The sequence below is a fragment of the Mucilaginibacter psychrotolerans genome (genome assembly GCF_004519315.1).
Taxonomy (GTDB): Bacteria; Bacteroidota; Bacteroidia; order Sphingobacteriales; family Sphingobacteriaceae; genus Mucilaginibacter; species Mucilaginibacter psychrotolerans.
This window is the reverse complement of record NZ_SOZE01000012.1, coordinates 57,672-163,771: the sequence shown is the minus strand read 5'-3', so window position 1 is coordinate 163,771 and position 106,100 is coordinate 57,672. Positions and strand designations below refer to the sequence as shown.

Genomic DNA, 106,100 nt, shown 5'->3' with positions numbered 1-106,100 from the left:
TCTTTAGCATAGTACAGTTTTTTAAATAGTGAAACGTTCCAGTTATCACTCTAAATTAAAATTTCGGCGCTGCTTACGCAGATGTCCGCACATGCTGTACTATGCTTTTATTACATCATTATTTACAGAATTTTAGAATTAGCAGAATTTGGGAGTTCACATTCTGAAAATCCTGCTAATCCTGTAAATTCTGATTCAGACAGATCTACTCTATATTAAACTTAACCCCATTCAACCTAACCTGCGTACCGGCGAATACCAGGTAAAGATCTTGCTTGCCATCGGCACCGCTGATGGGCACCTTTAGGCTGTTGAGGCCCACGAAGCTGCCGGTAAAGCTGCCTACTACTTTGCCGTCTGCACTGCCCTGGCGTATTTCTACCGTGGCCGGAGGGTCGGTGCCGCGGCCGCGGGGGAGTAGTTTCAGTTCGACGTTCCTGATATCCGTCAGGTCGATTTTGTTGAACTCGAGGTAAGCGCCGGGTTTCTTTACTACGACTATAGTGCTGTCGCGGTTATAGTCCATGTCTTTAGCATCGTTGGCTTGCGATGGTGATAGTAAGGAGCCACGCAGCACCAGCAGGTTCTCGGTAGTTAATGCAGCAGCTGTTGCTGTACCCTTATCGGTATATGCCGCGCGTAAGATATAGCTGCCGTTATCGTTTTCGCCTTTGGGTACCGCAGTTACGTAAGTGCCCGTAACCGGCATAGATTTTTGGGTCTTCTGCGGTGTGCCGAGGCTCATGATATAGCGTACGATGCTACCCAGCTCATTGTTGGTAAGAGCAGGATGGGCAGGCATCTCCGCATGGCCCCATATGCCCGAGCCACCGGTTTTGATCTTATTACTCAGCGTAGCAACAGCCGATGGGTTGTTCTTGTATTTTTGTGCTACCGCGATGAAGGATGGCCCCAGCACCTTATCCTTTACCGCATGGCAGGATTTGCAATCGCTTTTGGCAATGAGCGCCATGCCCGCCGCAAACCTTGCGGTGGCATCTACGCCCTGCTGCTTTTGGGCAATAGCCGTCATGTTATATCCTTCCGACAGGTAATTGGCGCTTACCGATACCAGCGAAGCCGGGATGCGTTTGTTGCTGAGCCTGCCGTCTTCCTTATCGCTCACGTTTATTTTGTAGGCGATGGTTTTACCAGGGAAGAAGAAGCTGCTGTTGCCCTGGGTTACCGTAACGGCAACCACAGGCGGCTCATTGCCTGCTTTTATGGTGAGCGAGGTGCTGTTTTTGGCGCCCTTAAGGTCGGTAACCGTAAGGGTGGCTTTGTAAACGCCCGAGGTGGTAAAGGTTACCGATGGGTTTTGCTCTTTAAAAGTTTTGAAGGGCTTGCCGGCTTTGGTTACCGTCCATTGGTAGGTAAGCACATCGTCGTCGTCGAAATCTTTGGTACCTGCCGATGACAGGGCCACCTTCAATGGTAGTGCGCCTGCGCTTTTATCGGCCCTGGCCTGCACCTGCGGTTTGCGGTTGCCGCCGTTGAATTCTATGCGGATAAGTTCTGCTTCGGGGTTGTTCTTGAAATAGCCATTGCCATATTCCAGCACATAGAGGTCGCCATCCGGGCCGAATTTCATGTCGATAGGGCCGCGCAGTCGCAGTTCGGGCAGGAAGCGTTCCATGGATTTGTATGTGCCGTCTTCGCCAATCTCTACGACGTTTACCCAGCCGCGCACCCAATCGGTAATGAGCCATTTGCCTTCATAATAATCGGGGAAGGGGCGTTTGGCGCCTTTAAAATCGGCAGCACGGAAAATGGGGCCGCCCACCGCGCTGTTGCCGCCGGTCTCCATCAGCGGGAACTTGTCGCTCAGGCCCTTGGCATACCATATAAAAGCAGGCGTTGCGGGCGGCAGGGCAATCATACCCGTATTGTTTGGCGAGTGGTTCTCGGGCTTTAGGGCATCGAAGAAATCGCCCGACTGGTGCGTAGCGAAATCGTACTTGCGGTAAGCTTTGTTATCGCCCACAAAATAGGGCCAGCCGTAGTTGCCCGGCTTTTTGGCCTGGTTAAATTCGTCGTACGATTGCGGGCCGCGTTTGTCGAAATCGTCCTTAGAGCCATCGGGACCAACCTCGCCCCAGTACAGCCAGCCGGTTTTGCTGTCGATAGTTAAGCGCCAGGGGTTGCGGTTGCCCATGGTATAAATTTCGGGTTTGGTTTGTGGCGTGCCGGGGGCAAACAGGTTGCCCTGCGGTATGGTGTATGTGCCATTAGCTTCGGGGTGTATGCGCAGTATCTTGCCGCGCAAATCGTTGGTGTTGCCTGATGATTTCTGCGAATCCTCGGGCGACATGCCCGGTCGCTCGTCAAGCGGGGTAAAACCATCGCTGGCCCTGCTGAAGGTGTTATCGCCGGTGCTTAAGTACAGGTTCTTGTCTTTATCGAAGAGCATACCGCCGCCTACGTGGCAGCATTCCTCGCGCTGGGTAGGTACATCCAGTACGGTTTTTTTGGTATTGCGCAGGATGTCTTTGCCCAGCCAGGTGTAGCGTTCCAACGTGTTTTTGGCCACATCGCCGGCGGGGGCGTAGTACACATATATCCAGTGGTTGGTTTCGTAGTCGGGATCCAGGATGATGCCCTGCATGCCGTCTTCGCCCTCGCTCACCTCGCCCTTTTTGTTAACGTATTTGGTGCTCACGGCAAACTCGGCAATCACCGTAATTTTGTTGGTCTTGGGGTCGTACAGCTTTATTTTGCCTTTGCGCTCGGCGTAGATAACGCGCCCATCCTTCAGTATCTGAAACTGCATGGGCTCTTCCACGCCCTGCGCCAGCACCACCTTGGTAAAGCGGTTATCCTCGGGTTTTTTTGGCGATTGCGCGTAGGTAACTGTGGCGCATACTGCCAGTAATAAAAAGGCAGGCAATGCCCTAAAAAGGTTTTTAGGCTTAAACATGAGCTGATGTGAGATAATTTAGCTGAGTAATAAATGATGTAGCCAAAGTAGCTATTTTTAAGATAAATATAAGGGGGCAATTTTATTTAGTGGGATTTACTAAATATGTATGCGGGATGGGGAGAGCTTGTCTTTTAACCACAGAGTTCACGGAGATTGGCGAGGTGGTGAGCACAGAGGGCACAGAGCTTTGCAATGCGGTTACGTTTGTTTTATTTTTCTGTGTGGTGATTGGATATTTTACAACAGAGTGCAAAGATATGGCAGGATGTGAGCATAGAGGCTTACAAAATGTTTGCTGATTTTTGAAAAGCAGGGATAGTGGGGCTTGGGCTGGGTTCGGCCCCGCTTTCTGTACAAGCCGCTGATAGAAGCGGGCTTTTCCGCCAATCGGGTTTATGGGAGGGCTGGGGCTGGGAATGTATATATGCAGAAATGTATATATACGGATTTGAATATTAGCGACGGAGCAGGCGGATGTGGTTGCGTATATCAAAGGCGCAATTAAAACTCAAGCACGGCAACGCGGACACCGATAAATTTACACAGACAGAGTCTAAATATTCTATGCTTCATCCAACCTTTCATATAATACGGTTAATTAAATTCGTGTCATTATATTACATTTGTTTTATAAAAATCTTTATATGCTCCAATCGCTCATAGTAAAAAATTATCGAAACTTATCGAAACTAACAATTCCGAGATTAGGGAGGGTGAATTTAATTACTGGCAAAAACAATAGTGGAAAATCATCTTTATTAGATGCAATCTCAATTTATGCCTGCGAAGGGAATATATCATGGTTAATACAACTATTAGATGATCGAAAGGAATTCATATCGAATGTTCGACCTCCGTTTGATGAGGGTGCTTTCGAGAAAGCTGTGTCTTGCCTATTTACTAATCGAGCTTTAAAAGAGCCGATTATTATTGGAGAAATGGAAAGTGATTTATTTTCCACGGAATCTCCGTCTCAATATCGTGTAGAAATAAAGCCGGTAAAAATTATAGATGAAGAAGTTAGAAGGACGAGTGAAACGAATAAGGAGATTATATTTTCTAAGCAGCGGCGAGTGCTGGAAGAAAATGATATTGAATATTCTAGTCTTATCAACGCTCGCTTAGGCTTTGAGATTTATTCAAACTCACAAACTACGATTTTTGAAACTAGAGATATATTGAGAAACACGCGGTTTCGGGACTTTCCATCCAACCTGCAATATGTACACACTCAAAACATTGATAGGGAAACGAATTCCAGTTTATGGGACAAGGTCGCTTTGTCTTATAAAGAAAGTTTAATTATTGACGCGTTAAAGATTATTGAACCTAACATCGAAAGGATAGCATTTGTTAGTACCAATGAAAGTGTAAGTAGACTAGTCAGAACCCCAATGGTGAAATTAAAAGGGGATGATGTTATTTATCCGCTGAAAAGTATGGGTGATGGGATAAATAGAATATTAACTATTGTCCTGTCATTAGTGAATTGTGAAAATGGGTATCTATTGATTGACGAGGTTGAAAATGGTTTGCATTATAGCGTACAGAGGTTACTATGGAAAGTTATTTTTGACGTTGCCGATAAACTGGAAGTACAAGTTTTTGCTACTACGCATAGTAATGATTGTATAAGGGCCTTTGGCGAAACTGTTTTGGATTCACATGATTACAATTACTACAGCAGCTTTAAAACAGGACAACTTTTGCGTCTTCAACAAGGGCCTCACAACGTTGAAGTTATAGAATATACATCTGAAACACTATTTTCCGCCATCAAATTTAACATCGAAACTAGGTAGATATGTTGGAAAAGGCATACCCACAAAGGCTTCTGGTTGAAGGAAACGACGATTTACATATAGTTTGGAGTATTTGTGAGAAATTTAAGATTGCGGAAAACTTTAATGTTATAGACTCAAAAGGTTACAGCAATTTAGTGCTTAGGATTGAAGCTGAATTACTCCGGTCAGATTTAATAACCTTAGGCATGATAGTCGATGCAGATACCGATTTAAGTTCTAGATGGAATAGCTTAAGGACTAAGCTGCAACGTCAAGGTTATGAAGTCCCAGAAGATATTGGGGAAGAAGGACTTATTTTAAATCAAGCGAATAAACCTCGCATTGGACTTTGGATAATGCCAAATAATAATTTAAATGGCGCAATTGAAGACTTTATAAAATACCTAATAGCACCTGACGATGATTTGGCACCGGAGGTCCAAAACGTATTAAGAGTTTTGAAGGAATCAGGAAAGCAAAGGTGTAAAGATGTTCATATCGAAAAAAGTTACATTAGCACTTGGTTGGCATGGCAGAAGACGCCAGGTATTCCCATGGGTCAGGCGATAACATTTAAATTTTTAAGTACGGAGAACGTTAGAGAACTGCATTTATTCGTTGAATGGCTAAGTACATTGTTTGCATAGTCTCCCCCCCCCCCACAAAGCCACTTTGCATGCCGCATACCAATCCTGCCGATGATTGCTTTGTGCCTCGCCAAGACGAGGTGAAGAGAGGTGCCTGATTTTGGAGTGCCCAAAAACAAACAGCCCCGACCCACCTAAACCCAACGGCAGCGTAAGCCAGCACGAAGTAAGGTTTGTAGCGGATGGCGGGGTTGATGACAAAAATTCTATCGTCAAGTATTTTAACAAAATTTTTATTGTCAAATATTGGGGATGGTCGAATACTGCCTCCTTTCCTATGAGATTGCCACGTCGCCCCTTGCTCTTGCCCACGCCGCTCCTCGCAAAGACATGGTGGGTAAAGTGTTTACTGCCTCTGGTATGGATACTCCACAATATAATTCCCCGCAGGGGCATAGTTGGCCACCACGTAGATGTCGCCGCTGGCCGAAATGGCTACGCCTACGCCTACCTGTGTGGTGTTTTGCCAAACCATTTGCGTGTAATTTCTTTGCCGGTCGGTTCCCGCCCAACCAGCAGTCTGCCTATTGTTACAAATATATATAAGCGTTTAAGCTTGCGAAAATCAAGGGCTTTAGTGGAGCCTTAACACGCCAGCTTGAATGATGAGAAACTTGCCCATTCAGGCGGGTACGCCTGAATGGGCGGGTATATTCACTTTAAAGGACAATTTCTCTTTATTTTTTACTTAACAGATCATTAATTATTGAAGTTACTTTCCCTGCAAAATCATCATCGTAACCAACAAATACGTTTCCTACTTTTCCTTCTTTATCAATAAAATAAAAAGTCGGAAAACCTGTGACATAGTATGATTTCACAACCTGATCCGCATTAATATAACTTGTGTATTTGATTTTATAACGTCTCTCGAAGTCGAGAACAGCCTTCCTGCTATCTCTTTCAGTTAGGCTTGCTATAATTAAGCCTTTGTTTTGATACTTTTCATATATAACATTCAGTGGCTTTATTGAAGCCATGCATCCTGAACAACCAATGAAATAAAAGTCTAACATTACTACTTTACCCTTTAACTCACTTAACGAAAGCTTCTTTCCATTTGCATCGTACAACGTCCAGTCAGGCGCAGTAGTCCCCACGGCTAATAAATCGGGTGTTATTTTATTTGCGGGGGGCTTAAACCCTTTGGGTATAACGAAACTCGCATTAGTAATATCAGCTCTGTTCAACTTATAATCAAAATATTGGGTCTCATCGTAATAGTCGTTCACCAGTCCGTTATATTTATATCTTCCTTTAATTGTAATCAAACTGGGTAAACCTGTTTGTTTATTAATGTAATAATGTCTGTTTGAGTACAAATGATCGTTATTGTCGAGCGTATCATATACGTTTGCAATAAGATGCGAATTGGTTACGGCATTGATAATTGTGTCTTTAAGCATAGCTATTTTAAAAGGCCTTTTATTAAAACGATCTCTCAGGAATTTTAGTCCACCCATAAGTGATCGACTATATTCGGAAGAGGGCCTTTTCTCTCGGGAGAATGTACTGTCTTGGGGTGATAAAATATTCAAACCATCTCCAGTGTACAAGTCTATCTTGTGAAACTTTTCTGTTTTGTAATCGGTTTCTATACTATACAGGTATCCATATAACTTGTCATGAGGCGCTTTTAAAAATAATTCCTTGTTATGAGCAACTGTAGTGTCAGCGCTCATATCCTTTCGTTTGATTATGGATTGATAGCTAAAGTTATTATAACTTTCTATTTTATTAAGTAGATTTTCAATCCGGGAAATTTGTGCGTCTACTGTAGTGCTATACAGAAATACAGTAAGGCAGAGAGCGGATTGAAGAATTCTTTTAACGAAGCAGGTCATTGCCATTGATTAAGTTAGTTATTGATGACTTAGTAACTGTTTAGCTAAACTACAATGAAAATTAAGCTATTAGTTAGATGTGCCAGCTATTTAACAAATTTTAACCAACCTCTTATGGCGGTTATATATTCTTCCCGCTGCCGCAAGTGTCACTTGTGGCCCGCATGCAGAGGCGCATGAAATTCCGCCGCTCTCCTATGAGATTGCCGCGTCGCCCCATGGCTTTTACCCAACGCAGCTCCTCGCAAAGACATGGTGGTTAATGATTTATAAATAGCTCCGCTGCCCGGCCCGCCACCTCCAGACCACTTGTTTATTGAACTTCTCTTACTGCCGCTGATAAGGATGCTCCCCAATATAATTCCCTGCAGGTGCGTAGTTGGCCACCACGTAGATATCGCCGCTGGCCGATATGGCTACGCCTACGCCAACCTGCGTGGTGTTTTGCCAAACCATTTGGGTGTAATGGCCCGTGCCACCTTTGCCGGTGAATTTGCCGTAGGTGTAATCCTTCTTTTCGCTGTACCAGCTCTCCGAAGCATCTAAGGGAGTGTAATTGCTACTGCCCATGAAAATGTTTTCGCCGTATTGGTTATTGGGGCGGTGCGAGAAGGTTGCGGTGGCGGCCAGGTGGTCGGCCCATTGCTGGGCGTAGGCCGAAAGTTCTTTGCTCCAGGTAAGCGGCTGTACGCCAACTTCCTTCCGGGCCATGTTATGGTGGTTAAGTACTTTTTGGGCATCGGCTACCGATATTTTAGAGCCTGTTGCGTCGTTGGTACCCTGCGCATGGGCGTAGGCGGAAATGAACAGGAGACAGGCGATTAAGTATTTGGTCATGATTGGCTTGTTTAAGGTTACAAGGCTTAAACATAGGCATTTCGGAATGGTTTAAGGGTGAAGCGAAATAAATTTAATTGGAAATTGTACTCCCGCCCAACCAGTCGTCTATGTTTGTTTGCAATCATATGTAGCCATCTGAGCTTGCGAGAATCAAGGGCTTTAGTGAGCCCCCGCTACGGCTGCGTGGACGCTGAAAGACTTATATAGTCAGGCGTGGACGCCTGACCGGGCGGTGTGAAAACTGCTGGCGCGCAGGGCTGAACCAAACTAAACCTAATGTCTACGTTCCTACGCTTTAATCGCCTTGCAAATAAGCCCGGCTATGCTTCGCACTTCTATAAAATCATCGTGCAGGTTTTGGGTATTGATGTGCGAATCGGTACAGATGAGTTTTTTAATGTAACCGCAGTTTTTTAATTTTTGCAGCCCATCATTTACAAAAAGCCCGTGCGTACATATTACATAAATATCGGCGGCACCGGCATCTTTATAGGTTTTTGCAGCATTAATGATGCTGCCTCCCGATCGGATCATATCATCATAAATAATAACGGTTTTGCCGGCTACATCGGCATTAATGGCGCTTACTTCGGTATGGTCGCCTTTGAGGCGGCGCTTGAGGATGAAAGCGGCGTTTACCCCCATATCGTTCGCCAGCGATTCAACCCATTTGGCCCTGCCTGCATCGGTGCTGGCCATTACAAAGTTATCGCCGCCGTATTCCCGGGCCGCATCTATCACAATATCCTTGCAGTAAACGTGTACCGGGTACAACCCATGCTCAAAGTAGTATTGTATGCCTTCGGAGTGAAGATCGAACAAATAGATACGATTACCCTTGTTGCTGCGCGGGATAGCACTAAACAGCCTGGCCCGCGTTTTAGCGGTGACGATCTCCTGCGATAACACCGCCCTTTCCATGGTAGAATAGCCAAAATAGGGCACAATAAGCGTTAAGGAATTGGCCCCATAACTGACCAGCGATGACGCCAGGTCGAACAGTTCCAGCGTGGCTTCGTCGTTAACGGTGCCGCCCAGCAAAATAATGTCGCGGTTTTCCACTTCGCTCAGGATGCGCTGGTAGCGTTCGCCATCTGTAAAAGTGTTTACCTCTACTTCGCCGCGTTCCAGATTGCTGCAGGCCAGCATTTTTTCGGCCAGGTACGCATATGCTTTGATGTGGAAAAGGATCTTTTTCATGATTATTGGTTCAAATTGGCTTTTACCTGCTCAAAGCTCAGCTCGTTAATTAATGCGCCGTTCTCAAATACGGTAATTAGCTCGTCGGCCAGGCCGGGGTTATCCAGTTGGTTTACGGTTTTAAAGATGCCATTAATTTTTACCAGTTTAAGCCTGCCGGCTTTACTCTTTTTAAAACTTTGGGTAACGTTGCCTTCGGCATCCAGTTCGGTTGGATGTTTTTCTACGTCTATCTGCTTGCCGCCAACTACCGCGCTGCTGCATTTTAATGCAAACTTCTGGGTGTCGCGGTCAACCTTTTGCAGCAGTGCACCACCCATGCCCAGCACCAGGTTCTCGGCGCTGATGTAGTTAGCCTTTAATTGCTGGTATATCACTTTAATAGCCTCGTAGTTTACGCCATCGCCCTGAATTACGCGGATCTGCTGCGGCAGCACTTTATAACCCTTGGCGTTTACCGTATAGCCGAATTTGCTGAACAAGATCTTGAAAATGCGCAGCAGGGTCATCACCGGGTCGCCGCTATCGGGGCGGATGACCAGGGTGCCCTGCCGGTTCAGGATCTGTTGTTTCAAATCTTCTCCCCAGTATTCTTCGCAAGCACGGAAGATGTTGTAGCTATCGCTTACGCAGGCAATTGTGCCCGTGGGGAAGGTATCCAGCACATGTTTAAATACTTCCAATTCGCCCTGCTGGCCCAGCAGCGTACAAATACTATGTTCTGTTGCCGGGATGCTGAGGCCGTAAACTTTTTGGGCAGCATAATAGTTTTTTGTCATTACAGATGCCGCCAAATTATCGCTGCCGCTAAAGCTGAGTAAATGCGCGGCCCCGCCAAGCTTAGCGCTTTCCACACTGCTTACACCCCGAAAGCCAAAATCATTCAGTACAAAATCTATCCCGGCTTCGCTGCCTTCGGTAGCGGTTTCGGCGTAAAATTGGGTCACTACTTTGCGCACCTCGCTGCTTAAAGTAGCTACGGTGCAGGGGTACCATACCTGCATCAGCAGGGTTTCTAAAAAGTTGGTGAGCCAGTAACACTCCGGGTCGGTATTCTCAATGGTCATGAGGGCGTTGCCGGTGGGTACAGCGGTGCCCTCGGCCACGGCTTTTATTTTAACGGGCAGGTGGCCGTTGTATTTATCCAAAATATACTGGAACTTGCTTTTATCAAACACATCATCGCGACCGAAAACCTGGGGTAAAAAGTCGGCCGCTTCGTCCAGGTCCTGCTGGGTAAAGGCCGGCCCCTGCAGATATTCCTTTAAAAAATATTGCAGCCCAAAAAACACCGTTTGGCTGAACATGCCCCCACGGCTTTCCAGGTAGCTGTAGATATTGGTAGTGCCGGGCATGTATAATTTATGGTGAGCGTATTTGTAGGCATCAGCCAACAGGATCAAATTTTCACGTTTCATGGTTATTTGTTGTTTAGGTATTTATTTATGATGAAGGTAAACATGGGGACGTGCTCGTTACTGATGAGCTCATCGGCTATCATCTGCGGCAGGTCGGAAAGTTTAAACCAAGCCAGATCGATAATATCGTCCTGCGCCTTCGGCTCTCCGCTGATATGCTCGCAGCTGAACAGCAGGGTGATGATCTTATCGGCTTCGCTGCGGTAGCGCCAGTCGTTTATTTTGGCGGAGGTTTCGTACTGCATGGCGGTGCTTTCCATGTCGCCGGCTTCTTCGGTTAGTTCGCGTTTGGCGGCGCTTTCATAGTCGGCGTCCTCCGGGTCGGCAAAACCGCCTATAAAGCGCCATTTGTTGTTGATGGATTTTTTACCCAGCAAAATCTCGGTTTTGTTGTTTCGAAACATGGCGATATCAACCGTTGGGTAAACTTTGGTGTATTGGTTATACAAGGCGTAAAGGATACCCGCGCGGAAGTCATTAGAATCGAAAACCTTATCGGCGTATTGTTTGCGCAGTTCGGTGGCGTTATAGTCGCCATGCTCGGGCAGTTCTACGGTTTCAAACCGGCCGCTATAGTAGGGGATAAAGCTATCGCGGCTACCATACAGGCAAAATTGCGCGTTAGGGAAAACGCCTTTGAGCAGGTTATCCAGGTTATCAGACCATACCGTATCGCTCGGGTGATCGCTCACCGGCAATACTACCACGTTAGGGTAGCTGGTTTTGATCATTTTTTCGCGGGTGTAATAATCGTAAGGGTTTTTGCGGCTGCCGGTTAGCGGACCAACACCCAGCATAATAATCAATTTATCGTGCTTTTCCATCACCTGACTAATCAGCTGCTTATGCCCCTGGTGCAGGTAAGGGGTTTGAAAGCGGGCAATAATAACTGCAGTTTTCATTTTTCTAATTTGCGTTAATTGTACGCAAATATAAATATGTGTTTGAATTACGCAAATTATTTTTTCAATTATTTTTTAGGGTGGGTGGTTCGAGAGGCTCAGCAGGACAGTTCGATAGGCTCACCATGACAATTCATAGGCTCACCATAACAAGATGCAAGCTTTGAATGTAAGGGAAATCAGACCTCGAAGGTGATGCCGTCTTTTTTGAGCCGGAAGTATTTTTCTTCGTTAAAGCGGAAGAGGTTGCCGGGGCGGCCCGCGCCGCTTAGTTGTTGCTTCTCTTTGGTTTCTTCTAAAAAGCCGAAGCCGGTGATCTTCTTTTTAAAGTTGCGGCGGTCGATAGGGCGATCGAGCACGGTGGTGTATAGCTTCTCCAATTCGGAAAAGGGGAATTTTTCTTCCAGTAGCTCGAAGCCAAGCGGTTGATATTGGATCTTGTTTTTTAAACGCTCGTGGGCGGTTTGGATGATGCCGGCATGGTCGAAAGCCAGTTGCGGGATGTTTTTGATATTGAACCAGGCCACATCGGCGGCATCGGTATCGGCATGTAACTCAAAGGCATCTGGTTTTACCAGGCCATAGTAGGTGATGGAGATGACCCGGTTTCGCGGGTCGCGGTTGGGCTGGCCAAAGCTATAAAGCTGTTCGAGGTAGTTGATGCTGATGCCGGTTTCTTCCTTCAGTTCGCGGTGGATGGCATCTTCCAGCGATTCGTGGTCGCCCACCAGGCCGCCTGGTAATGCCCAGGCATCTTTAAAAGGGGGGATATTGCGTTTAATGAGCAGTACAGAAAGCCCCTCTTTAGACGTGTACCCAAATACCACAGCATCTACAGCAACTTTTATATTTTGCGAAACCGCCATATTGCAAATGTATCAATAAGGGGGATGCGCGCAAAGGGGGAAATTGAAGGCAAGGTGTTGGTGTTGGCCAAATGGTTGGCTCATTGCTGGACGAAGGAGGAGAATTCTTCGCTCCAGGTAAGGTGCTCAAGAAGGCTTCGCCGTTTTTAGGAATTTTTAAGATGGGCAGAATTTTAGGTTACTAATTTCTTGTATACCAATTTTCAATTGTTATTCCCTCAATCCGGTTAAAATCTTTAACGTTATCGGTTACTAATATGAGGCTATTTTCTACAGCAGTAACCCCAATTAGAAGGTCAAACTCGTCGTTTACAGGCTTTCCTATCTTTCTCAAACGCACTTTCTCTTTTGCGTAGCGCCTTATACTACCGAATATAGGTATGATAGAAAGACCGTTGATAAAATCATCCACAGCCTTATGGGCTTTGAGTGGGTCTCCACTATTTTCCGCACCAAATCGCAGTTCAACAACCGTTATCTCAGATATGAAAAAATTTGTGCGCCCTTTTTCGCGTATAATAGCGGCTAAATCCAATTTGCCTCTTAAAAAGAATATACAAATGCTGGTATCAAGAAGGTATTGCATCAGAAGTTGAGGACTTTTTCCCGGAATTTTCTGGATGCTTTTATTTCATTGACAATTTCTTCGGCAGGCTTATCTGAACCCCAAGCACCGTATGATTTGAAAAAAGCTTTCTCCGTTGAATTTTTTTCCTTTTTCAACGATTTAGACAAACGTTCGATGAGTTCTATTTTGGTAATTGCATCCAATCCCTCAAACAACTTCGTGTAAGTGTCAATGATATTTTTGTTTGCTACTGTCATACCCGCATCATTTAGGACGATATTCCGCTCGTGTTTTACAAAAATAACAATTATTCTTTAAACCAAATTAGTGTATTAAAAGCCGTTATTTTGAATAAGCAGTATGAACCGACATAATTCTGCCCATTCCATAAATTCAATAATATTCGAGTTCAGACAAATTTTACGATGAGCCGGTTTGATAATCGTAACATATCAAAATCGATGAAACCAAAATCGGTGAAATCGAATATAATCGGTGAAACGGCGAAGCCCTCTTTAACACCATTGAAATAATTAAAAGTTAAAAATCCCAAAATAGAAGCGTACATTTATTTTGATTAAACCTTATCCACGCGCATGGAAGTTATCTACATCTTAATGCTTTTGATTATTATCGTACTGGTCATCAGTTCGAAAAACAAAAATAATGAGAGGCTCGACCGTATAGAACATCAACTTAACGAATTAAATGACCTTGCCCGGCAAAGCGTAAAGGCGCAAGCGGCAGAGAAATTCAAACCCGCCGACCCCAGGCCATGGGAGGCTAAAGAGGCGAGTCCCGCGCCGCCTAAACCGCTGCCACCGGTAGCGCCGCCACCTATTACCCCACCGAAACCCGAGCCGGTTAAGGTAGAGCGCGAGCCGCAGGCCATTACGCCGCCGCCGGTAAAACGGCCCGAATTCCGCAAGCCGGAACCTGAACCGGAGCCCGAACTGTCATTCTTTGAGCGCTATCCCGACCTGGAGAAATTCATCGGCGAAAACCTGGTGAATAAAATAGGCATCGCTATTTTGGTGCTGGCGATAGGCTTCTTTGTAAAATATGCCATCGATAACAACTGGGTTGGCCCGGTTGGCCGCGTGGGTATCGGCGTGCTTTGCGGCGGTATTCTCATTGGCATTGCGCACCGCATGCGCAATAGCTACAAGGCGTTCAGCTCGGTACTGGTAGGGGGCGGTTTGGCCGTTTTGTATTTCACCATCACGCTGGCCTATCACCAGTTCCACTTGTTCAATCAAACGGCTTCTTTTATCATACTTATTGTCATCACCATTTTTGCTGTGTTGCTATCCTTGTTATACAATAAGCAGGAGCTGGCGGTGATAGCCTTCGTCGGTGGCTTGGCGAGTCCGTTTATGGTGAGCAGCGGGCAGGCCAATTACAATGCCCTTTTTATTTACCTGGTGATACTGAACGCCGGGCTGCTGGTTATTGCTTATTACAAAGCCTGGCGGGTATTGAACGCCGTGGTGTTCGGCCTTACGGTGATTGTTTTTGGGGCGGTGCTTACCAGCTTAACTGCGGCCACTTATCATACCGGCCTGCTATATGCCAGCATATTGTACCTGCTGTTCTTCGGTATCAACGTAGCCAATAATGTCAAAGAAAATAAGGCCTTCCTCGGCAGCGATTTCAGTATCCTGCTTATCAATACCGGCCTGTATTTTGGCGTAGGGCTGTACCTGCTAACCCAAATGGGGCAGACCGACATGCGCGGACTGTTCACTGCATCGCTGGGTGTGCTTAACCTACTGCTTTCTTTTGTCCTCTTCAAAAACAAAAAGGTGGATACCAATGTGCTGTACCTGCTCATCGGTATTACGCTCACCTTTATATCGCTTACGGCACCTATACAGCTCAACGGGCATTACATCACCCTGTTTTGGGCAGCCGAAACGGTATTGCTGTACTGGCTGTACCGTAAATCGAAAATAACGCTCATGAAGCTTACCTCGCTGCTGGTATGGTGCGCCATGCTGATTAGCCTGGTGATGGATTGGATTACCCTGTACTACGCGCCCGGGATTTACAATAAGGCAGCGCTGCTGTTGCTGCCTATCATAGCCAACAAAGGATTCATCACTACGGTGGTCGCAGCTATAAGCTGTTACCTCCTCTACCTGCAAATACAGCGCGACGATACCCCGCGACTTTACGGGCTTGCCATACCCGCCATGCTGTATCGCAACATGGCCTTTATCCTGCTGTTTGCCAGCGGCCTGCTGGAGGTGAACCACCAGTTTACAACGCGTTACCCGGATACCAGTCTTAACCTGCTGTACCTGATGCTGTATATACCGGCCTTTGTTTATGTGTTTTACCTGTTGGGCAAGCGGCTGAGCGCAGTATGCCTGCGCTGGGAAGCAGGGGCAGGGCTCATGGCGCTGGCCATTACGGTTTACTTTTTTAGTCTGCCCGCCCTGTTTGCCACCATTTATGAAATTTTAGCGGGGCACAACATCAGCAGTGGGCACCTGGTAGCGCATTGGGTATCGGCAATATTTGTTGCGCTGCTGCTTTACCAGCTGATCAAACTGCTGCGTGCCGAAATGCATGAAGACCTGAAAGCCACCGCTTCCTGGATACTTTCGGCAGCCGTGGTGCTATTGCTGAGCGTGGAGTTGTGCCTGGTGGCCGATGCGCTTTTTGCGGGCCATGGCACTGCCATAGACAGGGTAGAGACCGTGTACAGGAAAGTTGGCTTGCCCATATTGTGGGGACTAAGCTCTTTTGCGCTGATGTTTTTGGGCATGCGCAACAAGGCGCGCACGCTGCGTATTATATCGCTTACGCTGTTTGCGGTTACGCTGGGCAAACTGTTTATTTTCGATATTAAAGATATACCGCCTGCGGGTAAGATAGCGGCCTTCTTTTGTTTAGGGGTGCTGTTGCTTATCGTATCGTTTATGTATCAAAGGGTGAAAAAAATACTGGTGGAAGATGAAAGTAAGAAAAATGAGGAGTAAGCTTTTATTGTCGATGTTGCTGATGGTTGCCGGCACGGGGGCATTTGCGCAACGTGCAAAGTATATGGCCGAATTGCCACAGCCTGCGGCCTCGGGCTTTTACCATATTGCACTCCCCCCGCAAATATTGGCTAAAGCCAATGCAGGGCTTTCCGACGTCCGCATTACCGGCCCTAACGGTACCACTGTGCCTTACTTGTTTGGCGAAAGTTTGCCGATAGATAAAGGAACGGACGTTTTTGTGCCGTTTAAACAGGTCGGGCAGGTAAAGCAGGACACCGTGACCACTTTTATTGTGCAAAATGCAGCAGAATCAACCTCTATCGGCCAGTTGGTTTTAAAGTTGCGCAATATGGATGTGGAGCGCCGGGTGATTTTAGCCGGCAGTGATGACCTTAAAAATTGGTACGCCATCAAAGAGGATATTACGCTAACAAAAGCCGGCGATGATGCCCATTCAAAAGGTGTTTACGAGCAGTTGCTCAGCTTCCCTTCAAGCAATTATAACTTTTACCGCATAAGGGTGAATAACCTGCGGCGCGATCCGGTGGCCATTATTGAAGCAGGAATCTACCGCTCGCAAATGATAGAGAAACCGGCCTATTGGCCGTTAGAGGGCCTTAGATTCGGGCAAAAAGATAGCGCTAAAGTAAGCCGCGTTTTTATAAAGCTGGCCGATAACTACCGGGTGGACCGCCTTTGGCTTAGTTTGGCTGGTGCAAAATATTATCAACGCGCCATGCGTGTTTATGAAGTAAAAGGCAGGTACCGGAACCTTTTATCGGAAACCTTCATAACATCTTCGGATGAAACTTCGCTAAGCCTTTCTGCTAAAACCAACCTCTTAGCGTTGGAGATAGATAACGAAGATAATGCACCTTTAAAGGTAACAAAAGTGGCCGCTTTTCAGCTGCAACAATCACTTATAGCTTATTTGGATGCCGGTAAGAATTACCAATTGGGCTTTGGCGATACTACAGCCGTTACACCAAATTACGACCTTAGGTTTTTTGCCGATAGCGTAAAGAAACTTGATAATGCCAGGGTGATAATGCCCGGCCCGGTAAAAGTTAACCCGCAACAACCAATTGCCAAACCCGCCTCCAAAAGCTTCCCCGCATGGGCATTGTGGGCCATCATCGTAGCCGTACTAACCGCGCTGGGGGCTATGACGTTTAAGATGACGAAAGAAGTAGGGAAAAGAGGATAGGCGTTTAGATGCGTAGTTTCATTTTGTTTTTTTAGGCAGCTTGCTTTAGGTGATTAATTCGACGGAGGTTTTAACAGAAACATTAACGGAACAGCTAACCGTTTTGCCCAAGAAGCTTCGGAATGGTCGTCTCCCGGGAATTCGCGTGTTAACCAGTTATGCTCATCATATCCTGCGTTTTGCATCACGGTATCGGCACGCAGCTGGTACGGCTTATACATGGCATCGAGGGTTTTGCTGCCGTAATCAAAGTATACTTTGTGACCCTGGGGAGAAGGCAGATGCTTTTTTAAATACGTTATAAATGCGCCCGGTATGGGGTTATCAACTGTTGTAAAGGTACCGGGCCAGTGGGTAGAAAGGCATGCCGCGCCACCAAAAACTTTAGGGTATTCGCAAATGGCGTACATGGATATCAGCCCGCCCATACTCGATCCGGCTATGAAGGTATTTTCCCGGTCGGCCAAAGTACTGTAATGACTGTCGATATAGGGCTTTAACTCTTTTACCATGAATTTGAGATAGTTATCTGATACCGGGCCGTTGCCCAGCAGCGGGCTACCGCCATCCTTTCCAATAGCTAAAATCTTTTGCCGTTCGGCATCCGGGAGGCTGTAAAATGCCTTCTGTGGGAAATACTCCTGATGCCTTAAATTCGTATTCCATATTCCGACTACGATACAATCCTTTACTTTTTTTTCGGCCAGCAAACGGCACATCGTATCATCAACGTCCCAGGCTTGATGATTCCAGGTAGTGGTACTATCAAACAGCATTTGCCCATCGTGCATGTACAATACGGCATATTTTTTCTGCGGCGAGTACCCATCCGGCAGCCAAACATCCACATTGCGTGCCAGCACATATTTGGATGGGAAATTGGCAATCCTGGTGATCGATCCACAAACTGCTTTGGGTATTGGCTGTGCCTCCATTTTAAAAATCGTAACGAAACAAAGCAGTATGGTTAATAGGGATTTAAATGTGTTTTTTGTGTAGATAGTATAAATCATTGCTTGCTTTTTTTGGTTGGGCGGGCAACAAGCAAGGCTTCCCGGCCGGGGATTAAAGACGGTTTAATTATTGTTTAGTAAAGTACCGGGTTTATTGGGCTGTTGATGATCTCGCCGATAGTCGCCCCGGGGCACCACCTGTGCCAGTCGTTCACCTGGTTCTGGTTTTCGGGTTGCTTTAGTTTCATGGCCGCATCCATGTAGATGATCGTCATCACTTTTCGCATCTCGTTGCTTTTATTGGCCCCCGCCCGGTGAAACACCCAACCCGAATGGAAACTGATCTCTCCCGCATCAAACGGTTCTATCACATGCTTAAAATCGGTAACCTTAAGCTTTTGCTGTATCAGCAATTCGCTTTCGTCGCCAATTTCTAATTCTCTCCCGCTTACTATCTGATGGCTGCCCGCACTAAATTCCAGCGGCCCCATTGATAAGGGTATTGCTTGTAATGGTATCCAGGCAGTAACCGTTTTATCGGTTTCCAGCGGCCAGTAATATTGGTCGGCATGCCAGGGCGTAATGCCACCGCCCGGTTCTTTAAACAAGGCCTGGTCGTGGTAAAGGCGCACACCGTCAACCTCCATTAAATCAGCCGCTAGCTTTGCCAGGCGTTTGCTGAATATCAATTCCTTAACCACTTCATCTTCCAGCCAAAGGTTAAAAAGTTGCAGAAAAGCTTTTTCGTAAGTGGTCCGTTCTTCCAGCGGCCTCAATTCGGTGTTTAATAAGGCAACCGTTTTTGTTATTGCATCATTAAAGAAATTCAGCGTCTCTTCGTTAAGTACATCCTTTAGCTTGATGAAGCGGTTTTTCTGATAAAAGCTAATTTGTTCATTAGTTAACGCGTAAGGTTGCTGAAGAAAATTGGTGATTGAGGTGGCTGTCTGCATTGGTTTTTTTTATCAAAACTATTGTTTGCTATCACTATTTAATAGTACGCCGCTATCAAAAATCAGCACTATATTGAAAATATACTTAAATTATCATCATATTTTAACAATATAGTATGAAAGCAAAGCTGGAACAGTTGCCCTTAGGCAGCGCGGATTCATCGTTCGTGTATTACCATCTCATCGTGCCTTCTTTTGATTTTGTATGGCATTATCATCCTGAATATGAGTTGACGTTGATCTTGAAAAGCAAAGGGAAAAGATTTGTAGGCGATAGTTATGAGAACTATGAAGCGGGCGATTTGGTGCTGCTTGGGCCAATGCTACCACATTCGTGGGTGAGCGGCGCCAATATGAACGATAATTGCGAGGCTATCGTGATTCAGTTTTCACAAATTTTTATTGATCCGCTGTTTGGTTACCCCGAAATGAAAGAGGTACGTACCTTACTGGCAAATGCCAAAAACGGCTTGCACTTTCAGGCCGTAACAAACGATATGATTTTACTGCTCCGGGATCTTGTGAAATATAAAGGGATGGATGCCTTTTTACTGCTGATTAAGGTGCTGCACATGCTCACGGGCAAAAAAGCAAAACAATTGTCTTCCGGGTATTTGAAGCCACTGAACGACAAAGCGCACCACCGCAGAATAGCTAAAGTGTTTGCCTACGTACAAGCAAACTACACCACAAAAGTTTCGCTAAGTAAAGCGTCGGAACTGGTCCATTTGTCGGAAAGTGCTTTTTGCAAGTTTTTTAAACGGGTAACGGGGAAAACCTTTTCCGACTATGTTAACGAGATCAGGATTAGCAAGGCATGCGAACTCATCATGGAAACAGACAAGCCCATAGAACTGGTTGCTTTTGAAACCGGGTTTGAATCACAAACGTATTTTAACCGGGTATTTTTAAAGAAAAAAGCCGTAAGCCCTAAAAAGTATAGGGATGCGGAGAAAGCACAGGGCTTATGAGCCGTCAAAAATTAATGCTATCGGGTAATTATTAGTAGCTCGTTGACGCAAGCGTCCTCCATTTGGCTCGCATTCAAAGCCGCTTTACCCTTGCAGGGCACGTAAGGAACTCACGCCATCCGAAATTCTGTCCCTGGGAACGGACTGACCGCAACCTGCTAAAGTGCCAAGCCATTGTTTTACAAAATTATCTGGCCCAGAATTTTTCGTCGGCCATTTTTTTTAAAAGTACTAAAGATGGCTTCGCCGTTTCAGGATTAACAGGGTTCTGAGTACTTAATCCTAAAACACCTTAATTTTGGCTAGTTTTTTATTAATAAATACAAAAACTTCGTTGTAGTTAATTTCGTAAATTATTGCTAAAGGGGTAGATGGATATCTCTTGGTTTAAAGCACGATAACGCAGGTTGTTCCCTTGTGCTAACAGATACATTTATGAAATACGATGGAAAAGTGCTGGCGAGGGTTATTCGCCGGCGCAGACTGGAATTAAACTATTCGCAGGATTATGTGGCAGGGAAGTTGGCTATGTCGCAAAACGCCTATAGCAAGATGGAACTGGGGCAAACCGGCATCACCCTGGGCAAATTTATGGTTTTGTGCCAGGCATTAGAAATAGAGGTAGAAGCATTGCTGGGCAAATACGCCGAAAGCTTACGCGGACAAGGCCTGTGATATATAAACGGTAATAAAACCGCGTTGCTGTCAACACCGTATTTTGTAATTATAAACAGCAGCCAGCTAAAAACCAACCAGATATGTTCAACGGAAAAGCACTTGCCGCAGCCATACGCCAGAGGCGCCTGCAACTAAACTACAGCCAGGATTACATTGCCTATAAATTAAACATGTCGCAAAATGCGTACAGCAAAGTTGAGCTTGGCTTTACTGCGCTTACGCTGGATAGGTTTATACTGTTGTGCGATGCCATGGAGATAGATATGCGCGATATGCTGAAGCCGGTGTTGTATGCGGCCTGATTTTGGCAATGGGCGATAAACCGGATAGACGAATGGATTCACGCTTTTCAGACGAAATATTAAGGCTATTTCATAGCGATGGGTTTTAAACTCGAGTGTTCGAAACCTTGAAAGTTTGTTTGCATTACCACTCTGCATTGCTTGTCCGTTCCATAAATGGAACGGCAATGAAGGTGCTTCACTTTTTACCATACTTTAATTTACGCCAACGACCGCAAACCCAACTTCATTGCCGTCGACTTTTAGCTTGTCCGTTCCATAAATGGAACGGCAATGAAGGTGCTTTACCATACTTTAGTTTACGGCAACGACCGCAAACCCACCATCATTGCCGTCGACTTTTAGCTTGTCCGTTCCATAAATGGAACGGCAATGAAGGTGCTTTACCATACTTTAATTTACGGCAACGACCGCAAACCCACCTTCATTGCTGTCGACTTTTAGCTTGTCCGTTCCATAAATGGAACGGCAATGAAGGTGCTTCACTTTTTACCATACTTTAATTTACGCCAACGACCGCAAACCCAACTTCATTGCCGTCGACTTTTAGCTTGTCCGTTCCATAAATGGAACGGCAATGAAGGTGCTTCACTTTTTACCATACTTTAATTTACGCCAATGACCGCAAACCCACCTTCATTGCCGTCGACTTTTAGTCGACGGAATACAGCTGCATTCGAGGTTAGCTACGTTCAAACCAATCGGTAAATGCTTGAAAACTATGCTCCTAACACGCGAGGTTTTAAACCCATCGCTATGAAATTAAAGTAATCGTCATGTTGATTATTTCAACACCCCATCGTAAAAGTAGCCAACATGCAGTGCGACTATGCATACCAGTTACCCGTCCCGTGGGGTCCCGAAACAAGTTCGGGATGACGTTTTGATTAAAGGGTGTAAACCTAATTCCTCCCCCCCTTAAAAAATTATTTTATAAACTTCTTGCACATCTCGTTTTCATTATGTTACTTTGAATAACAAAGTACTTTAAATGGAAGAAAAAGACTTACTGGCCGAAATCAGCTCCATCCGCAACATTATGGATAGGAGCACCAAGTTTATTTCGTTGAGCGGCCTATCGGGCATTATGGCCGGCATATATGCTTTGCTGGGTGCAGGGGCAGCTTATAGACTACTTTACACGGAGAACGATTCGGCTACCCGCGTAGGGTACGATGAGTTGCTGGAGGGGCAACTGGTTTTGCTGGCCATAGCGGTGCTTATTTTTTCGGTAGCCACCGGCTTATTGCTAACCGTTCGCAAGGCGGGTAAAAAAGGCCAGAGCGTTTGGAACCAAAGCAGCCAATCGTTGTTATTGAACGGTGCGGTGCCCCTGGTGGCGGGCGGTATCTTCTGCGTAATTATGCTGCTGCGCGGCTACTATGTGGTAATTGGTCCATGTACCTTAATTTTTTACGGACTGGCTTTGATAGCCGCCAGTAAATATACCTTTGGCGACGTAAAATGGCTGGGCCTGCTTGATGTTGGGCTGGGCTTGCTGGCCGCCATCTTCCCGGGCTACGGCTTGTTTTTTTGGGCCTTTGGCTTTGGTGTGCTGCACATTTTGTACGGCACCATTATGCACTTTAAATACGACAGGTGAAAGTTACCTTAACTAATTTTGATAAGGCTTTTGAGAACCGCATACGCTTACAGATCATGAGCGTGCTGGTGGCCAACGAAAGCTACGACTTTAATTCGCTGAAAGAACTGCTGGATGTTACCGACGGCAACCTGGCCTCGCACCTAAAGGCGCTGGAAAAGGAGGAGTACATCACGGTGAACAAGTCTTTTTTGGGACGCAAGCCCAATACGAAGTACATCGCTTCTGACTTGGGCGTGCAGGCTTTTAAACGCCACCTGCAAGAGTTGGAAAATTTGATCAAACAGCAGAAGAAATAAAAAATTTAGGCATACGCTTTGAATTTCAAAGTGAGCCCCTCCTAAATCCTCCCCGGTAGGGAGGACTTTAAAAACAAAGCGGAAGAAGCTAAAGTCTCCCCTACCGGGGGAGATTTAGAGGGGGCTGGCTTCTATTTTTTACCTATAAACTCTGAATTTCAAAGTACTTTTTATTAAATATTATGACAACATTAAGCAATTACTTTAAGCAGGATAGGCTTACCACCACCGGCCTTCTTCTTATCCTTATTTCCGCAGCCTCGTTTTGGCTCACAGGTTTGTACGGTCGGCCCGATTCGGCCTTCGGGGCGTTCATCGTAAATTATGCGATATCCGTAGGCTTCGGCGTGGCGGTGATCGTTGATACCATTCGCAAGCATGGCTGGCACTACTCGCGCGGCAAAGCCGAGCATACCGCCGTGCTGCTGGTACTTAGCTTTATCAGCGCATTCGCCCTCAATCGCGAAATGAACGTTTTTGACGACAGTGCCGATTGGCTGAGCATTTGGGTAGTGGAATCATCCATCGCCTTGCTATTGGCTATGCGCTACCAATGGCTTGGTACCATCCCCAGGTATTTTACCTTTTTCTTTTTAGGCGCGGCCTTGCTGCTGTTTATGTACTACGCCTTTTACCTGCTGCCGCTGTATGTGCTCAGTTTGATAGGCATCCTGGCCATGGGAATTGCGCTGCACACCTTCGCACCGCTTTGCCTGGGCATCATTACCGTTGTAATATTGCTAAGGGCCGGTCGGCAGGAGCGGGGGCTGTTATACACCGCAGCAGCGGGCTTTGCGCTGCCGCTGATAGCCGCCGGCGTGTTCCTGTTCTGCTGGGGCCAAACCGATAAGCAGATCAACCTCATCATCAACCAAAACAATCTCAACGAGGGTAAGCTGCCCAACTGGGTGGCCGTGAGCAGGCAGCTGGATAATTCGCCCATTGCCGAACGTATCCTAAAAAGGGGGCTGGTGTACCACGAGGTTTCGGCATTCGACAATTTCTTTTTCGGGGGGATGCCCAGCCGCTCTTTCGACGAGCGCAAACAGCACGACCCGCTGGTGGTGCTGGCCAGCCTGTTCTTCGGGAAACCCAATTTAGATGAAACCGAGCGTATCAACATCCTCAAAGCCATGTACAACAGCCGCCACCAGGCGCAGGACAGGTTGTGGGCCGGTGACAAGCTGGAGACCATCAGCGTGATCAGCAACGTGAAGTTGTACCCCGAATACCGCATGGCCTACACCGAAAAAACGCTTACTGTGCGCAACAATGCACAGAGCAGCTGGAGCAACCAGGAAGCCATCTACACCTTCCAACTGCCCGAGGGCTCGGTGGTGAGTTCGCTCTCGCTGTGGATTAATGGCAAAGAGGCAAAATCGCGGCTGACTACAAAGGCCAAAGCCGATTCGACTTACAAAACCATTGTAGGTGTAGAGCAGCACGATCCATCGGTAGTGCACTGGCAGGAGGGCAACACCATCAGCGTGCGTGTGTTCCCATGTACTACCGAGGAAAATCGCAAGTTCAGGATAGGCATCACCAGTCCGCTGCGGTTGGATGGTAAGCGTTTGGTTTACGAGAATGCCTCTTTTGAGGGGCCGCAGGCTACCACCGCGCTGGAAACCCTGCAGCTGAGCTTCAGCAACAAGCCCGCAGGCCTGCAATTGCCCGGTATTTTTAAGCAAACCGGCGCGGATATATATACCGCCGACAGAACTTACGACCCTGATTGGGACATCAGCTGCAATGCGCCCCAACTGGCTACAACCGCATTTGCCTTTGCGGATACCGCTTACCGCGTGAGCGAATATCAACCGCAGTACGAAAACTTTAGTCCGAAGGCCCTTTACCTGGATGTGAACAACAGCTGGACCAAGGCTGAGTACGATAATCTATACCAAAAAGCCAAAGGCTTGCCGGTTTACATTTACTACGATAAGCTGGTAAAATTAAGCGATAGTAATAAAGATGGCCTGTTCGATTTGCTGAGCCGGCAACGTTTTAGCCTGTTTCCGGTAAACGAGATAAAAGTACCGGAAAGTGCGTTGTTGGTGGCTAAGGGCAGCGATGCCTCGCCAAATTTAAGTGATTTGGAAGGCAGCGGTTTTGCGGATGACCTTACCGCGTACCTGCAGGTGCCCAGGCATATCCGCCTGTATAATATGGGTAGCGGGTTGAGTCCGTACCTGAAGGCCCTGAAAGAGCTGCGCGTTTTCAGCTACGTTAACGGCACCGCCGAAGGCTTGGATGCCTTGCTGGATAAGCATCAATTTACCCGCGACCAGGAAAACGAAAGCACCGTGGTGATAGACAACGCCGGGCTGATGATACAGAAAGTACCGGGCCTAAAAACTGCGGATGCGCCCGACCACCTGCTGCGCCTGTTTGCCTATAACGATATCATGAAAAAGGTAGGTGCCGACTACTTCCGCCGCAATTACGTACAGCCGCTAACCATTGCCGAAGCAGAGCAGGCGTACATCGTATCGCCGGTATCGAGTATGATCGTACTGGAAACCCAGCAGGATTACGAACGCTTCGGCATCGATGAAAATAAAAACAGCCTCAAAAATGCCTCCATGAAATCATCCGGTGCCGTACCCGAGCCACAGGAATGGGTGCTGATCATTTTGGCAGCAGGCATAGTGGGTACTTTTATTTATAGAGGGAGAAGGGCCGTGGCGCAGTTGTAAAACCCACAAGCTTTTACTCCCCTCTCGAGAGGGGGCGCGGTGGCCGGAGTGGTGGCGGGGGTGTGTTTTCAGCTATGCAAATTCATGAACACACCCCTCCACCCCTCTCTAGAGGGGAACCGCACAAGGCCCACGCTTTTTAAAAACGATTAATTATATAGGTAAATGTTCACCATCCAACTAAAAACCCTCATCAAACCACAGCCGCCAATGCTCTTCGGCCTGGCGTACGTAGTACTGGCGCTGTGGTTCATACCCGGTTATTTTATGGGGGATGCCAATGTGGCGATGGGGGCCTTACTAATACCTTACATCTGCACGGTTGATAAAAGCCGCCGCAGCTTGCGCTACTTGTTCCCCGCGCTATTGTCTGCGGTGCTGGCATTATTGCTGCCCGTAAATACCCTGTTTTTTGTGGCCATGCTGTTTGCTGTGCTGTTGCTGATAGAGAATACTATCGGCAGGGTAAGCGATATTTTACTGTTCCTGCTGTTGTTGATTTCGCCGGTATTCGGGCATGTTACCCGAATGGGCGAGTTCCCGGTGCGGCTTTGGCTGAGCGATAAGGTGGCTGCGGTACTGGCGATGGGCGGGCAGCAAGCCAGCGCGGCGGGTAACCAGATTATGCTGGGTAATTACGAGTTCTCGGTAGATCAGGCCTGCGCGGGTTTGAACATGCTGGTGATGTCGGTACTGGTATGCCTGTTTGTGCTTGCTTTTTACCAAAGGCAAAGCGGCAAGGCGCTTGGCTTTAAATGGCTGCTACTGCTTTGCGTGGTAACGGTTGCCCTCAACATCGGGTGCAACTTCTTCAGGATACTGCTGCTGGTGATGTTCAGGATCATGCCCGGCACCTTATTCCACGATGCGGTGGGCATAGGCTGCCTGTGCCTTTACGTGCTGCTACCGCTTCTGCTGGGCATTAAACCGATGCTAACAAGGTTCGGCAAAGCGAAAGTAACCATTGGGGAGCCCAAACCATGGCCGGCCATGGGGTATTCCTTATTGCACGCCTGCCTGCTGGCGGCTGTGCTGGTAGTGGCGGTGCGACTGGTAAAATCCGACAGTCTGGTGAGGGGTAACAGCGCAATCGATTTGCCCGGCTACCACAAAACCCAGTTGGATGGCGGCATCCTCAAATTCGAAAACAAGGAGGCGCTCATCTACCTCAAGCCAACCGCCTTCTACGCGCCAGAACACGACCCCATGATATGCTGGGTGGGTAGCGGCTACGTATTCAAATCTATCCGGATAGAAAAGTTCAGCGGGCACGATATCTACACGGCCACCCTCGTCAAAAACCAAGACCGCATCTACGCCGCCTGGTGGTTCGACGATGGTCGGCTCAAAACCGTCAACCAGTTTGCCTGGCGCTGGGCCGCCGCCAAAAATCAGCGGCAATTTTATTTGGTGAACATTAACGCTTCCACGCCCCAAAAACTGAGGCAAAAAATAGGGCTGATGCCGGGGCAAAAGATTTTCAATAACAAAATCCAGGTAAGCAAAGAATAGTACAGAAAATCAAAGAAAAGCACCGAAAAAACTCGGGAAATCAAAGGCGTTTTTTCCGCATAAAATAAAAAATGCACAAATTTTAACAATAGAAAACAATCATGAAAACACTACAAACCGCCGACTTCAACCACGCCGGCAACTACCTCAACCGCCACATCGAAGAGGTGAAAAACCCAATCAAACTGGCCCGCACCATCAACTACAACCACACCATACGGCGTATAAAAACCTGCATGAAAGTGATGATTGCCGGGCTGTTCCTCAGCGGCATAACTGCCTTCCCTATAGAAACCGAACTTAGCGTTCTGGCCAACCTAAGCGGCGCCGCGCCAGGTTATATACACAGCTGGATGAACACCGTTTATGCCGCTGTAAAAGCAAGTAATCAGGCCTATCCATTTTTGAGTTATGGTACTGATTGGCTGGCATTTGCGCATATAATGCTGGCGGTTTTGTTCGTTGGTCCGCTGCGTGATCCGGTGCGTAATATATGGGTAATTCAATTCGGTATGTTTGCCTGCGCAATGATATTCCCGCTGGCATTTATTATGGGGCCTATCCGTGGCATCCCCTTGTTCTGGACACTGGTGGATTGTTCTTTCGGGGTGGTGGGTATCATCCCCCTGTATATTGCTTACGTAAGTATCAAAAAAATAGAACACTTTAACCGCCGGGGATTGTAACATGTTCAAATTCAATAAGTTTTATTTTGCGCTGGCGGTGCTGCTGTTCAATGCTGAGGTGTTGATTGCCGATTTTATGCACGACGCCTTTATACGCCCCTACGGCGGTGATTTTTTGGTGGTGATACTCATATACTGCGCCTTTAAAGCATTCATTAAAAGTGATTTATGGCTAACTGTCATTGGCGTGCTTGTTTTCTCGTATGTAGTAGAAACTACGCAGTATTACCACCTGATCAACCGTTTGGGCTGGGAAAACTCAAGCCTGGCCCGCAATATACTAGGCACCACTTTCCGCTGGGCGGATATGCTGGCTTACACATTGGGGATGTTGCTGGTTGTTGTTATAGAGATTTGGTTATCAAGGGTTAAAGCATTTCGCGGAGAGGCAAAAAATGGATACTAACAAGAAATATTTCGTAGAGCCGGGTTCTATTGTGCGTACCATCTGGGGTAAGGCAGATAACATCCTGTTTATCTTTGCAGGCTCCGCAGCAGAATTCGCTCTGAACAAAGCGGTAGACTGGCTGTACTTTACTGGCAAACTCCCAGCCGACCCATTGGGCAGGCTGTTTTCTACGGTCGAATATGCCCGCATGATCGTTTTTTCAGAATATGATGGCGCGCTGGCCGCTATCGACAGGATAAACGCCATACACCAGGGCGTAGAGAAAGCTCGTGGCGCACAAATACCCGATTGGGCCTATCGCGACGTTCTATTTATGCTGATCGATTATTCAATTCGCTCTTATGAGCTGTTAGACAGTCAATTAACTGAAGTAGAAAAAGAAGCCGTTTTCGATGTGTTTTACCGCATGGGCATGCGCATGGGCTTGAAAGATATGCCGCCCGATTATAAAAGCTGGCTGATAGCCCGCCACCAGCATCTGGAAGCCCACCTTATTTGTAGCGATTTTACTGTCGATCTGTTTAAGCAGTATAAAAAGCACTTAGGTAGCGTTAGATACCATTTATTGAAGCAGGTACAGTTACTTATGGTACCGCAGGAGGCCAAAAAACTATTGCCGATAGACGAGGTATCCTACCTGATGCCGGCTATCCAACTGTACAAATTCTCGCGCCGCTTTAAGCTGGATAGCTTGATAAAAGCAGTCATCCTGCCCCCGACCTACAAGGCACAGATAACGGCGATGGATGTAAGCTAAAGCACAGCTGTTTACCGATACATTGCCCCCGTTTGTCGATACACGGGACGTAAGGTTAAATGCCTTTTGCATATTCGGATGCTGGGTTCCACAGAAATCCAATCACATCTAAAATATTGTAAATGAAAAGGCTGCTGATGGCACTGGTGCTGGCGTTTATGGCTTTGTTGGCCTGCCGGTCGTTTGGAGATAAGGTTACTGCGATGGCGTTGTGTATCCCGTTAATTTTGAGTATTATAGCATCAACCGCAATTGCCTGCGCGATTTTGGCGACGACTTTATTTTTTAAAGTTCCAGATGCATATCCAGGCCAGTAAAAGCAGCCGTACCGCCCATCGCGGGCGGCTGTTTATAATCACGCTTTTCGTTAGTATCATAAGCACGTTAAAGGTAAATGCGCACATTGCGCCTACTTTTTTGCCTTTGCTCCACATAAAAACCAGTAGCTTATTAATGGTAGCGGAAAACCCACCGGACAGTACCTGGGCGGGCTTCGGCAATATGCTGGCGAAAGGCATGCAGCACATGCGGCAGGGTACCTACCACCTTTTGTTTTTGTTTGTGCTGCTATTGCCTGCTGTATTGGTCGTCTCTCGCAAAAAACAATGGAGCGGTTTCGGTGGGGTAGGGTATAGCCTGGTGCGGATATTCAGGATAACCGGTGCGTTTGCCATAGGGCACAGCGTCACGCTGCTCCTATGTGCCCCGGGGCTTATTCATTTTCCTATCCGCGTTATCGAGGTTTTGATGGCGCTGGGCATATTGCTTGCGGCGCTACATGCGTACAGGCCTATTTTTGCCCGCAAGGAGGTATATTTAGCGGCATGTTTTGGGCTTGTACATGGCATAGCGTTTGCCGAAACGCTGATAAAACTTAACCTTGATGCCGGGCATTTGGCTCTTGGTATCATAGCCTTTAATTTAGGAGTCGAACTTATGCTGGGCTTGATTATTGCAATCGTAGCCCCCTGGCTTATAATACTTAGCCGAATAAATCACTACAATGGCTTACGAGTTGGAGGTGCTGTGTTGGCCGTTATAGCTGCACTAGCCTGGGCCACAGAACAGATAAGTAACCAACCGAATTTCGTAGCCTCGGCGGTAACGGATGCTGCGGGATATGGCCCATGGCTGGTGTTGTTATTAGCTTTGTGCGCTATATTCGGCTTTTTTATGAAGGTTGCGAGCAGTACAGCGGCCTCATCGTACTACAAGTAGCATCGTTTTATGGTTACCTATCTAACAGAGCCATTTTATCGCTATTAAATTGGCTCATTGCCTGCTCTTTTATCACCCAAAAAATTCCCCCAAATTAATACAACTTATTATAAAATAAATCGTATGTATGCATAGTAATTTGAACAGCAAAAAGCAAGGCTAACCAATTCCCTCTTAAATAAACCTAATAGCTTGTTAGATAGTTCATTTTAGAAAATTCTTTCCCAATTTGGGAAGGTTGCATTGGCGAAATATTTGGCCGGAAAAATAAAAATCGGTGTTTAAATTGTTTAAACATGGTTTTACTTCCGGGCGAAAATTTTCGGCATTGTTTTGGATGCACAAGTACAAATGATTTGAATATTAAATAAAACCAACATGTTAATTGAATTTTTAGGGGTGGTATTGCTATTGGCTTTAATAGTTATACCCTTAATGCCCCGTAAAGCTAAACCCAAACCTGTTACTGAATTAAAAGTAAACACAGACACGCACGATGCTGAGTACGCCATTAACGAAAATGGCAAATTAGAGCGGATACACCATCCGTTGCACTATTAAGAACAGAAACAATAGCAACGATTAGGAATCTTTTACACAAAAAAGCAAGCCGCACCGGGAAACCAGATGCGGCTTTTTAGTTTTAATAATAACCCAAAAAAGCCGCCCTGTTACAGTGCGGCTTTGGTGATATAGGGGTTAGATTCGTTTAAAACGTAAAGCCTACGCGTGCAAAAAAGCGGCGACCGTTGCTACCCATCTGCACCGCATCAAAGGGGCCTGATGGTTCGTTATTATACGCCCAGCCTTTAGCGCCTTTTACGTAGGCCAGGTCGGGGTGAACGTTGAACACGTTATCAGCACCTAAAGAAAAACGGGTGGTTTTGCTCACTTTGTAAGAAAAATACAGGTCGCTGGTTACTTTGCCGCTGTAGATGTACTGATCGGGCAGTTGTGCCGAGCCATCGTCTGTAGGCACGGTTGGGCTAAGGGTAGTGCCATCGCCATAACCCAGCAAATCAATCTTGCCAAAGTAGGTAAAGCGGGTGCCCACGGTAAAACTCTTATGGCCATACTCCGGGTTTAGGGTGAATTTTTGCGGCGGGGCCGATACCAGGATGAATTTCTTCTCGCGATCGCTAAGGAAGGTGGCTTGAAGCGCAGGTGTGGTGCCCAAAATAGCTGGATAGTTTACCTTGTCTATATCCATGCTTTGGAAGTTGCCTGCAAATAACAGTTTATAACGGTTGTTGCCAACGGTTTTGCTGTAATCTATTACGATATCCAGGCCACGGTTTGTGGTGTTCACAGCGTTGGCAAAAAACTGCGCTGCGCTTACATTCAGGCTGTTGAGTGCATTGGTGAACGAAGGATCGAGCGTTGCGTCTGTGGCGCTGAACTGGCCCGATAGCACCACGCGGTCGGTAACTTTAATAATGTACCCATCAACTGTGAAACTCAACTCGGGGATAGGTTTGTAGGTAAAGCCCAGGCCTGCGTTTTTAGATTTTTCTTGTTTTAAGTTAGGGATACCCGCAGCCTTGGTGATAGGGCTATAGTTGGGGGCTATCTTCACTTCGGACACTACAGCGCCCTGTACGTTGGTAAAGGTGTTGCTGTAGTTTATCTGTTGCAACGAAGGCGCGCGGAAACCCGTACCTACCGAACCCCGGATATTGAAGTTATCGGTTACCTTGTAGCGGGTAGCGAATTTGGTGTTGAAAGTAGAACCGAAATCGCTGTAATGCTCATAACGGTTAGCGAAATCGATGAGCCATTTTTTGGTTGCGTCCAGTTCAAAATCGGCATAAACGCCAACCACTTTGCGGTTTGCGTTGGCCTCATCTGCAGGTTGGAAACCCGGGAAACCCTGCGAGCCTGCGGCCTGCGCACCGGTTGCGTCGTAGTTGCGGTACGAAGCATCTTCGCCTGCAAATATTTTATAACGCTCGTAACGGTACTCGCCGCCAAAACCAAAGTTCAGGCCCGACGCTACTTTACTAAAGTGCTTATTGATGTTTAAATTGCTGGTATTCTGCAAAAACTCCGAGCCGCCATCATCAAAATGCGTTTTGTACGCACCAAGCGAAGCATTAAAGGTTTTATCGCCAAAAAAATGGAACTTGTTATTGCCTGTATTATTGCTCAGGTCCCAGTCCCAGCCATCGCCAATGGTACCTTTAAAGCCTGCTGCAAAGGATACGTCAGTATTATGGGTTTGGATGATGGGGTTATAGTAACTATCGCCATCGGGCGTTGTAAAGATGATATCGGTAGATTTACCGTAGTCGACAGGGAAACGCTCTGGCTTGCTCGATAAGTTACGGGTAAATGCATAGGCATCAGATGGTTTGTAGCTGTAACCACCAAAGCTGTAAAAAGTAGTTTGGGTACCTGCCAATGGTATCTCGCTGTTGAAGAATACGGTGCCGCTTGTAGAGCTGCCATCGCCGTTTGCGCGGCGATACGGGTTGATAGGCAGGGCAGCAGGGTTGCTGGTAGTAGTATCATGCGTTTGGCGATAAGTTTTGCCGTTTTTGGCAAATTCGCCGGTGATGTTGAAAAAGCCACCGTTGCTGCCCAGGTTGAAACCGTAATTGGCATCTATGGTTATGCCTTGGCCGTCGATGGTTTTACCATGCGGATAATAGCCGGAAACTACGCTATTGCCGCTGTTGAAAGCCGGGTCGTAATAACCCGAGTAGCCAACATTTGCGGTGAAAACATTAGTGTTTTTCTTCAGCACCAGGTTAATAACTCCCGCGATGGCATCAGAACCGTATTGCGCAGAGGCACCGTCGCGCAGTATTTCCAACCTGTCGATAGCAGCAGTAGGTATCGAGCTGAGGTCTACCCCAGAGTTGCCGCGCCCGCGGGTGCCGAACACCGAAACAAATGCCGTTGAATGGCGGCGTTTGCCGTTGATCAGCACCAATGTCTGGTCGGGGCCAAGGCCCCGCAGTGTACCCAGTTCTACGTGGTCGGCACCGTCAGAGCCGGATTGTTTGTTATAGTTGAAAGATGGTGCACTGTAGTTCAGTATGTCGGTAAGGTCAAGCCGACCGGTAGATGCTGCTGCTTTGCTCACGTTAACTACGTCTACAGGTACTGCAGTTTCCAGCTTTACACGCCCTGCCGAACGTGTGCCTATAGCCACCACCTCGTTCAGCTGTGCTATATCGCTTTCCAGGGTTACATTGATAGTAGTTTTGCCCCCTACTGCAACTGTTTGCGTTTTGTAGCCTGTGAAACTGAACACTAGTTCGGCGGTAGGTGAGGCCGAAATAGAGTAGTAACCATCTTTATTGGTGCTGGTTCCGATAGTGCTGCCGCTAACCCTAACGGTAACGCCCGGCATGCTTAAATTATCGGTAGAGCCGGTAACCGTACCGGTGATGGTTATTTTTTGGGCAAAGGCAGTGCCTGATATCAAAAATAACATCAAAATAAGGAGTAGATTTTTCTTCATAAATGCTCGGATAGGGGTAATGTATTTTTATTTAAACGTAAGGTAACAATAATTATACATGTTTTAATATTAGTGTTAATTTATTATTTTTTTTATTGCTTAAATGATGATATTTTGATGGAGTTGTATTTTTTTATACCTAAAAATAATTTCTTGAGGTTTTTTTGTAAGTTTTATTCAATAACCATAAAGTAATTATATAAAAACTCTTTTAGAATAGATAGATTTTTATTGCCAAAATGATAGCTGTAAGGAACTAAAAGTATGATATTGACAATGAAGCATTTATGTGCTGCCCCGCAGCTATAGTTTTGATAATAGGAATAATAGTCGTAATTTCCCCCTATAAATTTCTCATTAACAGTTTATTAACACCTAATTATGGGGGTTTAGCAATAGATGAAAGAAATTTATTATTTTTGAAGTTAAAATACCCTTATTAATAACTATTGAAACTTCTTTACTGATGTATGTAAGGCCCCCCCTTTTCAATCGCAGTATAATACTAACCAAAGACCCGTTTGGTGTTTTTCGTGGCGGTTTAAGGCAAAATTTAGTTGTTTTTTAGGTGTATTCTGAATAATAGTATGAGCAAATAGCGCCGTTGGGTACTCGCGTGTGATATTGGTACTCCAGCGAATACAACAAGAATTTTGCGGCATGATGACCGATTTGATACGATGAAGAAAACTTTACTTGCCTTAATTTTACTACTCACTGCCCGTGCAGGCTTCTCACAGGCTCCAAATATTTCATATCCGGGGCCGCAGGTTTACGTGGTGGGCCACACCATTGCCAATTTGCTGCCAACCAATAGCGGCGGCGCGGTACCTGCAACGGCATATAGCAATGTAACTACTTTGGCGGGCAATGGTGCATCCGGCTCTGCAGACGGGCTTGGTGCTGCCGCGCGCTTCAAAACACCTTATGCCATCGCCAATGATGCCGCAGGAAATATCTACGTGGCAGATTATGGTAACAACTCCATTCGTAAGGTAACCCCCGGAGGCCTGGTGAGTACTTTTATTTCCACCGGATTGCTGTACCCGGGTGGTATTGCGGTAGATGCGGCAGGAAACGTTTATATCGCCGATACAGGCAACCAACAGATAAAAATGGCCACACCGGCAGGGGTGGTTACCGTATTGGCGGGCAGCGGTGCACAGGGCTTTGCCAACGGGCCGGCCGCCACGGCAACTTTTAAAAACCCACAGGATGTAGCGGTAGATGCCTCGGGTAACGTTTACGTGGCCGATTATGGCAACAACCGGATACGTAAGATAAGCGGTGGTGTGGTAAGCGTATTGGCAGGTAGCGGCGCAAAGGGCCTAAAGGATGGCACCAGTGTAACCGCACAGTTTGCCACGCCTTTTGGAATAGCGGTAGATGCAGCAGGCAACGTTTATGTAGCTGATTTGGGCAATAGCGCCATACGTAAAATAACGCCCGGAGGCGCGGTTACTACGTTGGCCGGCGGTGCTTCTGTAGGCTCTGCAAATGGTACCGGAAATACGGCCACATTTAACAAACCTTATGATTTAACGGTAGATGCTAACGGATATGTTTATGTATCAGATTCATTTAATAGCCTGATACGCAAAATAAGCCCTGCAGGCGTAGTTACTACGTTTGCCGGTAAGGATGGTTATTTTGGCAGGACAGATGGTGTGGGTACCGATGCCATTTTTGGTTTTCCGATAGGTATTACTATTGATGCAAACGGCAATTTGTACACAGCAGATAATAGTACTAACGTTATCCGCAAGGCAACTACCAAAGGCTATTCTATTGATAAAGCACTGCCGGCAGGCCTCAGCTTCGATTCTACAACCGGTATTATTAGTGGTACCGCTACAGTTGTGACTCCTGCAGATATTTACACCATTAGTGCTTATAACGATAACGGTGGAAGCACCACAACCGTAAGCATAGCAGTAAGATTGCCTTCTACAGATGCAACGCTTAATAGTTTATCAGCAAGTGTTGGGAGTTTAAACCCTGTTTTTTCAGGAAGCTCCAAAAACTACGTTATTAGTGTAGCCAACAGTATATTAACCACTACGGTTACCCCCGCTTTAAATAACCTTCAAGCAGTATTAGCGGTGAACGGCGCCCCGCTGGCAAGCGGTTCAACATCTAATGCCATCCCTTTAAACGTAGGCAATAACAGTATCACTATAACGGTGACCGCCGAAGATGGGTTGACTGTGAGCAATTACCTTGTATCTGTAGTTAGGGCAAAAGCAGCCGTTGCCGGCCCCATTATATCATACCCTACTACTAATGTCTTTCCAGTAAATACTGCTATACCAAGTTTAGCACCTACCAATACAGGTGGCGCGGTACCCGCAATTAGTTATGGGAACGTAACTACGTTCGCAACGGGGATTTCTGCACCATGGGGTATAACTACCGATGCAGCCGGCAATGTTTATGTGGCTGATGGGACACATCAAATACGCAAATTAACGCCGGCGGGTGCTGTGTCGCTGTTCACCGGAACAGGCGCTGGTTTAAAAAGTGTAACCGGATTGGGCTCGGATGCACAGGGGAATATTTATGTTGCGGATGCAGGTAATAACAAAATCAGGATGATATTGCCATCTGGAACGGTTAGCACGCTTGCGGGTTATGCTGGTAATTATGGCTATGTTAACGGAGCCGATGCGGATGCGGAATTTGCTAACCCTTCGGGAGTGGCTGTAGACGGATTATCGAATATATACATAGCCGACACAGATAATAAAACGATCCGAAAAAGGACGCTCGACGGACAGGTAACACTACTCGCCGGAACGGGTGCAACCGGCTCGGCAAATGGTCCGGGTGCTTCGGCAACATTTACGATGCCGATAGGCATTGCCAGCGATTTTAGCGGTAATGTTTTTGTGGCCGACCTTGTTGGCCAGGTGATAAGAAAAATAACGCCCGGAGGGTTGGTGACAACTTTTGCCGGCCGGGGAACCGCAGGGGAAATTGACGGTGTAGGAACTGCCGCAGCATTTAATTCGCCGGCTGCAGTTGCGGTAGACCCGATAGGTACCATATATGTAGCCGATGCGGCTAACAGCAAAATTCGGAGAATCACACCTTCTGGCGACGTAACCATTTTTGCCGGGGATGGACAGTATAGGTTGTTGAACGGCAACGGTATGTCGTCAAGTTTCTCGTACCCCCTGGGTGTGGCAGCAGACCAAAACGGGCACCTTTTTGTGGCAGATTATGGAAACAATGCCGTGCGTAAAATCGAAACGGTAGGCTATGGCATATACCCCCACAATTATTTACCCAACGGGCTGGTATTTGATAATAAAACCGGTATTATAAGCGGAACGCCTACGGCAGTAACGGCAGCCCGTAGTTATACCATTACTGCTTACAACCTTGGCGGCAGCAGCACTAAAAACATAACTATACAAATAGTTAATATAACCAACGAAGCACGTTTAAGTAACATCGCGCTTGATTTTGGTACTTTATCGCCCGCATTTGTTTCGGCAACAACGGCATATAGTGCCAGTGTTTCAAAATCAAGTATCATTATTACGCCGACAGCCGTAGATGCAGCGGCCAACATCAAGATAGACGGCGTAACTGTCGTTAGTGGTGCAGCCTCCACGCCGGTGCCGCTTGCACTTGGCGTAAATACCATTTCAATCGTGGTGACTGCTACTGATGGCGTTACCAAAAAAACATATACCCTCACCGTAAACAGGATACCGGTGCCGCCAAATGCCGATCTATCTGGTTTGACCGTAAGTGCGGGTACATTGAGCCCGGCATTTACTTCAGGTACAATTAATTATACAACAGCTGTAAGCAATGCTACAACCGGCTTTACAATTACACCAACCAGCCCCAACGGCCTGGCCACTATACAGGTAAACGGTAATACAGTGGCGAGTGGAGCGGCATCAACTTCTATCCCGTTAACCGTAGGGCTTAATACCATTACCACCATAGTAACCGACGAGAACGGCAATAACAAAACTTACATTATACAAGTAACAAGGGCGGCATCGGTAAATGCAGATCTTGCTTCGATGGCGTTGAGCAATGGTGCCTTAACACCTGTGTTTAACGCTGCTACGCTAAATTATACGGCCGCCGTAGCTAATTCGGTAACCGGTATCAGCATAACACCAACCACTGCCGATGCCACGGCTACTATATCAGTAAACGGTGTTACTGTTGCAAGTGGGGCAGCATCTACCACTATCCCGCTAAATGTTGGTACAAACGTAATTACCACCGTTGTAACAGCGCAGGATGGCACCACGTTAAAAACTTACAGCCTTACGGTTACCAGAGCTGCATCCACATATGCCGATCTTTCCGCGCTGGCTTTAAGTCAGGGTACTTTGTCGCCCACCTTTGGGTCAGGTATTTTCGTTTACAGCGCGTTGGTGAACAACAGCGTTACCAGTATTACCCTAACGCCGACCGCATCTGATGTTAGTGCGACCATACAAGTAAACGGTGCGGCGGTTAGCAGTGGTTCTGCATCTGCCGCAATACCGCTTAACACTGGCTCAAACGTGGTTACAACGGTGGTCACCGCTGAAGATGGAATTACTACTAAAACCTATACTGTAAATATAGCCAGGGCTGCTTCAAACAACTCAAACCTGGCTGGTATCAGCCTGAGTTCGGGTGCCTTATCGCCGGTTTTCGCATCCGGAACGCTTTTATATACCAGCACGGTAAGTAACACGGTAAGCACTATCACCCTGACACCTATCGCTGCAGATGGATCTGCAGCAATACAGGTAAACGGCATTACTGTGGCTAGCGGCACCCCATCTGCGGGTATAACCCTTAACGTTGGCGCTAATGTAATCACCACGCTGGTTACTGCAGAGGACGGTACCACCCAAACGTATACCATCAATGTAACCAGGGCGCAATCCTCAGATGCCACCCTGTCCGGGTTTACCCTTAGCTCGGGCAGTTTGTCGCCTGCGTTTACACCGTTAACTACCGGATACACCGCATCTGTAAACAACGCTACCACAGGCATCAGCATAACGGCAACGGCAAACAGCGGGGTAGCAACTTTAACCGTAAACGGTGTTACTACGCCAAGCGGCGTAGCATCGGCGGTACAACCCTTAACGGTGGGCGCAAATGTTATTACTGTAAAGGTTACCGCCGAAGACGGTACCGTTAATAACTACAGCCTAACCGTTACCCGCGCGGCATCGGCAGATGCAGCTCTTGCAAACCTTGCCATCAGCGCAGGTACGTTGAACCCGGCTTTCACTTCAGCAACGCTGGCTTATACGGCATCAGTAAGCAACGCTACAGCTACGATTACCTTAACGCCTACGCTTGCCGATGCTACTGCAACGGTAACGGTAAATGGGGTTGCAACAGCAAGCGGTGCAGCATCGGCAGCTGTACCGTTAACCGTGGGTGATAACAATATCGCTGTAATAGTTACGGCACAAGATGGCACCACCACAAACACTTATACCATAAATGTAACCCGTGCGCCATCGACAAATGCCAATCTGGCTAACATTTCTGCAAGCAGCGGCGCGCTGTCGCCGATATTTGCCGTGGGTACTTTGTTTTACAGCTCTAGTGTAGGCAACGCAACAGCAAGCACCACTATAACCCCAACGCTTAGCGATGCAACTGCCCTTGTAACAGTAAACGGAACGGCGGTTGCCAGCGGCACGGCATCGGGCGCAATTGCCCTTAATGTGGGTGCCAACAGCATTGCCGTAGTTGTTACCGCACAGGATGGCAGTACTACCAAAACTTATACGGTGAGCATCAACAGGGCCGCTTCTTCGGATGCGACGCTGGCTGGCTTAACGGTAAGCGCAGGCACGCTATCGCCTGGCTTTACCAGTGCAAACGGGGCCTATACGCTTACCGTTGCCAATTCAGATAACGCTATCACTATAACGCCTACGCAAAACGAGGCCAATGCCTCTATTAAAGTAAATGGCAACACGGTTGTCAGCGGCTCGGCATCTACTGCCATACCACTGATAGTTGGCGGCAATACGGTAACCGTAGTGGTAACTGCACAGGATGGTAGCACCAAAACTTATACCATCAATGTAAGCCGCCCGGCATCTTCCAATGCCGATTTGGCTAACCTGGTGCTGAGCACCGGCAGCTTGAACCCGTCGTTTGCCAGCGGCACAACAAACTATACGGTTTCGGTTGGGAATGCTATTACCACCATTACACTCACACCAACAGTAAGCGATGCCACCGCAACAGTTACTGTAAACGGTACTACGGTAGCAAGCGGTACGGCATCGGGCAATATAGCGCTTAACGTGGGTGCCAACGTAATCAATACCGTTGTTACTGCGGAAAACGGCAGTACTAAAATTTATAAAGTGACGGTTACCCGTGCAGCATCTGCTGATGCCACGTTGAGTAACCTGGCCCTTAGCGCAGGCACTTTAAGCCCGGGCTTTGCTTCGGCTACCACAGGTTATTCCGCCACAGTTGCCAATACAACAACATCTATAAGCATAACGCCTTCCGTAAATGAACCGAATGCCACCGTCAAGGTTAATGGCACAACCGTTACCAGCGGCTCGGCGTCGGGCGCAATAGCTTTAACGGTAGGGGCAAACGTAATTACCACTACGGTTACGGCACAGGATGGCAGTACTACAAAAACATACACCGTAACGGTTACCAGGCAGCAATCATCCAATGCCGATCTATCTAACCTGGTGCTAAGCACCGGCTCTATATCGCCAACGTTTAACCCGGCGATTACCAGCTACACCGATCTGGTTAGCAACGCTACCACTACCATCACTATAACGCCAACCAACAGTGATGCCAACGCCACAATTAAAGTGAACGGTAATACTGTTGCGGGCGGCTCGGCGTCTTCGGCAATACCCTTGGCGGTAGGTACAAACCTGGTTACCGTACAGGTAACCGCGCAGGATGGAACGGTAAAAAATTACGCGGTAAATATTACCCGGGCAGTGCCGGTAGCATCTACCGATGCTAACCTGCTATCACTAGCAGTGAGTGTTGGTACATTAACGCCGGCTTTCGCGCAGGCAACTTCATCTTACACGGTAGCTGTTGGTAACGCAACCAACAGCATACAGGTCACTGCTGCCACCAGCGAATCGCATGCTAATATTACCGTAAACGGAACTACGGTAGCCAGCGGCACGCCTTCGGGTGCTATCAACCTGAATGTTGGCGGCAATACCATTACCACGGTTATTACTGCCGAGGATGGCATCAATACCAAAACTTATACTATAACCGTAACCCGTGCACCGTCGGCTAATGCCGATTTAGCAAACATAACGCTGAGTACAGGCTCTTTGAACCCATCATTTGCAGCGGGTTCATTAAATTACACGGCTAACGTGGGCAACGCCGTTACTGCTATTAACCTCACGCCGACTACTGCGGATGCCGGAGCAACAATTAAAGTAAATGGCATAACTGTTGCCAGCGGTGCAGCATCTGCCAATATTCCATTGACGGTAGGGGCCAACGTAATTACTACCGTAGTTACCGCCCAGGATGGCACTTCAACCAAAACCTATAAGGTAACGGTAACCCGGGCGCAATCTTCAAACGCCGATTTAGCTAACATCACTTTAAGCGCAGGCACCTTAAGCCCCGTGTTTGCCGCAGGTACAACAAGCTACACAGCCTCGGTTGCAAATGCCGTTACCACCATTAAATTGACGCCAACAGTGGCCGACGCTGCCGCCACCATAGAAGTGAATGGCACAACTGTGGCCAGTGGTGCGGCTTCGGGCAATATTGCACTGTCGGTTGGGTCGAATACCATCACCACTGTAGTTACCGCGCAGGACGGTACCCCTAAAACATACACCGTAACGGTTACCCGTGCGCCATCATCAAACGCTAACCTGGCCAATATTACGCTAAGCAGCGGCACGCTTAACCCTGTATTTGCACAGGGTACGTTAAGCTATACTGCTTCGGTAAGCAACGCAACCAGCTCAGTTACCTTAACGCCTACCGTGGCCGATGTAACGGCCACCGTGCAGGTAAATGGCACTTTAGTTGCCAGCGGCTCGGCATCGGGCGGTATTGCTTTAGCGGTTGGGCCAAATGTTATTACAGCAACGGTTACCGCCGAAGATGGAACGCAGAAATCTTATACGGTAACCGTAACCCGCGCCAAATCGCCAAATGCCGACCTAGCGGATTTGACGCTAAGCAGCGGCACGCTTAGTCCTGCTTTTGCATCGGGTACGGTTACTTACAATGCATCGGTAGGCAACCTGGTCACCAGCGTGGCGGTTACTCCAACCGTTGCAGAACCAAATGCTACGGTAAAGGTTAATGGCGTAAGCGTTGCCAGCGGTTCTGCTTCGGCAGGTATCCCGCTTATCGTTGGGCCAAACAGCATCACTATAGCGGTCACCGCGCAGGATGGTACCATCAAAAACTATACGGTAACCGTAACCCGTGCGCCATCGCCCGATGCTACTTTGAGTAACATTGCCATAAGCGCGGGCACCCTAACGCCAACTTTTGCTTCGGCAACTACTGGCTATACCGCATCAGTAAGCAATGCCGTAACTTCTGTTACACTTACGCCTACGGTGAACGAACCAAACGCCACGGTTAAAGTAAATGGAACAACCGTTACCAGCGGCAGCGCATCAGGCGCAATAAACCTGGTTGTTGGGCCAAACGTAATAACCACCACAGTTACCGCGCAGGATGGTATATCAACCCAAACTTATACGGTAACGATAACACGTGCGCCTTCATTAAATGCGTTCTTGAGCGCGCTGGGGGTAAGTACGGGCAACTACAGCCCATCGTTCGGGTCGAACATATTTGGCTACACCATGTTGGTTACCAATAACGTTACCAGCTTAAGGCTGACGCCGGTTTTGGCCGATAACACAGCAACCATAACCATTAACGGCACGCCTGCCACCAACAATGCAGCATCGGTACCGATTTTCCTGAACGTTGGCAACAACTTCATCAACACAGTTGTTACTGCACAGGATGGCGTAACTGTAAAAACCTACACCGTCATCGTAAACCGGGCGTTATCATCAGAAAACGACCTGAGCAATCTGACGATAAGCAACGGCACGCTTACGCCTACTTTCCAATCGGGCATAAATGATTATACCGATGCAGTGGGCAATGCCGTTACCAGCGTTACCGTAACGCCTACCGTAGCAGATGTAACAGCCACCGTTAAGGTGAATAACGTGAGCGTGGTGAGTGGCGCGGCATCGGCACCAATTAATATTACCGTTGGCACCAACACCATTACCGCGATTGTTACAGCACAAAACGGGGCCACCAATACGTACACAATAGCCGTTACCCGTGCGGCTTCTGCTAACGCCGATCTTGTCGGGTTAAGCACCAACGCAGGCCCAATAAACCCCATTTTTGCCGCAGGCACTACGGCTTATACCGTTGCAACGGTGGCCAATGCGATAAGCACTATAAAGATAACCCCAACCACCAGCGATGCTACTTCCACGGTTACAGTTAACGGTATAACTGTAGCCAGCGGCACGGCTTCGCCCGATATTCCGCTGAACGTGGGCGCCAATAGCATTTCGGTAGTAGTGAAGGCCCAGGGTGGTAACACCAAAACCTATACCGTGTCGCTTTCCAGGCTGCCATCTGCCAATGCAGATCTGGCGGGCATAACCCTGAGCGCAGGCACATTGAGCCCGACTTTTGCTGCGGGTACAACCAGCTATACCACCACGGTGAGCAATGCTGATGCCGGTATTACCATAACGCCCAACACCAGCGATGCCACTGCTACCGTTAAAGTAAATGGCACAACGGTTGCTTCGGGCGCGGCATCCAACACCGTTCCGCTGAATGTGGGAACCAATACCATTACCGTAGTGGTAACTGCCCAGAACGGTACGCAGCAAACCTATACCATCGTAGCTACCCGCGAAGCATCAGCCAACGCCGATTTGGCTAACCTGATACCCGAATCCACCGGTACCCTTTCGCCAGCGTTTACACGTACCACGATGAACTACCAGGTATTTGTGATATACCAGGTTACAGGGATTAAGTTTACACCGGTTACTGCCGATGCTACCGCAAAAGTAACGGTTAACGGCGCTGCAGTTGCCAGCGGTACGCAATCGGCTTTATTGCCCTTGGCCTTAGGGGAAAATCCCGTTAAAGTAGTTGTTACCGCCCAAAACGGCGCAAAAGAGAATACCTATACGGTTTTGGTTACCAGGCTAAAATCGTCTGATGCCGATCTCTCGGCCCTCTCTACCAGTGTGGGCCCACTTGACCGGGCTTTTTCGGCAGGCGAAACCAACTACCAGGTTAATGTTAGCAATGCAACTACATCGGCAACCATTACAGCAACAGCAAACGATGCAAATGCAACAATAAGTACGCTGGGGCAGTTATTACCAAACGGCATCCCATCGGCAGTTGCGCCATTAGTGGTAGGCCATAACAAAATAGCGGTAACGGTAACCGCTATGGATGGTACTAACCAAAAAACCTATTATGTTGATATCATCAGAGCGTCATCCAACAATGCTACCCTGGGCAGCCTGGTGCTAAGCGAGGGTACCTTGTCGCCGGTTTTCTCATCCGCAATCACTAACTACAACGTTACGGTACCGTACACAAACGATTTTGTAAAAATTACGCCTACGCCTGGCGATGCTACTGCTTCTATTACCGTTAATGGCACGCCTGTAGCCAGTGGATCTGCATCGCAAAATATCCCCTTGATTGTGGGGTCGAATACGATAAACGTAGTGGTTACCGCCGCCGATGGTACACCCAATAAGTATTCGATAGTGGTAACGCGCGAAGTTAAACCACCATCTACCGATGCCAGCTTAACCAATATGTTCCTTACCCAGGGAGAACTAAGCCCGATATTCAGAAGCGGCACCTATTACTATACAGCTACTGTGCTGAGTAGCGTTAGCAAAACCAATGTGGTGGGCATTGTAAGCGAGCCGAATGCCAAAATAGAGGTAAACGGCGTGTCCGTGCCAAGCGGATCTTCATCTGGCGATATAGTGCTGGCCGATGGACCTAACCAGATATTTGTTGTGGTGACTGCTGAAGATGGCAATGCCGTGAAACGTTACAACATTATTGTAACGCGCGCTTCGTTCGCTACTACGCTGCCAAATGTGTTTACGCCTAATGGCGATGGTATAAACGATACCTGGATATTGCCTAACATAAATCTGTACCCCGATTGTACCGTGAAGATTTTCAACCGCGGTGGGCAGCAGGTGTTCAATTCGATAGGGTACGGCACCCCTTGGGACGGCACCTTCAACGGCCGCACCCTACAGCCGGATGTTTATTATTACATTATCGACCTAAAACACGGGCAGGGCATACGCTCGGGGAATATTACTATTATTAAGTAAATCACAATTACCAGCCAGACGCAAAGCCTTCAGATTTAATTTCTGAGGGCTTTGTTTTTTTGGGTTAAGCTGTTAAAATAAAGCCGTTATTTAATGCTGATTTAATACAGGCATCCTATTTTTACCGCAAAAACAATGAGCAACCGCAGAGAATTTATCGGCACAGGATTAACCGCTTTGGCAGGCCTTACCTTGTTACCCGCCGTAAATAGTTTTGCTAACCCTGGCAATGCGTACAAAAGCTTTGCAAAGGCAAAGCCGAGGTTGCGCTTTGCACTGGCATCTGACATCCATTACGGCCAGCAGGGTACCCCTTACCCCGAAAATACTGCCAACATGATCAGGTGGCTCAATGCCGACCATGCCAAAAACCACCTGGATATGGTTATTGTGAATGGCGATCTGGTACATAACCGACCTGATCTGCTCCCCGAAATCAAGGCCAAATACCTGGATAAGCTGGATGTGCCTTACCACACCATTCCCGGCAACCACGATTTTGCGGATACCGCTATCTGGAAAAATACCTTTAGCTACGAAGATAAATACACCGTTGAGCATGGCGACATAGCCTTCATCCTCGCTAATACGGCCGATAACAAAGGCACATACGTTTGTCCCGACAATGCCTTCATCGAAGCCTCACTAGATAAGTTTGCAACCAGGAAAATCGTTTTTGTGGTGCTGCACATCCCGCCGGTAAAATGGCTTAAAGGCGAGGGCTTCCTGGATTGCCCGGATACCGTTGAGCTGCTGCACAGCTACCCAAATGTAAAGGCTGCATTCCACGGGCACGACCACTTGCTGGATGGCGTTAGGTACACGGGTAACAAGTTCCCGCATTTTTTCGATTCGCATATCGGCGGCGACTGGGGTACCGATTATAAGGGTTACCGCATAGTAGAAATTGACGACAACTACCAAATTTTTACCTACCAGGTAAACGCCAGCCAAAACCCGGTTTTAAACAGTAATAAACTGTAGCATGGCTTAACCAGGAAGGGGGCTACTCAGGTGAGGCATTTAAATACCCTACCAAAACGGGTCCAATCATTCTTTTTTGCTGTTATAGCTTTTGAAGTATCGATTGAAAATGATAGCTGCCGGATGCTAATTCATAAACCGCCAGCCCGTTTTCATATTTGATGAATTTGATGCCCTTCGCATCACCAACCGGTTTGCCGCTTTCATTAACCGTTTGCGTACTTACTGCCGGTAAGTAAATGGTCGCTTCTGTATTTGGAGGGATCGTCACTTTTAACGAAAATTGGTTGGCCTGGCGCTCCCAGTTGGTATAGATAATACCGCTTACGGTTCGATAGCTTCCCTTAACCCACTTCAAGTCGCCCACAACGGCAGGTTTGATGATGATCTTTCTAAAACCGGCACCGCTTTCGTCAGCGCCTATCCCTGCAAGGCCTTCAAAAAACCATTGGCTTATCTCGCCCGACATAAAATGGTTTTGCGACCCAAAGCTCCCTACGCCCGCATCCCATTTCTCGGTTAGGGCCGTTGCGCCCATTTTTAACTGGTAACCATAACCGGGCCTGTCCGATTGGTTGTTCATATCATAAAGTACATCGGAGCTGCCTTCGTCAGACAGTGCTCCTAACAGATACCGGTAGCCAACCTCGCCAGAATTAAATGAGTTACCCTGTTTACGGATATCGGCAACCAGGTTTTTAGTTAGGGCGTTTCTGTTTTCAGGGTCGGCAATATGAAGGTATAGCGGCATGGCATACGTGGTATTCGACCCTGTTGCATAGCTATTGGTTTCTGCCTTAAAATAGGCTTTATTAAAAGCCAGCCTGATGGTCTCTGCCTTTCGGGCGTAAGTTTCTGCATCCGCCTGCATGCCTAAAAGGGCAGCCATTTTTGCCATGATCTGATTGTCATAAAAATAGATGGCGGTTGCCGTAAAACTCTCGGGCGTTAGCTGAGAGCCCCATGCGGGCTTAGGCCCAATATCGTACCAATCGCCAAGGCCTGTTTGCAAAATATGGTCTTTTGTGGTCGACTCCAGGAAAGCCACGTAGCGTTTCATGTTTGGAAAATAAGTGCGCATTAACGAGATATCGCCCGAAAAGAGATACTGTTGCCAGGGGACGATGATGAACGAACTTCCCCATTCGGGAGAGTTTCTGAAGGCGTTGTTTGGATCGGCACTGGCGTGGAAAAATTCCGGTGCAATATTGGGTACAAGGCCGCTGCTCAACTGGCTGTCGTTCATATCGTTCATCACTTTACGAAACAGTGGCGCCATATCAAAATTGTAACGCAGGGCAGGTCCGTTCAGGTGGCACTCTTCCAGCCATCCTTGTTTTTCGCGGTGCGGGCAATCGGTCATAATGCTCATCATATTGCTCCGCTGCGCCCACCTTACCAGTGCATATATGCGGTTGAACAACTCATTGGAGCAGGAGAAACTACCGATAGGTGTTGCGGAGGAATGTACCACCTCGCCTTGTAGTGTCTCGATTACAGGTAGTGCATTATCGCCGGGAGCGGGATGCAATTCTACTTGTAAATAACGGCCTCCCTGGTAAAAAAACTTGGGGAACCATTTTTCAGGCCGATCTGATGCCAAAGTGTATTGCCACCAGGCCGGGCGAACACCGTCTTGCGTAGCCGAGCTGCGGTCAACGGTTCCATCAGCCGCCAACAGTTCTGATGGGATAATACGCACGAACGCGCCTTTAGCACCTTTTACTGTAATTTTAGGCATCACAGACGCATTCTGCCCCAGGTCGTACACCCAAAGGTTGGGCCTTAGCTTTGTTACTTTTACGGGGTTAAGGCTTTCTATCACTTTTATAGGCGGGGCAGCACAGGATAAGCCTTTTAACGCTCCACCCGGCGCGGGGCAAATGATAGCATTAGCCCAGCTATTGGCTTTTTTAAACCAGGCGGTGTTCCATCCGGCGGGTTCTAAACGGGCATCGTAATCCTCGCCACCAAAAAGGTTTGAATAGGTTACAGGCCCCGGCGATACCTTCCAGGACTTATCTGTTCCGATAACCTGTACCGATCCGTCGGCATAGTCCAATTTTAGGGAGGCTATTACTTTCAGCGGCCCGTAGGAGGTCAGGAATTTCACATACCGCACAGAATCGGGCGTGATGTTATACATGCCGTTGCTCAGCATAATACCTATTGCGTTTGCGCCACTTTTTAGCTGGCCGGTGATATCGTAAGTATCATAAAGTACCGTTTTACGATAATCAGACCATCCCGGCGAAAGTACCTGATCGCCCACCTTTTTGCCGTTAACACTTAGTTCGTACTGGCCAAGTCCGCTGATGTTAATAACCGCGCGGGTGAGGGCCGGCTTTACCCGGAATGCCTTACGCACCAACATCGACGAAAAATTGAGATCCGTAGGGGACGGTTTATTGGCCCGAAATTCCGGCAGGTCGCGTTTTAAGTTAAAATCAGTTTTTGCTGATTTATACTCATGGGCATACTTTTCTGCACCTGTGGCAGATATCCAGTCGGCACGCCATTCTTTATCAGTCAAAATGCCCATTACCCAAAATGCGGCTGCGCTCCAGTCAGATGCCTGGCCTTTTTCGTCCCAGATACGTACTTTCCACCAGTACTTTCGTCCCGATAGCAGCTGCTTACCCGAATAAGTTACTTGGTTCATTTGGTCGGACGCGATTTTGCCCGAGTTCCAAACGTCGCCTTTATCTGCTTTAAGGTTTTTTTCGGATGCTGTGACCAGCAGCTGGTAAGCTGTTTGGTGCATGCCCCTTGCAGCAGGCGATAAGGATTTAATTATCCAGCTTAAAGCAGGAGTTTGTATATCTACACCTAAGGGATTCGCATAGTGCTCGCAGGTTAACGCATCGGGTATATACCTTTTTTGTTGTGCCGTAGCCGTGTGCGCTAAAGCAGCCATACACACAAAAAGTATAAATTTAAAAGCCGTTTTTGTTCTCATAGTATGCCGGGTTTGTTAACTTGTATTAAATCATCGCTGCTCAAAATTGCCGTAAAAAAGTGAAAGGCTGTCGGGCGGGCGCCCGAATCAGCCTTTCGATATATTACCATTTATTACTGAGGAGAGACATTTTTAAGTCTTACCAGAACTTAACGTAGAGCATGGTAAGCAGCATGAGTGTTACAATGATGAGTGCAAGTGTGCCCTTATCAACTTTAAACATATTTCTAGGGATATCTAAAGCTTTAGGGTTTATTTTAGGCCCGGCAAGGCTGATAACCGCCATCACCACAACCGTGAAGAAGAACGACCATCCCATACAAATAAGGAACGGAATTTGCCAGGTGCCTTTTGCATCGCCGGTAGGGTAAGCAGTGTACAACAGGGTTTCGTGCCCGAATAAAGCAGGAGCGAAGTTGTTGAACAAAACCGACATGGCGAAACTGGTTAAGATACCCGCTATGGCAGCTGCACCGGTAGTGCGTTTCCAAAAGAAACCTAAGATGAATATGGCAAATATACCCGGGCTGATGTAGCCTGTATATTTTTGGATATAGGTGAAACCTCCCTCGCCACTGATGCCTAAAAGGTCTTTCCAGGTGAGGAGGATAGAGAACACCAATGCCGCAATAATAACGATCTTGCCGGTGACAACCATTTTCTTTTCGCTGGCCTCTTTGTCGATGTGTTTTTTGTAGATATCCAGCGTGAAAATGGTGCTGATACTGTTGGCTTTACCCGCCAATGAAGCTACAATTGCCGCTGTAAGCGCAGCAACAGAAAGCCCTTTTAAGCCCGTAGGTAAAAAGCCAAGGATGGCCGAATAGGCGTTATCTGAATTGAAATGACCACCGGAGTTCATTTCCTGTTGCAGCCCGCCATTTTTGTATAATACGTAAGCAGCAATACCCGGTAATACTACGATGATAGGCATGGCCAGTTTCATTAAACCTGCAAACAGAATGCCGGTACGCGCAGTTTTCAGATCGGCACCCAGGGCGCGTTGGGTAATGTATTGGTTACAGCCCCAGTAGTTAAGGTTTACTATCCACTGGCCGGCAAAATACATGGCAATACCAGGCAGGGCCAGATACTTGGTAATCTCGGCTTGTGGTGCATCCACTTTAGGTTTAGCCATTATCATTTTAAAATGCTCGGGGGCATCTTTAAACATGGCCTTTAAACCGGCAATAGCATCCTCGCCAAAGCCAAATTTCTGGCTCACCAAAGTAAGTGCTATATAGGTTGTAGCCAACCCGCCTATAACCAATACCAATACCTGAATTACATCGGTAAAGCCGATAACCTTCATGCCGCCCAACGTAATGAACAAGGCAAAAATGGCCAGGGCTATAATGATCTCATGCAAGTACCCGCCACCGGCAAGGCTGTTAATAGCCAGGGCACCCAGGTATAAAATAGAGGTTAAATTCACCAGTACGTATAGCAGCAGCCAGAAAATGGCCATGATAAAGCTCACCGTTTCGTTATAACGGGCATGCAAAAACTGCGGCATGGTGAATATCTTGTTCTTGAGGAATATGGGGATAAACCATACCGCTACGATGATAAGCGCAATAGCAGCTACCCATTCGTATGCGGCAACGGCCAAACCTACGGCAAAACCCTGCCCGCTGGTACCGATAAATTGCTCGGCAGAAATGTTTGATGCAATGAGCGATGCACCGATAGCCCACCAGGTAAGCGAACCTTCGGCCAGGAAAAAGTCTTTACTGTCTGATACGCCTTTTACTTTTTTGCGGCTGTACACCCAGTAACCGTAGCCGGATACTACGATAAAATAGATAACGAAGATAACGTAATCTATTGTTGTGAATTTATTCATAATTAGGGTTTTATATTGATTGTTTGTGATAAAGCAGGCAGCCTGTTCCCATCCGGACTGCCTGCATTAAATAGTTGTTATTTATAAGCTACCTCGTTCCAGCGCAGTTCGTTGCGGAAGCCGGCGATGGTGGTGTCTTTACCTATCCTCAGGAACTCGATGCCCGCCATGTCGGCAAAATCCTGTAATAGTTCGGCACTTAAATTCTGGCTGTAAGCGGTATGGTGCGCGCCACCGCCGTATATCCAGGCTGCACAGCCGGTTTTCATATCGGGGAGGGGTTTCCAAAGCACACGGGCCACGGGTAGTTTAGGCAGGTCGTGCTCCGGCTCTACAGCCACTACTTCGTTCACCAGCAAACGGAAACGGTTGCCCATATCAATCAGCGATGCATTCAGTGCATTGCCACCGGCCACGTTGAATACCAAACGCGCAGGGTCGGCCTTGCCGCCTATGCCCAGCGGGTGTACTTCCAGTGCAGGTTTGCCGCTGGCCAGTGATGAATCTATCTCCAGCATGTGCGATCCTAAAACGAGTTCGTTGCTTGGGTCGAAGTGGTAGGTGTAATCTTCCATAAAGGCGTTGCCACCTGCAAGGCCGCTGCCCATTACTTTAAAAGCACGCACTAACGCGGCCGTTTTCCAGTCGCCTTCGCCGGCAAAGCCGTAGCCTGCTTCCATCAAACGCTGCGACGCTATGCCCGGCAACTGCACCATGCCGTGCAAATCTTCGAAGGTATCGCTAAATCCCTTAAAGCCGCCATCCTGCAAGAATTTCTTTAATCCCAGTTCTATTTTCGCCGCCTCGTAAACCGATGAGTAGCCTGCGCCGCCTTTTAGCAGCGATGCATCCATGGTGTACAAGCTTTCGTATTCATCTGTAAGGGCAGTTACTTCTGCTTCGCTGATGCTATCAATTACAGCCACCAGGTCGCCGATACCGTAAGTATTTACCGAGAAGCCGAATTTGGTTTCGGCTTCTACCTTGTCGCCATCAGTAACGGCCACAAAGCGCATGTTATCGCCAAAGCGGGCAAATTTTGCGCCCTGCCAATCGTGCCAGCCTGCCGCAGCGCGTGCCCAGCTGTTTATCTCGTCTAATACACCGTTATCTTGCCAGTGGCCAACTACCACCTTGCGGTTTTTGCGCAGGCGCGATACCATAAAGCCGAACTCGCGGTCGCCGTGGGCGCTTTGGTTCAGGTTCATGAAATCCATATCGATGCTGCTCCATGGGATATCGCGGTTGTATTGCGTGTGCAGGTGCAGCATAGGTTTCTGCAATATGTTTAAGCCACGTATCCACATCTTGGCAGGCGAGAAGGTGTGCATCCAGGTAATGATACCGATACAGTTTGGCGCAACGTTGGCTTCCTGTAGGGTTTGGTATATCTCCTCGGTGCTTTTTACCACAGGTTTATACACTACGCGTACTGGTATCTGCCCTGCCCTGTCAAGTCCTGCGGCTATATGTTTAGAATGCTCTGCAACCTGCCTTAAGGTTTCCTCTCCGTATAAGTTTTGGCTGCCGGTAATAAACCAAACTTCAAATGTTTTTAGATCGATCATTGTTATTTAGATATGAGATTTTAGATATGGGATATTAGATTTTCTTAATTTGTTGATGATAACCTTAGCAAGGCTGCGCCGTGCAGGTTTATGCCTTGCTGGTACGTTTTCCTGAACTGGCCCAAATCCTGTTTCTTCCACAGGTCGCGCACCTTCACTTTGCCTTTGAGGCCCAGCGCGGCAAAATCTACCGCTACGCTTTTATTTGCATCGCTAATGTTGAACAGTGCCACATACAAATCTTTACTGCCCTGCACGTGCGAGTACCAAACCATGGCACCATCTTTTTTATAAAGCTGCTTAGGGTTTTCGCCTTGTTGGTTAGCACTCAATACCTCGGCATTGGTAAATAGCTTCAGTTCCAGATCGCGGTTTTCGGGCATATTGCCGCCAAGCATCAACGGCGAGCGGTAAATGCTCCAGAAGGTCATGTGGGTGTACTGCTCGTCTTCGGTAAAGCGGCTGTAGCGCTCGTTGCCAACGGGGCCGCGTTTAGATAGTTTGCCTATCTGTATCATGTCGGCATCGGGCCAATGACCGGGGCCGCCAACGCCTTCCCAGCTTTTGGCGTAATCAAACATGTGGAGTATCTCTTTCCAGTTATCCCAAAAATCGTCGGCCATGCGCCACATGTTGGCGTACTGGGTAGCATGGGCCGCTTGGGCAACCGGCGTTTCGCCCGGCGAAAGGCTCAACACCATGGGCCTGCCGCAATTATCGATGGCTTTTTTATAGCCTTCTACCTCGGCATTGCTGTATGGGCGCGATAGGTCATCCACCTTTATAAAATCTACACCCCAACCGGCGTATAGTTCTAAAATAGAGTTGAGGTACTCCTGTGCACCGGGCTTCTTCATGTCAAGCCCGTACATGTGGTTCATCCATGGGCATTTGGAGTTGGTATCGGCTACCATATCTGCCGTGATGCCATTGGTGCCTTTTACGGGCGTTTTGCTCCACACCGCCTGCCGTGGAATGCCACGCATAACGTGTATGCCAAATTTGAGGCCCTTGCTGTGTACATAATCTGATAATGATTTGAAGCCTTTACCATCAAGCGCCGAAGGGAATTTATTAGGTTGAGGCAACAAGCGGCCCCATTTATCCATGGTGAGCCAGGGCACGTAAGAGCCATCGCCAAGGCGCATTTGGAAGGGGTTGCCTATGTTGCTACCGGGAGGGTTGTCGTAGCTCCAAAGAAAATCTACTACAATGTACTCCCAGCCAAAGACTTTCAGCTTATCGGCCATGTAATCGGTATTGGCTTTTACCTCATCCTCGTGCACAGCCGAGCCGAAGCAGTTATAGCTGTTCCAGCCCATAGGAGGCGTGGCGGCTATTTTAACTTGTGCCGATGCGCCAAAGCAAAAGGTAATACAAGCAATAAGTAAAACAATAGAGCGAAATTTCATGCTATCTAATAACCCCGTATTTTTTTTGATCTCAAATCTCATATCTCACGTCTCAAATCTAACTCTGTCCGTAATAAGAATCCGGCCCGTGCTTGCGCTCATAATGCTTTTTTACCAGGGCATCCTTCAGGCGCGGCGCGTTAGGGTTTATCTGTTCGGTAAGGTAAGCCATGTGGGCAACGGTTTCTAAAACCGCGCTGTTGTAAACAGCTTTATCGGCCGTTTTACCCCAGGTAAAGGGTGCGTGGTTGCCTACCAGTACCATTTCTACCTCTTCGTAGTCCAAATCCTGACTTTCAAAATGATTGATGATTTGGAAGCCGGTTTCATATTCGTAATTGCCCTGTATCATTTCGTCGCTCATTGGCGGGGCGCAGGGGATATCGCAGGTGAGGTGGTCGGCATGGGTGGTACCGAAGATGGGTATAGCACGTTGCGATTGTGCCCAGGCTGTGCCAAATGTAGAATGGGTGTGTACAATGCCGCCAATTTTAGGCCATTTTTTGTACAAGACGGCATGCGTTTGCGTGTCAGACGAGGGGCGTTTGCTGCCCTCAACCGTTTTGCCGTCAAAATCTACAATAACCATCATCTCGGGCGTAAGCTCTTCATAAGGCACGCCGCTGGGTTTTATAGCAAATACACCCAGTTCGCGGTCGGCAGCGCTTACATTGCCAAAGGTGAACAGCACCAGGCCAAGTTTTGGCAGCTGCATGTTGGCCTCGTATGCCTTTTGTTTAATATGTTGATACTGGCTCATAGCTTAGGCGTTTTGCAGTTCGGTAGTGTTTTTAAGTGCGGTTTGCTTCGCGATATCCTTGCCCAGGGCCTGGTATTGCTTGTAGCGTTTCTCGTAAACATCGCGCAGCCCTTCGTTGGGTTCGTAGCTTACATCAAAGCCGCGGCCCATAGCCTGCATGGCGGCTTCCACATCGGGGTAAATACCCGCTACCACAGCCGCAAACATGGCAGCACCCAGCGCACAGGTATGTTTAAATTGATGGATGCGGATAGGCATACCCAAAATATCAGCCATCATCTGCATCACGAATGGCGACTTTTTGGCCACCCCGCCGATACCTATGATACCTTTTACCGGGATACCCTCGCTAATGAAACGCTCTACAATGCTTTTGGCACCAAAGCAGGTAGCTTCGGCCAGGGCGCGGAAAACACGTGGCGCATCGCTACCCAGATTCAAGCTGCTGATAGCACCCTTCAGGGCCTGGTTGGCATCGGGTGTGCGGCGACCGTTGAACCAGTCTACCGCCAGTTCGTTATATTCTTCTATCGGCAACAAGGCTGCCTGGCGGCTAAGCTCGGGTATAATAAGTTCTGCTAATTCTTCTTTGAGGGCCTCTGCGGTAGCAGTATCCAACAGTGTTGATTGCGACAGCAGGTTATTGATGGGCCAGGAAATGAGGTTTTTGAACCAGGCATAGGTATCGCCAAAGGCAGATTGCCCTGCTTCTAAACCCGCCATGCCGGGGATAACCGAGCCGTTTACCTGCCCGCAGATGCCTTTTACCAGCTTGCCATCAATCTCGGCAGATGGGGCAACCAGAATATCGCAGGTAGAGGTACCCATTACCTTGCTGAGGAAGTAGGGCTCTATTTGCCCGCCAACAGCACCCATATGCGCATCGAATGCACCGGTGCCTACTACCACATCGGTACTGAGGCCAAGGCGATCGGCCCATTCGGCACTCAGGTTACCGGCGGCTACATCGGCGGTATAAGTATCTTTGTAAAGTTTATCGGTAATGCCGGTCAATAGTGGGTCGAGCGAGCTAAAAAAGCTATCGGGTGGCAGGCCGTCGAACTCTTCGGCCCAAAGGGCTTTGTGCCCTGCCGAGCAGCGCCCGCGTTTGATGGCCTTAACATCGGTACCGCCGGTAAGCAGGAAAGGTACCCAGTCGCAATGCTCTACCCATGAATGCAGGGCAGCGGCAACAGCGCTATCTACACGTACTACATGCAACAGCTTGGCCCAAAACCATTCTGATGAATAGATACCGCCAACATATTTAAGGTAATTCGGTTCGAATTTTTCGGCGTGAGCGTTTATCTCATCGGCTTCGCGGATGCCGGTATGGTCTTTCCACAACACAAACATGGCGTTGGGGTTCTCGGCAAACTCCGGGCTAAGTGCCAACGGACTGCCTGTAGCATCAACCGCCACAGGGGTAGAGCCGGTAGTATCTACAGAGATGCCTTTGATGGCTTTGGCTATCAATGCGCCGCCTGCCTGTTCAATACAATCTTTTATGGTGGTTTCCAGGCCCTCTATGTAATCTAAAGGGTGCTGCCTAAACTGGTTTTCTGATGGCACGCAGTATTTACCATCGCGCCAGCGGGGGTAATTAAATACAGAAGAAGCGATCTCTTGCCCGTTGGAGGCATCAACGATTACCGAGCGAACGGAATCCGACCCGTAGTCGACACCGATCACGTACTGATCTTGGCTCATATATTAGCTTTATAATTGAGTGTCTAAATAACACTTATTTTTTTACAAAAAGAAATTTTTGCAAGGAAACATCAAAAAAAATTAAGCAGGATGATGTGGGGCCTAATTCTGTAATGAATCGGGATTGGGGATGATATTGATAAATGCCTGAAAATTAGCGTAATACTTTTGCATATTAAGCTGGTAGTAAAAAGCGCCGCGTTTTGAACCCGCCTTATCCTTATCGGTTAGTTTGATGAGCAAACCGGTAGCCAGTACCCTTTTGCTAAAGTTGCGCTTATCTATACTGGCGTTAAAAACGCTCTCGTAGAGGTTTTGCAGCTGTGGTAAAGTGAAGCGGGAGGGGAGCAGCTCGAATAAAATAGGGTGCAGGGCAGCTTTGTAGCGGATACTTTTCTTGGCCAGCTCTACCATTTCCTGGTGATCGAATATAAGTTTGGGGATGCGTTTAAGCGGTACCCACTCGGCATGGAAGTCGGCGCTTATCTGTTTTTCATACTTATGGATGTCGATGAGGGCGAAGTAACTTACCGATACGGTGCGCTCAATCGGGTCGCGACTGGTTTCGCCGAAAGAGTACATTTGTTCGAGGTAAACACCCTCTAAGCCAGTTAATTGCTTTAATATGCGGTTGGCGGCCTGGTCCAGACTTTCGGTAGCTTGTACGAAACCGCCCATCAGGCTCCATTTATCCTTTTCGGGGTTGAACGCCCTTTTGATGAGCAGCAGCTTAAGGGTTTCGCCGTCAAAACCGAAAACAATGCAATCCACCGCAAGCAGGAACCGGGTTTGTTTTGAGTATTTGAGCATGCTGCGATGTGTAATTATGACAGAGTTAACCGCAAATATAGTTTAAGCGGCCATATTGCAAATTATTTATTGGCTTTTGTGCAAAAAACCATGGTTTGTGGTGAAATTATTGCTTTTTATAGCAGTAATTGAACACAAAAGCACACAGAAAATAATTTAAGTGTTTATTTTACAATTAATGCGGAGGTGTGGCGTTGCTGTAGGAGTTGCTTAATCCAGGTCTTCATCCTCGTCTTCTTCCTCGGGCACATAGTTGGTAATGGCCAGGCCTATGCGGTTGGTTTCGGCATCGTTATCAAACATCGGCAGTTCGGTTTCGGGGTCTAGTTTTAGCCACAGGTTTTCGGTGTCTTTCTCAATTTTGCCAAATTCGATCCCTGCTTTAAATATGGTATATACGTTATCTTCCTCGGGGAAAACGGAGTAAACTACGCCGTTAACCAATACGTCGAATGGGTCTTGCATGGGTGTTTTCTGAATTTTAAAGCCGCGAAGTTACCAAAATAACTATTCACGCGGCTTTAAATCAGGGAAATCGCGTTTGAATTTTTGTTTCCCTCTTGAGCGAGGGCAGGGGTGTGTTAGGCTATGCTTTTAGCGCTAACGCACCCCTCAGCCCCTCTCTCCAAAGGAGGCCTTCGGACAAGGGGGGAATCGCACAAATTCCGGCTTGCGTTACTTTTAAAAGGGATTTCCGGGCGTCAAATCTGCGAGTAAGCCGTTGGCACCAGCAGGGTTGAGGTTATTTTGTTTACCAGCAGGGCGTCGGCATAATCGGGCACGGTGCTGATCTTTTTCCACTGCGCATCGCCTACAAAGGCTTTCCAGTGTGCATCCTTGGCGGCGAGGTCATCAAAGGTCACCATATAAGTAAGGTTGGGCCTTAGCGCACCGATAATGGTTTCGCCCCAGAAAACGGGCTTAAAGCCCAGGCGTTTGAAAATGTCAATCTCGCCCTGGTCGTTAAACATTTCTATCTTCTTTTTACCGGCGGCTTCGCTGGCGCTTTGGTATTGGCGCAATTCGAAAATGCGGGGTGTACCTGGCGGTACAGCAATCAGCGGACTATGCTCAAAGGCTTTCATCAGCGAGCTTTCTATCCGCTCGTAAGCCGGTGCGCTGGCAGGGGCATTAAGGTAGGCGGCTCCTTTCGCCTGATAATCCGCATCCTTACTCAGCTTATCGGCAACAGTGCCTACATGGGCCAGGTTGCTGTAGGTGATGAGTACGTATATTTTGGTTTGGCCATCGGGTTTCAGTTCGGTAAATACACCTACATGGTTTGCGGCGGCGCGGTTAAGGGCGGGGATAGCAGCATTTTGCAGATAATCTTCCACCAGTTTTTGCTGGGCCTCGCTTTTGAGGGTGTAAGTGCGCAGTTCGTAGTAGTCGCCGCCTTTAAAGGGGGCGTTATCGGCAAGGGCATTTACAGCGGTTGCAGGGATTACAGCTGCAGCAGCGCCGCTTAAAAGGGTGCTTTTCACAAATGAGCGTCTTTTCATCAATTTACGGGATAATGGTTGTGCTAAATGTAAGCTTTATTTCCTGATTTCGGATTTCGGCATTGGGATTTCGGATTTGTGACTTCGGATTTCGAATTTATAGTTTCGGCTTTAGAATTTCGGCTTTAGGTTTTCCTCTAAAAAAAAAGGGTGAAAAAACGCCCGCCGATAGGGTGGTTCTCACCTGTTGACCCTCGCTGTTTTTGCTTTGTTTTACAATATGCAATTCGCGCTATACTATATGAGTTTAACAGACACCCGGCACATCAGCTTTTACAAAAGCGGCGAAACCCATTTAGTACCCACTCATGGCCAGGTAGAGCGCCTTAAGGGCAAGCTGAAAGTGCGCTTTACCTTTGAGAAGGGCAACCCCGCCAGCGAAATTGATGAAGTGGTAGTAGATAATACCGATGGCTACATACGCATGGTAACGTCAAAAGGCAAAGAATTCAATGGCGGCCCGCTGTTCGATCAATTGTACGTTTGGTACGATTATATCGAGAAACGATAGGGGGGCGCGGAATTACAATCAGTAGCCCCTGCCCGCCTGCCGCCTGGCTGTGGGTACTTGCAAGCCGCTGATAGCAGCGGGGCTTTACGCTGCTATCGGGTGTTGAGAGGACGGTCTTTCCCTTGAAATGCCGCAGAAATCACATCGATCACAGCTAAATACAATGATGAGCATCACTTAATAACTTTTTGATTTTCAAAAAATTAACTGTAGGTTTGATTTACTTGCCTTACACATTAATACGTTCTTTAACCCGTTATTAATTTCTTCTTTTTATGCTTGCAGCAGACCCCCACCATATTATTGCCATTGGCGCATCCGCGGGTGGTATGGATGAAATTAATTCCTTTTTTGATCATACCCCCCTCGATGGGGTTTCTTATGTGATCATCCAGCATTTATCGTCGGATTTTAAAAGCCGCATGGTGGAGCTGTTGGCCCGGCATAGCAAGCTTGTTGTACAAGAGGCCGAAAATGAGATGCCTGTAGTTTGCAATGAAGTTTACCTTATCCCGCACAATAAATTCATGACCATTAACGATGGTACCTTATATTTAACCGATAAGGAGCATGTTAAAGGACCGCATTTAACCATCAATCACTTTTTTGAATCGCTTGCTGCCGATTGCGGTAAAAAGGCTATCGGTGTTATTCTTTCAGGCTTGGGCAGTGATGGCACCGATGGTATTAAAGCCATCAAAAAAGCAGGAGGGATGATCATGGCCCGCAACCCGGCAACATCCGAATTTGGCAGCATGCCCTCAAGCGCTATTGCTACCGGTTTGGTAGATTTTGTTTTAGAACCGGCACAAATGCCCGGTGCTATAGAAGATTATGTTAAAAACGAGGGCGAGCTTTTAACCGATGATAAGGATGATGAAACCAACTTAAAAGCCATTATCGACCTGATCAAGGAAACGTCGCCACTCGATTTTTCTGATTACAAACAAACCACCATACTCCGCAGGACTAAGAGGCGTGCATCATCCGGCAATTTCACCTCGCTCAGCAGTTATCTCGATTACCTTAAAGCAACACCCGCTGAAGTTGAGGCGCTTGCTAAGGAATTCCTCATTAGTGTAACCTCGTTTTTTAGGGATAAGGGGGCTTTTGAACTTATACAAAAAGAGGTATTGCCCGATATAATACACAAGCTTTCGCCCGACGAAGAATTGAAGCTATGGGTTGCAGGCTGTGCTACAGGTGAAGAGGTTTACTCGCTGGCCATACTGATTGCCGAACTGCTAAAGGATGGCGCGGAAGACCGCGTAGTAAAGATATTTGCTACCGATATTGATAGTGCGGCTTTACTGCATGCCGGTAAAGGACTGTATAGTGCTAAAATTTCTAAAGAAGTTTCGCCTGAACGCCTGGAAAAATACTTTATTAAAGAGGGAGACGGATTCAGGGTAAACCCGGTTATACGTAAGATGGTGATTTTTGCCCAGCACGATCTGGTGAAAAACCCGCCTTATTGCAATATGCACTTTATCAGCTGCCGCAACCTGCTCATTTATATGACGGCGGTACTGCAAAAAAAGGTATTCACTATGCTGCTTTTCGGGCTCAAAATGGATGGGTACTTGTTTTTAGGATCCAGCGAAAATCCGATGCCGATACTCAAGAATCTGCAGGTAGTTCATAAAAAATGGAAGATCTATAAAAATCTCGAAAAAAAGAGAGGGATAAACTTCGATGCTTTTTCTTTGCCCGATCTTTTGGATATTAAAAAGGCGCCTACGCGTTTTGCAACCGGTGATATCGCTAAAAATCCCAATCATGAGTTGTCAGAAGCGATGCACATCAGCTTAGCCGCCGGGCTGGATTACCTGGCCGTTTGTGTGAACGAAAATAACCAGGTGATAAGCGCCTACGGCGACACTACAACTTATTTACTCCAGAAGCATTTTACCTCCAACCTAACCGAGCTCTTACCCAAACCTCTTGCTGTGGTGTTCAATACTTTAAGCAGCAGTGTTTTAAAAGATGGCGAAAATGCTGCCGTGAAGGGCGTAAAAATTAAAGAGGGCAATAAGATATTTAAAGTTAATCTTTCGGTTAGCGCCTTAGAAGTTAAAGGCGAGCAAAAACTATTGATGGCAACCTTTACCAAAGATAAAACTAATCCCGCCAAAGATGATACGGTATATAATGAAACTCTATACCTCGATCAGTACACCAAAAACCTGGAGGCAGAGCTAAAGGAGCTGAAAGATAAACTGCATTTATCCTACGAAAGGCTTGATGCCTCTAACGAAAACATGCAATCGTTTAATGAGGAGCTGATATCGGCCAACGAAGAGATGCAGAGCACTAATGAAGAGATGCAATCTGTAAATGAAGAACTGCATACCATTAATGCCGACTACCAGTTAAAGAACAAAGAACTGCTGGAAATTAACGAGGACCTGAATAATTATTTCAGGAGCAATGTAAACGGGCAGCTATTTATTAATAACGACCTGCAATTGATGCGTTTTTCGCCAGGCACAACAAAACAGATAAACCTGCTGGAAACGGACATTGGCAGGCCGCTGAGTAATATATCTACCAATATCAAATTCGAAACCATCATTGATGATATCAGGCAGGTGCTGCACGATGGCTCTGTTATCACCAAAGAAATTGAAACCAACAACGGCAAATGGTATCAGATCATGACGATGCCCTACCTGCTGGCCGATAACACCAACAGCGGCGCGATCATCACCTTTAATGACATTACCGAGCTAAAGCGTAACGAACAGGAAATTGATAAAAAGAACAAAACGCTGCTGCGCATTAATACCGATCTGGACCATTTTATCCACGCCGCCTCGCACGATCTGCTGGCTCCGCTTAGCAATATAGAAACCAGCATCAATATCATGAACAGAATAACCTTAACCGATGTTAAGCTGATGGATTTTTTGAATATCATTAATGGCTCCGTTAAAAAGTTCCGCGAACTGATAACCGATATTGCTACGATAGCCAAGGTGGAGAATGATATGATAGCCATGGAAATGGTGGACCTTGATGAAATAATGAATAACATAGAATGGAGCCTCGAAAACAAGATTAACGCATCGGGCGCAGTAATTACCAGAAACCTGGCCGTTAAGCAGATCCTTTTTTCTAAAAAGAACCTCAGGAGCATTGTTTATAACCTCATTTCAAACGCTATCAAGTTCAGAAGCGAAGAAAGCCCGGTAATTACCATCCTTACCTGGCAGGAAGGCGATATGGTTGTTTTATCGGTAAAGGATAACGGGAAAGGCATCCCTAAACGCGGTATCGACAAAATTTTTGATATGTATGGCCGGCTAAACCAGGATGTAGAGGGGCATGGCATAGGGCTGTACCTGGCCAAAAAAATAGTAAATGCCGCGGGAGGTAAAATTGTTGTAGAAAGTGAGCCGGGTGTGGGCTCTGATTTTATGATCTACCTCAAAATAGAAACGGAAGCGCCAGCCATAACGCCGTTTTTAAACTGATTTAATAAATAACTGGTAAATAAATATTTAAATAGCAAAAATCATAATGCTGGCACCATAATTGGCTATCTGTTGCCGATACTATTCTACCTTGATTTATGAGCAAAAAGATATTGGTTTTAGATGATGACGATGATATTTTAGATGTTGTTGCTTACTTGTTAACCGAAAACGGCTATGAGGTGAAAACCTTAAACTGCGGCGACACCGTATTTAACCACATCAAAGATTTTACCCCCGATCTTATTTTAATGGATGTGATGCTTGCCGATATGGATGGGCGCACCATTTGCAGAGAAATAAAAGAAAACCATCTTACCAATTTATTGCCGGTTATCCTTATCTCGGGCACACACGATCTTGCTGCGGTGCTTAATTTACCCGGCGCGCCAAATGATTTCATTGCAAAACCATTTGATGTAGACCAGTTGCTTGATGCCATAAAAAGGCAGTTAGGCGAATAGTGAAGCGGAAGGCCTTCACCCCAACGGGACGGCTTTAGCGCCACACAAACCCAAACCATTATCTTTTGAAAATGTAACAAATTCGCTTATCTGATAAAATCATTTTTTGGGATATTTGCCGGCAGACTTCCGCCGGATTTTTTTTGCTCCGGCCAATATTAAACACCCTATGGCTCAGAAAAAGAAAGGTAAAGTAGTCCCGTTTAGGCCGGTTGCGCTAACCGCCGAAAATTACATCAAAAACCAGGCACGCTCGCTGCCTTTACACGAATGCCTTATTACTGAAGAGTGGGAGAGTGCCGGTATATGCAGTATACTTATAGCGCGCAGGCATGTAACCGGTAATATAACTGTAGGCAAGTATCTGTGTTTGATGACGATGACTGGGACGATGATGACGACGACCTGGAAGATATGCTAGATGGAGAAGAAGCCACCAATTTGCAGATGCTGAACCTCATAAAAAAGACGAATGAAACTTACAAGGAGTTCATAGGCAACGGGTACCAGGATGGCAACCCTGTCGCCGGGCAGCCCATCGGTACCGGCTACACATTAGTTGATAAGGAAGAGAACACTTTGTACGAAACTTTTGATAACGATGCCGAGGAAGCAGAATTCAATTTGTTGAAGCAGTTGGTTTTTGACGATCAGAATTATGAACAGGCCATACCCCAATTATTGCAGGCCATAGAGAAATACCCGCAACGCGAACAGTTTTATTTCCTGTTACAATTTGCTTACACCCATAATAATCAGTTTGATGAGAGCGATGTGATTTTGGAAAGAACGTATAATAGGTTTCCTGATTACCTGCCTCACCGCGTAGATTTCGCCGATATACTTTTAGACCAGGGCAGGAATGATGAAATACCGGCCGTGTTTGATAATAAGGCCGATTTGGCAGATATATATCCCGGCCAAACAGAATTTAACATAGAGCTGGCTGCGAATTATTACGGCATAATGTGCCGCTATTATTCCATAATTGGCGATATCGCCTCTGCAGACCGTTATATGGATGCCCTGATTAACGAGGATTACAACCTGATAACACAATACGGTACCACACTTTTAAAAATACCGGTTTATGGCTTTTTAACAGCCAAATTCGAAGCAATGAACACCGGGGATGAAGCGCTTGATTTTTAGGGCGGGCTTGCATTACATCTGGGTTTAGGGTTGTTTTGTACGGTGCGTTAAACAAAGTGTTTCGTTTCGCGCGAGTGAAACACGCGAAACGCTTTTTTTGTAAATATCATTGATAATCAATTTGTTATAAAAAAACGCGGAACAGTATCATTTATGGAGGTAAACAACCTAAATTGCTATTTATTAGGGTGTTAAATAAAAAATACAAAAATAAGTGTTTCACTTTTTGCCCAAAAAGTGAAACACTTTTGTAAAGCTATTTCATCACGATTTCTTCTTAACTGGCCATTGCTACCGCAAGCGGCAGCTGGGGCGAAATTGGAATTAGGGGACAGCACGAGCACAATAGAAGCCCACTTCACCACCACATCATTGCGAGGTACGTGAGACAACCGACCAAAGGGAGCTCAGTAATACCTTCGCCCCAAAATAAAAATATTAATAATCCCCGATAAGCAGGGCGGCTTGCAATGCAGTTACTCTGCAAGCAAGCCACCAGCGGGGACGCTTGCGGCAGCGGGGGGGGGGCAGCTGGGGGCTTCTATGCAATTTTTTGCTCAAGTGTTGAAATACTTTTATGCCACTTAATCAAAATTCTGCCTATTTTAGTTATTTATTACCTTGCTCCTTATCACCATGTCTGATACCATCACTTACCAATACAACAGATCTTCGGCTTTCAACAAGTCAGCGTCTTTAGACGAATTGTTTTTAGCCAAATATAGCGAAGTACAAAAAAAGGATGCACCCTGTTTTTTTTGGGGGCGTTTAACTGATCCGTACACAACTGCACGGTGCTTGCTTACGCTTTCCAATGTTGTGCAGTCCAGTTTCAATCTTTCCCCGTTTCAGCTTGCGCTCTTAAAAGACCCTATTGTTACGGCCGGCAATGAGAAGATTAGGTTTGAGGGGTTTTCTCATTGCGCAGGGGTTTATGCGCGGGTAGATGTTTTAGGCGATGGGCACGACGGCGAATTTTTAGAAAGCGGTACAACCAACGTTGATTTTAACCAGCCAATGCTTTCGGCCTTAAGCAATGTCCGTAAAAACGAAAACGTGTTGCTATCTATCGGGCAAAAAGAAGTAGGCCTGCATCGCGAAAACGAAAAAGTAATTGAGCGGAAAGTCCCGCTGCCTGTTAAATGGATAAAAGCGCTAACCTCCGTACAAATGTTTCTTTCCGAGTCTGAAAAGGTACATTCGTTTAACCGCCTGCAGGCGCTGCAGCTATTTAAAACCATACCAAGCGGTAAACCTAAAACAGATTATTATCTATTAATAAGGGGCGGCAAGCCAATGTTTTCCCCGGTAAAATCTAATGATGCCATTACTGTTGGCGGCTTACACCGCTTAAAACTAATTGAGCCTCTGTTAGCAATAGCAGATGAGTTAAGGGTATTCCCTCATGCTACCATGCAGGCCACAACCTGGCAGGTTTATATTGGCGCTATAAGATTTACCTTGTCGTTATCGCGCGATACCTGGCGCGGGTTTTCGGGCGAGGGTGCCGGGTTGGAGTCGCTGATAGAAGATGTGCCTGATAATTGGGTAGAGCTTGTAGACAATTATAGTTACGCCAATCAGGAATTTAATGCCACCCTGCTTGCCGTTAACGAAGGGCTTGACCTGCAAAAGGTGGCGAATATTACCGGCCGCCTTTCTGCAATTGGGCTTTTAGGCTACGACCTGGACGAAAACAATTTCTTTTACCGCAGGCTACCATTTAAGCTGAGCCGTATTATGAGCCTTAACCCGAGATTAAAGGACGCCGAAAAACTACTGCTTGAAGGGAAGGTTAAAATTGTATCGCGGGAAAGTAATAAAGTGGAGGCGCAGGTAGAAGGCAGTGGCGTTAAGCACATCGTTATTCTGAACGGGGATAGAGAACAATGTACCTGTACCTGGTTTAGCAAAAACCAGGGAGAGCGGGGCGTTTGCAAACATATATTGGCAGTGAAAAAATTAATCATTAACTAAACTGCCATGACGATTACCCAAGACTTTACTAATCTGCTGGAGAATGACAAGGAAGCGGAGTTAATTCCGTTTTTGCAAAAGCTGGATAAAGCGCAAAAGAAAGAACTGGTACCGGCCCTTAAAAGGCTTTTTAAAGTCTACTCTGCTTTCAGCCAGGAAGCTGGTATAGGCAGTGTTCGGCCAAAATGGTCAAACGCGCAACGTAACGTCCTGGGCATTGCCGGCTTTGTGTGCCACAATCAAAAAGATTTCGAGCAAAGCAACTGGGGCGTTATTAACAAAGAAACCTTAGATACCATTTTGCCCTGGTACTGCCCTGCCTGGTTTAGCGATTTCATCAATAGTTATGCCAATCAGGATTTTACACCCTACTTTCTAAATTATGATTGGTACATGGAGTTGGTGGAACAAAATTATGTAATTGAAACCCCAGCGTTGATTGCCAAAATATTGCCAAATTATATTATTGAATCGAAATTGCGGGAACACAAATATGTGCCCGAAAACCTCCTCAAACGCGAGATTACTTTAAAAGAACATATCTGGTATATCTTCGAGCACGAGTCTGGGGTTAATTGGAGTTACCGGTATATCAACTTACCCGAAAAAAGCAAAGACGGGCTATGGATAGATACTTTTAAAAAGTACACGGACGAAAACAAGATCGACCGAAAACGCCTGCTGAAAGTATCGCTAAAGGCCAGTAATAATAATTTCAATCAAACTTTGTCGGGTTGGTTTATCGAACTATTCATAAAACTAGAACCCACAAAAGCCGAAGTCAAAGAACTGCAGGAAGCGTTATTCCAGGCGCTTAATTCTCCACACAGCAAAGTGGTAAATACATCAGCCAAATACTTAAAGGATCTGACCGATGAAAAGGAATTCTTAGTTGATGCTTATTTAGATTATGCTGTCGCCCTGTTAACATCAGAATCCAAAACAGTGGTGGCCGGTGCGTTAATGACGTTGGATAAGCTAGCTAAAAAGCACCCCGATCAGCGCGAACAAATTTGCGTCATCGCCTGCCAGGCATTTATCCACCAGGATAACAGCCTCCAGCTAAGGGCGGCCAAACTGATACAGAAATACGGCCACACTCAGGTTGATACGCTAAAAGAAACCATTCAAACCTATTACGACGCTTTGTTTTCTGAAGCAAGGGATATTTTAATCGGTTTTGCTATAGCGTTTGTAAACGAAAACAGCTTAACAGAAGATGCCTTGCCCGATTCCGAAGCAAGCATTATCGAAATCAGGATGCCGGAAAACTTCGATGATTTTGTTTTTTTAGCCAGCCAGTCATTTGATCAGAATGAAACTTACCATTTTGACCTGCTCCCCGCCGCCGTCCTCAAATTTCAGCATAAAATGACAGCGGATAACATCCTGAAGCTGATGCCGGCATTTCAGCGCGCCTATAAAATCATAACCAGCGATTGGAACAGTACTATGGGTTATCTGGATAATATGTTGGCTAAGTTTTTTATAAGTTATGGCCAACTGTTGGTGAACTTTACCCCATTTGCCGCTGAACCTATACGGCAAATGCAAAAAACATTTGTAAAGTTAGAGGATGATAAGAAAGCCAATTGGAGTGGTTATCAAACTCGGCTTGGCGGCATAAAGCCCTGGGATGTTTATACGCATTCATTAGGGTACAAACCGCATAAACATATTTTGTTGAATGCCTTTTTCATGCTGGAGCGAAAAATAAACCTGCCCCTGTTGTCTACACCCACTCACGAACCCTGTTGGGTTTCGGCCGTTGCGCTTATTGAACGTTTGAGCCTGTATCAAAAAGCCAATGTTATGCCGGGGGAAATGGATCTGCAAGTCGCCATTGCGCGTTGCCTTCCAAATCATCCAGAAGAGGCGCTCAAATTAGCTGATGAAAAGCTTACCGGTGAATACCGGGCATTCATGGGATTCGTGTTGGGTGAAGATAATCACGCTAAAGACAGTTACAAATGTAAAACAGCCTGGCTGATGGCCGGCGTTGCCAAATCATCGCCGAATATCGATGCCGAGTGGAGTTCGCTTACCGGTTTATCGCAACCCTATCTTAACGGGGAGTTTGGTTGGGAATCAAAGGTGGAAGACTATTTTAGGAAAGAATACAATTACAATTTAAAGGAGTATGTAAACATTCCCGACAAACAAAAAATTATCAGGGTTAATTTTGGTGATAAACAAAAAAAAACCTCAACCTTTAAAGCGGTACTCAATAAACTACTTCCTGGCCAAAAGGAAATCGAGCCATCGGTTTACGATTATACAGAACTCAAGTTTGAATATATCTCGGCAGAACATAACGACATTAAACGCCTTCTATATTTAATGCCAAGGCAGCCGGATATCCTCCTGGCCCATATTATTAATAAGGGTTTCCACTATGTGGATTTTATGGGTGAGAACGACAAAAGACTGGTCATTTATACACTCGAAACCCTTTTAACCTTAAATTACCGGTACGGAACCATGTCTCATTTGTTTGTGGCTACCTGTATGATCAGCAGCGATAAAACCGTACGTACCTATGCTGCTGAGTTATGGATAAAAGGCGTAGCCGAGGGACTGTTGGATAGCAATGCAATAGGGCGCATTATTGGTAAGCACGAAAGAATTGAGCTTGCACCTTTGAAGCGTTTTACAGACCTGATAATAGCCAACATGTTCCAAATATCCAAAAAGCATAACAGTGCCCTGGAAGGCCTGCTATGCCATTGTGTAGAACAAATGGGCGATACTCCAATTAACGGGTGCAAAAAACTTTTAGAAATTTACGCCGAGGTGTTAGCTATCAATAAAAGTAAAATTGCATTAGAGCATGTTATTGCCCTTTTGAACATTTGGGAGTCTACAGAAAGCTTGAAGAAGATCATCCAAAAGTTAAAAAATGCAGGTTGATCCTCCCGCCCCCATCCCTTACCCCAACGCCTTAAACAACAAATCCTCTAAAAAGCTGTTGGCAAAGTCGGTTTTGTTTTCGGGGGAGATATCGGTTAGTTTGGGCAGGTTTGCGCCGAAGAACTGCTGATGATGGGCGGTTTCTATCAGGGTGGTACTTAATGATCGGGGGAACTGATAGTCGGGTTGATAGGAGGTAATCACCGCCGCAATTTTGGTGCAGAGGTCTTTATAGGGCTTAAACACCGCATCTTTATTGATCTCTGTCACCTCCTTCACCAGGAACACTTTACTGCTTTCTGATATCACAATTTGGTTAAGGTACTTTTTGTTGTAATCGAACTGACTGGTACTCTCGGCAAACTCGTGCGTGAGCAAATGCACAATTACGCGTAGTTGCTCCTTTTTGTCGGTAAGGTTCTCCAGCTTAAACGTTACTAAAAACTCCATATAACACCAATACCAGTTGAGTATATACAGCAGCAGCCGGTGCTTGTTTTCAAAATACCGGTATATGGTAGCCTCGGTAGAACCAATTTCTATAGCCAGCTTTTTAAAGGTAAAATGCTCAAAGCCCAGTTCGTAAATTAAATCGATAGCTTTTTTCACCATCAGTTTACCTACCTCGCTGCTTTCGGGGTTACGTAGAAATATCTTTTCGTTGATAGCAAACTTTACCTGGAAATCCATAAGTGCAAAACTTTACACAAAGATAGTAATTCATTAAAACAAAATATTTTTTATTTGTTTGTGATAGTATTACTATTGTTGAAAATAGTTTTATAATTTTGTACTATCATTTAACGATGACGAACTATGCTACTAAAACAAAGTATTCCTGCTAAATATATCCTCAATAAAATCAAGATGGAGGTGCTTTACGTACTGCTGGTGGGCTTATTGGTAAATTATTTAACCGCCAAATTTCAGCACCTTATTCCCGAAATGCCTATCGGCATTCCGGCGTTTATTGGTACCGCTATCTCGGTTATCCTGTCGTTTAAGATCAATCAATCGTACGACCGCTGGTGGGAGGCCCGGAAAATTTGGGGCAGCATTGTAAACGAAAGCCGCACGTTTGTATTGCAGCTACAGTCGTTTGTTAGCCCGGATAAGCAAGCGCAGATAAAGGAGCTTGCCTACCGGCAAATTGCCTGGTGTTTTAGTTTGGGCCAAAGCCTGCGCGGGTTGGATGCTATTGCCAACATGGATAAATACATTTCGGAGGGCGACCTGGACCAGATCAAAAAGCACAGCAACAAGCCTTTGGCGCTACTGCAATTAAACGCCTTGCAAATAGCGAGTTTAAAAAACGGGGGTAGCCTGGAGATTTTTAGCCACGTACAGATCAATAACACGCTGGTAAATTTTTCTAATGCCATGGGCATGGCCGAACGCATCAAAAGCACCGTATTCCCGCAAACTTACCGCTTGTTCCTGCATTTCTTCATCTACATTTTTGTGGTTACGCTGGCTATTGCGTTAACCGGCATCAATAGTTTTTTTGAGATACCGCTGCTGCTGGTGATCTCGTCGGCTTTTTTCCTGCTGGAAAAATCGGCCACATACCTGCAGGATCCGTTTAGCAATCACCCTACAGATACCGCCATGACCACCATTGCTACCAACATCGAAATAAATATCAAACAACTATTAGGAGAAACTAACGTGCCCGAGCCCCTTAAGCCCCAAGGTTTCTATTCATTGTAAACCATTAAAACAAAAAAGCCATGTACACTCATTCAAAAGAAACGCAAAGTAATTTAACGCCGGCATCAGCACTTCAGATCTTAAAAGATGGCAACCAGCGATTTATCAACAACCTGAAAGCAAACCGCAACCTTTTGCAACAGGTGAACGAAACTTCTACAGGGCAGTTTCCTTTTGCCACCATTTTAAGTTGTATAGATAGCCGTACTTCGGCAGAGCTGATTTTTGACCAGGGCTTGGGCGATATCTTCAGCATCCGTATTGCCGGTAACATCCTTAACGAGGATATTTTGGGCAGCATGGAATTTGCTACCAAAGTAGTGGGTACAAAAATAATTATGGTATTGGGCCATACCAAATGCGGGGCAATTGTGGGTGCCTGCAACCATGTAGAAATGGGCAACCTTACCACACTGCTTAACAAAATACAGCCGGCACTTGTTAACGAAAAAACAGTTACCGAAGAGAGGAACGGCTCAAACCCCGAGTTTGTAAACAAGGTTACCGATATCCACGTAAATTTAACCATCGACCGCATAAGGCGCGAAAGCCCGATAGTGGCAGCCTTAGAGCAGGAGGGCAGCATTAAAATTGTTGGCGGCCTTTACGATGTAGAAACCGGCCTGGTAACATTTTTTGAATAATATGCCAACAGCAAAGGGCCGGGGTTTATAACTCAGGCCCTTTGCTTATTTACGCCGTGCTTAGCCATTCAAGCACGCAATTTGTACTCGGGCGCATGAGCAGACTGCTTTTGCCTCAATAATAGGCCTCCGTACTGGCTACTAAATCCAGTATATCCAATTTGGGCTCTACCTCCAATCCGCTGGCCCAAAGTTCATCAGCAAATTTTTTAAAGGAGGCCAATCCCTGTAATACCTGGTGGGCTTCTTCGCTTTCCAACTGGTCAAAATGCATAAAGGTTTTACCATCGGGCAGCAGCCATGCGCCATATTTAATGCCGGGGTGGTTAAGGGCCTTCAGTTCGGCTACTATGGCGGCTATATTTTGCTGGTTTATCGGCGCATATTCCTCGCGGGTGGTATATTGTACGCGTACTACTTTCATTGCGGTAATTGGTTTATGCAAGTTAATTAATCTCGTTGCGGTAGGCAAGGGGTAAATGCGCCACAATGCTGCGTGCATTGCGGCATTGCCTTTGCGGATTCGGAGCTTTTGAACTCGATCCTTATCGCCCGCATATTTGACTCACCCCGACGGCTCCGTGTACGGAGCGTCGGCCCTCTCTGCTGCGCAAAGAGGGCCTAAACTAAAGCCTTTTCTGCATCTCAAATGGCGAGAACTAAATCCCTCTTTGCGGAGCAGAAGGGTCGCCCAGCTTAGCGTCGCCGGGGAGAGTCCACTCGCGACGCAGAAATGCCGTCATTTCACCTCTGCTAAAAGCACCGGCCACCTCACCCTATATTTGCCATATTCTTATTATATTTAGCAATCGCTTGTAAAGAGGAGGCACCTACGGAGCCCTCAGTATTGCTTGTAAAGTTTCTATAAACACGATGCTCCTAGCGGAGCGTAAAACTCAAATCGGTATAAACACTCCGGAGGAGTATCGTGTTTATAGCATAAGGAGAAAGGTGAGAAGGCTCCGTAGGTGCCCCCTAATCAGCGACTTGTTTTAAAGCGATTTCCCTAGGTATGCCCCAAAGAACAAAATGCTGCAATTTTTTGTTAAATTTTGCATCTTTACGATATTAAAGCCCCCTCTGTTATCTATGCGTTGTAAACAATTACTGTCAATTGTTTTTTTACTGACAGCAGCATTTCCTGCCTTTGCCCAAAAACAGGTGGAGGCTGATAGCATCACCGTTATAGCTAACGCCAAATTTGATAAAGCGGGCTTATTTAAAAGGGCCCTGCTGGGGACCAGTTACCGCAAGGTATGGGCACAGCCTATAAAAGTGCCTATCTTTCATCTCAATAAAGAAAAAGGCGGCCTCAAAATAACCGGCACGGGCGGCGGCAATCAAACTACATCATTGCAGTTGGAAGATTCGCTGGGCCACGAGTGGGTGCTGCGCTCGGTAAACAAAACCACCTCGCGCGATCAGCCCCAAATTTATAAGAATACCATGGTGGAGGATCTGATGCTGGATGCCGGCTCCATCGGTCACCCTTACTCGGCTTTAGCAGTACCGCCATTGGCAGAAGCGCTGGGTCTGCAGCATACCAACCCCATCATTGTTTACCTGGGCGATGACCCTGCTTTGGGCAAATACCGCGACGAGTTTGCCAACCACATGTACCTTTTTGAAGAACGTGGCCCGGCAGACGGTTCAAAAGATATCAAAACCGAGACCCTGCAGGATAAGCTGGAACAGGACAACGACAAGAAAGCCGATGCCAGACTGATACTGCGCGCCCGTATATTCGATTTTATCATGGGCGATTGGGACCGCCACGGCGGCCAATGGAAGTGGACCAAAAGCGACTCCTCAAAAAATACCTACGAGCCATTCCCCAAGGATAGGGATAAGGTATTTTACACTACGGGCGGGGCGATATTTGATGTAATGTCGATAGCCAAGCCCAACCTGCAGGCCTATACCGACCATATCCGAAGGGTAGATTTGTGGAACTACAACACCGTGGGCTTCGACCTGTATTTCCTGAACCAGTTTGATCAAAAGGATTGGGAGGCGGAGATTACCTATGTGCAGAGCCATCTTACCGATGAACTGATGGAGCGGGCGTTAAAGTTGATGCCGCCCAACGTGTACGCGGTATCGGCACCAGCCATTTTCAAAACCTTTAAACGTCGGCGGGATCATATTCGCAAATATGCCATGCGCTATTACCGTTTCCTGGCGCAGCGGGTGGATGTGACGGGGTCGGATAAGAACGAGAGGTTCACCATCATCCGCCAGCCTGATGGTGATGTGCAGCTCACCATCAACAAAGTCAAGAAAGATGGCCTGGGTAAGGTGATATACCAGCGTACCTTTAAACATAAGGATACCAAAGACCTGCGCGTTTACGGCCTGGAGGGTAAGAATACTTTTGAGGTTATCGGTGGCAACACATCGCCCATCACCGTGCGCATGATAGGCGGCCACGAAGAGGATACTTACCTGATAGATTCCGCGCAAAGTCGCAAGAATCTCTACCTTTACGACCGCAGCGACCAGCAGAACAACCTACCGACGGCATCTGCCGCGCACCTCAAGCTGAAGAAAGATACCACCGTAAACCAATACATCAGGCCAGAGAATAAGTACAATACCGTAACGCCAATCGTTTCCCTGGGTTACAGCACGGAGGATGGGCTGCAGTTTGTGGGTGGTGCCAACTACGTGCGGTACAGCTTTCAAAAGCAGCCGTATTCCAGCTTGCAGCATCTATCGGTAAACTATACCTTCCAAAAGCAATCGTTCATTGTAAATTACAGCGGCATTTTTAAGAAGCGGTTATGGGATAACGATTTGCTGGTAAACATTACCGAGCGCGGCCCGCGCAACACCAACAACTTCTTCGGGCTGGGCAACGTGGGCGAATTCGATAAGGCTGGTGGAAAGGAGTTTTACTACTACCGCAACCGTTACGATTTTGCCGTGGCCGATATACGCCTGGCGCACCACTATAACCACTGGCAACTGAGCGGCGGCTCGGTAACGCAGTTCTACACCGCATCTGAAGACCATAACAACGACCACTTTTTTAACAAATACAATCAACTACACCCCGAAGAGCAGGTGTTTAAAGCCAAACTATACACCGGCATCATCGGCGGCGCAGTTTACGATACCCGCAACAACACCACCTTTGCCAGCCATGGCGTGGTTTGGCGCACCACGGTTACCGGGCTCACAGGCTTAAATATCAGCGGGCATACTTCGGGTTCGATGCTGTCTACCTTCAGCTTTTTTGTACCGCTGATGGATTCTACCATCGTGTTCGCCAACCGTACCGGTGCGGGCGCAATAGCAGGCAAGGGCGATTTTTTCCAGATGATGAACCTGGGCGGGCTTACCATGCGCGGCTACCATACCAGTCGTTTTATAGGGAACACCATATTGTACAATAATATGGAGCTGCGCGCCAAGCTGTTCGATTTTAATGCCTACGTACTGGCTTCCTCTTTTGGCGTAGTTGGCTTTAACGATACGGGCCGCGTTTGGCTGAAGGGCGAAAAATCAGACACTGTGCACGATACCTACGGCGGCGGTATCTTCCTTACGCCGTACAACGCCTTTTTGTTCGAGGCCGTACTAGGCAAAAGCCCGGAGGGCACACTGGTTTATCTAACTGCGGGGTTTAGGTTTTAGGGGGGATTTGATAGTAAAACCAATTCTTCTATAATAGATGGCAGAATCAAAAAAAATTAAAATACAACAATCCTGATTTTGCTAATAAAATTAGTATCTTTGTCAGGATAAAATCACTTCATGTGCTGTTGCAGCAATCATTTAGGTTGTGTAACTTGCATACAATTAAATCGTTAAGAATTATTATGATTTCAAATAGCTTCAACAAAACAAAAGCTATCAATTCTTTGATTCTTATCGCAAGTAAAATTGCAGATAGCAATGGGATTGCAGATAAGTACACGGCGTTAAAAATGCTATACTTCGCAGAAGTAATTCATTTGGCTAAGTATGGCCGATTGATAACTGATGATGATATAGCTAGACTTCCACATGGTTCTACGCCATCAAAGTCATATGATTTACTAAAAGCATCAAGCAACGACCCTAACTTTCAAATTCTAAGTAACGAGAAATTCAAACCGTTATCCCCTATTGACATGGATGAGCTGTCGGAAAGTGAAGTAGAAGCCCTATTGCAATCATATGAACAAAATAAATTTTTCGGCTTTTATAATTTAAAATCAAAAGCTCATGATGATGCTTATAATATGGCTAAAGAAAAAGGGCTTCGGTTTGTCCCCATTGAATATATAGCTAAGCAAGAGAAATTGTCTGCGCCAGAAATCGCCTACATAAAAGAACATTATGATTTTGTAGAATCAATGCAATGGCTCAATCTTTAAGCGATTTCTTTTCAAAGGAATTAAAGGAAAAACTCGTAGATATACCTATATCGTTAAAAGGAATTGTTTTGATAGAAATTCCTGAATTCTTAAGCGCAAAAGGTGATAAATTTGCGATATTAGTGTCGCAATCTAATTGCAAAGGCTTTATTGCGCTGGTAAGTATAAATACTAACAAGCCCTTTTCTGGGAATTATTACACCCTGAAAAAAAAGGAATATCCATTTTTAAAATACGACAGCCATGTTGGATGTGATTTCATTTCGGATAGACCAACTGACGAAATAACAAAGTTTTTAATTAATAACCCAGAACGTATAAAAGGCGAATTACCGATTTTCAGCATGTTCAGATATTACAAAAGTTAGCAGAAAGCAAGCTAATTACGAATAAGATTAAAAAGAAATACGATTTGTTGTAATGAGTAATCTACCACAATTGCTGCATTTTTGTTAACTGCATAGCCTTGCTTTGTCAATAAGGGAATCGAACAAGCTATCCTTGCTTAAACTTTTGCTCCAATTCCCAGTTTCTATTCAAACACTAAAAAAAATTCCAATTAATTTTTATCTTCGTTTGCCTTTGCCCTGGCATTAACTTATATAGTGCTCTATGCTGTTCAATTCGTTACATTTTGTTGTATTCTTCCTCATCGTAACGCCGCTTTACTTCATCCTTCCCCATAAATTCCGGTGGATAATGTTACTGATAGCCAGCTGCTATTTCTACATGACGTTTATCCCTATCTATATCCTCATCCTCATCTTTACCATCATCGTAGATTATTTTGCGGGGATATGGATAGAGAAATCGGAGGGGCGCGAACGAAAATTCTACCTCATTATATCGCTGGTGGCCAATATTGGCGTGCTGGCGTTCTTCAAATACTTCAACTTTCTTAATGAGAACCTCACCCTGCTCATGAGCCAGTTCGGCTTGAGCAATGCGGTGCCTTATTTAAAGTTTATTTTGCCGGTGGGCCTCAGCTTCCATACCTTCCAGGCCATGAGTTATACTATCGAAGTGTACCGCGGCAACCAGGCTGCCGAGCGGCATTTCGGCATTTACTCACTTTACGTAATGTTTTACCCGCAGCTGGTGGCCGGCCCTATAGAGCGCCCGCAGAACCTGCTGCACCAGTTTTATGAGAAGCACCCGCTCACCTACGAGAATTTTTCCATCGGCTTCAAGATGATTTTATGGGGATTTTTCCAGAAACTGGTAGTGGCCGATAGGCTTTCCATCTTCGTATCGGCGGTGTACCAAAACCCGGGGGCCTACAGCTCTTCGATGCTGCTGGTGGCTATCCTGTTCTTCGCGTTCCAGATATATGCCGATTTTGCCGGCTACTCCAACATCGCCCTGGGTACGGCGCGCATCATGGGCTTTAAGCTCATGACCAACTTCAACACGCCTTTCTTCTCCACCAGCGTTACCGAATACTGGCGCCGCTGGCATATATCGCTCAATACCTGGTTTAGCGACTATCTGTTCACACCGCTCATGATTGCCAACCGCGATTGGGGCAAGGCAGCCGTTATCCTGGCACTCATGGTTACCTTCGGCCTTAGCGGCTTGTGGCACGGTGCCGGGTGGACGTACATTATGTACGGCCTACTGCATGGCGTGGCGGTAAGCTACGAGTTCCTCACCAAGAAATTCCGCAAGAAGCTATCTAAAGCCATCCCACCAATTATTTATAACAACGTAAGTATGCTGCTGGTATTTACCTACGTATGCCTTACCTGGGTGTTCTTCAGGGCGCAAAGCTGGGGCGATGCTATTATGGTACTCAAAAGGCTGTTTGCTTTCCAGGGGAAATTTTTTGTATTCGATAATAACCTCGGGGTGATTATCTACTCGCTGATGGCTATTGCGATATTGCTGGTACATGATCTAAGCGTACATCTTAACCATGGCAAAAGCTACTTTTTATACCACAAATCGGCAGCGGTGCGCATGGCCACTTATTGTTTCATATTGGTTACCATTGTGCTTATCGGCGTATTTGATGGTGGGCAGTTTATCTATTTCAAATTCTAAACATGGCCGATTACAAACTCATCATTAAGCGTTTTGGCATACTGGTAATAGCCATGTTCCTGTTAGATTGGGGCGTAGGTGCTGTGCTTAAACATTTCTACTTCACCAAAAAGAACGGTGCCGATTACCGCACCAACCACGTAATCAACAAAACAAAGGCAGATGTGCTCATATTCGGTTCATCAAAAGCGGCTTACCATTACGATACCAAAATCATCGGCGATAGCCTGCATTTATCTGTTTATAACGCCGGCAGGGATTTGAGCTATATCTACTACCACTACGCCCTGCTGGAGGCTGCCCTAAAACGCTACACCCCAAAACTGATTGTGCTTGACACCCGCGCCAACGAATTCCATATGTTTAAAAATGGCGAAGACCGCGACCGCATTAACGTATTGTTGCCTTATTATGATAGCCACCCCGAGCTGCGCCAGGTTTGCCTGTTGCGTGGTCCGTTTGAGCGATATAAGCTGCTATCAAAAATGTACCCTTACAATTCGCTTATCTTAAATGAGCTGGTAGAACTGTTGCCCATCGCCCGTTACAAGAAGGACGATTCGCAGGACGGATACATCGCCAAATACGGACAATTTAAAGGCGGCCTGCGTCCCTACACGGTGAGGGATGCCGTAGATACCACCGCAGCCCTTTACTACAAAAAATTCGTGGAATTGTGTAAATTAAGGAAAGTACCATTGGTAGTTGCCTTTTCGCCTATCTATCAGGATATTCATGCAGCTGCCAACCGCAATGTGCAATACGCAATGCAGGTTTGCAAAAACAATAACGTGCCGGTGCTCAACTACCTGCGCGATACCACCTTCGCCAGCAAGCCCCAATATTTTTACGATGACTTGCACCTCAACAGGCAGGGCTCGGTGGTGTATAGCAGTATCATCGGCGGTAAGTTAAGGCAACTATCTACTCATAAATAAAGCTTATTATTGCAGCATGAAGGATTTTGCTAACCTGAAACGCAATCTCAAGAAAGATGCCTCGGCCCTAAAACCTATTAAAGTGGCCCTGCTGGGCGATATCGCAACGCAGTTCCTATCGGTAGCCATACGGGGTGTAGGTTACGAACATGGCTACAATTTACAGCTTTGGGAAGCCGACTTTAACCAGGTAGAACGCCAGGTATTCGACCCGGCATCAGAACTGCACGCGTATGATGCCGAGGTGATCATCATCTTCCGGTCCTCCCACAAACTGCTGGGCAAATACAACAAATATAAAGGCAATCCTACCTCTTTTGCTGCTGATGAACTCAACGGTATCAAATCCATCTACGATACGCTTGCCTCAGTGAACCCCAAGGTAAAAGTAATATACTACAACTACGCCGAGATAGACGACAGCGTTTTTGGCAACTATGCTAACAAGGTGGCTGCGTCGTTCCTGTTCCAGCTGCGAAAGCTCAATTTTCTGCTGATGGAGTATGCCACCGAGGTGCCCAACTTGCATGTCTGCGATTTATCTTCAGTACAAAACCAGGTGGGCAAAGCAACGTTTTTTCAGCCGTCGGTATATATCAATTCTGAGATGGTGCTGAGCATCGAGGTGCTGCCCGCCATCGCCTACAAAACGCAGGGCATCATTAGCGCCTTGCAGGGCAAGTTTAACAAATGCCTCATCCTCGATCTGGATAACACCACCTGGGGCGGCATCATAGGCGATGATGGTATTGAGAATATCCAAATAGGCGCTTTGGGCATTGGCAAAGCCTTCTCCGAGTTTCAGTACTGGGTAAAAAAACTAAAGCAGCGAGGCATTATTGTAGCCGTGTGTAGCAAGAACACCGAAAGCATCGCCAGGGAGCCTTTCGAAAAGCATCCGGATATGGTGCTGAAACTGGATGATATTGCCGTTTTTGTGGCCAATTGGGAAAACAAGGTTGATAACATCCGCAAGATACAGGGCATCCTCAATATCGGTTTCGATTCGATGGTTTTCCTGGATGATAACCCCTTCGAGCGTAATATGGTGCGGGAGGGGATACCGCAATTAACTGTTCCCGAATTACCCGAAGATCCTGCGGAATACCTCGAATACTTGTACCCGCTCAATCTGTTCGAAACCGTTTCTTTCACCAACGACGATGCCGAACGCACCAGGCAATACCAGGTAGAGGCGCAGCGCGCAACCCTCTTCGAAAAATTCACCAACGAGGACGATTTCCTGCAGAACCTGGCCATGGTAAGCGTAGTAGAGCCATTCACCAGGTTCAATACCCCACGGGTGGCACAGCTATCGCAACGCAGCAACCAGTTCAACCTGCGTACTGTGCGCTATACCGAGGCTGATTTGGAGGCCCTGGCCGCATCGGCAGATTATCACACCTTTTCTTTTACGCTGGAAGATAAATTCGGTAATAATGGCCTTATTTGTGTGCTGATTTTGCAGCAGGAGAGCCCCGATGTGCTGTTCATTGATACCTGGCTGATGAGCTGCCGCGTGCTGAAGCGTGGCATGGAGAACTTTACGCTGAACACTATCGCTAATTTTGCGCAGGAAAAAGGCTATAAATACCTCAAAGGCGAGTATATTGCCACCGCAAAAAACGCAATGGTGGAACAGCATTACGGCAAACTGGGTTTCGAGCCGGATGGCGCTTACTGGCTGCTGAACCTCGCCCAATACCAACCTCAAAAAGCATTTATTGATAAAAAATAACCCCGTGGAAAGACTACAGATAATAGCCCAGGTAACCGATATATTTAAAGACGTGCTGGATAACGACGACATTACGCTAACCGATGCCACTACGGCTAAGGAAGTTGACGATTGGGATTCGCTGAACCATATACAACTGGTTGTAGCCATAGAAAAGCATTTTAACATACGCTTCACCGCCAAAGAGATACACAGCTGGCAAAACGTAGGCGAACTGGTGGATAGCGTGGCCGGGAAAGTCTGAACCGCCGATTTTAATGATTTTAGGATTGCGTTGATTAGCTCCTCCTGTAGACGTAAACCATATTTGTTCTTGCGAGGAACGATGCGTAGGGCTGAGGAATGGGGCGACGCGGGTAAAACGGTCATCTTTACGGCAACTATGAAAAAACTTTTATTCCTGCTTTTTTTATTGGCTCCTGCTTTTGTTTTTGGCCAAACGGGTACTATACGCGGTAACATAACCTCCGTGTTGAGCAATGAGCCCCTTACCGGGGTAAGCGTTGCCATTGTAGGCACGGCTACCGGAACCACAACCGATTCTTTGGGGAATTACACCCTTGCCGGGCTGCGCCCCGGTTATTATACCCTGCAAATATCATTGGTAGGTTATCGTCCTAAAACTCTTTTTGATATACAGGTTACCAATGCCAAAATAGCGGTTGCCGATGTTGGACTGGAAGACGATTCCCAAACGCTTAACGAGGTGAAGGTAGCTGCGCCGCGCTTTTTTAAAACGCTGGAAAGCCCGGTATCGCTCCGGACCATTGGTTCTACCGAAATTAAGCGCAACCCGGGCGGTAACCGCGATATTAGTAAAGTTATCCAGTCGTTGCCGGGCGTGTCATCGCCGGTGAGTTTCCGTAACGATATCATCATCCGTGGCGGCGCGCCCAACGAGAACCGCTTTTATATCGACGGAATAGAGATCCCCAATATCAACCACTTCGCTACGCAGGGTTCTTCTGGTGGTCCGGTTGGGCTTATCAATGTAGATTTTATCAACGAGGTTGATTTTTATTCGGGCGCGTTCCCGGCAAATCGCGGTAACTCCCTCAGTTCGGTGTTTGAGTTTAAGCAAAAGGATGGGCCGACAGATCGCACCAACGCCACGCTTACGCTCGGCTCCAGCGATTTTGCCGCAACGCTTGCGGGGCCATTCAGCAAAAAAACCACCTTTATTTCCTCGTACCGTTACTCGTATTTGCAGGGCTTGTTTAAACTCATCGGTTTACCTTTTTTGCCCTCATACCAGGATTTTCAATTCAAAGTAAAAACCAAGTTCAATACCAAAAACGAGCTGACCATTTTAGGCCTCGGCGCGCTGGATCGCTTTAAGCTGAACCTGGATGCTAAAAACACCGAGCTGAACCAATATACGCTGGCCAATATCCCGGTGAATTCGCAAAATAATTATACCATCGGTGCCACCTACAAAAACTTCCGCGCCAATGGTTACAGTCTGTTTGTTTTAAGCAGGGATTACCTGGATAACCGCGCCAAAAAGTTTCAGGATAATAACGAGGCCGGCACCAAAACGCTCGATTATAATTCGAAGGAGATAGAGAACAAATTCAGGTTCGAGAATGTGAGCCGGGCTAATGACTACCGCATCAGCTTTGGTGCCGGTGCCGAAACTGCCCAATACACTACCAATACCTTCAACTTGCTGCCATTCAACAGCAACATCTACACGTCGGAAATCAACTTTTTTAAATACAGCCTGTTCGGGCAACTGAGCAAGGCTTATTTTAAAGATAAGCTGAATCTCTCTTTCGGTGCCCGTGCCGATGCCAATACCTATTCTTCAAAAATGAATAACCTGGCTAAAACACTTTCGCCGCGATTCTCGGCCTCTTACAACATCAGCGAGAAGCTCAGCATTAACTTCAACACCGGAATTTATTACCAGCTGCCCGCCTATACCGTTTTAGGCTATCGCGACAGCACCGGTGCATTAGCCAACCGCGATGTGAAATACATATCCAACAAACAGGTAGTTTTGGGGCTGGAGTACAATACGCTTAAAAACACCCGTTTCACCATCGAAGGCTTCTATAAGCACTATAAAGATTACCCGGTTGAGCGCGTACTGGGCGACAGCATCCCGCTGGCCAACCTTGGTGCCGATTTTGGCGTGGTGGGCAATCAGCAGGTAGTTGGCTACACCAAAGGCCGCAGCTACGGGGTAGAGTTTTTTGCGCAGCAGAGGCTCAATAAAGGTTTTTACGGCATCTTCGCGCTTACGCTTTTCCGCAGCGAGTTCCAGGATAAGAACGGGAGGTATGTGCAATCCTCCTGGAATAACCGCTACATCCTGAGTATGACAGGCGGCAAGGTATTCAGTCGTAACTGGGAGGTAGGCGCAAAACTGCGCTATACCGGCGGCAGTCCGTACACGCCTTACAACATCAGTTCATCTACGCTAAAAAGTAATTATGCTATCTTCCCGCAGGGCATACCCGATTGGCAGCAGCTCAACAGCCGCCAGTTGAACAACTTTTACCAGCTGGATGTGCGCGTAGATAAAAAATACCCCTTCAAAAGGTTTACGCTGAACGTGTACCTCGATATCCAAAACCTTACCTACAACCAATACCAGCTGCAACCCTACCTGGTGCCCGACCGCGATGCCGCCGGTAACCTGCAGGATGCCCCCGGCGACCCATCGCGTTTCCGCTCTAAGTTATTGGATAACAAAGGCGGTAATGTGCTGCCGACCATTGGCGTAATATTTGAGTTGTAATTCGTTGTCAATAATGAGGTAATTCCGTGCCGTTCAACGCTGCGCGGATAAGCTATATGGCATGGGTGTTATAGCGGTTGGCTGGCTTATGGAATAGCATGTCGGCCTCACGAGTAGTCTGTTGTTTAATATTACAGGCTTACTACCGGGTTATTGCCCGCCAGTCGACCATTTGCGAATCATTTATTGTTTTCGAAAGGAAACCCTTCTATTCAGTATACGGCCCTCTTCCGTTGAATTATCTGCTACAGGCTGGGTTTCACCGTAAGCTTTTACTTTTAATTTCTTAGCATCAACACCGGAATTAACTAGATAAGTTTTTACAGAGTTGGCCCTGTCTCGAGATAAGGAAATGTTGTGAGCAGCCGTTCCTTCAGACGATGCATAGCCGGATATCTGCAAACTTTCACCGGTCGAGCGCAGATCGGAAGCCGTTGCATCCAATACCGGGTAAGAAGATGTAGGCAATACCGCACTGTCAAACCCAAATATTATGTCGCTATAACCTGAACCTGCCGGCGCAAATTTGTATGGAAAAGCTTCCGAACAATTGGGTTCCTCATCTATATATTCATAACCCGCCTTAACTTTCAATAATTTATCATATCTGCCACATAGCCGGTAAAGACTTACGTTAGGGTACCAGATGATTTTACTCCTGTCGGCGCTAACCGTCTTGTTTTGAAGATACCCGCCATAGTGCACGTCTTCCTTTAGGTCCACCGGCCCGGCGGGCGTTTGAACAATTTGCCCTATTGCTGCGCAACAAAATAATGAGAGTAAAGCGGTAAAAAATGTTTTCATAAAGCTTATTTAATAATGCGAGCCAGTTTTACGTCTTCCTTTTTTATGGTATAAATTTGCTTATCCTTCTCAAGAGCGTTATCAACAGTGACCAATCTATCGGCCAGAATAACTATATATTCCTCCTTGGTGGTTAGTAAAAGCCTTAAACTACCTTGCTGATTGCATGCTTTAAATTCATTAGTGAGTCTATTGATTGTGCTTGGAGCGTAAATCCCTTTGTCAACACGCGCTTTCTTAACACTATCTGCGGCACCTTTTGCACCGGTACCTTCTATATCCTCTTTTAAAACAAATTTAACTCTTAGAAGTCCCGACCCACGGTAAGCAAAATCTTTTTTCCCATCTACACCGGCCGAAAAAATGGCACTCACATACACTATAGCAAACCAAATTATACACAACATGTAAACAATCCAGCTTTGCTTCAAAAATTTTATTAGTAAAATACTACCTGCCAGCAGCAATATCGCTACCAACCAATGATCTATAAATAAATACGTTAAAACATTTACCGAATAAATAAGGAAATAATAAAATTCCATATCGGCCTGTCGGATGGAGATGCCAAAAAAATTAAAGTAAGTATAAATGTAAACCCACCCTGAGAAATACAGGTAAATTGCTAAAACAAACGAAATGTCCTTTGCATTTTTAAAAAAGCTGGTTTCAGTTTCTACGGGCGACTCCTGAGGCGGTGCAGCTTCAGCTACAAGTTTTTTTTCGGCCATGGATAAATAAGGTTAGGTATTTATTGCGTATAAACATAAGTATTATATTTATAATTTCAAAATATATAATACTTATGTTTGTATTTAGATATCAAATCGTGTCATGCAGTTCACCGATGCCCCCGCTGCCGCAAGCTTCCTCGCTTGTGGCCCACTTGCAAGGTAACCACTTTGCATATTCGCTAACCTGCTTATCGGGGATTATTAATGTTTTTAATTTTTTTGGCCAAGGTATTAATGAGCTCCCTTTGGTCGGTTGTCTTCGTTCCTTATAATGACGTGATTTTAAGTTATTGATTATCAGTATATATTTTTGCACGTCATAACCTTTTTTTTCAGGGTTACCCCCTTATGGATACTCGCAACGACGCGGTGGTGAGTGGTTTTTGTTAGCCCCCGCTGCCGCAAGCGTCCCCGCTTGTGGCCTGCATGCAAGGTAACAACTTTGCAAGCCGCCCTGCTTATCGGGGATTATTAATGTTTTTAATTTTTTTTGGCCAAGGTATTAATGAGCTCCCTTTGGTCGGTTGTCTTCGATCCTTATAATGACGTGGCCTTAAGTTGTTGATTATGAGTATGCATTTTTTTACACGTCATAACTTTTTTTTCAGCCCCCCTGATGGATACTCGCAATGACGCGGTGGTGAGTGGTTTTTGTCAGCTTCCGTCGTCCTCATCCTGTCCCCAACAATTCCACTCCCTAAAACGGACGGACAGGGCAACCCTAAACCCGATAGCAGCGTAAAGCCCGCACGAAGTAAGGCTTGCAGCGTATAGCGGGGCTATCGGTACCTAAGTAGCAAGCCTTTGCTTTTCAAATTCCTTACTCCACCACCAACAATAACCCCTTCCCCGTTGCTACAGGTATTTCGCCATCTGCCGAAAATATATTGGCTTGCTGGAAGTTTTTAATCGGTTGGGCGGTTATTTTGGCTTTTGCGGGGTCGATGCCGAGGGCTTTCCAGTCGATGGTTAGTTTGATGCTGGTGTCGGTATCTGCCCAGCTGGCGATGGCTACGAGGGCTTTGTTGGCCTTTTTGTACACGGTTGCCAGTACTTTAGGGTTGTTGGTTTTTACGGGGCTGTTGGGTACCCAGTAGCCTATCATTTTGCTGCCCTGCATACCGAATTGGTCCCAGGCTTGCCAGATAGGGCGCGGGTCGGCGTTATCGCTCCAGGGCATGCGGTTGGTCATGCCGAACACCATGCCGCGCCAAGGGTTGCCGCCGTCCTGCAGCATTTCGCCCATCAGGCCGAAGGGGATGCCCGATACCTCGGTGAGGAAAAAATCGGGGGAGTTCTTTTCGTAATCGAAGTACTCGCCAAACCACAGGCGGTTGAGGTAGGGGAAGTGCTCCATATACAGGTTGGCGCTGTTGTTAAAACCGTCGCTTTTGTTGTATTGGTTGGCGCTGTGCAGGTCGATAATGCCGGGGTGGCCATCCTGCGTAAGCACGCGTTTAATGCGTTTCATGGTGATACGGTCGAAAGCCACATCGTCCAGGTAAATACCATCGATACCTACGTTCTGCACCAGCCAGTTCATGCCTTCTACGTAGTAGTTGTGCCAGCGACTCATCCCGCTGTTCACGATGGCGGCATCTTTAATTTCGGGCACATACCAGGCGGCGATGTAATCGTCGCCCAGGTGTTCCTGCAGCCACGAGTAGCCGCCACCTTTGCCGGTAGAGTATATCTCATGACCAAGGCTGCGCATGGGGAAGGTTTCATAGGCACTGTTGCTTAGCTCGCGCACGGTATTGTAGATTTTTACTTTAAGGCCTAGCTGATGCGCCGAATCGATATAATGCTTCATGGCGTCATGCGCAATGAAGGGATAATTGATGGTAGGGTTGATGGGCGTAGCATGGTGTATGTTCACCACGGTAGCGCCGGTGGCCTTAATGCTATCCAGGTTGTTGTACTTGTGATAGAAACGCGTGCTCCACTGAAAATCGGTATTGATAGGGTGGAAGGGGGTGATGAGCAGCGTGAAGTTGTAGTAAAGCACATCGCCCTTCTTCATGGTACGCGGACCGCTGTAATTATCGGCCAGGATGTTGTTTCCGTACCGTTTGATGAGGATGCCGCCCTTGCCTTCGTTACCCCAGCTGGTAGGCAATAGCAGCGGTTTTTGCAGGTAGAAGTTGGTGTTAAGGGGGCGCACGTAATGCTCATCGCGCAGGGAGTATTGCAGGCCGGCGTTCACTTCGCCTAACCAGGCACCGTCCTGGTTCTTTTTGGCAACGTCCCATTTCCAGTTGAGGGTATCGGGGCGCAGGCCGCCTTTTTGGTTGAGGCCCATCAGGTATTTGGATGCGGCGGTATCAAAGGGGATGTGGAGTTTGATATCGTCGAGGGAGATATCCTGCAGGGCCGTGAGTTGCACTTCGTAATGCATGTAACCGTCGAACTCAATACTGCCGTCAACATACATCTGTAACTCATCTGATTTGTAATTGGTTTCCCAGCTTACTTTGCCTGGTGCTTTATCAGTGAAGCCAAAACCATCAACATAGCCCCTTCCGATGCTGTTACCTGTTTTGGGGTCGAACGCGTCGATAGTGCCAGTATATCCTTTAAACGCGACATCTTTATGTGTAGCCGCATTAATCACATGGAAATGGATACCCTCGCCCAAAATGTTCTTGGCTAAGTCGGTGGTGCCGGTCATTTCAGGCGTGAAGAAAGTTTGTATCTGTATGGGGAAACCATTATTACCAAGTATGACCTTACGTCCGAGGAGGCTGATGGTTTTATCATCAACCATTAGCGGCGTATAGGGTTTTATCACGTCGTTTTGCTGCGCGAGGGTAGAGTTGAGCCAGGTGAGGCGGGTTTGCAGTTCGGGATGATTTACGCCGCCGTTGAGGGTAGGCTGAGGCTTTACGGTAATTGTGACAGGAACTGTTGTTGCCGGTGCATTGTCGGCCTTCACCGTTGCTACCCCCGCATACGTACCAGCTGATGCTTTAAATGGAATGTTCACCAGGCACCACATGGCTTGGATGTCGTCTTTGGCAATGTCAACCGTTTTTTCGAGCGAAGTGCCGTCGTATTTGGTGCCGCTGGTATTGAGGCAGCTGAGGTACACAGCTGAAATATAAAGGCCGCCGGAGCTTTTCAGATCAGAGAAGCTCACCTTTACATTCTTCAGATCTTGATTGGCCGCATACACACCCAACTGAAAGCTATAATTCTCGCCCTTAGCTGCCAAGCCGCTGAACGTGGGTGCCGGGCTTCTTTTAGCCCAGCGCTGGGGCAGGTCATGCGTCATTTTGATTGGGTGTTGCCTGTCTTCCGTAAAAACGAGATAGGGTTTGCCGCTTTTGTTTAAGGCTGCCACTTCTGCGTTGGTGGCAATCACCTCCATGGGGTAAAAGCTGTTCATGGCGTTTACGGCCTCCAGATAAAGCAGGGTAGCGGGTTTAGCTTTGCCGGTTTTTGCCAGCCATGCAGCCGATGCCGTATTTTGTAGCGGGAGGTAAACCGCCTTGGGGTAATTGCTGCGCGCGGTTACCTTGTAGGGCATGTAGTAAATGTAGTATGTACCCGGGCCGGAGGTTGGCTCGAACCAGATGCTGCCGCTCTCCTGCGAGATCGCATCCGTCTTTACGTTGCCAATGCGTTTATTGGTTTTGGCATCTACCACGATAATTTGCTTATTGGCTGGGTCATCGTGCCTGCGCCAAGGGATAAAAACCTTGCTTGCGGGTGTCGCTGCCGCCACGCTCACCACGGCGCGATGGTTGCCCAATGAATCAGGATCCCAGCTGTTGTTGCCGTTAACATATTTTACGGTTTGTGCAGATGCGATGCTGCCGACTATTAACAACATGCAGCAAAGGGATAGGGCTTTTATCAGTCGATTCATATGGCGCGGACTTTGGATAGCGTTTACCTGCCAAATTAACAAAAAAATAGTGACAGGTGGTTGGCGGAGGTGTCCTGCGGATAAATCTTATCGCAACAAAAAAGCCACCTGTCTCCAGGCGGCTGTCATTATCTTTTATTAGCAGTAAAATAAGCGGGTTATATCGCGCTTACAAGCTTGCCTGCTGCGGCGATAGTTTTGTTTTGGTAGAGATTTACTACTGCAAGGTTGTTGGTAGCTACATTTTGGGCCATATCGCGGTTAAGGTAAAGTTCTTCGGTGCTGCCTTTGATATCGGCTTTAGCGTTGTTTTTAACCGCTACAGTAAGCTTAAATGCGTTCACGGTAAGTTGTGCCTGCGCGTTATTGTGCAAATCGATGCTGAAATCGATTTTAGATAGCGTGCCGAACGATACGATTTGCGCATTATCGAACAACGATACCGAACGAAGGTCGGTAGCTTTTACCCATATGATTAGTTTCTCGTCGTTATAAGAAGAGATACGCAATGCGCCGCCTTTATTTTGGATAAGTGCGTTTTCGGCGTAGTACTTGTTGTAAACTTTTATCACATCGGCAGGGGCATCGCTCACAAATAGCTGCACGTTGCCGTGTACTTCAATGCTGCTGATGGTGCCAACATCTTCTAATATGGTAAAGGCATCGTCTTTTATGGTATTGGCGTAAACTGGTGCGGTGGTGCTTAAGGCAATAATTGCAATTGCAGTTAAGAATAGGTTTTTCATTTTCATCGTCATTTTATTTTATGGTTTTGCGTCGAATCGTATCACTCTCTTTTCGGATACGACTGAATTATCGGGCTCTTCTGCCCTTTACTTGGGCTTGTGTTTCTGTGCCTTTTAATTCGCTGCAAAGGTGAGGTTTATTTTGAAGGACAGGGTCATCTTAGTGTAATAAATACACTATTTAAAATAGTCGCAAAAAAGGGCCCATTTAATGATTTTTATACTTGTTTTGGGGTGTTTAGGGATACTTTAATTGCAGGTTTTGCATTTTTTGGTACGCAAGCAGAGCAGCGTTTTTCGGCGAGATCGAAACTTGGCGGCGTAAAATGATCATAGCGGCCAAATTTTTTTAGCGAAGCGTGTGCGTTTTTACCGCTGCGCAGGCAACAAAAAAGGGAGAGCTGATGCCCTCCCTCCAGGTTATTCGTTACGCGAAGTATCAGGGTATTAAGTCGCCGCAATTACTTTAGGCTGCAGTATTTTTTGCAGGCTGGTTTCCAGTTCGGCAACGTCAACATGGATGTCTTCTACCAGGCCATCCAGGTAGGCAACCTGCTTATTGGCAGTGCCGCTGTAAAATGCCGAGTATTGCATATCCATCAGTACTGCCAGGTAGGCAAAAAAGTCGGGCATGTAATTGGGCGAGAAAAGCTCCATCAGGTGCGCGCCGGGCTGACACCATATCATGTTAGAGAATGATGCACCATGCGGGCCCAAAATAAAGGCAGCGTTATGATATATCTCTATCTGCTCGGCAATGCTACGCCGCTTGTCTTCTATCACTTCAAAATTGTACTTCTGCAGCATCAGTAATACTTCGGCCTCGTTCACCACGTGCCGCCTGCCCACGCGGCTGATGTATATACGTTTAGGGGCCGTAGTTTTAGGTGATATTTTTTTAGCGATATGCAGTTTTAGCGAGTTGATATCATCGAGCGTGGGGTACCAGTAAGCTATGTTGCCTGTAATTACGCGTGGGCTAACGGGTTTCGTATGGCGGGTATCTATCAAATTTAAAGGTTCAACGTCCAGCAGCTGCATAAAGTCGGCCTCGTAGGCGGTGTTAAACAGCGGGTAGGCTATGGCTATACCTGCCGTATCGGCAATGGCATCCTGTATGCGGCAAAGCTTGGCCGCCACTAAAAAAACAAAATCGTAATAGCCGCCAAACATAATACCATCCTGCAGTTGGCTAAAAAGCACAATAACGGCAGGCAAGTTTTGGGTGGGGCGGGTATCGGGTTTCCAAATATCCCGGTAAAAGCTAAAATTGCCGTCTATGCATATTACGCGCTTCTCTACAATGGGCGATCCGTTGCGCGTTACCCAGGCCGTTTTGCCGGGCTGCTGATATTCCCAAACATAGGTATGCTGGGTGGTGATTTCTTTTTCGGCAAAAATAACCTGTGCGCCCTCGCCGCTGTTTGCTGTTTGCGGCAGCAGCAAGGTGTTGCCCATACCTTCGGCAACCAGGTAGGGCTGCAAAAAGTTGATTGTTTTACGCTCATTAAGCACGCGGAGGCCGTAAAACCTCAGGGCTAAATCGCGCAACCGCATCAGCGTTTTTTTTATGCCTGCAGCCTTTATCAACTTCATTATTAAATGTTTCATATTTATAATTCAAACGATTACTAAAAAAATCCGGTGTTTCTTGTATTGCTAAACAATTAAGGATTTAATCAGATCAACAACGTTCGCGTTAAAATATAAATAGGCTCTTTAGATGTTATGGGCGGCCCGGTCGATTTTGGCCAAACTACCCCGTTTGCAACAGCCGCAGGGCAGGTAAAGGGTATATCTTTTGGTAAGGGTGGCAGTTCGTAAATGGCCACTAATACCTCAAAATCTGCTGGTGGGGTGAAGTTTTCGCGTACGGTATAAACACCATGGCGGTAACAGCAGTTGCAGTCATCGCCGCAATCCTCTTTAGGTTCGGCGGCTTTTGCCTCGCTGTGCTTATGCGGTTCTTCCATACCATGCATGGCATGGGCATCGGTCTGTTGCGTAACGGTAAAAAGTGAAAAAAGATATTCCGTACTGCAATGCAGCATACAGGCGTAAGCACCCGTAGAGAGTAGCAGGTAAAAAGCGATGATGAACGAAGCCCTAAGCTTTTTCATTAACGGGAGTTAGCAATTATGGTTTAAATATATCCTTTTTAATGCCAATATATAACATGCGTAACGGTAATAAATTATGCACAGCTACTGGTTTATTTTTATTTTCCTCGCAGGTAGGTTGCTAAACACTTAAAGTATAATTTCTTACTTGTCGGTAAAGTTTTTTACAGGTGCGATCACCAAAAAAAATGTAGATATAATTTTAGGGTTCGGTGGCTATGATCTATCTTTAAGGCTTAACAGAACTAGCCTTATCGCATGAAAAAACTTTACGCCCTCATCGTTTTATTAGGCCTTTATGCACATGCTGCGCTGGCGCAGGATAGCACGGCCATTAAAACGGCCGCTTTCGAAAAACAGTTTACGTACCAACATGGCACCATCAAAGTTGGTGATGGCATTGCTACGGTAACCATCCCCAAAGGCTTCAAGTACCTCGATTCGGTACAGGCCGCTAAAGTACTTACCGATGTTTGGGGCAACCCCAAAACGCCGACCCTGGGCTTTATCATGCCCGAAGAAAACGGCATATTAAGCGGCTACGTGTTCAACATCCAGTACGATGCTATTGGCTATGTGAAGGACGACGATGCCAAGGATGTGGACTACGACGAGTTGCTCGCCAACTTAAAAACCGAATCTAATGAAGAGAACCCCGAGCGCGAGAAGGCCGGGTTCCCGCCTATCACCATTATAGGCTGGGCCGCCAAACCTTATTACGATGGCGATAAGCACATACTGCACTGGGCCAAAGAGGTGAAATTCGGTACCGACAGCGTGAATACCCTCAACTACAACGTACGTGTGCTGGGCCGCAAAGGCGTGCTGATATTGAATGCTATTGCTACTATGAACGAGCTTGAAGCCGTAAAATCCGGCGTGCCGCAGGTACTTACCATGGTTGAATTTAGCGATGGCAACAAATACACCAACTTTAATTCGAGTATAGACAATGTTGCTGCATGGACTATAGGCGGCCTTGTGGCGGGTAAGATATTGGCCAAAGTGGGCTTTTTTGCCCTCGCTGTAAAGTTTTGGAAAGTAATTGCGCTGGGTTTTGCTGTAGCAGGCGGCGCCATTAAAAAATTCTTCACCGGAAAAAGTAACAAAGCAGCGACTACGCCTGCCGAGGACGAAAAAGAACCGATAGCCGCTTTTGATGATCTGGCCGAGCAGCCTAAGGAGGAGGAACCCAAGAATGAGGAAGAGCCGCCCGGGATAGAACCCGGCCCGGAAGGGACGGATAAACCGCATCAATCATAAGTTTTCACGACTGACATATCCGGGCCTGCAGAAAAGCAGGCCTTTTTTGCTTTGATAGCGGAGGGATGTTTAGCCGCTGTTATCGTAACGATTTATTTACGAGGCATCAAACTTAAAAATCCCGTGGGCTGTTCTCAAAACTAAAGTCTATTTTTAGGCAGTAAAACGCATCTATCAATTAAACACCATAATTATGTTACCAACATTCTCCAGAAAGATTCTTTTTAGCCTCGGGCTGATATCAACCTTTGGCACTGCCTACGCCCAGCAAAACGATGGCGACCCGGTAGAAACCAAATCGCCAAACAGCAGCTACCAGTCCGCTTTTAAAGGGCAAACCCGCATAGCGGGCGTTAAAACCAAGGCTGCCGTATCGGCAACGGTTATCGCTACCGATCTCAAAAGCCCTTTCGGCTTACGCGTGCTGCCTGATGGGCGTTTTCTCATTACCGAGAAAGGCGGTACCATGCGCATACTGAAAGCCAACGGACAGGCCGATAAAACTATTACCGGCTTACCGGCGGTGGTGTTTCAGGGGCAGGGTGGTTTGCTCGATGTAAACCTCGACCCGGCCTTCGCCAGCAACCGTATGCTGTACTGGGATTACGCAGAAGCCGGTGCAGGTGGCTACGTACTGGCCATTGCCAAAGGCAAACTGGCTGCCGATGAAACCAAAATAGAGAATATACAAGTAATATACCGCAACAGCCCGGGTTACAGCGGTACGCTGCAATACGGTTCGCGCATTTTGTTTGATAAGCAGGGCAATTTGTTTGTAAGCACAGGCGAGCGTTCGGGTGCAGACATCCGCATGAAAGCGCAGGACCTTGGCGCAAGCATAGGCAAGGTGATACATATTACCAAAGAGGGCAAACCGGTAGCAGGCGGCCCCTTCGCAGGCAAGACAGGCGCATTGCCCGAGATTTTCGCTTATGGTTTCCGTAACCCCGAGGGGATGGACTGGAACCCTGTAACCGGCGAACTTTGGGAAGCTGAGTTTGGCCCTCGCGGAGGCGACGAAATCAACATTATCCGCGCAGGCAAAAACTATGGCTGGCCGGTGATAACCTATGGCATTGAGTACAGCGGCAGCAAAGTTGGCGATGGCATACAGCAAAAGGACGGCATGACACAGCCCGTTTACTATTGGGACCCCAGCATATCGCCGGCAGGCATTACCTTTTATACCGGCAACGCCATAGCCGAGTGGAAGAATAACCTCTTTGTAGGCGGCCTGGGTGGCTCGCACATTGCCAGGCTGGTCATCCTAAACGATAAAGTGGTAGGTGAGGAGCGCTTATTTAAAGATAAAGGCGAACGCTGGCGCGCCCTGGTTACCGGTAAGGACGGTAACCTGTACGGCGTAACCGATAGCGGCAAACTGTACCGGATAGGGAAGTGATTTTCTGAGTATTGAGTCCGAAGTCTAAAGTAGAAAAATACCTAAGGCGCAACACCAAGACTTCCGGCTCAAGACATTTGACTTAAGACTTAAAAATGAGATACTTATTGATGTTACTCCTGCTTTCTACAAGCTTCGCTTTCGGGCAAAACCATAATGCCGTGATTACGGCTTACCGCCAAAAGTACATGGCTGATTTTTTGGAGGATAAAAGTTCGCCCTTGAAAAAAGAGGACCTGCAATACCTGCGCTTTTATGATGCCGATAGCACATATAAAGTAGTGGCTAAGGCGCAGCTGGTGATCAACCCGGCTAAGTTCGTGATACCCGCTTTTGCAGGAGCAGGGAGCGAATACGTAAAATATGCGGTGTTGAATATGACGGTGCACGGTAAACAGGTTACGCTTTCGGTTTACCGCAGCCCCGCCCTGGCTAAAATTCCGGCCTACGCCGATTACCTGTTCATGCCCTTTACCGATGGCACCAACGGCCACGAAACCTATGGCGGCGGCAGGTACATAGACCTGCGCGAAGGCGACTTTAAAAACGGCACCGTTGTCATCGATTTCAATAAGGCTTACAACCCTTATTGCGCCTTTGCCGGCGGCTACTCATGCCCCAAGCCACCAGACGAAAACCAGTTGCAGGTAGCCATTGCCGCAGGCGAAAAGAAGTACGCCAAAGAGGTTGGACATTGAGTTGAAAGTATATTTTCAACGAAAAGCTTAATCGTTTTAGCAAAAAGTTTTGCAATCACTTAGGTTTTTGTAATTTCAGCATTTAAATAGCCGGGCAATGCCTCCCGGCTATTTATTATGCTACCCATGTCCTTCAAAAAAACCTGCTGTTTTATAACATTTTTGGCAATTGCCGCCACCGTAACCCAGGCCCAAACTATTAAAGCCCGCAAGCCAGCTCCATACTTTTCAAATAGCTTTAAGGCACTCCAGACTGGTTTTGCCACCATCCCTGATTCGGTGCAGACAAGTGTCTACTGGTATTGGATATCAGGCAACATCTCCAGGGAAGGCGTTATAAAAGATTTAGAGGCCATGAAAAAGGTAGGCATCAACCGGGCATTCATCGGCAACATTGGTCTTGATAATGTTCCCGATGGCAAAGTGAAGATGTTTTCTGATGATTGGTGGGATATCCTGCACACGGCCCTCAAAACCGCCACCCGGCTCAATATCCAGATAGGTATTTTCAACAGCCCGGGCTGGAGCCAATCGGGCGGGCCATGGGTTAAGCCACAGCAGGCCATGCGCTATCTTACCTCGTCGCAAATAATGGTTAAAGGGCCGGTATTGCTGAAACAGCAGTTGGTAAAGCCGAAGGCCGATTTTCAGGATGTGAAGGTAATAGCCTACCCCGTAGCGGCCGATTATGCGGCAGATATCAGCGCCCTAAAGCCGCAAATGGTATCAATTCCCGCTATAGATTCCCTCAATAATTTATTCGACGATAACGAACATACCGGCATCAGGCTTAAAGAGGGGGCCAAATTTTCGGTAGACGTGAATGCGGAAACGGCTTATACCCTTCGCAGTGTGGTTATCAACACCACCAGGCAGCCCGTGTACCTGGTGGGGGATGTGCAAGCCAAAACCAACGGCAATTACGTAACCCTAAAGCATTTTGAAATAGACCGCACCAACCCCGAACTCAACACAGGGTTTACGCCCTATGGCCCCGCAACCATTTCGGTGCCTGCAACAGCGGCCACCAATTTCAGAATAGTGTTTACCAGGGTGTCGGGCAATTCGGGGCTAACGGGATTGAAATTCTCGGCAATGCCGGTGGTAGAAAGCTACCTGGAAAAAACACTGGCCAAAATGTGGCCTACGCCGCATCCGTTCTGGACGGCTTATCAATGGCCCTTGCAGCCAAACGACGCAAACGCATACGCCATAGACCCTAACAAAGTTCAGGATATATCTGCCGCCATGGCCGCAGATGGCACGCTTAGCTGGCAGGTACCCGCCGGCAATTGGATAATAGAGCGTACCGGGATGGCGCCCACCACGGTTACCAACGCGCCTGCACCGCCGGAAGGCCGGGGGCTGGAAGTGGACAAGATGAGCACGGAACACGTTACGGCTCACTTCAACGCTTTTATGGGCGAGATATTGAAACGCATACCGGCAGAGGACCGCAAAACCTGGAAAGTGGTGGTGGAGGATAGCTACGAAACCGGCAGCCAAAACTGGACGGATAACCTGATTGCCGAATTTAAACAAGCCTACAATTACGACCCAACGCCCTATTTGCCCGTATTGCAGGGCAAAGTGGTTGGCAACACAGATATGGCCGACCGTTTCCTGTGGGATTTGCGGCGGCTGATTGCCGATGATGTGTCATACAAATACGTGGGCGGGCTGCGCGAGATAAGCCACAAGAACGGCTTAACCACCTGGCTGGAGAATTATGGGCATTGGGGTTACCCCGGCGAGTTTTTGCAATATGGAGGGCAATCTGACGAGATCGGGGGCGAGTTTTGGAGCGAAGGCGACCTTGGCGATATAGAAAACCGTGCAGCCTCCTCCTCGGCACATATTTATGGGAAGATTAAAGTATCTGCGGAATCGTTCACCGCAGCGGGCGCACCTTTTGGGCGTTACCCCGCTATGTTTAAAAAACGCGGCGACCGCTTCTTCACCGAGGGGATAAACAATTCTTTATTGCACGTATATATATCGCAGCCGGCAGATACCTTGCCGGGCTTAACTGCCTGGTTCGGTATGGAGTTTAACCGGCTGAATACCTGGTTTTTTGATATTGACGTGCTGCTACAGTACCTAAAACGTTGCAACATGATGCTGCAGCAAGGTCAGTACGTAGCTGATGCAGCATATTTTATTGGCGAGGACGCTCCTAAAATGACGGGCGTAACAGACCCTGCATTGCCCAAAGGTTACTCCTTCGATTACATTAACGGCGAAGTGATCAGGCAAAAGCTCACCGTAAAGAATGGCAGGCTCAACTTGCCTAACGGCATCAGCTACGGTATTTTGGTTTTGCCGAAACTGGAAACCATGCGCCCGGAACTGTTGGCCAAAATAAAAGAACTGGTGCAACAGGGTGCAGTAGTGCTGGGACCGAAGCCGCTGCGGTCGCCAAGTTTGAAGGGTTACCCTGCCGCAGATAAACAGGTACAAACCATGGCGACCAAGCTTTGGGGTAAAATTGATGGCGTTAAAATAAAGGTTAACCATTATGGCAAAGGCATGGTAATAAGCGGCATGGATATGCAGCAGGCCTTAAATATGATTAAGGTAATCCCCGATTTTAAGGCCACCGGCAGTGACGATGTTTTATTTATCCATCGGCAACTAAAAGAAGGCGACTTGTACTTCGTATCCAACCAGAAAGATGTTCCCGTAAAAATAGGGGCAGCATTCCGCATCAAAGGCAAAGTGCCCGAACTTTGGGATGCTACATCAGGCACCATGCGTAGCCTGCCGGCTTATCATCAAACCGGGGCGATTACGGCGGTGCCGCTGCAATTAGCGCCGCTGGAAAGTGCGTTTATCATCTTCAGGAAGCCGGGCAAGCAAGGCGATACTACCAGGCAGAATTACCCCAGGCCGCTGCATACGATAGGCATCAACCAACCCTGGCTGGTAAGCTTCAACAAAAACATGCGTGGCCCTGCAATGCCGGTAAAGTTCGATACGCTTACAGATTGGGCTAAAAACACCAACGATAGCATCAAATATTACTCCGGTACGGCTTATTATCGTACCACCTTCGATGTCGGCAAAATACAAACCGGAAGCAAGTATATCATTGATTTGGGCTTAGCCAGATCGATCGCCAAAGTATTTGTAAACGGCGTAGAATCAGGCGGGGTTTGGACTCTGCCCTACCGGGTAGATATAACCCGCGCCATAAAACCCGGCTTGAATAAACTCGAGATAAAAGTAGTGAACAATTGGGTTAACCGATTGATAGGCGATGCGCTGATGCCCGCCGGCACACGGCCTACATCCGTATTGTTCGGCCCGGGCGCGCACGATGGTTTGCAACAATCAGGCTTATTAGGGCCGGTGAAGCTAGATGTGATTAAGTATTAGAGTTGTAAACTAATAGCCGTAAAAAGCTTTAAACCGACGATGTTAAGCATTGTTGGAGATCGTTGGCAAATGATGTGTTTTTCGGTACATAACAATATCGCATCACATAGCTTGTAATATCACTTGCTATCTATTTAGAGCTAACGTCATCGTTGCGTGTGTTGATCTTAAAAGGATAATACAAAGGGCAAAAGCTGATAAAGCTGGTCAGAATAAACACACTTGCCAAAACAAGCAGTATAATGGCCAATGTGCCTGACAGCACACCTGTGTAATATAATACGGCTATTGCGACCGCAGCAAGGACCCTTAGCCCACGATCGAGGCCACCCATGTTCTTTTTCATAATTTTAATTTTTTTACTAAAATTACCAGTTATCTATGCGGGCGTCGGTAACATATGTTACACAAGAAAGTGATCTTGGTCTCATTGCTTAAATAGCAGAGGGGCCGGGTGTATAAAAGCAAATCAGGAACGCTTAAGCATCGAAGCCCTGCAGTAATTTGATCTCGTTGCGATATAATAAGATCTTGCCGTTATTTTCCAGGATCTTCAATAGTCGCGATATAACCACGCGGGAGGTGGCCAGTTCATCGGCAATTTGGTAATGGGAGGCTTTGACGAGGCTGGAACCCGATAAACGTTTCTTTTCTTTCAGATAAGCAATCAGCCGGTCGTCCAGTTTATGAAATGCGATGCTTTCAATGGATTTTAACAGTTCTGAAAAGCGCTCGTTAAAGCTCCGCATGATATAATTTTTCCAACTCGGATATTTACACAGCCATTCATCCAGCTTGTTATGCGGGATGGCAATAATCTGGAGGTCGCCTTCTGCAATGGCTTTCACTACACTCTTCTTTTCTTCCAGGCAACAGCTATAAGCCATAGAACAGGTTTCGCTGCTGGATAGGTAGTATAACAATATTTCGTTACCGTTATCGTCTTTTTTTAAGACTTTTAGGGTGCCTTTTACCACAAGCGGCATCATGCGGATATATTTTCCGTAGTCCATAATGAGTTCGCCATCCTTAAATGAACGTAACTCACCAAAGGCCTCAATTTCTTCGATCAGCGCAGGTTCAAATTGGAAAGCTAAATTAACCGATTCATCCATGCAGCTAAGTTAGCAGTATTGTGCCACATTATTCCAGCTGCCACCATTGGTGACATTGCCAAAGCCATTCTTCTCAAATATAGTTTTAGCCTGTCCGCTTCTGCCGCCGCTTTGGCAGCAAACGATGATATTTTGTTTATGCTTAAACTTTGCAAGTTGCTTCGGCAACTGATCCAAAGGGATATTGACGGCACCTTTGGCATGCCCGCCCGCGTACTCACCAGGGGTGCGAACATCTACTATAAAAGCGCCTTCTTTTATCAGGCTTTCCAAATCGACCGCAGATGAACCGCCAAATAATTGTCTGAAGAAATTCATATTCTTTTTTTTAGATAGATTAGTTTTTAACGCCTGCCGCATTTAAAATCAGTTCCAGCGGGCAGAATCTGGTAAAAGCAGATTGTAATAAATTAAAGCCGACAAAGGCACCCAGCCAAAGCCAGTTGATATTAACCGTGAATGCTAAAGCGATGCTGATCAGCACCATGGTGCCGGCAACGGCGCGTACGATTCGTTCTTTCATAATGGTATGGTTTTAAAGTTTAAACTGCTTCTTCCACAGGCATGATAATCGCCCGTACCGGAAAACGCTCCCCGAGTGTTTCGTTATAAATTCTGATCAGTTCAAGGCCCTTTTCGGCATTTGCTGCTGGCGTAAAAGTGAAGATCATCATCGAGTCAGCATCTTCTCCGCCGCTGGCAAACCAGTCATCCAGCAGCTTAGCCGCGGCGCTATTCCGGTGCCCAGTGATTTAGCTGGTGTTGAACACGTCAATGTTGCATTGTTTAAAGATCCGGGCGATATCAGCCAGGTATTCTTTCAGGTAGGTTACGATCAGTACTTTCATGATTTAGCTTTTTTTAGGGGTCAACTCAGTTTTGCGCATCATTTTGAAATAAAGCAGCGGCACTACGATTGAAGTAAGGAAGGTGGAAGTGATGGTGCCCCCCATCAGTGAGATGGCAAGGCCCTGGAAGATCGGGTCGAACAAAATGATCACCGCGCCTAAGGCCACTGCCCCTGCGGTCAATAAAATCGGTGTTGTACGAACCGCCCCGGCCTCAATGATGGCTTGCTTAAGCGGGATACCTTCATCCAGCCGTATATTGATAAAGTCGATAAGTAAGATGGAATTACGCACCATCACCCCGGCGAGGGCGATAAACCCGATCATGGAAGTTGCGGTAAAATAGGCGTGCAGCATCCAGTGTCCCAATACGATGCCGATGAGCGATAGCGGTATAGCGGCGAGCATTACCAGTGGTACCGTGAAATTCTGGAACCAGCCTACGATAAGTATATAGATCATAATAATCACCACTGCGAAGGCGATGCCCAGGTCGCGGAACACTTCAAAAGTGATCTGCCATTCGCCATCCCATTTCAGGCTGTAGTTATCTTCCAGTTCCGGTTGATGGGTGTATTCCTCTTTCAGCGAGAACCCTTTGGGAACGCTTACCGTTTTTAAATGATCAGACACACCTGAGATTGCATAAGAAGGGCTTTCCAGGTCGCCGGCCATATCGCCCAGCACATAAACTACTTCCTTTTGATTTTTCCGGTAGATGCTTTTTGGTTTAGTCTGACGGGTTACCGTAACCAGGTCTTTTACCGGTACGGGATTCCCCTGCATACCCATCACCTTTAAATTCAACACATCGTCCATACTGCTTTTATCCGCATCGCTCAATTGCAGTTTGATGGCGGTCTGGTTATAAGCGGCGGGCTGGGAGATGTTACCCACCGGCATGCCGGATAAACCGGCGTTAACCGTTGCGGCAATCTGCGCAGTGGCGATGCCATAACGCATGGCTTTTTCTTTGTTCACTTCAATGTGATATTCCGGCTGGTCGTCTTCTACCAGCCAGTCCACATCCACCACATTGGAAGTTTTGTTCATCAATTCCTTTACCTGCCCGGCTACCTTGATCTGCTGATCGTAATCAGGGCCATAGATTTCAGCCACTAAGGTTGATAGCACAGGTGGACCAGGCGGCACCTCCACGATCTTTGCGTTGGCATGATATTTTGCTGCGATGGCCTGTATTGGCCCGCGCATTTCCTTGGCGATACCGTGACTTTGGATGCTCCGGTCTTTTTTATCCACGAGGTTCACCTGTATATCGGCTACATTATCGCCTCTTCGCAAGTCGTAATGTCTTACCAAACCGTTAAAACTGATTGGTGCGGAAGTGGCGATATAGGTTTCATAGTTCCTGACCAATGATTGTCTGGCAACGTATGAACCGATATCTTTGGCTACCGCCTGCGTTTTCTCCAGCGTAGTACCTTCCGGCATATCAATTACCACCTGGAACTCATTCTTGTTATCAAAGGGCAGCATTTTTACGGCAACCGCTTTGGTGTAAAACATCGATAGCGATGCAAACAGGATCACCACTGTACTCAGGATAAATGTCCAGCGTTTCCAGCGGGTTTCAAGCAAGGGCTGGATAGAGGCGCGGTATATTTTATAGATGCGGGTTTCTTCCAGTAATTTAGGTTTGTTTTCTTCATGAGCAATCCCATGATTTTCTTTTTCGCGCAGAAAGATATAACCTAGATACGGTGTTAAAGTTAAAGCGACGATAAGTGATAAGATCATTGCAATGGAGGCACCGATGGGCATAGGGCTCATATAAGGCCCCATCATGCCGGATACAAAGGCCATAGGCAATACGGCCGCTATAACGGTAAATGTTGCCAGGATAGTGGGATTCCCCACTTCATTAATGGCATATAAAGCGGCCTGCAATGGCGGCAGTTTTTTCATTTTAAAATGCCGGTGCATATTTTCTGCGATGATGATGGAATCATCTACCACGATACCCGTTATAAATACCAACGCGAAGAGCGTAATGCGGTTAAGCGTATAATGCATAAAGTAATAGGCAAATAGCGTAAGGGCAAAGGTTACAGGCACCGATAAAAACACCACCAACCCACCGCGCCAGCCCATGGCCAACATCACAAACGCAGTCACCACCACAATGGCAATAAACAGGTGGAGCAGTAATTCGCCTACCTTGTTAGAAGCGCTTTCACCATAGTTACGGGTAACGGTCAGCTGCACATCGTTCGGTAAAAGGCTACTTTTCAGATGGTCCACTTTCGCCAGTATCTGTTCCGATAATTTCATAGCGTCCGCGCCTTTCTTTTTGGCTATGGACAGTGTGATAGCCGGGTAATTGGATTTAAATTCCTTTAAATTTGCTGCATTTGCTTTACCATAACCAAATAGCACATATTGGTTGGGCGTTTCGGCGCCATCTTCTACTTTGGCAATCTGTTTCAGGTAAACCGGCTCCCGCTGGTTAATGCCCACCACCAGGTTGCCCACATCGTCTGAAGAGGCCAGGAAGTTGCCGGTCTCTACGGCGAATGCGGTATCTTTTTGCAGCAGCGTACCACCGGGCAATTGTATATTGCTGCCCTGTATCTGTTTGCTCAGCGATAAAAAGTCGACATGATTTTCTGCCATCTTGTTTTTATCCAGCAGCACTTTCACCTCGCGGTTACGGCCGCCTATGATGTTGACATCCGATACATCATTTATCTTTTTTACCTCATTTGCCAGTTCCTGACCCATCTGTTTCAACTGGTAATCGTCGTATTTGTCGCTCCAAAGGGTTAGGCCCAATACTGGCACATCATCAATGGCCCTGGTTTTGATCAATGGCAGCGTAACGCCCTGCGGCATTTTATCCATATTCTTCATCAGCTCGCTGTATAGCTTCACTAAAGAACGCTCCACGTCTTCGCCTACATTAAACTGCACGATCACCATCGCCTGGCCCTGCATCGAGGTAGAATACACGTATTCTACGCCTTTGATGTTCGAGATCATTTTCTCTATAGGTGCGGCAACTTTGGTTTCTACATCTTTTGGCGATGCGCCGGGATAGCCGATAAAAATATCGGCCATGGGTACCTGTATCTGTGGTTCTTCCTCACGCGGAATTAAGAACGTGCTGTAACCGCCAATGAGTAAAAAGGCAAGCATCAACAGTATCGTTAATTTCGACTGTATGAATGCCTTCGCTATGTTTCCTGCAAATCCGTCTTTCATGTCTTTATTTAATTTTAACCGCCACACCGTTATATAACCTGCCTTCTGCGCTGAGGATGAATTGTTCGTTCCCAGCCAGCCCGCTTAATACTTCTACCTGGTTACCCTCGGTTTTGCCCAGCCTTACCCAGCGCAGCAAGGCGGTATGGTTACTGCCGATGGTGTATAAGCCGGTTAACTGGTCTTTATATAGAATGGCTGATATCGGTACCATCACCTGATCGCCGGTTGTTGCTTTAATGCCTCTGGCAACAGGGATACTTACATTAGCGTACATGCCCGCAAACAAGCCTTGCTTTTCATTATCCGGGATATTTATTTTAATGAGATACTGTCCGCCACTGTTCTCGGAAGACTGGCTGACCTGCGAAATTTTGCCATTGATCACTTTATGGATAGCGTCGATATTTACCGTTACCAATGCGCCTGTGTGTATTAAACTAATCTCGCTTTCAGGCACTGACGCGCTCACCTGGTAGCTACCGGTTTGTTCAATGACCAGTAGCGGCATTCCGGGGTTGGCCATACTGCCTGCGTCCATCATTTTTTGGGTAATTGTTCCGGCAAAAGGCGCGGTTAAACGGGTGTAGTTAAGCATCGCGTTTACTTCATTACGTTGCTGCTTCGCGGCTTCCAGGCCCGCTTTTGCCGAACTATATTGTAGCGTAATATTATCCAGCTCCTTGGCCGAGGCACTTTGCTGTTTATATAATGCGGTGAAACGTTCGTAGTCTCTTTGCGCATTTCGAAAGGCGGCCTCCGCCTGTGCAATCAGTGCGTCTGCTTGGGCGCGCTTTGCCAGTATATCATCATTGCTTATCGTTGCAAGTATCTGCCCTTTGCTCACCCGGTCGCCCACCTTCACATTAATGCTGGTGATATAACCCATAACACGGGTGCTGATGTTGGCGGCCTGGCCCGCCTCTACCTGTCCGCTTACGGTTAATCCCTGCTTAACATCTGCAGCAGGCTGGCTTACAGTAACCAATACTGCACTATCTACACCCGTTTGGGCTTCCTTTTTTTCATTAGATGAACAGGAACTGATAATTAGTAAGCCCAGGCCGGTAAAAAGTTGCAAGGCCTTGTTTGTATGGATAGGAAAGTTCATAGCTGTTCGGTTATTTAGTGGTGGTTGTTGTTAAAAATTGGATGTAGGCGCTAGTTACATCGGCAGTAAACTGCGCCTGGGCCAGCGAGAATTTCAATTGGGATAATTGGGTTTCGGCATTCAATACATCGGTAGTATTAACCAGGCCCTGCTGGTAACGGTTCTGTAAGATGCGCAGTGCCTCGTTGGCCTGATCAATAGCCAATTTGTCCTGAATAATCTCGAACCCGGCATCGGAAAGGTCGCGGTAAGCTTTATTCAGTTCCAACTGGCTTTGGTCTTTTTGTTGGGCCAGCTGTATGGCCAATTTATCCCGTTCCAGTTTTTGGGTGGCAATCACATGTTTGGTTTTATTGCCGTTAAACAGGTTCCAGGACAACTGAATGCCAACCATATAAGCGTTGGTGCCGAATCCGGTTAGATGGTTGTCGTTGTACTGGTAGTTGCCAAATGCATTCAGCCTGGGCAGGTAACTCATTCGGCTGGATTTGATCATCAGCCCGGAAGCATCTATTGCTTTTTGCATGGCCATAAAATCCGACCGGTTGGCAAATACTTTTTGTGTGCTGTCGGTAGCCAGCAAACTCGGTTGCGGTTCATTACTGACCTCATAAATCGTCCCCGTGGGTTGTCCCATCAACAAGCTTAAGTAATCTGACGCGTTACGGATATTGCTTTGCGCTTTCGCCAGGCTGCTTTCAAGTGAGGTAACGTGAACCTGCGCATTCAGCAGGTCTGACTTCTGGATAAGCCCCTGTTTGAAACGGTCATCAGTATATTTATATACAGATTTTGCTGTACTCGCGGCATCTGTCAATACTTTCACCGCCTTATAAGCCAGCTGCAATTGCATGTAGGCTTTCGTGGTTTCAAAAGTCATATACTCCTGGGTGCGCTGGGTTTTATAACGGTAAACTTCGGTTTGCTTTTCAGTGCCTTTGCGCATATACAGCATATCGATATTGAGCAGCGGCTGTTTTACCTCCAGCTGCGCCATGAAATTGTTTGTTGCAGGGGGATGGTTCAATAAGGTGGGAGTAAAATCATTTTGGGTGATAGCACCCTGCTGTAGTTTGAAACCGAAGGCATTGAGCTGGTTATTGGTGCTCATGGCGGTATAGGAAAGATCGGCCTGCGGCAGGAATATGGCATCGGTTTGCCGGTAATTAGCCGCAGCGATACCTCCATCCAGCTTGGCCAGTTGAATATTGCTATTATTGGCTAAGACCGCTGTTATGGCTTCGTTCAGGCTTATATTTTTGGCATTTTGCTGCGCCCGCGCTGCCGAAAACAAACCGATGTTGGCGATAACCGCCAAGGCGAGTAGTCTTAAAAAATGCTTGGTGCTGTTCATCTACTTTTTATTTGAAACAAAAGTAGTTTCGGCAAAAAAGTAAAACGGTAACATTTGTTACCTACGGTAAGCGTACCGCACAATTAGCGACACAGGTAATAAATTTAAGCCTAATC

Annotated in this window: 77 protein-coding genes; 40 read left to right on the top strand and 37 right to left on the bottom strand. The window is 47.0% G+C overall.

The features are described from left to right. Positions 1-205: 205 nt before the first annotated feature. Positions 206-2,917: a PQQ-dependent sugar dehydrogenase gene (locus E2R66_RS13770; RefSeq protein ID WP_133231417.1), complete on the bottom strand. Its 2,712-nt coding sequence runs from the start codon at positions 2,915-2,917 to the stop codon at positions 206-208. A 647-nt stretch (positions 2,918-3,564) separates the two neighbouring features. On the opposite strand from E2R66_RS13770, the gene E2R66_RS13765 reads away from it, so the two are divergent. Together E2R66_RS13765 and E2R66_RS13760 are read left to right on the top strand one after the other, a co-directional pair. Next, on the top strand, positions 3,565-4,722 hold the full coding sequence (locus E2R66_RS13765; protein ID WP_133231419.1) for an AAA family ATPase: 1,158 nt from the start codon (positions 3,565-3,567) through the stop codon (positions 4,720-4,722). Positions 4,723-4,724: 2 nt separating this feature from the next. Continuing rightward, entirely contained in the window at positions 4,725-5,351 is a 627-nt protein-coding gene (locus E2R66_RS13760; RefSeq protein WP_133231421.1) for a DUF3226 domain-containing protein, read from the top strand. A 346-nt stretch (positions 5,352-5,697) separates the two neighbouring features. Here E2R66_RS13760 and E2R66_RS13755 read toward each other — a convergent pair whose 3' ends face one another. The 9 genes from E2R66_RS13755 to E2R66_RS13715 form a co-directional block, all read right to left on the bottom strand. Next, a complete protein-coding gene (locus E2R66_RS13755) occupies positions 5,698-5,889 on the bottom strand; it encodes a CAP domain-containing protein (RefSeq protein ID WP_262710301.1) in 192 nt (63 codons plus the stop codon). Between the two features lie 139 nt (positions 5,890-6,028). Then, entirely contained in the window at positions 6,029-7,033 is a 1,005-nt protein-coding gene (locus tag E2R66_RS13750; protein ID WP_158288413.1) for a peroxiredoxin family protein, read from the bottom strand. A gap of 489 nt (positions 7,034-7,522) precedes the next feature. Beyond that, on the bottom strand, positions 7,523-8,032 hold the full coding sequence (locus tag E2R66_RS13745) for a CAP family protein (RefSeq protein ID WP_133231427.1): 510 nt from the start codon (positions 8,030-8,032) through the stop codon (positions 7,523-7,525). 291 nt (positions 8,033-8,323) lie between these two features. After that, a complete protein-coding gene (locus E2R66_RS13740) occupies positions 8,324-9,235 on the bottom strand; it encodes a ribose-phosphate diphosphokinase (RefSeq protein WP_133231429.1) in 912 nt (303 codons plus the stop codon). 2 nt (positions 9,236-9,237) lie between these two features. Beyond that, positions 9,238-10,653, bottom strand: coding sequence for a nicotinate phosphoribosyltransferase (locus E2R66_RS13735; protein WP_133231431.1), 1,416 nt, complete (start codon positions 10,651-10,653; stop codon positions 9,238-9,240). Between the two features lie 2 nt (positions 10,654-10,655). Then, entirely contained in the window at positions 10,656-11,555 is a 900-nt protein-coding gene (locus E2R66_RS13730) for an NUDIX domain-containing protein (RefSeq protein WP_133231433.1), read from the bottom strand. 179 nt (positions 11,556-11,734) lie between these two features. Next, positions 11,735-12,421, bottom strand: a complete 687-nt coding sequence (locus tag E2R66_RS13725) for an NUDIX hydrolase (protein WP_133231435.1) — start codon at positions 12,419-12,421, stop codon at positions 11,735-11,737. Positions 12,422-12,602: 181 nt separating this feature from the next. Then, positions 12,603-13,007, bottom strand: coding sequence for a type II toxin-antitoxin system VapC family toxin (locus E2R66_RS13720; RefSeq protein WP_133231437.1), 405 nt, complete (start codon positions 13,005-13,007; stop codon positions 12,603-12,605). Next, positions 13,007-13,246 (bottom strand): hypothetical protein, encoded by a 240-nt coding sequence (locus E2R66_RS13715; RefSeq protein ID WP_133231439.1) that lies wholly within the window; start codon positions 13,244-13,246, stop codon positions 13,007-13,009. The genes E2R66_RS13720 and E2R66_RS13715 overlap by 1 nt, the downstream gene beginning before the upstream one ends. A gap of 339 nt (positions 13,247-13,585) precedes the next feature. Between E2R66_RS13715 and E2R66_RS13710 the strand changes: the two genes are divergently transcribed. Together E2R66_RS13710 and E2R66_RS13705 are read left to right on the top strand one after the other, a co-directional pair. Beyond that, on the top strand, positions 13,586-15,976 hold the full coding sequence (locus tag E2R66_RS13710) for a DUF2339 domain-containing protein (RefSeq protein WP_133231441.1): 2,391 nt from the start codon (positions 13,586-13,588) through the stop codon (positions 15,974-15,976). Then, a complete protein-coding gene (locus tag E2R66_RS13705; protein WP_133231443.1) occupies positions 15,951-17,186 on the top strand; it encodes a DUF3999 family protein in 1,236 nt (411 codons plus the stop codon). Before E2R66_RS13710 ends, E2R66_RS13705 begins: the two co-directional genes overlap by 26 nt. Positions 17,187-17,239: 53 nt before the next feature. Here E2R66_RS13705 and E2R66_RS13700 read toward each other — a convergent pair whose 3' ends face one another. Together E2R66_RS13700 and E2R66_RS13695 are read right to left on the bottom strand one after the other, a co-directional pair. Beyond that, positions 17,240-18,121, bottom strand: a complete 882-nt coding sequence (locus E2R66_RS13700; protein ID WP_204985923.1) for an alpha/beta hydrolase — start codon at positions 18,119-18,121, stop codon at positions 17,240-17,242. A gap of 152 nt (positions 18,122-18,273) precedes the next feature. After that, a complete protein-coding gene (locus E2R66_RS13695) occupies positions 18,274-19,092 on the bottom strand; it encodes a phytanoyl-CoA dioxygenase family protein (protein WP_133231447.1) in 819 nt (272 codons plus the stop codon). Between the two features lie 116 nt (positions 19,093-19,208). Between E2R66_RS13695 and E2R66_RS13690 the strand changes: the two genes are divergently transcribed. The 13 genes from E2R66_RS13690 (at position 19,209) to E2R66_RS13630 (ending at position 30,784) form a co-directional block, all read left to right on the top strand. Continuing rightward, positions 19,209-20,063 carry an AraC family transcriptional regulator gene (locus E2R66_RS13690; RefSeq protein ID WP_133231450.1) on the top strand — a complete coding sequence of 285 codons (855 nt, stop codon included), beginning with the start codon at positions 19,209-19,211 and terminating at the stop codon, positions 20,061-20,063. Between the two features lie 435 nt (positions 20,064-20,498). After that, on the top strand, positions 20,499-20,738 hold the full coding sequence (locus E2R66_RS13685) for a helix-turn-helix domain-containing protein (RefSeq protein WP_133231452.1): 240 nt from the start codon (positions 20,499-20,501) through the stop codon (positions 20,736-20,738). Positions 20,739-20,821: 83 nt separating this feature from the next. Continuing rightward, positions 20,822-21,043, top strand: a complete 222-nt coding sequence (locus tag E2R66_RS13680) for a helix-turn-helix domain-containing protein (protein WP_133231454.1) — start codon at positions 20,822-20,824, stop codon at positions 21,041-21,043. A gap of 991 nt (positions 21,044-22,034) precedes the next feature. Next, positions 22,035-22,646, top strand: coding sequence for a hypothetical protein (locus tag E2R66_RS13675; RefSeq protein ID WP_133231456.1), 612 nt, complete (start codon positions 22,035-22,037; stop codon positions 22,644-22,646). Beyond that, positions 22,643-22,945 carry a winged helix-turn-helix domain-containing protein gene (locus tag E2R66_RS13670; protein ID WP_133231458.1) on the top strand — a complete coding sequence of 101 codons (303 nt, stop codon included), beginning with the start codon at positions 22,643-22,645 and terminating at the stop codon, positions 22,943-22,945. The genes E2R66_RS13675 and E2R66_RS13670 overlap by 4 nt, the downstream gene beginning before the upstream one ends. A 182-nt stretch (positions 22,946-23,127) precedes the next feature. Beyond that, on the top strand, positions 23,128-25,641 hold the full coding sequence (locus E2R66_RS13665) for an XrtN system VIT domain-containing protein (RefSeq protein ID WP_133231460.1): 2,514 nt from the start codon (positions 23,128-23,130) through the stop codon (positions 25,639-25,641). Positions 25,642-25,806: 165 nt separating this feature from the next. Next, entirely contained in the window at positions 25,807-27,153 is a 1,347-nt protein-coding gene (xrtN, locus tag E2R66_RS13660; RefSeq protein ID WP_133231462.1) for an exosortase N, read from the top strand. A gap of 101 nt (positions 27,154-27,254) precedes the next feature. Continuing rightward, complete coding sequence (locus tag E2R66_RS13655; RefSeq protein ID WP_204985922.1) at positions 27,255-27,839, top strand: hypothetical protein; 585 nt, start codon at positions 27,255-27,257, stop codon at positions 27,837-27,839. A gap of 1 nt (position 27,840) precedes the next feature. After that, positions 27,841-28,245: a ribosomal maturation YjgA family protein gene (locus tag E2R66_RS13650; protein ID WP_133231464.1), complete on the top strand. Its 405-nt coding sequence runs from the start codon at positions 27,841-27,843 to the stop codon at positions 28,243-28,245. Next, a complete protein-coding gene (locus E2R66_RS13645) occupies positions 28,235-29,005 on the top strand; it encodes an oxygenase MpaB family protein (protein WP_133231466.1) in 771 nt (256 codons plus the stop codon). Before E2R66_RS13650 ends, E2R66_RS13645 begins: the two co-directional genes overlap by 11 nt. A gap of 122 nt (positions 29,006-29,127) precedes the next feature. Then, the gene (locus E2R66_RS13640) at positions 29,128-29,322 is read left to right on the top strand and encodes a hypothetical protein (RefSeq protein WP_133231468.1); all 195 of its coding nucleotides are present in this window, start codon (positions 29,128-29,130) and stop codon (positions 29,320-29,322) included. Further along, on the top strand, positions 29,303-30,223 hold the full coding sequence (locus tag E2R66_RS13635; RefSeq protein ID WP_133231470.1) for a HupE/UreJ family protein: 921 nt from the start codon (positions 29,303-29,305) through the stop codon (positions 30,221-30,223). Before E2R66_RS13640 ends, E2R66_RS13635 begins: the two co-directional genes overlap by 20 nt. A 378-nt stretch (positions 30,224-30,601) precedes the next feature. After that, positions 30,602-30,784: a hypothetical protein gene (locus E2R66_RS13630; RefSeq protein ID WP_133231472.1), complete on the top strand. Its 183-nt coding sequence runs from the start codon at positions 30,602-30,604 to the stop codon at positions 30,782-30,784. 148 nt (positions 30,785-30,932) lie between these two features. Here E2R66_RS13630 and E2R66_RS13625 read toward each other — a convergent pair whose 3' ends face one another. Next, positions 30,933-33,692: a TonB-dependent receptor gene (locus E2R66_RS13625; RefSeq protein ID WP_133231474.1), complete on the bottom strand. Its 2,760-nt coding sequence runs from the start codon at positions 33,690-33,692 to the stop codon at positions 30,933-30,935. 680 nt (positions 33,693-34,372) lie between these two features. On the opposite strand from E2R66_RS13625, the gene E2R66_RS13620 reads away from it, so the two are divergent. Together E2R66_RS13620 and E2R66_RS13615 are read left to right on the top strand one after the other, a co-directional pair. Continuing rightward, entirely contained in the window at positions 34,373-45,094 is a 10,722-nt protein-coding gene (locus E2R66_RS13620) for a cadherin-like beta sandwich domain-containing protein (protein ID WP_133231476.1), read from the top strand. A gap of 135 nt (positions 45,095-45,229) precedes the next feature. After that, positions 45,230-46,078: a metallophosphoesterase family protein gene (locus tag E2R66_RS13615; RefSeq protein WP_133231478.1), complete on the top strand. Its 849-nt coding sequence runs from the start codon at positions 45,230-45,232 to the stop codon at positions 46,076-46,078. An 82-nt stretch (positions 46,079-46,160) separates the two neighbouring features. Here the strand turns inward: E2R66_RS13615 and E2R66_RS13610 are convergent, their stop codons facing one another. The 9 genes from E2R66_RS13610 to E2R66_RS13570 form a co-directional block, all read right to left on the bottom strand. Beyond that, entirely contained in the window at positions 46,161-49,037 is a 2,877-nt protein-coding gene (locus tag E2R66_RS13610) for a family 78 glycoside hydrolase catalytic domain (protein WP_133231480.1), read from the bottom strand. Positions 49,038-49,176: 139 nt separating this feature from the next. Next, a complete protein-coding gene (locus E2R66_RS13605; protein ID WP_133231482.1) occupies positions 49,177-50,883 on the bottom strand; it encodes a sodium:solute symporter family transporter in 1,707 nt (568 codons plus the stop codon). A gap of 77 nt (positions 50,884-50,960) precedes the next feature. Next, positions 50,961-52,451: an L-arabinose isomerase gene (gene araA, locus E2R66_RS13600; RefSeq protein ID WP_133231484.1), complete on the bottom strand. Its 1,491-nt coding sequence runs from the start codon at positions 52,449-52,451 to the stop codon at positions 50,961-50,963. Between the two features lie 44 nt (positions 52,452-52,495). After that, positions 52,496-53,863, bottom strand: a complete 1,368-nt coding sequence (locus E2R66_RS13595) for a glycoside hydrolase family 27 protein (RefSeq protein WP_133231486.1) — start codon at positions 53,861-53,863, stop codon at positions 52,496-52,498. Positions 53,864-53,921: 58 nt separating this feature from the next. Beyond that, on the bottom strand, positions 53,922-54,623 hold the full coding sequence (locus E2R66_RS13590) for an L-ribulose-5-phosphate 4-epimerase (RefSeq protein WP_133231488.1): 702 nt from the start codon (positions 54,621-54,623) through the stop codon (positions 53,922-53,924). A gap of 3 nt (positions 54,624-54,626) precedes the next feature. Next, positions 54,627-56,333 carry a ribulokinase gene (locus E2R66_RS13585; protein WP_133231490.1) on the bottom strand — a complete coding sequence of 569 codons (1,707 nt, stop codon included), beginning with the start codon at positions 56,331-56,333 and terminating at the stop codon, positions 54,627-54,629. A 102-nt stretch (positions 56,334-56,435) separates the two neighbouring features. Beyond that, positions 56,436-57,143: an NUDIX hydrolase gene (locus tag E2R66_RS13580; protein ID WP_133231492.1), complete on the bottom strand. Its 708-nt coding sequence runs from the start codon at positions 57,141-57,143 to the stop codon at positions 56,436-56,438. Positions 57,144-57,353: 210 nt separating this feature from the next. After that, entirely contained in the window at positions 57,354-57,608 is a 255-nt protein-coding gene (locus E2R66_RS13575) for a hypothetical protein (protein WP_133231494.1), read from the bottom strand. A 236-nt stretch (positions 57,609-57,844) separates the two neighbouring features. Continuing rightward, entirely contained in the window at positions 57,845-58,645 is an 801-nt protein-coding gene (locus E2R66_RS13570; protein ID WP_133231496.1) for an NIPSNAP family protein, read from the bottom strand. 241 nt (positions 58,646-58,886) lie between these two features. On the opposite strand from E2R66_RS13570, the gene E2R66_RS13565 reads away from it, so the two are divergent. The 7 genes from E2R66_RS13565 to E2R66_RS13535 all read left to right on the top strand — a co-directional run bounded on the left by E2R66_RS13565 (position 58,887) and on the right by E2R66_RS13535 (position 69,135). Continuing rightward, positions 58,887-59,156, top strand: a complete 270-nt coding sequence (locus tag E2R66_RS13565) for a hypothetical protein (protein ID WP_133231498.1) — start codon at positions 58,887-58,889, stop codon at positions 59,154-59,156. A gap of 275 nt (positions 59,157-59,431) precedes the next feature. Next, the gene (locus E2R66_RS13560; RefSeq protein ID WP_133231500.1) at positions 59,432-62,632 is read left to right on the top strand and encodes a chemotaxis protein CheB; all 3,201 of its coding nucleotides are present in this window, start codon (positions 59,432-59,434) and stop codon (positions 62,630-62,632) included. 98 nt (positions 62,633-62,730) lie between these two features. Then, positions 62,731-63,096: a response regulator gene (locus tag E2R66_RS13555; protein ID WP_133231502.1), complete on the top strand. Its 366-nt coding sequence runs from the start codon at positions 62,731-62,733 to the stop codon at positions 63,094-63,096. A 169-nt stretch (positions 63,097-63,265) separates the two neighbouring features. Next, entirely contained in the window at positions 63,266-63,517 is a 252-nt protein-coding gene (locus E2R66_RS13550; RefSeq protein WP_133231504.1) for a hypothetical protein, read from the top strand. After that, the gene (locus E2R66_RS13545) at positions 63,463-64,248 is read left to right on the top strand and encodes a tetratricopeptide repeat protein (protein WP_133231506.1); all 786 of its coding nucleotides are present in this window, start codon (positions 63,463-63,465) and stop codon (positions 64,246-64,248) included. Before E2R66_RS13550 ends, E2R66_RS13545 begins: the two co-directional genes overlap by 55 nt. A 636-nt stretch (positions 64,249-64,884) precedes the next feature. Continuing rightward, positions 64,885-66,225 (top strand): SWIM zinc finger family protein, encoded by a 1,341-nt coding sequence (locus E2R66_RS13540; RefSeq protein WP_133231508.1) that lies wholly within the window; start codon positions 64,885-64,887, stop codon positions 66,223-66,225. Positions 66,226-66,231: 6 nt separating this feature from the next. Next, positions 66,232-69,135, top strand: coding sequence for a DUF6493 family protein (locus tag E2R66_RS13535; RefSeq protein WP_133231510.1), 2,904 nt, complete (start codon positions 66,232-66,234; stop codon positions 69,133-69,135). A gap of 18 nt (positions 69,136-69,153) precedes the next feature. On the opposite strand, the gene E2R66_RS13530 is transcribed toward E2R66_RS13535, so the two are convergent. Beyond that, positions 69,154-69,825, bottom strand: a complete 672-nt coding sequence (locus E2R66_RS13530; protein WP_133231512.1) for a TetR/AcrR family transcriptional regulator — start codon at positions 69,823-69,825, stop codon at positions 69,154-69,156. 126 nt (positions 69,826-69,951) lie between these two features. Between E2R66_RS13530 and E2R66_RS13525 the strand changes: the two genes are divergently transcribed. Both E2R66_RS13525 and E2R66_RS13520 read left to right on the top strand, forming a co-directional pair. Next, positions 69,952-70,845 carry a bestrophin family protein gene (locus E2R66_RS13525; RefSeq protein WP_133231514.1) on the top strand — a complete coding sequence of 298 codons (894 nt, stop codon included), beginning with the start codon at positions 69,952-69,954 and terminating at the stop codon, positions 70,843-70,845. Positions 70,846-70,865: 20 nt separating this feature from the next. Next, a complete protein-coding gene (locus E2R66_RS13520; protein ID WP_133231516.1) occupies positions 70,866-71,489 on the top strand; it encodes a carbonic anhydrase family protein in 624 nt (207 codons plus the stop codon). Positions 71,490-71,604: 115 nt separating this feature from the next. Here the strand turns inward: E2R66_RS13520 and E2R66_RS13515 are convergent, their stop codons facing one another. Next, a complete protein-coding gene (locus tag E2R66_RS13515) occupies positions 71,605-71,913 on the bottom strand; it encodes a hypothetical protein (RefSeq protein WP_133231518.1) in 309 nt (102 codons plus the stop codon). A 665-nt stretch (positions 71,914-72,578) separates the two neighbouring features. On the opposite strand from E2R66_RS13515, the gene E2R66_RS13510 reads away from it, so the two are divergent. The 8 genes from E2R66_RS13510 to E2R66_RS13475 all read left to right on the top strand — a co-directional run bounded on the left by E2R66_RS13510 (position 72,579) and on the right by E2R66_RS13475 (position 83,318). Then, a complete protein-coding gene (locus tag E2R66_RS13510; RefSeq protein ID WP_133231520.1) occupies positions 72,579-75,128 on the top strand; it encodes a BamA/TamA family outer membrane protein in 2,550 nt (849 codons plus the stop codon). Between the two features lie 185 nt (positions 75,129-75,313). After that, on the top strand, positions 75,314-75,853 hold the full coding sequence (locus E2R66_RS13505; protein ID WP_133231522.1) for a type II toxin-antitoxin system antitoxin SocA domain-containing protein: 540 nt from the start codon (positions 75,314-75,316) through the stop codon (positions 75,851-75,853). Next, the gene (locus tag E2R66_RS13500; RefSeq protein ID WP_133231524.1) at positions 75,838-76,221 is read left to right on the top strand and encodes a hypothetical protein; all 384 of its coding nucleotides are present in this window, start codon (positions 75,838-75,840) and stop codon (positions 76,219-76,221) included. Before E2R66_RS13505 ends, E2R66_RS13500 begins: the two co-directional genes overlap by 16 nt. 244 nt (positions 76,222-76,465) lie before the next feature. Then, positions 76,466-77,896 carry an MBOAT family O-acyltransferase gene (locus tag E2R66_RS13495; RefSeq protein ID WP_133231526.1) on the top strand — a complete coding sequence of 477 codons (1,431 nt, stop codon included), beginning with the start codon at positions 76,466-76,468 and terminating at the stop codon, positions 77,894-77,896. 2 nt (positions 77,897-77,898) lie between these two features. Continuing rightward, positions 77,899-78,834: an SGNH/GDSL hydrolase family protein gene (locus E2R66_RS13490; RefSeq protein WP_133231528.1), complete on the top strand. Its 936-nt coding sequence runs from the start codon at positions 77,899-77,901 to the stop codon at positions 78,832-78,834. Positions 78,835-78,850: 16 nt separating this feature from the next. Beyond that, positions 78,851-80,572: an HAD-IIIC family phosphatase gene (locus tag E2R66_RS13485; RefSeq protein ID WP_133231530.1), complete on the top strand. Its 1,722-nt coding sequence runs from the start codon at positions 78,851-78,853 to the stop codon at positions 80,570-80,572. Between the two features lie 4 nt (positions 80,573-80,576). Further along, positions 80,577-80,816 carry an acyl carrier protein gene (locus tag E2R66_RS13480; RefSeq protein WP_204985921.1) on the top strand — a complete coding sequence of 80 codons (240 nt, stop codon included), beginning with the start codon at positions 80,577-80,579 and terminating at the stop codon, positions 80,814-80,816. A gap of 138 nt (positions 80,817-80,954) precedes the next feature. Further along, complete coding sequence (locus E2R66_RS13475; RefSeq protein WP_133231532.1) at positions 80,955-83,318, top strand: TonB-dependent receptor; 2,364 nt, start codon at positions 80,955-80,957, stop codon at positions 83,316-83,318. 183 nt (positions 83,319-83,501) lie between these two features. Here E2R66_RS13475 and E2R66_RS13470 read toward each other — a convergent pair whose 3' ends face one another. The 6 genes from E2R66_RS13470 to E2R66_RS13445 form a co-directional block, all read right to left on the bottom strand. Next, positions 83,502-84,122: an OmpA family protein gene (locus E2R66_RS13470; protein WP_133231534.1), complete on the bottom strand. Its 621-nt coding sequence runs from the start codon at positions 84,120-84,122 to the stop codon at positions 83,502-83,504. 5 nt (positions 84,123-84,127) lie between these two features. Beyond that, the gene (locus E2R66_RS13465; RefSeq protein WP_133231536.1) at positions 84,128-84,853 is read right to left on the bottom strand and encodes a hypothetical protein; all 726 of its coding nucleotides are present in this window, start codon (positions 84,851-84,853) and stop codon (positions 84,128-84,130) included. A gap of 823 nt (positions 84,854-85,676) precedes the next feature. Continuing rightward, positions 85,677-88,727, bottom strand: a complete 3,051-nt coding sequence (locus E2R66_RS13460) for a glycoside hydrolase domain-containing protein (RefSeq protein ID WP_204985920.1) — start codon at positions 88,725-88,727, stop codon at positions 85,677-85,679. Positions 88,728-88,885: 158 nt separating this feature from the next. Beyond that, complete coding sequence (locus tag E2R66_RS13455) at positions 88,886-89,479, bottom strand: GIN domain-containing protein (protein ID WP_158288412.1); 594 nt, start codon at positions 89,477-89,479, stop codon at positions 88,886-88,888. A 441-nt stretch (positions 89,480-89,920) separates the two neighbouring features. Beyond that, the gene (locus E2R66_RS13450) at positions 89,921-91,084 is read right to left on the bottom strand and encodes a glycosyltransferase family 61 protein (RefSeq protein ID WP_133231540.1); all 1,164 of its coding nucleotides are present in this window, start codon (positions 91,082-91,084) and stop codon (positions 89,921-89,923) included. Between the two features lie 68 nt (positions 91,085-91,152). Next, positions 91,153-91,593, bottom strand: coding sequence for a hypothetical protein (locus E2R66_RS13445; RefSeq protein ID WP_133231542.1), 441 nt, complete (start codon positions 91,591-91,593; stop codon positions 91,153-91,155). A 258-nt stretch (positions 91,594-91,851) separates the two neighbouring features. Between E2R66_RS13445 and E2R66_RS13440 the strand changes: the two genes are divergently transcribed. The 4 genes from E2R66_RS13440 to E2R66_RS13425 all read left to right on the top strand — a co-directional run bounded on the left by E2R66_RS13440 (position 91,852) and on the right by E2R66_RS13425 (position 98,334). Then, positions 91,852-92,856, top strand: coding sequence for a DUF2167 domain-containing protein (locus E2R66_RS13440; RefSeq protein WP_133231544.1), 1,005 nt, complete (start codon positions 91,852-91,854; stop codon positions 92,854-92,856). A 193-nt stretch (positions 92,857-93,049) separates the two neighbouring features. Then, the gene (locus E2R66_RS13435) at positions 93,050-94,258 is read left to right on the top strand and encodes a PQQ-dependent sugar dehydrogenase (protein ID WP_133231546.1); all 1,209 of its coding nucleotides are present in this window, start codon (positions 93,050-93,052) and stop codon (positions 94,256-94,258) included. Between the two features lie 95 nt (positions 94,259-94,353). After that, positions 94,354-94,956 (top strand): DUF1684 domain-containing protein, encoded by a 603-nt coding sequence (locus E2R66_RS13430; protein ID WP_133231548.1) that lies wholly within the window; start codon positions 94,354-94,356, stop codon positions 94,954-94,956. A 126-nt stretch (positions 94,957-95,082) separates the two neighbouring features. After that, positions 95,083-98,334: a glycosyl hydrolase gene (locus E2R66_RS13425; protein WP_133231550.1), complete on the top strand. Its 3,252-nt coding sequence runs from the start codon at positions 95,083-95,085 to the stop codon at positions 98,332-98,334. 130 nt (positions 98,335-98,464) lie between these two features. Here the strand turns inward: E2R66_RS13425 and E2R66_RS13420 are convergent, their stop codons facing one another. The 7 genes from E2R66_RS13420 to E2R66_RS13390 all read right to left on the bottom strand — a co-directional run bounded on the left by E2R66_RS13420 (position 98,465) and on the right by E2R66_RS13390 (position 105,984). Further along, positions 98,465-98,680, bottom strand: coding sequence for a YgaP family membrane protein (locus E2R66_RS13420; protein WP_133231552.1), 216 nt, complete (start codon positions 98,678-98,680; stop codon positions 98,465-98,467). Between the two features lie 133 nt (positions 98,681-98,813). Continuing rightward, positions 98,814-99,449 carry a Crp/Fnr family transcriptional regulator gene (locus tag E2R66_RS13415; RefSeq protein ID WP_133231554.1) on the bottom strand — a complete coding sequence of 212 codons (636 nt, stop codon included), beginning with the start codon at positions 99,447-99,449 and terminating at the stop codon, positions 98,814-98,816. Positions 99,450-99,458: 9 nt separating this feature from the next. Next, positions 99,459-99,767 carry a rhodanese-like domain-containing protein gene (locus E2R66_RS13410; protein ID WP_133231556.1) on the bottom strand — a complete coding sequence of 103 codons (309 nt, stop codon included), beginning with the start codon at positions 99,765-99,767 and terminating at the stop codon, positions 99,459-99,461. 19 nt (positions 99,768-99,786) lie between these two features. Beyond that, positions 99,787-99,972: a YgaP family membrane protein gene (locus tag E2R66_RS13405; RefSeq protein ID WP_192901974.1), complete on the bottom strand. Its 186-nt coding sequence runs from the start codon at positions 99,970-99,972 to the stop codon at positions 99,787-99,789. Between the two features lie 328 nt (positions 99,973-100,300). After that, positions 100,301-103,519 carry an efflux RND transporter permease subunit gene (locus E2R66_RS13400; protein WP_133231560.1) on the bottom strand — a complete coding sequence of 1,073 codons (3,219 nt, stop codon included), beginning with the start codon at positions 103,517-103,519 and terminating at the stop codon, positions 100,301-100,303. A gap of 4 nt (positions 103,520-103,523) precedes the next feature. Next, positions 103,524-104,630 (bottom strand): efflux RND transporter periplasmic adaptor subunit, encoded by a 1,107-nt coding sequence (locus E2R66_RS13395; protein ID WP_133231562.1) that lies wholly within the window; start codon positions 104,628-104,630, stop codon positions 103,524-103,526. 10 nt (positions 104,631-104,640) lie between these two features. Continuing rightward, positions 104,641-105,984, bottom strand: a complete 1,344-nt coding sequence (locus tag E2R66_RS13390; protein ID WP_133231564.1) for a TolC family protein — start codon at positions 105,982-105,984, stop codon at positions 104,641-104,643. Between the last annotated feature and the right edge of the window lie 116 nt (positions 105,985-106,100).

Bases quoted from the DNA above. Each gene is read 5' to 3' on its own strand.
- E2R66_RS13520 (WP_133231516.1), top strand. From the start codon at position 70,866: ATGTACACTCATTCAAAAGAAACGCAAAGTAATTTAACGCCGGCATCA.
- E2R66_RS13710 (WP_133231441.1), top strand. From the start codon at position 13,586: ATGGAAGTTATCTACATCTTAATGCTTTTGATTATTATCGTACTGGTC.
- araA (WP_133231484.1), bottom strand. From the start codon at position 52,451: ATGATCGATCTAAAAACATTTGAAGTTTGGTTTATTACCGGCAGCCAA.
- E2R66_RS13455 (WP_158288412.1), bottom strand. From the start codon at position 89,479: ATGAAAATGAAAAACCTATTCTTAACTGCAATTGCAATTATTGCCTTA.
- E2R66_RS13505 (WP_133231522.1), top strand. From the start codon at position 75,314: ATGATTTCAAATAGCTTCAACAAAACAAAAGCTATCAATTCTTTGATT.
- E2R66_RS13535 (WP_133231510.1), top strand. From the start codon at position 66,232: ATGACGATTACCCAAGACTTTACTAATCTGCTGGAGAATGACAAGGAA.
- E2R66_RS13395 (WP_133231562.1), bottom strand. From the start codon at position 104,630: ATGAACTTTCCTATCCATACAAACAAGGCCTTGCAACTTTTTACCGGC.
- E2R66_RS13390 (WP_133231564.1), bottom strand. From the start codon at position 105,984: ATGAACAGCACCAAGCATTTTTTAAGACTACTCGCCTTGGCGGTTATC.
- E2R66_RS13620 (WP_133231476.1), top strand. From the start codon at position 34,373: ATGAAGAAAACTTTACTTGCCTTAATTTTACTACTCACTGCCCGTGCA.
- E2R66_RS13680 (WP_133231454.1), top strand. From the start codon at position 20,822: ATGTTCAACGGAAAAGCACTTGCCGCAGCCATACGCCAGAGGCGCCTG.
- E2R66_RS13740 (WP_133231429.1), bottom strand. From the start codon at position 9,235: ATGAAAAAGATCCTTTTCCACATCAAAGCATATGCGTACCTGGCCGAA.
- E2R66_RS13475 (WP_133231532.1), top strand. From the start codon at position 80,955: ATGAAAAAACTTTTATTCCTGCTTTTTTTATTGGCTCCTGCTTTTGTT.
- E2R66_RS13580 (WP_133231492.1), bottom strand. From the start codon at position 57,143: ATGCTCAAATACTCAAAACAAACCCGGTTCCTGCTTGCGGTGGATTGC.
- E2R66_RS13615 (WP_133231478.1), top strand. From the start codon at position 45,230: ATGAGCAACCGCAGAGAATTTATCGGCACAGGATTAACCGCTTTGGCA.
- E2R66_RS13590 (WP_133231488.1), bottom strand. From the start codon at position 54,623: ATGAGCCAGTATCAACATATTAAACAAAAGGCATACGAGGCCAACATG.
- E2R66_RS13765 (WP_133231419.1), top strand. From the start codon at position 3,565: ATGCTCCAATCGCTCATAGTAAAAAATTATCGAAACTTATCGAAACTA.
- E2R66_RS13470 (WP_133231534.1), bottom strand. From the start codon at position 84,122: ATGAAAACATTTTTTACCGCTTTACTCTCATTATTTTGTTGCGCAGCA.
- E2R66_RS13730 (WP_133231433.1), bottom strand. From the start codon at position 11,555: ATGAAAACTGCAGTTATTATTGCCCGCTTTCAAACCCCTTACCTGCAC.
- E2R66_RS13575 (WP_133231494.1), bottom strand. From the start codon at position 57,608: ATGCAAGACCCATTCGACGTATTGGTTAACGGCGTAGTTTACTCCGTT.
- E2R66_RS13430 (WP_133231548.1), top strand. From the start codon at position 94,354: ATGAGATACTTATTGATGTTACTCCTGCTTTCTACAAGCTTCGCTTTC.
- E2R66_RS13715 (WP_133231439.1), bottom strand. From the start codon at position 13,246: ATGACAGTAGCAAACAAAAATATCATTGACACTTACACGAAGTTGTTT.
- E2R66_RS13530 (WP_133231512.1), bottom strand. From the start codon at position 69,825: ATGGATTTCCAGGTAAAGTTTGCTATCAACGAAAAGATATTTCTACGT.
- E2R66_RS13585 (WP_133231490.1), bottom strand. From the start codon at position 56,333: ATGAGCCAAGATCAGTACGTGATCGGTGTCGACTACGGGTCGGATTCC.
- E2R66_RS13735 (WP_133231431.1), bottom strand. From the start codon at position 10,653: ATGAAACGTGAAAATTTGATCCTGTTGGCTGATGCCTACAAATACGCT.
- E2R66_RS13610 (WP_133231480.1), bottom strand. From the start codon at position 49,037: ATGAGAACAAAAACGGCTTTTAAATTTATACTTTTTGTGTGTATGGCT.
- E2R66_RS13435 (WP_133231546.1), top strand. From the start codon at position 93,050: ATGTTACCAACATTCTCCAGAAAGATTCTTTTTAGCCTCGGGCTGATA.
- xrtN (WP_133231462.1), top strand. From the start codon at position 25,807: ATGTTCACCATCCAACTAAAAACCCTCATCAAACCACAGCCGCCAATG.
- E2R66_RS13635 (WP_133231470.1), top strand. From the start codon at position 29,303: ATGCATATCCAGGCCAGTAAAAGCAGCCGTACCGCCCATCGCGGGCGG.
- E2R66_RS13525 (WP_133231514.1), top strand. From the start codon at position 69,952: ATGCTACTAAAACAAAGTATTCCTGCTAAATATATCCTCAATAAAATC.
- E2R66_RS13750 (WP_158288413.1), bottom strand. From the start codon at position 7,033: ATGAGCGCTGACACTACAGTTGCTCATAACAAGGAATTATTTTTAAAA.
- E2R66_RS13760 (WP_133231421.1), top strand. From the start codon at position 4,725: ATGTTGGAAAAGGCATACCCACAAAGGCTTCTGGTTGAAGGAAACGAC.
- E2R66_RS13515 (WP_133231518.1), bottom strand. From the start codon at position 71,913: ATGAAAGTAGTACGCGTACAATATACCACCCGCGAGGAATATGCGCCG.
- E2R66_RS13555 (WP_133231502.1), top strand. From the start codon at position 62,731: ATGAGCAAAAAGATATTGGTTTTAGATGATGACGATGATATTTTAGAT.
- E2R66_RS13745 (WP_133231427.1), bottom strand. From the start codon at position 8,032: ATGACCAAATACTTAATCGCCTGTCTCCTGTTCATTTCCGCCTACGCC.
- E2R66_RS13690 (WP_133231450.1), top strand. From the start codon at position 19,209: ATGAAAGCAAAGCTGGAACAGTTGCCCTTAGGCAGCGCGGATTCATCG.
- E2R66_RS13405 (WP_192901974.1), bottom strand. From the start codon at position 99,972: ATGAAAGAACGAATCGTACGCGCCGTTGCCGGCACCATGGTGCTGATC.
- E2R66_RS13630 (WP_133231472.1), top strand. From the start codon at position 30,602: ATGTTAATTGAATTTTTAGGGGTGGTATTGCTATTGGCTTTAATAGTT.
- E2R66_RS13665 (WP_133231460.1), top strand. From the start codon at position 23,128: ATGACAACATTAAGCAATTACTTTAAGCAGGATAGGCTTACCACCACC.
- E2R66_RS13640 (WP_133231468.1), top strand. From the start codon at position 29,128: ATGAAAAGGCTGCTGATGGCACTGGTGCTGGCGTTTATGGCTTTGTTG.
- E2R66_RS13495 (WP_133231526.1), top strand. From the start codon at position 76,466: ATGCTGTTCAATTCGTTACATTTTGTTGTATTCTTCCTCATCGTAACG.
- E2R66_RS13500 (WP_133231524.1), top strand. From the start codon at position 75,838: ATGGCTCAATCTTTAAGCGATTTCTTTTCAAAGGAATTAAAGGAAAAA.
- E2R66_RS13605 (WP_133231482.1), bottom strand. From the start codon at position 50,883: ATGAATAAATTCACAACAATAGATTACGTTATCTTCGTTATCTATTTT.
- E2R66_RS13655 (WP_204985922.1), top strand. From the start codon at position 27,255: ATGAAAACACTACAAACCGCCGACTTCAACCACGCCGGCAACTACCTC.
- E2R66_RS13415 (WP_133231554.1), bottom strand. From the start codon at position 99,449: ATGGATGAATCGGTTAATTTAGCTTTCCAATTTGAACCTGCGCTGATC.
- E2R66_RS13410 (WP_133231556.1), bottom strand. From the start codon at position 99,767: ATGAATTTCTTCAGACAATTATTTGGCGGTTCATCTGCGGTCGATTTG.
- E2R66_RS13540 (WP_133231508.1), top strand. From the start codon at position 64,885: ATGTCTGATACCATCACTTACCAATACAACAGATCTTCGGCTTTCAAC.
- E2R66_RS13720 (WP_133231437.1), bottom strand. From the start codon at position 13,007: ATGCAATACCTTCTTGATACCAGCATTTGTATATTCTTTTTAAGAGGC.
- E2R66_RS13445 (WP_133231542.1), bottom strand. From the start codon at position 91,593: ATGAAAAAGCTTAGGGCTTCGTTCATCATCGCTTTTTACCTGCTACTC.
- E2R66_RS13485 (WP_133231530.1), top strand. From the start codon at position 78,851: ATGAAGGATTTTGCTAACCTGAAACGCAATCTCAAGAAAGATGCCTCG.
- E2R66_RS13700 (WP_204985923.1), bottom strand. From the start codon at position 18,121: ATGGAGGCACAGCCAATACCCAAAGCAGTTTGTGGATCGATCACCAGG.
- E2R66_RS13675 (WP_133231456.1), top strand. From the start codon at position 22,035: ATGGAAGAAAAAGACTTACTGGCCGAAATCAGCTCCATCCGCAACATT.
- E2R66_RS13685 (WP_133231452.1), top strand. From the start codon at position 20,499: ATGAAATACGATGGAAAAGTGCTGGCGAGGGTTATTCGCCGGCGCAGA.
- E2R66_RS13705 (WP_133231443.1), top strand. From the start codon at position 15,951: ATGAAAGTAAGAAAAATGAGGAGTAAGCTTTTATTGTCGATGTTGCTG.
- E2R66_RS13425 (WP_133231550.1), top strand. From the start codon at position 95,083: ATGTCCTTCAAAAAAACCTGCTGTTTTATAACATTTTTGGCAATTGCC.
- E2R66_RS13625 (WP_133231474.1), bottom strand. From the start codon at position 33,692: ATGAAGAAAAATCTACTCCTTATTTTGATGTTATTTTTGATATCAGGC.
- E2R66_RS13440 (WP_133231544.1), top strand. From the start codon at position 91,852: ATGAAAAAACTTTACGCCCTCATCGTTTTATTAGGCCTTTATGCACAT.
- E2R66_RS13400 (WP_133231560.1), bottom strand. From the start codon at position 103,519: ATGAAAGACGGATTTGCAGGAAACATAGCGAAGGCATTCATACAGTCG.
- E2R66_RS13645 (WP_133231466.1), top strand. From the start codon at position 28,235: ATGGATACTAACAAGAAATATTTCGTAGAGCCGGGTTCTATTGTGCGT.
- E2R66_RS13570 (WP_133231496.1), bottom strand. From the start codon at position 58,645: ATGAAAAGACGCTCATTTGTGAAAAGCACCCTTTTAAGCGGCGCTGCT.
- E2R66_RS13650 (WP_133231464.1), top strand. From the start codon at position 27,841: ATGTTCAAATTCAATAAGTTTTATTTTGCGCTGGCGGTGCTGCTGTTC.
- E2R66_RS13465 (WP_133231536.1), bottom strand. From the start codon at position 84,853: ATGGCCGAAAAAAAACTTGTAGCTGAAGCTGCACCGCCTCAGGAGTCG.
- E2R66_RS13725 (WP_133231435.1), bottom strand. From the start codon at position 12,421: ATGGCGGTTTCGCAAAATATAAAAGTTGCTGTAGATGCTGTGGTATTT.
- E2R66_RS13490 (WP_133231528.1), top strand. From the start codon at position 77,899: ATGGCCGATTACAAACTCATCATTAAGCGTTTTGGCATACTGGTAATA.
- E2R66_RS13565 (WP_133231498.1), top strand. From the start codon at position 58,887: ATGAGTTTAACAGACACCCGGCACATCAGCTTTTACAAAAGCGGCGAA.
- E2R66_RS13550 (WP_133231504.1), top strand. From the start codon at position 63,266: ATGGCTCAGAAAAAGAAAGGTAAAGTAGTCCCGTTTAGGCCGGTTGCG.
- E2R66_RS13695 (WP_133231447.1), bottom strand. From the start codon at position 19,092: ATGCAGACAGCCACCTCAATCACCAATTTTCTTCAGCAACCTTACGCG.
- E2R66_RS13460 (WP_204985920.1), bottom strand. From the start codon at position 88,727: ATGAATCGACTGATAAAAGCCCTATCCCTTTGCTGCATGTTGTTAATA.
- E2R66_RS13595 (WP_133231486.1), bottom strand. From the start codon at position 53,863: ATGAAATTTCGCTCTATTGTTTTACTTATTGCTTGTATTACCTTTTGC.
- E2R66_RS13770 (WP_133231417.1), bottom strand. From the start codon at position 2,917: ATGTTTAAGCCTAAAAACCTTTTTAGGGCATTGCCTGCCTTTTTATTA.
- E2R66_RS13510 (WP_133231520.1), top strand. From the start codon at position 72,579: ATGCGTTGTAAACAATTACTGTCAATTGTTTTTTTACTGACAGCAGCA.
- E2R66_RS13450 (WP_133231540.1), bottom strand. From the start codon at position 91,084: ATGAAACATTTAATAATGAAGTTGATAAAGGCTGCAGGCATAAAAAAA.
- E2R66_RS13560 (WP_133231500.1), top strand. From the start codon at position 59,432: ATGCTTGCAGCAGACCCCCACCATATTATTGCCATTGGCGCATCCGCG.
- E2R66_RS13420 (WP_133231552.1), bottom strand. From the start codon at position 98,680: ATGAAAAAGAACATGGGTGGCCTCGATCGTGGGCTAAGGGTCCTTGCT.